The 112,901-nt window shown below is 67.4% G+C and carries 106 protein-coding genes and 2 tRNA genes (2 of these 108 running past the window's edge); 47 read left to right on the forward strand and 61 right to left on the reverse strand.

Features of this window, described 5'->3' with window-relative positions:
• The 3 genes from ybgF to ftsH all read left to right on the forward strand — a co-directional run.
• Positions 1-634 carry the 3' portion of a tol-pal system protein YbgF gene (ybgF, locus tag DWF00_RS14495; RefSeq protein ID WP_114853036.1) on the forward strand. It extends 314 nt beyond the left edge of the window, so 634 of the gene's 948 nt are visible here — the last part of the coding sequence; its start codon lies off the left edge, out of view; its stop codon occupies positions 632-634.
• Complete coding sequence (tilS, locus tag DWF00_RS14500) at positions 631-1,686, forward strand: tRNA lysidine(34) synthetase TilS (RefSeq protein ID WP_181832875.1); 1,056 nt, start codon at positions 631-633, stop codon at positions 1,684-1,686. Before ybgF ends, tilS begins: the two co-directional genes overlap by 4 nt.
• Before the next feature lie 113 nt (positions 1,687-1,799).
• The gene (gene ftsH, locus DWF00_RS14505; protein ID WP_114832306.1) at positions 1,800-3,725 is read left to right on the forward strand and encodes an ATP-dependent zinc metalloprotease FtsH; all 1,926 of its coding nucleotides are present in this window, start codon (positions 1,800-1,802) and stop codon (positions 3,723-3,725) included.
• A gap of 70 nt (positions 3,726-3,795) precedes the next feature.
• On the opposite strand, the gene DWF00_RS14510 is transcribed toward ftsH, so the two are convergent.
• On the reverse strand, positions 3,796-4,254 hold the full coding sequence (locus DWF00_RS14510; RefSeq protein ID WP_181832876.1) for an SgcJ/EcaC family oxidoreductase: 459 nt from the start codon (positions 4,252-4,254) through the stop codon (positions 3,796-3,798).
• A gap of 253 nt (positions 4,255-4,507) precedes the next feature.
• On the opposite strand from DWF00_RS14510, the gene glmM reads away from it, so the two are divergent.
• The 10 genes from glmM (at position 4,508) to DWF00_RS14560 (ending at position 11,720) form a co-directional block, all read left to right on the forward strand.
• Positions 4,508-5,851, forward strand: coding sequence for a phosphoglucosamine mutase (glmM, locus tag DWF00_RS14515; protein WP_114832308.1), 1,344 nt, complete (start codon positions 4,508-4,510; stop codon positions 5,849-5,851).
• Positions 5,852-6,340: 489 nt separating this feature from the next.
• Positions 6,341-7,210, forward strand: a complete 870-nt coding sequence (locus DWF00_RS14520; RefSeq protein WP_114832309.1) for an outer membrane protein — start codon at positions 6,341-6,343, stop codon at positions 7,208-7,210.
• 292 nt (positions 7,211-7,502) lie between these two features.
• On the forward strand, positions 7,503-8,615 hold the full coding sequence (locus DWF00_RS14525; protein ID WP_114832310.1) for an S-(hydroxymethyl)glutathione dehydrogenase/class III alcohol dehydrogenase: 1,113 nt from the start codon (positions 7,503-7,505) through the stop codon (positions 8,613-8,615).
• 127 nt (positions 8,616-8,742) lie between these two features.
• Complete coding sequence (fghA, locus tag DWF00_RS14530; RefSeq protein WP_114832311.1) at positions 8,743-9,582, forward strand: S-formylglutathione hydrolase; 840 nt, start codon at positions 8,743-8,745, stop codon at positions 9,580-9,582.
• Between the two features lie 64 nt (positions 9,583-9,646).
• On the forward strand, positions 9,647-10,078 hold the full coding sequence (locus tag DWF00_RS14535) for a low affinity iron permease family protein (protein ID WP_114832312.1): 432 nt from the start codon (positions 9,647-9,649) through the stop codon (positions 10,076-10,078).
• Positions 10,079-10,441: 363 nt separating this feature from the next.
• The gene (locus tag DWF00_RS14540) at positions 10,442-10,633 is read left to right on the forward strand and encodes a hypothetical protein (protein WP_147283828.1); all 192 of its coding nucleotides are present in this window, start codon (positions 10,442-10,444) and stop codon (positions 10,631-10,633) included.
• A 38-nt stretch (positions 10,634-10,671) separates the two neighbouring features.
• The gene (locus DWF00_RS14545) at positions 10,672-10,935 is read left to right on the forward strand and encodes a DUF1488 family protein (RefSeq protein WP_114832314.1); all 264 of its coding nucleotides are present in this window, start codon (positions 10,672-10,674) and stop codon (positions 10,933-10,935) included.
• A gap of 27 nt (positions 10,936-10,962) precedes the next feature.
• Entirely contained in the window at positions 10,963-11,175 is a 213-nt protein-coding gene (locus DWF00_RS14550; protein ID WP_114832315.1) for a hypothetical protein, read from the forward strand.
• Positions 11,176-11,185: 10 nt separating this feature from the next.
• Positions 11,186-11,446, forward strand: coding sequence for a hypothetical protein (locus DWF00_RS14555; RefSeq protein ID WP_114832316.1), 261 nt, complete (start codon positions 11,186-11,188; stop codon positions 11,444-11,446).
• A gap of 10 nt (positions 11,447-11,456) precedes the next feature.
• A complete protein-coding gene (locus tag DWF00_RS14560; protein ID WP_114832317.1) occupies positions 11,457-11,720 on the forward strand; it encodes a hypothetical protein in 264 nt (87 codons plus the stop codon).
• Positions 11,721-11,778: 58 nt separating this feature from the next.
• On the opposite strand, the gene DWF00_RS14565 is transcribed toward DWF00_RS14560, so the two are convergent.
• A complete protein-coding gene (locus tag DWF00_RS14565; RefSeq protein ID WP_114832318.1) occupies positions 11,779-12,546 on the reverse strand; it encodes an SDR family oxidoreductase in 768 nt (255 codons plus the stop codon).
• A 235-nt stretch (positions 12,547-12,781) separates the two neighbouring features.
• Between DWF00_RS14565 and DWF00_RS14570 the strand changes: the two genes are divergently transcribed.
• Complete coding sequence (locus tag DWF00_RS14570) at positions 12,782-13,819, forward strand: L-idonate 5-dehydrogenase (protein WP_114832319.1); 1,038 nt, start codon at positions 12,782-12,784, stop codon at positions 13,817-13,819.
• Here the strand turns inward: DWF00_RS14570 and DWF00_RS14575 are convergent, their stop codons facing one another.
• A complete protein-coding gene (locus DWF00_RS14575) occupies positions 13,820-15,589 on the reverse strand; it encodes a sensor domain-containing diguanylate cyclase (RefSeq protein WP_114832320.1) in 1,770 nt (589 codons plus the stop codon).
• Between the two features lie 135 nt (positions 15,590-15,724).
• Positions 15,725-17,398, reverse strand: coding sequence for a formate--tetrahydrofolate ligase (locus DWF00_RS14580; protein WP_114832321.1), 1,674 nt, complete (start codon positions 17,396-17,398; stop codon positions 15,725-15,727).
• Positions 17,399-17,663: 265 nt separating this feature from the next.
• Here DWF00_RS14580 and DWF00_RS14585 point away from each other — a divergent pair, with 265 nt between their 5' ends.
• Complete coding sequence (locus DWF00_RS14585; protein ID WP_181832877.1) at positions 17,664-19,172, forward strand: sensor histidine kinase; 1,509 nt, start codon at positions 17,664-17,666, stop codon at positions 19,170-19,172.
• Positions 19,173-19,208: 36 nt separating this feature from the next.
• Here DWF00_RS14585 and DWF00_RS14590 read toward each other — a convergent pair whose 3' ends face one another.
• The gene (locus tag DWF00_RS14590; protein WP_114832323.1) at positions 19,209-19,895 is read right to left on the reverse strand and encodes a glutathione S-transferase family protein; all 687 of its coding nucleotides are present in this window, start codon (positions 19,893-19,895) and stop codon (positions 19,209-19,211) included.
• A 103-nt stretch (positions 19,896-19,998) separates the two neighbouring features.
• Between DWF00_RS14590 and gpmI the strand changes: the two genes are divergently transcribed.
• Complete coding sequence (gene gpmI / locus DWF00_RS14595) at positions 19,999-21,513, forward strand: 2,3-bisphosphoglycerate-independent phosphoglycerate mutase (protein WP_114832366.1); 1,515 nt, start codon at positions 19,999-20,001, stop codon at positions 21,511-21,513.
• A gap of 239 nt (positions 21,514-21,752) precedes the next feature.
• Here gpmI and DWF00_RS14600 read toward each other — a convergent pair whose 3' ends face one another.
• From DWF00_RS14600 to DWF00_RS14610, 3 genes are all read right to left on the reverse strand, one after another.
• Entirely contained in the window at positions 21,753-22,652 is a 900-nt protein-coding gene (locus DWF00_RS14600) for a hypothetical protein (RefSeq protein WP_114832324.1), read from the reverse strand.
• A gap of 168 nt (positions 22,653-22,820) precedes the next feature.
• Positions 22,821-23,300: an NUDIX hydrolase gene (locus tag DWF00_RS14605; protein WP_181832878.1), complete on the reverse strand. Its 480-nt coding sequence runs from the start codon at positions 23,298-23,300 to the stop codon at positions 22,821-22,823.
• A 118-nt stretch (positions 23,301-23,418) separates the two neighbouring features.
• The gene (locus tag DWF00_RS14610; RefSeq protein ID WP_114832326.1) at positions 23,419-24,456 is read right to left on the reverse strand and encodes a DUF3616 domain-containing protein; all 1,038 of its coding nucleotides are present in this window, start codon (positions 24,454-24,456) and stop codon (positions 23,419-23,421) included.
• 961 nt (positions 24,457-25,417) lie between these two features.
• Here DWF00_RS14610 and DWF00_RS29095 point away from each other — a divergent pair.
• The 3 genes from DWF00_RS29095 (at position 25,418) to DWF00_RS29445 (ending at position 26,715) form a co-directional block, all read left to right on the forward strand.
• Positions 25,418-25,861, forward strand: a complete 444-nt coding sequence (locus tag DWF00_RS29095) for a hypothetical protein (protein WP_181832879.1) — start codon at positions 25,418-25,420, stop codon at positions 25,859-25,861.
• A 193-nt stretch (positions 25,862-26,054) separates the two neighbouring features.
• On the forward strand, positions 26,055-26,360 hold the full coding sequence (locus DWF00_RS29100; protein ID WP_147283831.1) for a hypothetical protein: 306 nt from the start codon (positions 26,055-26,057) through the stop codon (positions 26,358-26,360).
• Positions 26,361-26,547: 187 nt separating this feature from the next.
• Positions 26,548-26,715, forward strand: coding sequence for a hypothetical protein (locus DWF00_RS29445; RefSeq protein WP_181832880.1), 168 nt, complete (start codon positions 26,548-26,550; stop codon positions 26,713-26,715).
• A gap of 110 nt (positions 26,716-26,825) precedes the next feature.
• Here DWF00_RS29445 and aceB read toward each other — a convergent pair whose 3' ends face one another.
• The 4 genes from aceB to ygfZ all read right to left on the reverse strand — a co-directional run bounded on the left by aceB (position 26,826) and on the right by ygfZ (position 30,670).
• Positions 26,826-28,427 carry a malate synthase A gene (gene aceB / locus DWF00_RS14625; protein WP_114832329.1) on the reverse strand — a complete coding sequence of 534 codons (1,602 nt, stop codon included), beginning with the start codon at positions 28,425-28,427 and terminating at the stop codon, positions 26,826-26,828.
• Positions 28,428-28,545: 118 nt separating this feature from the next.
• A complete protein-coding gene (locus tag DWF00_RS14630) occupies positions 28,546-29,148 on the reverse strand; it encodes a YfbR-like 5'-deoxynucleotidase (protein WP_114832330.1) in 603 nt (200 codons plus the stop codon).
• 2 nt (positions 29,149-29,150) lie between these two features.
• Complete coding sequence (locus DWF00_RS14635) at positions 29,151-29,774, reverse strand: DNA-3-methyladenine glycosylase I (RefSeq protein ID WP_114832331.1); 624 nt, start codon at positions 29,772-29,774, stop codon at positions 29,151-29,153.
• Positions 29,771-30,670, reverse strand: coding sequence for a CAF17-like 4Fe-4S cluster assembly/insertion protein YgfZ (ygfZ, locus tag DWF00_RS14640; RefSeq protein WP_114832332.1), 900 nt, complete (start codon positions 30,668-30,670; stop codon positions 29,771-29,773). The genes DWF00_RS14635 and ygfZ overlap by 4 nt, the downstream gene beginning before the upstream one ends.
• Before the next feature lie 91 nt (positions 30,671-30,761).
• Between ygfZ and DWF00_RS14645 the strand changes: the two genes are divergently transcribed.
• The 4 genes from DWF00_RS14645 (at position 30,762) to DWF00_RS14660 (ending at position 34,671) form a co-directional block, all read left to right on the forward strand.
• A complete protein-coding gene (locus tag DWF00_RS14645) occupies positions 30,762-32,102 on the forward strand; it encodes a dihydroorotase (protein WP_114832333.1) in 1,341 nt (446 codons plus the stop codon).
• A 288-nt stretch (positions 32,103-32,390) separates the two neighbouring features.
• A complete protein-coding gene (locus DWF00_RS14650; RefSeq protein ID WP_114832334.1) occupies positions 32,391-32,819 on the forward strand; it encodes a YciI family protein in 429 nt (142 codons plus the stop codon).
• A gap of 99 nt (positions 32,820-32,918) precedes the next feature.
• The gene (locus tag DWF00_RS14655) at positions 32,919-33,341 is read left to right on the forward strand and encodes a YciI family protein (protein WP_114832335.1); all 423 of its coding nucleotides are present in this window, start codon (positions 32,919-32,921) and stop codon (positions 33,339-33,341) included.
• 49 nt (positions 33,342-33,390) lie between these two features.
• Positions 33,391-34,671 carry an RNA polymerase sigma factor gene (locus tag DWF00_RS14660; protein ID WP_114832336.1) on the forward strand — a complete coding sequence of 427 codons (1,281 nt, stop codon included), beginning with the start codon at positions 33,391-33,393 and terminating at the stop codon, positions 34,669-34,671.
• 12 nt (positions 34,672-34,683) lie between these two features.
• On the opposite strand, the gene DWF00_RS14665 is transcribed toward DWF00_RS14660, so the two are convergent.
• The 5 genes from DWF00_RS14665 to pdxH form a co-directional block, all read right to left on the reverse strand.
• The gene (locus DWF00_RS14665; RefSeq protein WP_114832337.1) at positions 34,684-34,953 is read right to left on the reverse strand and encodes a hypothetical protein; all 270 of its coding nucleotides are present in this window, start codon (positions 34,951-34,953) and stop codon (positions 34,684-34,686) included.
• Positions 34,954-35,157: 204 nt separating this feature from the next.
• Positions 35,158-35,586 (reverse strand): TIGR02301 family protein, encoded by a 429-nt coding sequence (locus DWF00_RS14670; protein ID WP_114832338.1) that lies wholly within the window; start codon positions 35,584-35,586, stop codon positions 35,158-35,160.
• Entirely contained in the window at positions 35,583-36,065 is a 483-nt protein-coding gene (locus tag DWF00_RS14675) for an NUDIX hydrolase (RefSeq protein ID WP_245973935.1), read from the reverse strand. Before DWF00_RS14675 ends, DWF00_RS14670 begins: the two co-directional genes overlap by 4 nt.
• On the reverse strand, positions 36,062-36,784 hold the full coding sequence (locus tag DWF00_RS14680) for an SDR family NAD(P)-dependent oxidoreductase (RefSeq protein ID WP_114832368.1): 723 nt from the start codon (positions 36,782-36,784) through the stop codon (positions 36,062-36,064). Before DWF00_RS14680 ends, DWF00_RS14675 begins: the two co-directional genes overlap by 4 nt.
• A gap of 67 nt (positions 36,785-36,851) precedes the next feature.
• Positions 36,852-37,466, reverse strand: a complete 615-nt coding sequence (pdxH, locus tag DWF00_RS14685) for a pyridoxamine 5'-phosphate oxidase (protein ID WP_114832339.1) — start codon at positions 37,464-37,466, stop codon at positions 36,852-36,854.
• A 119-nt stretch (positions 37,467-37,585) separates the two neighbouring features.
• On the opposite strand from pdxH, the gene DWF00_RS14690 reads away from it, so the two are divergent.
• The 3 genes from DWF00_RS14690 to fabI all read left to right on the forward strand — a co-directional run bounded on the left by DWF00_RS14690 (position 37,586) and on the right by fabI (position 40,047).
• The gene (locus tag DWF00_RS14690) at positions 37,586-38,050 is read left to right on the forward strand and encodes an RT0821/Lpp0805 family surface protein (protein WP_114832340.1); all 465 of its coding nucleotides are present in this window, start codon (positions 37,586-37,588) and stop codon (positions 38,048-38,050) included.
• A 134-nt stretch (positions 38,051-38,184) separates the two neighbouring features.
• Positions 38,185-39,090, forward strand: a complete 906-nt coding sequence (locus DWF00_RS14695; protein ID WP_114832341.1) for a DnaJ C-terminal domain-containing protein — start codon at positions 38,185-38,187, stop codon at positions 39,088-39,090.
• Between the two features lie 117 nt (positions 39,091-39,207).
• A complete protein-coding gene (gene fabI / locus DWF00_RS14700) occupies positions 39,208-40,047 on the forward strand; it encodes an enoyl-ACP reductase FabI (protein ID WP_114832342.1) in 840 nt (279 codons plus the stop codon).
• Here fabI and folK read toward each other — a convergent pair whose 3' ends face one another.
• From folK to folP, 3 genes are read right to left on the reverse strand one after another with little or no spacing between them, the layout of a single operon-like run.
• Complete coding sequence (folK, locus tag DWF00_RS14705) at positions 40,048-40,563, reverse strand: 2-amino-4-hydroxy-6-hydroxymethyldihydropteridine diphosphokinase (RefSeq protein WP_245973937.1); 516 nt, start codon at positions 40,561-40,563, stop codon at positions 40,048-40,050.
• Positions 40,553-40,927, reverse strand: coding sequence for a dihydroneopterin aldolase (gene folB, locus DWF00_RS14710; protein ID WP_114832344.1), 375 nt, complete (start codon positions 40,925-40,927; stop codon positions 40,553-40,555). Before folB ends, folK begins: the two co-directional genes overlap by 11 nt.
• Positions 40,924-41,751, reverse strand: coding sequence for a dihydropteroate synthase (folP, locus tag DWF00_RS14715; RefSeq protein ID WP_114832345.1), 828 nt, complete (start codon positions 41,749-41,751; stop codon positions 40,924-40,926). Before folP ends, folB begins: the two co-directional genes overlap by 4 nt.
• Positions 41,752-42,136: 385 nt before the next feature.
• Between folP and DWF00_RS14720 the strand changes: the two genes are divergently transcribed.
• The 5 genes from DWF00_RS14720 (at position 42,137) to ribB (ending at position 50,227) form a co-directional block, all read left to right on the forward strand.
• Positions 42,137-42,733, forward strand: a complete 597-nt coding sequence (locus DWF00_RS14720; protein WP_114832369.1) for a histidine phosphatase family protein — start codon at positions 42,137-42,139, stop codon at positions 42,731-42,733.
• A gap of 456 nt (positions 42,734-43,189) precedes the next feature.
• A complete protein-coding gene (locus tag DWF00_RS14725; protein WP_114832370.1) occupies positions 43,190-47,200 on the forward strand; it encodes a Pls/PosA family non-ribosomal peptide synthetase in 4,011 nt (1,336 codons plus the stop codon).
• Between the two features lie 96 nt (positions 47,201-47,296).
• On the forward strand, positions 47,297-47,686 hold the full coding sequence (locus DWF00_RS29105; protein ID WP_147283832.1) for an Ig-like domain-containing protein: 390 nt from the start codon (positions 47,297-47,299) through the stop codon (positions 47,684-47,686).
• Between the two features lie 75 nt (positions 47,687-47,761).
• Positions 47,762-48,880 (forward strand): chorismate synthase, encoded by a 1,119-nt coding sequence (aroC, locus tag DWF00_RS14735; protein ID WP_114832347.1) that lies wholly within the window; start codon positions 47,762-47,764, stop codon positions 48,878-48,880.
• 69 nt (positions 48,881-48,949) lie between these two features.
• A complete protein-coding gene (gene ribB, locus DWF00_RS14740) occupies positions 48,950-50,227 on the forward strand; it encodes a 3,4-dihydroxy-2-butanone-4-phosphate synthase (RefSeq protein WP_181832881.1) in 1,278 nt (425 codons plus the stop codon).
• An 11-nt stretch (positions 50,228-50,238) separates the two neighbouring features.
• Here the strand turns inward: ribB and DWF00_RS14745 are convergent, their stop codons facing one another.
• Positions 50,239-51,168, reverse strand: a complete 930-nt coding sequence (locus DWF00_RS14745; protein WP_114832348.1) for a histone deacetylase family protein — start codon at positions 51,166-51,168, stop codon at positions 50,239-50,241.
• Between the two features lie 246 nt (positions 51,169-51,414).
• Here DWF00_RS14745 and DWF00_RS14750 point away from each other — a divergent pair, with 246 nt between their 5' ends.
• Entirely contained in the window at positions 51,415-52,011 is a 597-nt protein-coding gene (locus DWF00_RS14750) for a L,D-transpeptidase (RefSeq protein WP_114832349.1), read from the forward strand.
• A 174-nt stretch (positions 52,012-52,185) separates the two neighbouring features.
• Here the strand turns inward: DWF00_RS14750 and DWF00_RS14755 are convergent, their stop codons facing one another.
• The 3 genes from DWF00_RS14755 to DWF00_RS14765 all read right to left on the reverse strand — a co-directional run bounded on the left by DWF00_RS14755 (position 52,186) and on the right by DWF00_RS14765 (position 55,058).
• The gene (locus tag DWF00_RS14755) at positions 52,186-53,079 is read right to left on the reverse strand and encodes a metallophosphoesterase (protein ID WP_114832350.1); all 894 of its coding nucleotides are present in this window, start codon (positions 53,077-53,079) and stop codon (positions 52,186-52,188) included.
• A 34-nt stretch (positions 53,080-53,113) separates the two neighbouring features.
• Positions 53,114-53,350, reverse strand: coding sequence for a hypothetical protein (locus tag DWF00_RS14760; protein ID WP_147283833.1), 237 nt, complete (start codon positions 53,348-53,350; stop codon positions 53,114-53,116).
• Positions 53,351-53,681: 331 nt separating this feature from the next.
• The gene (locus DWF00_RS14765) at positions 53,682-55,058 is read right to left on the reverse strand and encodes an aspartate aminotransferase family protein (RefSeq protein ID WP_114832352.1); all 1,377 of its coding nucleotides are present in this window, start codon (positions 55,056-55,058) and stop codon (positions 53,682-53,684) included.
• Between the two features lie 335 nt (positions 55,059-55,393).
• Here DWF00_RS14765 and DWF00_RS14770 point away from each other — a divergent pair, with 335 nt between their 5' ends.
• Positions 55,394-55,918: an SH3 domain-containing protein gene (locus tag DWF00_RS14770; RefSeq protein WP_114832353.1), complete on the forward strand. Its 525-nt coding sequence runs from the start codon at positions 55,394-55,396 to the stop codon at positions 55,916-55,918.
• A gap of 39 nt (positions 55,919-55,957) precedes the next feature.
• On the opposite strand, the gene DWF00_RS14775 is transcribed toward DWF00_RS14770, so the two are convergent.
• Entirely contained in the window at positions 55,958-56,578 is a 621-nt protein-coding gene (locus tag DWF00_RS14775; protein ID WP_114832354.1) for an NAD(P)H-dependent oxidoreductase, read from the reverse strand.
• Between the two features lie 72 nt (positions 56,579-56,650).
• Here DWF00_RS14775 and DWF00_RS14780 point away from each other — a divergent pair, with 72 nt between their 5' ends.
• From DWF00_RS14780 to DWF00_RS14795, 4 genes are all read left to right on the forward strand, one after another.
• Positions 56,651-57,274: a TetR/AcrR family transcriptional regulator gene (locus DWF00_RS14780; protein WP_114832355.1), complete on the forward strand. Its 624-nt coding sequence runs from the start codon at positions 56,651-56,653 to the stop codon at positions 57,272-57,274.
• Between the two features lie 74 nt (positions 57,275-57,348).
• On the forward strand, positions 57,349-58,098 hold the full coding sequence (locus DWF00_RS14785; RefSeq protein WP_114832356.1) for a dienelactone hydrolase family protein: 750 nt from the start codon (positions 57,349-57,351) through the stop codon (positions 58,096-58,098).
• 11 nt (positions 58,099-58,109) lie between these two features.
• Entirely contained in the window at positions 58,110-58,415 is a 306-nt protein-coding gene (locus DWF00_RS14790) for a DUF6295 family protein (RefSeq protein WP_181832882.1), read from the forward strand.
• 56 nt (positions 58,416-58,471) lie between these two features.
• Complete coding sequence (locus DWF00_RS14795; protein WP_245973941.1) at positions 58,472-58,957, forward strand: cupin domain-containing protein; 486 nt, start codon at positions 58,472-58,474, stop codon at positions 58,955-58,957.
• A gap of 70 nt (positions 58,958-59,027) precedes the next feature.
• On the opposite strand, the gene DWF00_RS14800 is transcribed toward DWF00_RS14795, so the two are convergent.
• Both DWF00_RS14800 and DWF00_RS14805 read right to left on the reverse strand, forming a co-directional pair.
• Complete coding sequence (locus DWF00_RS14800) at positions 59,028-59,918, reverse strand: patatin-like phospholipase family protein (protein WP_114832357.1); 891 nt, start codon at positions 59,916-59,918, stop codon at positions 59,028-59,030.
• Positions 59,919-59,925: 7 nt separating this feature from the next.
• Entirely contained in the window at positions 59,926-60,390 is a 465-nt protein-coding gene (locus tag DWF00_RS14805) for a MarR family winged helix-turn-helix transcriptional regulator (RefSeq protein WP_425453116.1), read from the reverse strand.
• Positions 60,391-60,543: 153 nt separating this feature from the next.
• Here DWF00_RS14805 and DWF00_RS14810 point away from each other — a divergent pair, with 153 nt between their 5' ends.
• The gene (locus DWF00_RS14810; protein WP_114832358.1) at positions 60,544-62,175 is read left to right on the forward strand and encodes a long-chain-fatty-acid--CoA ligase; all 1,632 of its coding nucleotides are present in this window, start codon (positions 60,544-60,546) and stop codon (positions 62,173-62,175) included.
• 60 nt (positions 62,176-62,235) lie between these two features.
• Here the strand turns inward: DWF00_RS14810 and DWF00_RS14815 are convergent, their stop codons facing one another.
• Positions 62,236-63,078, reverse strand: a complete 843-nt coding sequence (locus tag DWF00_RS14815; RefSeq protein WP_181832886.1) for an alpha/beta fold hydrolase — start codon at positions 63,076-63,078, stop codon at positions 62,236-62,238.
• Between the two features lie 377 nt (positions 63,079-63,455).
• Between DWF00_RS14815 and DWF00_RS14820 the strand changes: the two genes are divergently transcribed.
• Complete coding sequence (locus DWF00_RS14820; protein WP_114832360.1) at positions 63,456-64,232, forward strand: DUF1499 domain-containing protein; 777 nt, start codon at positions 63,456-63,458, stop codon at positions 64,230-64,232.
• A gap of 153 nt (positions 64,233-64,385) precedes the next feature.
• Here the strand turns inward: DWF00_RS14820 and DWF00_RS14825 are convergent, their stop codons facing one another.
• Positions 64,386-65,300, reverse strand: a complete 915-nt coding sequence (locus DWF00_RS14825) for an MBL fold metallo-hydrolase (RefSeq protein ID WP_114832361.1) — start codon at positions 65,298-65,300, stop codon at positions 64,386-64,388.
• 209 nt (positions 65,301-65,509) lie between these two features.
• Between DWF00_RS14825 and DWF00_RS14830 the strand changes: the two genes are divergently transcribed.
• A complete protein-coding gene (locus DWF00_RS14830; protein WP_245973943.1) occupies positions 65,510-66,148 on the forward strand; it encodes a biotin transporter BioY in 639 nt (212 codons plus the stop codon).
• A gap of 157 nt (positions 66,149-66,305) precedes the next feature.
• On the opposite strand, the gene DWF00_RS29450 is transcribed toward DWF00_RS14830, so the two are convergent.
• The 5 genes from DWF00_RS29450 to DWF00_RS14855 form a co-directional block, all read right to left on the reverse strand.
• Positions 66,306-66,446 carry a hypothetical protein gene (locus DWF00_RS29450; protein ID WP_181832883.1) on the reverse strand — a complete coding sequence of 47 codons (141 nt, stop codon included), beginning with the start codon at positions 66,444-66,446 and terminating at the stop codon, positions 66,306-66,308.
• 76 nt (positions 66,447-66,522) lie between these two features.
• Positions 66,523-66,909: an LCCL domain-containing protein gene (locus DWF00_RS14835; protein WP_114832362.1), complete on the reverse strand. Its 387-nt coding sequence runs from the start codon at positions 66,907-66,909 to the stop codon at positions 66,523-66,525.
• Positions 66,906-68,165, reverse strand: a complete 1,260-nt coding sequence (locus DWF00_RS14840; RefSeq protein WP_181832884.1) for a vWA domain-containing protein — start codon at positions 68,163-68,165, stop codon at positions 66,906-66,908. Before DWF00_RS14840 ends, DWF00_RS14835 begins: the two co-directional genes overlap by 4 nt.
• The gene (locus DWF00_RS14845) at positions 68,162-69,196 is read right to left on the reverse strand and encodes an AAA family ATPase (protein ID WP_114832364.1); all 1,035 of its coding nucleotides are present in this window, start codon (positions 69,194-69,196) and stop codon (positions 68,162-68,164) included. The genes DWF00_RS14840 and DWF00_RS14845 overlap by 4 nt, the downstream gene beginning before the upstream one ends.
• 541 nt (positions 69,197-69,737) lie before the next feature.
• Positions 69,738-69,814, reverse strand: a tRNA-Pro gene (locus DWF00_RS14855).
• A 161-nt stretch (positions 69,815-69,975) separates the two neighbouring features.
• On the opposite strand from DWF00_RS14855, the gene DWF00_RS14860 reads away from it, so the two are divergent.
• Positions 69,976-70,050, forward strand: a tRNA-Gln gene (locus tag DWF00_RS14860).
• 250 nt (positions 70,051-70,300) lie between these two features.
• Complete coding sequence (gene copM / locus DWF00_RS14865; protein ID WP_245973945.1) at positions 70,301-71,821, forward strand: CopM family metallochaperone; 1,521 nt, start codon at positions 70,301-70,303, stop codon at positions 71,819-71,821.
• A 169-nt stretch (positions 71,822-71,990) separates the two neighbouring features.
• Here copM and DWF00_RS14870 read toward each other — a convergent pair whose 3' ends face one another.
• The 12 genes from DWF00_RS14870 to DWF00_RS14925 form a co-directional block, all read right to left on the reverse strand.
• Positions 71,991-75,047, reverse strand: a complete 3,057-nt coding sequence (locus tag DWF00_RS14870) for an autotransporter outer membrane beta-barrel domain-containing protein (protein ID WP_114853038.1) — start codon at positions 75,045-75,047, stop codon at positions 71,991-71,993.
• Positions 75,048-75,050: 3 nt separating this feature from the next.
• Positions 75,051-78,752: a beta strand repeat-containing protein gene (locus tag DWF00_RS14875; protein WP_147283705.1), complete on the reverse strand. Its 3,702-nt coding sequence runs from the start codon at positions 78,750-78,752 to the stop codon at positions 75,051-75,053.
• 1,124 nt (positions 78,753-79,876) lie between these two features.
• On the reverse strand, positions 79,877-81,355 hold the full coding sequence (gene hydA / locus DWF00_RS14880) for a dihydropyrimidinase (protein ID WP_114829575.1): 1,479 nt from the start codon (positions 81,353-81,355) through the stop codon (positions 79,877-79,879).
• 20 nt (positions 81,356-81,375) lie between these two features.
• Positions 81,376-82,035 (reverse strand): aspartate/glutamate racemase family protein, encoded by a 660-nt coding sequence (locus DWF00_RS14885; RefSeq protein WP_245973947.1) that lies wholly within the window; start codon positions 82,033-82,035, stop codon positions 81,376-81,378.
• Between the two features lie 33 nt (positions 82,036-82,068).
• Positions 82,069-83,370: a Zn-dependent hydrolase gene (locus DWF00_RS14890; protein WP_114829574.1), complete on the reverse strand. Its 1,302-nt coding sequence runs from the start codon at positions 83,368-83,370 to the stop codon at positions 82,069-82,071.
• A 9-nt stretch (positions 83,371-83,379) separates the two neighbouring features.
• The gene (locus DWF00_RS14895) at positions 83,380-84,810 is read right to left on the reverse strand and encodes an amidohydrolase family protein (protein WP_114829573.1); all 1,431 of its coding nucleotides are present in this window, start codon (positions 84,808-84,810) and stop codon (positions 83,380-83,382) included.
• Positions 84,807-85,682 carry a polysaccharide deacetylase family protein gene (locus DWF00_RS14900; RefSeq protein ID WP_114829572.1) on the reverse strand — a complete coding sequence of 292 codons (876 nt, stop codon included), beginning with the start codon at positions 85,680-85,682 and terminating at the stop codon, positions 84,807-84,809. Before DWF00_RS14900 ends, DWF00_RS14895 begins: the two co-directional genes overlap by 4 nt.
• A 65-nt stretch (positions 85,683-85,747) precedes the next feature.
• Entirely contained in the window at positions 85,748-86,560 is an 813-nt protein-coding gene (locus tag DWF00_RS14905) for an amino acid ABC transporter ATP-binding protein (protein WP_114829571.1), read from the reverse strand.
• Positions 86,561-86,571: 11 nt separating this feature from the next.
• Positions 86,572-87,405 (reverse strand): amino acid ABC transporter permease, encoded by an 834-nt coding sequence (locus tag DWF00_RS14910; RefSeq protein ID WP_114829570.1) that lies wholly within the window; start codon positions 87,403-87,405, stop codon positions 86,572-86,574.
• Between the two features lie 328 nt (positions 87,406-87,733).
• Positions 87,734-88,801 carry an arginase family protein gene (locus DWF00_RS14915; protein ID WP_114829569.1) on the reverse strand — a complete coding sequence of 356 codons (1,068 nt, stop codon included), beginning with the start codon at positions 88,799-88,801 and terminating at the stop codon, positions 87,734-87,736.
• Positions 88,802-88,803: 2 nt separating this feature from the next.
• Entirely contained in the window at positions 88,804-89,766 is a 963-nt protein-coding gene (gene dctP, locus DWF00_RS14920) for a TRAP transporter substrate-binding protein DctP (RefSeq protein WP_114829568.1), read from the reverse strand.
• Between the two features lie 5 nt (positions 89,767-89,771).
• Complete coding sequence (locus tag DWF00_RS14925; protein WP_245973949.1) at positions 89,772-90,677, reverse strand: polysaccharide deacetylase family protein; 906 nt, start codon at positions 90,675-90,677, stop codon at positions 89,772-89,774.
• A 215-nt stretch (positions 90,678-90,892) separates the two neighbouring features.
• On the opposite strand from DWF00_RS14925, the gene DWF00_RS14930 reads away from it, so the two are divergent.
• From DWF00_RS14930 to DWF00_RS14940, 3 genes are all read left to right on the forward strand, one after another.
• Positions 90,893-91,513: a cupin domain-containing protein gene (locus tag DWF00_RS14930; RefSeq protein WP_114829567.1), complete on the forward strand. Its 621-nt coding sequence runs from the start codon at positions 90,893-90,895 to the stop codon at positions 91,511-91,513.
• Positions 91,514-91,703: 190 nt separating this feature from the next.
• On the forward strand, positions 91,704-92,609 hold the full coding sequence (locus DWF00_RS14935; RefSeq protein WP_114829566.1) for a hypothetical protein: 906 nt from the start codon (positions 91,704-91,706) through the stop codon (positions 92,607-92,609).
• A gap of 214 nt (positions 92,610-92,823) precedes the next feature.
• Positions 92,824-93,657 (forward strand): ABC transporter substrate-binding protein, encoded by an 834-nt coding sequence (locus DWF00_RS14940; protein WP_181832664.1) that lies wholly within the window; start codon positions 92,824-92,826, stop codon positions 93,655-93,657.
• Positions 93,658-93,763: 106 nt separating this feature from the next.
• Here the strand turns inward: DWF00_RS14940 and DWF00_RS14945 are convergent, their stop codons facing one another.
• The 5 genes from DWF00_RS14945 to DWF00_RS14965 are packed head-to-tail and all read right to left on the reverse strand — an operon-like array spanning position 93,764 to position 98,554.
• Positions 93,764-94,753, reverse strand: coding sequence for an amidohydrolase family protein (locus tag DWF00_RS14945; protein ID WP_114829564.1), 990 nt, complete (start codon positions 94,751-94,753; stop codon positions 93,764-93,766).
• Positions 94,754-94,769: 16 nt separating this feature from the next.
• Positions 94,770-95,423 carry an SGNH/GDSL hydrolase family protein gene (locus DWF00_RS14950; RefSeq protein ID WP_114829563.1) on the reverse strand — a complete coding sequence of 218 codons (654 nt, stop codon included), beginning with the start codon at positions 95,421-95,423 and terminating at the stop codon, positions 94,770-94,772.
• Between the two features lie 9 nt (positions 95,424-95,432).
• Entirely contained in the window at positions 95,433-96,620 is a 1,188-nt protein-coding gene (locus DWF00_RS14955; protein ID WP_114829562.1) for an LLM class flavin-dependent oxidoreductase, read from the reverse strand.
• Positions 96,621-97,451: an alpha/beta fold hydrolase gene (locus DWF00_RS14960; RefSeq protein ID WP_181832663.1), complete on the reverse strand. Its 831-nt coding sequence runs from the start codon at positions 97,449-97,451 to the stop codon at positions 96,621-96,623.
• On the reverse strand, positions 97,448-98,554 hold the full coding sequence (locus DWF00_RS14965) for an extracellular solute-binding protein (RefSeq protein WP_181832662.1): 1,107 nt from the start codon (positions 98,552-98,554) through the stop codon (positions 97,448-97,450). Before DWF00_RS14965 ends, DWF00_RS14960 begins: the two co-directional genes overlap by 4 nt.
• 259 nt (positions 98,555-98,813) lie before the next feature.
• Here DWF00_RS14965 and DWF00_RS14970 point away from each other — a divergent pair, with 259 nt between their 5' ends.
• Positions 98,814-99,707, forward strand: a complete 894-nt coding sequence (locus tag DWF00_RS14970; RefSeq protein WP_181832661.1) for a DMT family transporter — start codon at positions 98,814-98,816, stop codon at positions 99,705-99,707.
• Here the strand turns inward: DWF00_RS14970 and DWF00_RS14975 are convergent.
• Genes DWF00_RS14975 through speB form a run of 7 tightly spaced genes read right to left on the reverse strand, consistent with a single transcriptional unit; the run spans position 99,671 to position 106,853 of the window.
• A complete protein-coding gene (locus DWF00_RS14975) occupies positions 99,671-100,225 on the reverse strand; it encodes a flavin reductase family protein (protein WP_114829559.1) in 555 nt (184 codons plus the stop codon). The two genes, DWF00_RS14970 and DWF00_RS14975, sit on opposite strands and share 37 nt — an antisense overlap.
• Positions 100,222-101,646 carry an amidohydrolase family protein gene (locus DWF00_RS14980; RefSeq protein WP_114829558.1) on the reverse strand — a complete coding sequence of 475 codons (1,425 nt, stop codon included), beginning with the start codon at positions 101,644-101,646 and terminating at the stop codon, positions 100,222-100,224. The genes DWF00_RS14975 and DWF00_RS14980 overlap by 4 nt, the downstream gene beginning before the upstream one ends.
• A gap of 6 nt (positions 101,647-101,652) precedes the next feature.
• Positions 101,653-102,441 (reverse strand): ABC transporter permease, encoded by a 789-nt coding sequence (locus DWF00_RS14985; protein WP_114829557.1) that lies wholly within the window; start codon positions 102,439-102,441, stop codon positions 101,653-101,655.
• Positions 102,438-103,343 carry an ABC transporter permease gene (locus tag DWF00_RS14990; protein ID WP_114829556.1) on the reverse strand — a complete coding sequence of 302 codons (906 nt, stop codon included), beginning with the start codon at positions 103,341-103,343 and terminating at the stop codon, positions 102,438-102,440. The genes DWF00_RS14985 and DWF00_RS14990 overlap by 4 nt, the downstream gene beginning before the upstream one ends.
• A gap of 16 nt (positions 103,344-103,359) precedes the next feature.
• The gene (locus DWF00_RS14995) at positions 103,360-104,505 is read right to left on the reverse strand and encodes an ABC transporter ATP-binding protein (RefSeq protein WP_210207888.1); all 1,146 of its coding nucleotides are present in this window, start codon (positions 104,503-104,505) and stop codon (positions 103,360-103,362) included.
• Positions 104,506-104,557: 52 nt separating this feature from the next.
• Complete coding sequence (locus DWF00_RS15000) at positions 104,558-105,742, reverse strand: acyl-CoA dehydrogenase family protein (RefSeq protein ID WP_181832660.1); 1,185 nt, start codon at positions 105,740-105,742, stop codon at positions 104,558-104,560.
• Between the two features lie 4 nt (positions 105,743-105,746).
• Positions 105,747-106,853, reverse strand: a complete 1,107-nt coding sequence (gene speB / locus DWF00_RS15005; RefSeq protein ID WP_114829554.1) for an agmatinase — start codon at positions 106,851-106,853, stop codon at positions 105,747-105,749.
• Positions 106,854-107,023: 170 nt separating this feature from the next.
• Here speB and gcvA point away from each other — a divergent pair, with 170 nt between their 5' ends.
• Positions 107,024-108,022 (forward strand): transcriptional regulator GcvA, encoded by a 999-nt coding sequence (gene gcvA / locus DWF00_RS15010; protein WP_114829553.1) that lies wholly within the window; start codon positions 107,024-107,026, stop codon positions 108,020-108,022.
• Between the two features lie 554 nt (positions 108,023-108,576).
• Here the strand turns inward: gcvA and DWF00_RS15015 are convergent.
• From DWF00_RS15015 to DWF00_RS15025, 3 genes are all read right to left on the reverse strand, one after another.
• Positions 108,577-111,090: a hypothetical protein gene (locus tag DWF00_RS15015; protein WP_114829552.1), complete on the reverse strand. Its 2,514-nt coding sequence runs from the start codon at positions 111,088-111,090 to the stop codon at positions 108,577-108,579.
• Positions 111,091-111,419: 329 nt separating this feature from the next.
• The gene (locus DWF00_RS15020; RefSeq protein WP_114829551.1) at positions 111,420-112,742 is read right to left on the reverse strand and encodes an HlyD family type I secretion periplasmic adaptor subunit; all 1,323 of its coding nucleotides are present in this window, start codon (positions 112,740-112,742) and stop codon (positions 111,420-111,422) included.
• Positions 112,739-112,901, reverse strand: partial view of a type I secretion system permease/ATPase gene (locus DWF00_RS15025; protein ID WP_114829550.1) — the 3' portion only. Its footprint extends 1,565 nt past the window's final position; 163 of the gene's 1,728 nt are visible here — the last part of the coding sequence; its start codon lies beyond the right edge, outside the window; the stop codon is at positions 112,739-112,741. Before DWF00_RS15025 ends, DWF00_RS15020 begins: the two co-directional genes overlap by 4 nt.

Consider the following 112,901-nt stretch of genomic DNA (forward strand, 5'->3'; position numbering starts at 1 on the left):
GCAGCCGCCGGCCCAGCCCGGCCGCCAGCGCCGCGGCGATGCGTTCGACCCCAATGCGCAGCCCCAGGCGGCCGGCGCGCCGCGCTCGCTCGGCGGCGGCAGCGTCGAGGGCATCATCGAGGAAGACTATGCGGGCGGGCCCTCGCAAGGGCCGCTCGATCTCCAGGGCGTCGGACGGGCCGTGCCGCAAGGCGCGCTGCCGCCGGCGCAGCGCGGCGGGACGAGCGTTGCCGCGACCGGAGCGGCGCCGAGCCCCAAGGAGGCCTATGACACGGCCTACGCCTACGTGCTGCGCAAGGAATACGAGCAGGCCGAGATGGGCTTTCGCCAGTTCCTGCAGAGCTATCCGCGCGACCGGCTCGCCGCGGACGCGACCTTCTGGCTCGGCGAGAGTTATCTCCAGCGCCAGCGCTACCGCGAGGCGGCCGAGCAGTTCCTGAAGATCTCGCGCGACTATCCAAAGGCCGGCAAGGGTGCCGACAGCCTGCTCAAGCTCGGCGTCTCGCTGAACGGCCTCGGCGCGCGCGACCAGGCCTGCGCCACCTTCGCCAAGGTCTCGGTCGATTATCCGGCCGCATCGAACGCCGTGCGCCAGGGCGTCGAGCGCGAGCAGCGCCGCGCCCGCTGCGCGTGAGCGCGCCGGCGCAGGAGCATTTCAGCGACCAGCCGGTCTTGACCGGCGAGGCGGCGGCGCTCTTCGCCGGGCTGGCTGACGAGACGCGGCTGCTCGTTGCCGTCTCTGGCGGCCCGGATTCCGTCGTACTGCTGGCGCTGCTGAGCGACTGGGCCCGGCAGCCCGGCCGGCCGGAGCTCGTCGCCGCGACCGTCGACCATGGCCTGCGCGCCGCCTCCGCCGGCGAGGCCGAGGCGGTGGCTGCGCTGTGCCGCGAGCTCGGCGTTCCGCACGCGATCCTGCGCTGGAGCGGGCCCAAGCCGGCCTCAGGCATCCAGGAGCGGGCGCGCCAGGCCCGCTACTCGCTCCTCGCCCAGCATGCCGATGGCCTGGGGGGGGCGGTCCTGGTGACGGCGCATACCTTGGACGATCAGGCCGAGACGATGCTGATGCGCATGGCGCGCGGCTCCGGCCCGTCCGGCTTGCTCGGGATGCGCTCCCGCGTCCGCAAGGGTGCCATCGACCTCGCCCGGCCGCTGCTCGGCGTGCCGAAGGCGCGGCTCATCGCGACGGCTGACGCGCGCGGGCTGCCCTTCATCCAGGATCCGAGCAATGCCGATACCCGCTTCGAGCGGGTGCGCTGGCGCGGGCTGATGCCCGCCCTCGCCGAGGAAGGCCTGGGCGCCGAGCGGCTGGCGACCCTGGCCTCGCGGCTTGGCCGGATCGAGGCTGCGGTCGAACACCGGGTCGCGGCGCTGCTGCCGCTGCTCGTGCCTTCGGATGATGGCGCGGCGATGCGGCTTGATCTGACGGCGCTGGCCGGTGAGCCGGACGAGGTCGTGCTGCGCCTGATCGGGCGCGGGCTGGAGGGCGTCGCGGCTCGCGGCGATGGCGAAAACCTGCCGCGCCTGGAACGGCTTGAGGCCTGCGCCTTCGCGCTGATCGACGCCGCAGGCAGGGGGCTGGCCATGACGCGGACATTATCGGGGTGCGTATTGGCGCTCGATCGCAAAGGCGCGCTGACGTTCGCGCGCGAGCCTATGCGCAGGCGTGGCGTTCACCCTGCGCCGTAATGAGCCCGTTTCCAGTCTTTTGTTCACTTGGCAAGGGCACGTGTCGCTCCTAGATTAACGTCTGAAACCCTTGGCCTTCTCCGGTTGGACCGGGCGGCCCGATCGGACTGGTGATGAATCCGAATTTTCGAAACTTCGCCCTTTGGGTGGTGATCTTCCTGCTGGTGCTGGCGCTCGTCACGCTGTTCCAGAGCCCGAGCCAGCGCGCGAGCACGAACGAGATCCCCTACAGCCAGCTCGTCAACGAGTCCGAGGCCGGGCGGATTTCCAGCGTGGTCGTGGCGGGACCGGAAATCTCCGGCACCTTCTCGGATGGCCGCAGCTTCGTGAGCTACGTGCCCTACAGCGATCCGGCGCTGCTGAAGACGCTGGCGCAGAAGGGCGTTCAGGTCTCGGCCCGCGCTCCGTCCGAGGGCACGCCGTGGTTCATGGCGCTGCTCGTCAACTCGCTGCCTTTCGTCATCTTCATCGGCCTGTGGATCTTCATGTCCCGCCAGATGCAGAATGGCGCCGGCCGCGCCATGGGCTTCGGCAAGTCGAAGGCCAAGCTGCTGACCGAGGCGCACGGCCGCGTCACCTTCGAGGACGTCGCCGGCATCGACGAAGCCAAGGAAGACCTCACCGAGATCGTGGAGTTCCTGCGCGACCCGCAGAAGTTCCAGCGCCTCGGCGGCCGGATTCCGCGCGGCGTGCTGCTGGTCGGCCCTCCCGGCACCGGCAAGACCCTGACGGCGCGCGCCGTCGCGGGCGAGGCCAACGTGCCGTTCTTCACGATCTCGGGTTCGGACTTCGTCGAGATGTTCGTCGGCGTCGGCGCCAGCCGCGTCCGCGACATGTTCGAGCAGGCCAAGAAGAACGCGCCCTGCATCATCTTCATCGACGAGATCGACGCAGTCGGCCGCCATCGCGGCGCCGGCCTCGGCGGCGGCAACGATGAGCGCGAGCAGACCCTGAACCAGCTCCTCGTCGAGATGGACGGGTTCGAGCCGAACGAGGGCGTGATCATCATCGCCGCCACCAACCGGCCCGACGTGCTCGATCCGGCGCTGCTGCGCCCCGGCCGCTTCGACCGCCAGATCGTGGTGCCGAACCCCGACGTCGCCGGCCGCGAGAAGATCCTGCGCGTCCACGTCCGCAAGGTGCCGATGGCGCCCGACGTCGACCTCAAGATCCTGGCCCGCGGCACGCCCGGCTTCTCCGGCGCCGACCTGATGAACCTCGTCAACGAGGCGGCCCTGCTCGCGGCCCGCCGCGGCAAGCGCATGGTCACCCATGCCGAGTTCGAGGACGCCAAGGACAAGGTCATGATGGGCGCCGAGCGCAAGTCGATGGCCATGTCCGAGGAAGAGAAGAAGCTGACCGCCTATCACGAGGCCGGCCACGCCATCGTCGGCCTCTACGTCCCCGCGGGCATCCCGGTGCACAAGGCGACGATCATCCCGCGCGGCCGTGCGCTCGGCATGGTCAAGTTCCTGCCCGAGGGCGACCGCTACTCGATGAAGTACAAGGAGTTCACCTCGCAGCTCGCGGTCGCCATGGGCGGGCGCGTGGCGGAGGAGCTCACCTTCGGCAAGGAGAACATCACCTCCGGCGCCACCGGCGACATCCAGCAGGCCACCAAGATGGCCAAGGCGATGGTGACGCAGATGGGCTATTCGGACGAGCTCGGCCTGGTCGCCTATGGCGACAACCAGGAAGAGGTCTTCCTCGGCATGTCGATGGGGCGCACCCAGAACCTGTCGGAAGCGACCGCGCAGAAGATCGACAGCGAAGTGCGCAAGCTGGTGCACCAGGGCTATCTCGACGCCAAGGAGATCATCTCCAAGCACCACGACGAGTTCGTCTCGGTCGCCGAGGCGCTGCTCGAGTTCGAGACGCTGACCGGCGACGAGATCCGCGACCTGCTCACCGGCAAGCGCCCGACGCGCGACATCGACGAGACGCCGTCCGGCCCGCGCCACTCGGCGGTGCCGAGCGCCGGCCGCGGCCGCAAGCGCGACGAGCCGGATGCCGGCCTGGAGCCGCAGCCGCAGGCGTGAGCTTGTCGGGCGCAGCGTGAATCTTCCCGAAAGGCGGCCTCGCGGCCGCCTTTCGCTTTGCTGGGCCGCGCTATTGTGCGGGACGGGCGCGCGGCGAGGAGTGCTGGTGGGCGATGAGCCAAGCGCCGTCCTGCTTGACCAGCACGAACGTGTAGCGGGCCGGAGCCGTGAAGGCCTGGCCATCCGGGCGCGTTCCGGAGAATTCGTAGAAACCGGCGACCACGACCTGACCGTCGCCAAGCATGGTCGTGGCCTCGCTGCCATCCTGTGCCAGCTTGACCTGGTTGCGACTGCGGGCGGCGGGCCCGAAATAGGCGCGCAAGGCGTCTTTCCCCACCGCCAGGCTGTTGGCCGTGGTGCCGTGAACCGAGGCTTCCGGCGTATACGCCGCAATGATCTTGTCGATATCGCTGGCGTTGAAGGCCGTTGCCCAGTTCTGGATCACCGCGAAGGCGTCATCCTTGGGACCGGCGAGCGTACCGGAACCCGAAGCTGAGATGAGAACTGCCGTCGAGACCATGATCGCCATTACGTGTTGCATCGCGCGTCCTCGTGCTGATCCGCTGCGGCAAGTCTGACGGTCGCTCATGACGGGACGCTGTGATCCCGATCACATTGCGATGATGGGCGGGCACAGAAGCCGGGCGAGCCAGGTTTTGCTGAGCCGCCATCAAGAAAAAATTCGTCACAAAACGTGAGAAGGCGGAAACCCATTTCCGCTATAGAAGCTCTCAATCGTTTGATTTTCCCGGGTGATTTGCCCGCTCCGGACTTAAAAAAACATGGCACGCAAATATTTCGGAACCGACGGCATTCGCGGCCGCGCCAATGGCGTGATCACGCCGGACCTCGCGCTCAAGGTCGGGCAGGCGACCGGCATCGCCTTCCGTCGCGGCGACCACCGCCACCGCGTGGTGATCGGCAAGGACACAAGGCTCTCCGGCTACATGATCGAATACGCCATGGTGGCGGGCTTCACTTCGGTCGGCATGGACGTGATGCTGCTCGGCCCGATGCCGACGCCTGCCGTCGCGATGCTGACGCGCTCGATGCGCGCCGATCTCGGCGTGATGATCTCGGCCTCGCACAACCCCTACGAGGATAACGGCATCAAGCTGTTCGGCCCCGACGGCTACAAGCTCAACGACGAGGTCGAGACCGAGATCGCCAAGCTGATCGATTCCGACCTCTCGAAGCATCTCTCGACTTCGCCGGAGCTCGGCCGGGCCAAGCGCATCGACAGCGTCCACGCCCGCTATATCGAGTTCGCCAAGCGCACGCTGCCGCGCAACCTCAGCCTGGAAGGCCTGCGCATCGTCGTCGACTGCGCCAACGGCGCCGCCTACAAGGTCGCGCCCGAGGCGCTCTGGGAGCTTGGCGCCGAGGTGATCGCGATCGGCGTTGAGCCCGATGGCTTCAACATCAACAAGGATGTCGGCTCGACCGAGCCGGAGGCGATCAGCCGCAAGGTGCGCGAACTGCGCGCTGATATCGGCATCGCGCTCGATGGCGACGCCGACCGCGTGCTGATCGTCGACGAGCAGGGCCATGTCGTCGATGGCGACCAGCTCATGGCGGTGATCGCGCGCAGCTGGCACGAGGATGGCCGCCTGTCGCAGCCGGGCATCGTCGCCACCGTGATGTCCAACCTCGGGCTGGAGCGCTATCTGGCGGGCCTGGGCCTGTCGCTGGCGCGGACTGCCGTGGGCGACCGCTACGTGCTCGAGCACATGCGGGCGCATGGCTACAACCTCGGCGGCGAGCAATCCGGCCACATCATCCTCTCCGACTACGCGACGACGGGCGACGGGCTGGTCGCGGCGCTGCAGCTGCTCGCCGTGGTCAAGCGCATGGACAAGCCGGTCTCCGAGGTCTGCCATTGCTTCGAGCCGCTGCCGCAGATCCTCAAGAACGTGCGCTACAAGCAAGGCCAGCCGCTCAAGGAGACGCCGGTCGTCAACGCGATCGAGGCGGCCAAGCTGATGCTGGGCGCGAGCGGCCGCCTGGTCATCCGGCCCTCCGGCACCGAGCCGGTGATCCGCGTCATGGCCGAGGGCGACGACCGAGACCTCGTGATGCGCGCGGTCGATGAGGTCGTCGAGGCGGTGACGAAGGCTGCGGCCTGAGGGCGGGCAGCTCGCCTGGACGCACGGCTCTCTTCCCTTCTCCCGGATGGGAGAAGGTGCCCCGGCAGGGGCGGATGAGGGCCTGCCGTTGAACTAGCTACCACCGTCATGCTCGGCCTTGTGCCGAGCATCCACGCCTTGCGGCGTTGCAGCTGCTGGGGCGTGGCAAAGACGTGGATGGTCGGGACGAGCCCGACCATGACGGGGAAGGCACTGCCACAGTGTCTGACGGCGGGGCCTCGGGAGAGGGATTCCCCGCGCTCTGCCCGAGAAGGCGCGGCTCTCCCCGGTTCTTCATCTACCCCTGCGAAGCCTACCGCAAAGACGCGATGCGAAAGCCTCATCTCGCGTAGCGTCAGCATTATTTTCCAAAGAATTCGTGGTTAAGCGGTAAGGTTAAGTCTCATTTAAGAAATCGCTGGCAACGTCCTTCCCATTGGTAACTCGCGCGGGCTGCGTTTCGCTCGCGCAAACTCGAAGGACACTGCCATGGGCAGCCTGAAAACTTTTGCGCTTGCCGGTGCTATGGCGCTCAGTGCCGCCGCCATGGCCAATGCCGCTGACCTGGGCGTGGGCTTGCCGCCGCCGCCCGAGCCGCTTGGGCTGAAGGGCACGATCGGCTCCGGCTGGTACCTGCGCGGCGACGTCGGCATCGGCGTCCAGAGCGTCGACAAATACGAGCAGGCCGACACCATCGCCTATGGCGGCAGCTTCTTCGGCAAGACCGATGAGACCGCATTCTTCGCCGGCCTCGGCGCCGGCTACCGCTTCAACAACTGGTTCCGCGTCGACGGCACGCTGGAATATCGCGGCGGCTCCTCGGTCGGCGTCAACGACAGCATCTACAACCCCTTCGCCCTGGGCAACCAGACCAACACCTACAAGGGCAACCTGTCCTCGATGGTCGCCCTGTTCAACGCCTATGTCGACCTCGGCACCTGGAACTGCCTGACGCCCTATCTCGGCGCCGGCATCGGCGTGGCGCGCAACCAGATCAGCGGCCTGACCGACCAGGGCATCGTCTTCGCCAACCAGCCCTTCGGCCCGGTCTCGCCGACGCTCGGCACCGCCAGCAGCGGCGACAAGACCGGCCTCGCCTGGGCCCTCATGGCCGGCGTCGGCTACGAGGTGAACAAGAACCTGACGCTCGAAGTCGGCTATCGCTACCTCAACCTCGGCGACGCCCAGTCCGGGCCGATCCGCAACGCCTTCCTGGCGGAATCCTATGCGCCGCTGAAGGCCAAGTCGATCGACAGCCACGACTTCAAGATCGGCATGCGCTGGAATTTCGGCGATCCCGATTGCTGCGGCCCGGTCGAGCGGCCGATCTATCAGCCGCCGGTCGTGCGCAAGTATTGATCGCCTGTTGGCGCGGAACCTCTCTGCGTCGTCCCGGACAAGCCGCGTTTGCGGCGCAGCTCCGGGATGACGGCGCTTGATTCTCGCAGATCAGAGCAAGCTCTAAGCGCACGAACCTATTCTCTGCCGGCGGCGCGGATCACACGATCCGCGCCGTTTGCATTTCACCCTCCCGTTGCGGGTGGACGGCGTCGCGTTGACAAAGCCGTCATCCCTTCGCCCTAGTTAGGCGGCGGCGCCGGCTCTCCCCGGGCGGGTCGGCCCCACGCGATTCAGCAACGAGGACATCACCATGAAGACACGCGCTGCCGTCGCCTGGGAGGCTGGGAAGCCGCTGACGATCGAGACCGTCGAGATCGGCGGGCCGAAGGCGGGCGAGGTCCTGGTCGAGGTGATGGCGACGGGCATCTGCCACACCGATGCCTACACGCTGTCGGGCCTGGATTCCGAGGGCAAGTTCCCGGCGATTTTGGGCCATGAGGGCGCCGGCATCGTGCGCGAGGTCGGGGCGGGCGTGACGACGCTTAAAGTCGGCGACCATGTCATCCCGCTCTACACGCCGGAATGCCGCAGTTGCAAAAGCTGCCTGTCGCGCCGGACCAACCTGTGCACCTCGATCCGCGCCACGCAAGGGCAGGGGCTGATGCCGGACGGCACCTCGCGCTTCTCCTGCGATGGCGGCGAGGTCTTCCACTACATGGGCTGCTCGACCTTCGCGAACTTCACGGTGCTGCCGGAGATCGCGCTGGCCAAGGTCCGCGAGGACGCGCCCTTCGACAAGATCTGCTATATCGGCTGCGGCGTGACGACCGGCATCGGCGCGGTGATCTACACGGCGAAAGTCTGGCCCGGCGCGAACGTCGTGGTGTTCGGGCTCGGCGGCATCGGCCTCAACGTCATCCAGGGCGCCCGCATGGTCGGCGCCGACAAGATCATCGGCGTCGACCTCAACCCGGCCAAGCGCGCCATGGCCGAGAAGTTCGGCATGACCGACTTCATCAACCCGAGCGAGATCGGCAACGACAAGGTCGTGCAGGCGATCGTGGACCTCACCGGCGGCGGCGCCGACTTCTCCTTCGACGCCACCGGCAACACCAACGTGATGCGCCAGGCGCTGGAGTGCTGCCATCGCGGCTGGGGCGAGTCGATCATCATCGGCGTGGCCGAGGCCGGCAAGGAGATCGCGACGCGGCCGTTCCAGCTCGTCACCGGCCGGGTCTGGAAGGGCACGGCCTTCGGCGGCGCCCGCGGGCGCACCGACGTGCCGAAGATCGTCGATTGGTACATGGAGGGCAAGATCAACATCGACGACCTGATCACCCACAAGCTCAGCCTCGACGAGATCAACCACGGCTTCGACCTGATGCACGAGGGCAAGTCGATCCGCTCGGTCGTCGTGTACTGAGCGGTCGTTTTTTGGCCCCATCCATCGCGCACTGAACCTCGGCGCCATCCCGGACAAGCGGCGAAGCCGCGCCGCTCCGGGATGACGGTGGAGGTGTGTTCGGCGCCGCAGCAAAAGGGACCATCTGATGGAATTGCTCTCCTCATCGAAAGCCTTCGGCGGGCAGCAGCGCGTCTATCGCCATGACAGCTCCGCCTGCGCCTGCCCGATGAATTTCGCGGTCTACCTGCCGCACCAGAGCGAGGACGGGCCGGTGCCGGTGCTCTGGTATCTCTCGGGCCTGACCTGCACGCACCAGAACGCCGTCGACAAGGGCGAGTACCGGGCGGCTGCGGCGGCGAACGGCATCGCCATCATTTGCCCCGACACCTCGCCGCGTGGCGAAGCCGTGCCGGACGAGCCGGAGAACTGGCAGTTCGGCTCCGGCGCCGGCTTCTACCTCGACGCGACGCAACAGCCTTATGCGAAGAACTATCGCATGGAGAGCTACGTCCTGCATGAGCTGCCGGAGCTGGTGGCGAAGGAACTGCCGCTCGACATGAGCCGGCAGGGCATTTTTGGCCATTCGATGGGCGGGCATGGCGCGATCACGCTCGCTCTCAAGCACCCGGAGCGCTACCGCTCGGTCTCGGCCTTCGCGCCGATCGCGCAACCCTCGACCGCGGGCTGGTCGCGCCCTGCCTTCGAGAAGTACCTCGGGCCGGACGAGGCGAGCTGGCGTCCCTATGACAGTACGGCGCTGATCGCCGACGGGCACAGGGTCAAGGAATTGCTGGTCGACCAGGGCACGGCCGATGGCTTCCTGCAGGAGGGCTTGCGGCCCTGGCTGCTGGAAGTGGCTTGCGTCAGCGCCGGCATCCCGCTCGAGCTGACGATGCGGGAGGGCTATGACCACTCCTATAATTTCGTCTCGACCTTCATGGCCCAGCACATCGCCTGGCATGCCGAGCGGCTGAAGGCGGCCTGACGCCCGCGTGGAACGCATCGCCCCGGCGGGGGTTTAGGATGCGCATCACTGCGCGGGGGAAGCCATGACCGCTTACGACAACGCGCCGTCAAAGCGCTCGTTCTTCACGCGCCTGTCGCAGGCGACGGCGCGCTGGGCGGGCAAGCCGCAGACCTTCTTCGTCGCGCTGCTGATCATCGTGATCTGGGCCGTGTCGGGGCCGTTCTTCGGCTTCAACGACACCTGGCAACTGGTGATCAACACCTCGACCACCATCGTCACCTTCCTGATGGTGTTCATCATCCAGAATAGCCAGAACCGCGACACGGCCGCGATGCAGATCAAGCTCGACGAGCTGATCGTGCGGCTGGAAGGCGCGCGCGAGGAACTGCTCGACCTCGAGGAGCTCGATGAGGAAAAGCTCGAGCTGATCCGCAACGAGTTCGAGAAGCGCGCCACCAAGGCGCGCGAGATGCTGAACAAGAGCCTCGACGAGAATGCCGAGCGGGGCGGCTGAGCTGCGGGCTTCCCGGAACGGCAATGTCGCGGCTCATGCACTCCTTCCCAGCGGCCTGATTTCGCGGAGCGACGAGGCTCCAGGTGCGGTTGGTCTTCCCTCGTGCGCTCCGTCGTGCTCTCGCATCGGAGACCGCTGCACGTGTGATCGAACGATGGATGGGTGCGAGAGCGAGCCTCTTCCATGCCGGTGCGGCTGCGTGGTCCGCTTTTATTATCGCGGCAGCCTTACAAAGGGCGGCGCCATTCCCCATGTGCGATGGACGGTCGCCGAGAATGAAGCCGCCTTGCGGTTGATCTGTTCCGGCGCGATCGCTTTGAGAAAACAGTCGATTTGTTTGAGCAATACGGAATTCGGCAGGGCGTGTCCGACGACCCCGAACTCTTCGCAAGCAATTGCCTGTTCGCTCGTAAGTTCGATGCCATGGTCGGCGAGGACGTGCTTGGCTTGATCGACGCGGATCCGCGGCTCGGCCGATTGCCCGCCGCGCCGCCGGCGCGGCCCTGCGTGTCTTCGCACCAGGACTTGATGCGCTCGGTCGCGTCGGCGTCCTGATCAGTGTCGCGGCGCGCGAAACAGGAAAGAACCTGACGATGGGCCTCAACTTTCCCAACCCCGTCCGCCGCTTCGATCTGGGGCGTTCCTGCGTGAGCTTTTGGGGCTCCGACGCGTCGATGGAGATCACCTTCCAGATCGATTTCGAGGCCTTGCGCAAGCTGAGCCCGGACACGGGCGACGTCGAAGCGGACGTCCTCGGCGTCTTCGACGCCAATCGCGAGAAGATCCAGAACGCCGCCCGAATTGCGTATTCGCGGCACCGCACCGGCTATCACAGATTGACCGGCGCCAGTTTTTGACGCCGCACCTGCCAGGAGAACGTCCATATGAACGCCATCGCGTATAAGGCAGGGGATCTCGTCAACCTGACGCATAACCTGGCCAACCAGCCCCGGCCCGGCCCGTTCGAGATCCTGCGCGTCATGCCCTCGCGGGACAATGCGGAGGAGCAGTATCGGGTGCGCGGTCCCGATGGGCAGGAGCGCGCGATCGGCCACCACGAGATTGTCGAGGGTCGCGGCAACGGCGCGAAGGCATAAGGTCAAAGCGATGGCTGAGCGTTCGAAGCTGCGCACCGATGCGGATAATGCGTTCCTCAGGACGCAGACCCAATCGTCGGTGCGCGACCGGATCGTCTCCGAGACGGAGATGGTCAATCAGGCCCGCGACGCGAAGACGGCCAAGCTGAAGGCGCAGCGACTGGAAAAGGAGGCGTTGGATCGCGAAATGCTCGCGGCCAACCCGCCGAAGCCGAAGAAGCGCCAGGCCGCTTCCCCTGCACCGACGACCGCCCCGCGGCCCCGATCGTAGCGAGCGCCTCGTGGATATCACCGTCACGCAGAAGGCCGACGAGGCCGCATGGCTTTTGACCGACCTGCTGGGCCGGCCCATGGGCGACATCACCGAGGAACCCGCAGGCGAGTTCCGGATCGTTTCGGCGGGGCAGGCGGTGGAGACGATGAAGGACATGAAACATGGTCCTTTTCCCAGCCTGGATGCCGCCCTTGCCGAGATCGAGCGCTTTACGCGGAGCGCCTGCCGCCGGGTCTCGCCGAAACCCGCGAGTGCCGAAAAGGCCGGATAGGGCGACGATCGCAAGCTCGGGAATCTGCCGAGGCTGAGAGACGGAGCGTCCGTTTGCCCTACACCGCCGCGGTCAGCCCGCCATCGACCATCAGCAGGTGGCCGCTGACATAGTCCGACGCGGCCGAGGACAGGAAGATCGCGGCGCCGACCAGTTCCTTGGTCTCGCCCCAGCGCCCGGCCGGCGTGCGGCTCCTGACCCAGGCCGAGAAGGTCTCGTCGGCGATCAGGGCCTTGTTCAGCTCGGTGACGATGTAGCCGGGGCCGATGGCGTTGACCTGGATGTTGTGCTTGCCGAGTTCGGCGGCGAGCCCGCGCGTCATCATCTTCACGGCGCCCTTGGTCGCGGTATAGGGCACGATGGTCGGGCGGCCGAGCTCGCTCATCACCGAGCCGATATTGACGACCTTGCCGCGGTTGCGCGCGACCATCCCCTTGGTCACGGCCTGGGTGACATAGAAGACCGAGTGCAGGTTGGTGGCGACGACCTGGTGCCAATCCGCCGCCGCGTACTCGGTGAAGGCGCCGCGCTTCTGCATGCCGGCATTGTTGATCAGGATGTCGATCGCGCCCGTATCCGCTTCGATGGCGGCGATGCCCGCATCGACCGCGGCCTGGTCGGTGACGTCGAAGGCGGCGATCGAGACCTTGCGGCCTGCGACGGCGATGGCCTTCTGCGCCGCTTCGAGCTTGGCCTCGTCGCGGCCGTTCAGCACGACATGGGCGCCGGCTTCCGAGAGGCCCTCGGCCATGGCGAGGCCGATGCCCTGGCCCGAGCCCGTGACGAGCGCGACCTTGCCTTCCAGACTGAACAGCGACAGCGACATGGGCGACCCTCTCCTGCGACGCATGCTTGCGACGATTTTGAAATTGCGCCGGCTCGCGTGGTTTCGCTAAGCAGCATTCAATCGATTAGCGCGTTTTCCGTTCGGCCGGAATCGGCCGAACGACAAGAATTCGCGCCAATCTATTTCTCGGGCATGTTCTTATCGCAAAAGTGGTGTCCACTTTTGCGGACCATGCCTGAGCCAATCGAACAAGCACCATTGCCGGGAGGCCACCATGCGCGCCGTCGTCATCCATGCCGAGAAGGATTTGCGCGTCGAGGAGACCACGGCGCCCGAACTCGGACCGCTCGACGTGCGGGTGAAGATCGAGGCCGGCGGCATCTGCGGCTCGGACCTGCACTACTACCTGCATGGCGGCTTCGGCACGATCCGCGTGCGCGAGCCGCTGATCCTCGGCCATGAGATCGCCGGCACGGTCGACGCCGTTGGCGGCGAGGTCTCGCGGGTGAGGCCGGGCGACCGGGTCGCGGTCAATCCGAGCCGGGCCTGTGGGCGCTGCCGCTATTGCCAGATGGGCCTGCAGCAGCACTGCACCGACATGCTGTTCTATGGCAGCGCCATGCGCTTCCCCCATGTCCAGGGCGGTTTTCGCGACGTGCTCGTGGTCGAGGAGCGCCAGGCCGTGAAGCTGCCCGGCCACGTGCCGGCGGCGCAGGCCGCCTTCGCCGAGCCGCTCGCGGTCTGCCTGCACGCCGTCAAGCGTGCCGGCCCGCTGCTCGGCAAGCGCGTGCTGGTGACGGGCTCGGGGCCGATCGGCGTGCTGACCGTGGTCGCGGCCAAGGCAGCGGGCGCGGCCGAGATCGTGGTGACCGACGTGGTCGATCAGCCGCTGCCGACGGCGCTGAAGATGGGCGCGACCAGTGCGATCAACGTCATGGCCGAGCCTGACAGGCTGAAGAGCGAGTTCGGCGCCGAGAAGGGCGCCTTCGACGTGATGTTCGAGGCCTCGGGCAACCAGCATGCCTTGACCGGCGCCTTCGACGTGGTGCGCTCGGGCGGCGTGATCGTGCAGATCGGCGTCGGCGGCAATTTCACACTGCCGATGAACGTGCTGGTCGCCAAGGAGTTCGACCTGCGCGGCTCCTTCCGCTTCCACGAGGAGTTCGACTGGGCGGTGCAGATGATCGGCTCGGGGGCCGTCGACCTCTCGCCGCTGCTGACGGCCTCGATCCCGGTCGAGCACGCGGTCGAGGCGTTTGAGCTGGCGGCGGACAAGTCGAAGGCGATGAAGGTTCAGCTCGTCTTCGGGTGATCAGCCGAGCTTGAACCTCGGATCGCCGGCACGGCCATGGCGCGCCGGGTCGTGGATGACGAACTTGTCGCGCCCGCCATGCTTGGCGGCGTAGAGCGCCACATCGGCGTGGGCGGCGGCGCTCGACAATTCCTCCATGGGCGAGACCAGGCAGGCGCCGATGCTGACCGTCATCGTTATCTCGCAATCGGCGTCGAGCCGGAGTGGCTCGCGCCTGACCTCGGCGACGATCTTGGCGGCGATGGCCGAAAGCGAGGCGGGGCTGCTCTCGGCGATGAGCAGGATGAACTCATCGCCGCCCCAGCGGGCGCAGACATCGTAATTGCGCAGCACGCCGCCGATGCGCCTGACGATCTCGACGATGACGCGGTCGCCGGCCTGATGGCCGTATTCGTCGTTGATCGTCTTGAAGTGGTCGAGGTCGACCAGCATCAGCGCCGATTGATGACCAGCGCGCAGCGCGCGGTTCTGCTCCTGCGCGAAGGCCTCCTCGAAGCCGCGGCGGTTGAGGACGCAGGTCAGCGGGTCGCGATGGGCGAGGCGCTCGAGCTTTTCGGTGCGCTCGCGCACCATGGTCTCGAGCCGGCCGGTATTGTCGCCGACGCTCTGCGCCATCTCGTCGAAGGCGCGCGAGAGCCGGCCGATCTCGTCCGGCGAGTGGTCCCTGATCGCGGCGCCGAAGACGCCGGAGCGGACGCGCGCGACCGAGTTCTCCAGCCGCGCCAGCCGGCTCAGCACGCTGCGGTCGAAGAGCAGGGTCATCAGGCCCGCGGCCACCAGCAGGATCGCGGCCAGCAGGATCGCGATTGGCGTGAACAGGCGCCGGTCGATGATCTCGTCGATGTCCATCAGCGTGACGTTGAACCAGCCGAGCCGGTCGAGATAGCCGACGCCGACGAGCATCTCGTGGCCACCGACCTTCATGAAGCGCGAACGCACCAGCACCTCGCCCTTCGTGACCTCCTCCATGATCCCCGCCAGCGCCCTGCGGTCGTCTTCGTCGTCGATCAGGTTGAAGATCGTCTTCTTGGCCTTGAGGTCCTTGGTCAGGCTGTGGAAATCGACGAGCTTCGGGTCGCGGTGGGCCTGCACGGCGCCGTTGCGGTCGACGAAGATGCTCTGCACGCCGGTCTGCGGGATGTCGACGACCTCGCGGATGAACTGGCTGAGGTCGACGCCGGTGCCGATGACGCCGAGCACGCGCTCGCCCTGGCGGATGATGCAGTTGATCCAGACCTTGGTGACGGCGAGGTTGTCGTCGTGGTCGACATTGAGGTGGCAGCCCGAGCCGAGCGCCGCCGTCTTGTAGTACCAGCCGTCGCGCGGGTTTCCGCGGGAGAGCGTGTAGCGCCTGCGGGCGAGTTCGTAGGTGTTGTCCTTGTCGTTGAAGTAGTAGTTGCCGGAGACGTCGAGCACGGCGAAATAGCTCTTGTCCTTGAACGAGAGCCGGTAGTGCTCCAGTTCGGCCAGCCCGCGCTCGGCCTTCTCGGGATCGTCCTCATCCTGCGCCCAGGCGACGATCGCGGGCGAGCGCGCCACGGTCTCGGCCAGCGAGACCTCGCGCATCAGCGATTCCAGGCCGCGATAGCGGTCGAACAGGATCTGCTTTTCGGCGAAGAGCGTGCCGAGCTTCACAACGGTGGCGTTGACGATCCACAGGAACGCGGCGGAGGCGGGCAGCGCGACGGCGAGCATCGCGGCCAGGGTCAGCATCAGCACACGGGCCTTCAGGCTGCGTGCGAAGGCCGACCAGGCAGCGACAGCCTTCATTCTGCGACCTTCTCCGACGCGCCGGCTCAACGGCTGAATGTCATGCCGGAAAGTCGTTCTCAGCTTCGAGCTGCGCCGCCATCCGATCGATGACGAAGATCATTCGGCCGGATTGCTTAACCTTAGGTCAATCGATCAGAACAAGCCTTCGATCTGACCTTGCGCATCGATATGGATGCGCTCCGCCGCCGGCTCGCGCGGCAGGCCGGGCATGGTCATGACGTCCCCGCAGATCGCGACGACGAAGCCGGCGCCGGCCGAGAGCCTGAGCTCGCGCACCGGGACGAGGTGGCCCGAGGGCGCGCCGCGCAAAGTCGGGTCGGCCGAGAAGGAATACTGCGTCTTGGCGACGCAGACCGGCAGGTGGCCATGGCCGGCCGCCTCCAGCTCGGCGAAGCGGGCCGCGACCCTGGGGCCGAGCGAGAGGCCGGCCGCGCCGTAGATCTCGCGGGCGACCGTCTCGAGCTTGTCCTTCAGCGGCATCTCGTCGGGGTAGAGCGGTGCGAAATCGGCGTCGCCGCCTTCGGCGAGCTCGGCGACCTTGTGCGCCAGCTCCTCAGTGCCGGCGCCGCCTTCGGCCCAATGCCGGCAGATCACGGCCTCGACGCCGAGATGGTTGCGGCAGAAGCTGCGGATCAGCTCGTGCTCGGCATGGCTGTCGCTGGTGAAGTTGTTGATCGCGACGATGGGTGGCACGCCGAACTTGCGGATGTTCTCGACATGGCGGGCGAGGTTGGCGAGCCCGGCCTGGAGCGCGTGCAGGTCTTCCTGCCCGAGCGCCTCCTTGGCCGCGCCGCCATGCATCTTGAGCGCGCGCACGGTCGCGACGATCACCGCCGCGTCGGGGCGCAGGCCGGCCTTGCGGCACTTGATGTCGAAGAACTTCTCGGCGCCGAGGTCGGCCCCGAAGCCGGCTTCGGTGACGACGTAGTCGGCGAGCTTCAACGCGGCGCGGGTGGCGATCACCGAGTTGCAGCCATGGGCGATGTTGGCGAAGGGGCCGCCATGGACGAAGGCCGGCGTACCCTCCAGCGTCTGCACCAGGTTGGGCATCAGTGCGTCCTTGAGCAGGACCGTCATCGCGCCGGTCGCCTTGAGCTCGGCGGCGGTGACCGGCTGCTTGGCGCGGCTGCGGCCGACGACGATGCGCCCGAGCCGCTCTTCGAGATCGGCGAGGTCGCGCGCCAGGCAGAAGATCGCCATGACCTCGGAGGCGACGGTGATGTCGAATCCGTCCTCGCGCGGGTAGCCGTTGCCGTTGCCGCCGAGCGAGGAGACGGTCGCGCGCAGCGCCCGGTCGTTCATGTCCATGACGCGCCGGAGCGCGATGTTGCGGGCGTCGAGGTCGAGCTTGTTGCCCCAGTAGATGTGGTTGTCGAGCATCGCCGCCAGCAGGTTATGGGCGCTGGTGATGGCGTGAAAATCGCCGGTGAAGTGCAGGTTGATCTGCTCCATCGGCACGATCTGCGCGTAGCCGCCGCCGGCAGCGCCGCCCTTGACGCCGAAGCAGGGGCCGAGCGAGGGCTCGCGCAGCGCGATCACGACGTTCTTGCCGATGCGCTTGAGCCCGTCGCCGAGGCCGACTGTGGTCGTGGTCTTGCCTTCGCCGGCCGGCGTCGGGTTGATCGCGGTGACTAGGATCAGCTTTCCGTTCGGGCGCGCGTCGAAATCGGGAATCGCGGCCGTGTCGACCTTGGCGATGAACTTGCCGTAGGGATTGAGGGCTTGCTCCGGAATTCCGGCGGTCTCGGCGATGGCGGTAACGGGTTTCAGCCGCGCGGCGCGGGCAATCTCGATATCGGTCGGCATGCGGGTCCCTTTTCGCGCCGGCTGGGGCCGTCACGCGGAATCGGCCGGCACAGTGCCGCGAAATGCGGAACTCTGCCACTGCCTTTCGCAATGCCAGAGCCGTGCCAGATGCGGGCCATGTCTTTTGACACAGGGCGCCAGTCATGTGCCTGCTATTGCTGCCGCTACGGCACGGTGGCAATCAGATGTGAGCCAGCGTTCGGGCGCGAGGCGGCCTTTGCCGACGGGCTTGGGGGACGATGCCGTCAATGGCGGACGAGACTTGATGGTAGACGAGACTTGGCCGATCGGCGGCGGCGAGACCGGGCTCTTGCTGCGCGGCTTCAACCCATCTTCGTCTGCACTTGGCGCGCCCTCGGGCTGGCCTGCCGCCTTGAAGGCGGTCGTGCAGCTCATGCTGTCCTCGCCGACGCCGATGACGCTGCTCTGGGGCAGGCAAGGCTTCATGGTCTATAACGACGCCTACGCGGTCATCGCGGGGGCGCGGCATCCCGAGATCCTGGGCCAGAGCGTCTTCGAGGCCTGGCCGGAGGTGGTCGATTTCCACCGCGTGGTGATGGATGCCGTCCTTGGCGCCGGCGAGCAGCTCTCCTATCGCGACCTGCCGCTGGTGCTGCACCGGAACGGCCGCGCGGAGGACGTCTGGCTGAACGTCGACTACAGCCCGATCCTCGATGAAGCGGGCAAGCCCTGTGGCGTGCTCGCGATCGTCTTCGAGACGACCGAGGCGATGCGGACGAAGCTGGCGCAGGAAGCCGCCGAGCAGGCGCTGCGGGCGCGCGAGCGCGAGCTGGCGCAGGTGCAGAAGATCGGCAGGGTCGGCGGGCTCGAGGTCGATCTGCGGGGCGGGTTCAACAACAAGCGCTCGCCCGAATACCTGATGCTTCACGGCCTGCCGCCGGAGGCGGTGAACGAGAGCCACGAGGATTGGGTGCGGCGCATCCACCCGCAGGACAGGGCCGTGACCGAGGGCCATTTCCGCGAGGCGGTGGCCGGAACGGTGCATGACTACCATGCCGAATACCGGATCATCCGGCCCTCCGACGGGGCGATGCGCTGGATTGCGGCGACCGCGCAGATCGAGCGCGACGAGGCCGGCCGGGCGGTCAGGCTGATCGGCGCCCATATCGACGTGACCGAGCGCAAGGAGGCCGAGGCGCAGCAGCGGCTGCTGCTGCAGGAGCTGGCGCACCGGGTCAAGAACTCGCTGGCGATGATCCAGGCCATCGCCTCCCAGACCTTCCGCAATGCCGGTTCGATCGAGGCCGCAAGCGAGACGTTCAGCGCGCGGCTGGCGGCGCTGTCGCGGGCGCATGACCTGCTGGTCAACGGCAACTGGGCGAATGCGACGCTGCGCGACGTGGTCGGCAGCGTCGTCGGCATCCAGGGCGAGCCCGAGCGCTTCGCGATCAGCGGACCGGATATCCAGGTTGGCCCCAAGGCGGCGCTGGCGCTGACGCTGATCTTGCACGAACTCGGCACCAACGCCGTGAAGTACGGCGCGCTCTCGAACCAGCACGGCCGCGTTGCAGTGAGCTGGCGGATCGACGACATGGAGGGCGAGCGGCAGTTGCGCCTGCGCTGGCAGGAGAGCGGCGGCCCGCCGGTCGAGCCGCCGAAGCGCCGCGGCTTCGGCTCGCGGCTGATCGAGCGCACCTTCCCCTCGACCCGCTGCCGGGTCGAGAACACCTTCCCGCCCGCTGGCGTCGTCTTCACGCTCGACGCGCCGCTGGAGGCGCTGCAGGACGGCGATAGCGGCGACGAGGGGAAGTGACAAGCGGGCGCCTCGCAGGCGCCCGCCAGCGTCTTCCTACGCCACCAGATGCTTGTTCTGCGGGAAGAGGAATTTGCGGGCCTCTTCGTCCACCTCCATCTTGAAGGTGAACTGCTCCTTCAGGGCCACGGCGCGCTGCGCCGCCGGACGGGCCGAGATTTCGTCGAGATGGCGCTTGACGTTGGAGAGCTTTCCGAAAGCCTCGTCGCCGAGCGCGAACTGAGCGCGGGTCGCCCAGCCCCAGACCGACATGTCGATCAGCGTATAGGCGTCGCCGAGCATGTAGCGGTGCTTGCCGAGCTGGTCGTTGATGATGCCCCAATGGCGCTCGGCCTCGCGGGCATAGCGGTTGATCGCATAGGGCAGCTTCTCCGGCGCGTGGAGGGAGAAATGCACCGCCTGGCCGCAATAGGGGCCGATGCCGGTGGCGACGAACATCAGCCAGGACAGCATCTGGCCGCGCGCCTCGGGCGTGTTCTCGGGCAGGAACTGGCCGGTCTTCTCGGCGAGGTAGAGCAGGATGGCGTTGCTGTCGAAGACCTTGACGTCGCCGTCGGTGATCGCGGGGGTCTTGCCGTTGGGGTTGATCGCCAGGAACTCGGGCTTGAACTGGTCGCCGCGGCGGGTGTCGACCGGCACCATCTCGTAGGGCAGGCCGGTCTCTTCCAGGAACAGCGCGATCTTCGCCGGGTTGGGCGAGGGATGGTAGTAGAACTTGATCATCGGGGTCTCCATAGGATCGGCCCCCGCTTCTTAGCACTCGCATCGCCCTGTCCGGGCATGATATCCGCACAAGCCCGCTCCAATGATGCCGACAGGTCGCGCCATGCCCAACCGCCCCGTGATGCTGATGATCCTCGACGGCTGGGGCTGGCGCGAGGAGAGCGAGAACAACGCCGTCAGGCTGGCGAAGACGCCGAACTTCACGCGGCTCTGGGAAAGCTCGCCGCATGCCTTCCTGAAGACCTCGGGGCTCGATGTCGGCCTGCCGGAGGGCCAGATGGGCAATTCCGAGGTCGGCCACCTCAACCTCGGCGCCGGCCGCGTCGTGATGCAGGACCTGCCGCGGATCAACCGGGCGATCGCCGACGGCTCGATCGCCGCGGCGCTGGAGGCGACGGGGCTGATCGCCAAGCTGAAGCAGAGCGGCGGCGCCTGCCATCTGCTCGGCCTGGTCTCGCCCGGCGGCGTGCATGCGCATCAGGACCATGCGGTCGCGCTGGCGAAGATCGTGACGGCGCAGGGCGTTCCCGTCCGCGTCCACATCTTCACCGACGGGCGCGATACGCCGCCGCAATCGGCCGGCGACTATGTCCGCGACTTCGTCGCGGCGCTGCCTGAGGGCGCGAGCGTCGCCAGCCTGTCGGGCCGCTACTACGCCATGGATCGCGACAATCGCTGGGAGCGGGTCGAGAAGGCCTGGGCCGCGATGGTGCTCGGCGAGGGCAAGGGCTTCGCCAGCGCGGAAGCGGCCGTCGCTGGCGCTTATGCCGTCGGCATCAACGACGAGTTCATCATGCCCGACGTGATCGGCGCCTATGCCGGCATGCAGGATGGCGACGGCTTGCTCAGCTTCAATTTCCGCTCCGATCGCATCCGCGAGATCCTGGCTGCGGTGCTGGAACCGGAGTTTTCCGGCTTCAAGCGCTCGCGCGTACCGGCGCTGGTCGAGGCCGTGTCGATGACCTCCTACAGCGCCGAGCTCGACAAGCGGATGGCGGTGATGTTCGCGCCGCAGACGCTGGCCAACGGCCTGGGCGAGACGGTCGCCAAGGCCGGCCTGAAGCAGGTGCGCATGGCCGAGACGGAGAAGTATCCGCACGTCACCTACTTCTTCAACGGCGGCGAGGAGACGCCCTATCCCGGCGAGGACCGGGTGATGGTGCCGTCGCCCAAGGTCGCGACCTATGATCTGCAGCCGGAGATGTCGGCGGCGGAGCTGACCGACAAGGCGGTCGCGGCGATCTCCTCGGGCAAGTACGACCTCGTCGTGCTCAACTTCGCCAATCCCGACATGGTCGGCCATACCGGCGTGCTCTCAGCCGCGATCAAGGCGGTCGAGACGGTCGATGGCGGGCTAGGCCGCATCGCCGAGGCGGTGACGAAGGCCGGCGGCGCGCTGCTGGTCACGGCCGATCACGGCAATTGCGAGCTGATGGTCGATCCGGTGACCGGTATGCCGCACACGGCCCATACGACCAACCCGGTGCCGCTCATGCTGATCGGCGGGCAGGCCAAGGCGCTGGCGGATGGGCGACTGGCCGATATCTCGCCGACGTTGCTGGCTTTGATGGGGCTGGAGCAGCCGGCGGAGATGACGGGTGGCTCGCTGCTGCGCTGAAGCGGTTCCCGATCAGCTCAATCGTCATTGCGAGCGTAGCGAAGCAACCCAGGGGGCTCGCTCACCCAGTCCCCCTGGGTTGCTTCGCTACGCTCGCAATGACGGGGTCCGCGTCATCCCGGACAAGCCGCGTAGCGGCGCCGCTCCGGGATCCATCATAAAGCACAGAGCCCTACGATGGATCCCGGCGCTCCGCTTCGCTGCGGCCGGGATGACGGCGCGGTTGCGAGAAACCCAGCTCAGAAGCTGTACGAGACCTTCACCTTCAGCAGGTGCTGGCTGAAATTGGTCAGGTCGAGATTGCCGGGCTCGCCCTTGGCCTTGCCGGCGAGCTGGACGTTGTAGGCGGCCGAGATCGCCAGCGCCTTGGTCGCCTGCCAGTAGACGCCGGGGCCGGCGAAGGTGGCGTAGCCGGCTTCCTTGCTGAAGCCGAGCGTGTTGTAGGCGCGCTGGTGGCGCACCTCGCCGCTGAGATAGACGCCGTCGAGCACCTGCCAGGCCAGCGAGCCGCCGAGCGTCAGGGTCGAGGAGCGGCCATACGGGTCCGGCCCGGTCCAGGTCATGTCCTGCGAGACGTTGAGCGCGGCGTAGAGCTTGCCGGGGATCAGCGTCTTGTCGGCGAAGAGGCGCAGGCCCGTGTTGTAGACGGTGAAGCGGCCGGCGCCCTCGGGATCGATCCGGTTGAAGCTGGGATCGACGACCGCGGTCAGGCCGATGCCGTGCAGGTCGCGGCCGAGCAGCTTGTACTTCATCTCGACGCCGGCGCCGAAGCTGCGCTCGTCGGCGCTGATGCCGCCGACCGAGGCGTTGGTGAAGTTGCCGAGCAGGTAAGGGCCGACCTCCATGCAGGGGAACAGGCCGTAGGAGCCCTGCAACTGGCCACTATTGCTGTTCAGCCGGCCGGTGCGCGTGCCGTAGGCGCCGCCATAGGTGAAGCTCGGGCCGAAGGAGCCGACATCGGCGACGTCGGAGCCGGTGGTGAAGCCGAAGGCGTCGGTCGGGATGCCCTCGCTCTCGGTGCAGGCGGAGGGCGGCGGCGGAGCCGCGGGCGCTGATTTGCGCGAGGGCAGGTCGGCGGCGAAGGCGGAGGTCAGGCCCGCGCTCAGGAGCAGGGCGGAGGCGGCGAGCTTGAGCGACATCGGGCAGTTCCTATGGGCGGTTCAGACCCGCTCAGGGCGAAGATGGCCGGAGCGACTCTGGTCGAGCTGATGAAGCGACCATCGTCCAGAAAGCCCGGCAAAGCGAGAGCCCGCGCAACCTCCGTGAGTGTAATAGTATAACATGTTGCGCCGCCGCAACAGCAGCCCTCAGGGCGCCGCGACGGAGGCGAGCCGGGCGAAGGCGCGCGGCGCGATCTCCTCCAGCGCCGCGATTGGCTTCCAGGCTGCGGCATGGACCTCCTCCTCCTGCGCCACCAGCGGCAGGGCGGGATCGGCGAGGAAGAGATATTGCAGGTCGTGGTGGATATGGGCCGGCTCGCCGCGTGATGGCTTGCCCGGCACGTCATGGCTGTCGATGGCGAAGGGCAGGTCGCCGCCGCCATGCCAAGGATGCAGCTTCAACCCGGCGACGCTGGTCTCCTCCAGCGCCTCGCGCGCGGCCGATTGGTGGAAGAACTCCGCCGGCTCGTAATGCCCGCCCGGCTGGAGCCAGCGGCCGATCACGACATGGTCGATCAGCAGGATCCGGCAATGGTCGGGCGAGAGCACGATCGCACTTGTCGTGACATGGCCCGGGAAAGTGTCGCGGCTGTCGAGCGCGTGGCGCTCCGCGATCTGCCAGCGCAAGATGCTCGCGCGGATCGGCGATCTCGGTGCGGAAGCGAGCGACGAGCGGCTCGAGCCGGGCGAGGAAGGATTGGGACGTGTCCATGGCTCTGGATAGCCGATTCGTCGAGGCGACTACTTATTTCAGCTGCAGGCGGTATTCCTCGAAGCCGCCATCCTTCAGCCCGTCATAGCCGACGAGGATGCTCAGGCTGTCCGGCGTCTCGGCGAGAAGCGCGACCACCTCGGCCTTGGCCTTCTTGCGGTCCGGCAATTCGCCGAGTTCGCGCGCGGCCGCGGGTTGGCGCGGATCGACCAGGATGAGCGCATAGGGCACGCCCTGCTCCTGCCGCGGGCCGACCAGGGCAACGAGCCGGCCGTCACGGAGCGCGGCGAGATCGCGGATGCCGCGCCCCTTGCCGGCGTCGAAAGTCACGGTATCGATCGCTGCCTTCAGCGGGTCCGAGCCGGCTGCGAACAGCGCGGCGACGCTGGTGCCGACCAGCACCGCCTTGCCGGCCGGAGCCGGCGCGCGCAGGCCGGCCCAAAGCTGGTCGCCGCTTACGGCAAGGCCTTCGACATTCAAGCCATCGGCGCTCATCAAATCCTTGCCGAAGAAGCTGCCGGCCGCTGCCGCCCGGCGCAACGCATCGCCGAGCCGGTAGGTCAACTCGGCCGGCCCCTCCGGCTTGCCGGCGGCATCGACCCTGATCCGGGCGAGCTGGAAGGAGGAGAGCCGGAACTCGCCCGAGTTGCGCGAGCAGCCATGCGAGCCGGTGACGTAGAAATAGGGGGCGGCGAAGGCGGCGCCCTCGCTGTCGAACTCGCCATAGCCGCCCTGCTTCGGGCAGGCGACCGAAGGCCTGGCGCCAAGCGCTGCGGGTGAGGGCGCCGTGCCGATCAAGGCGATCGTCTTGCCCGGCGTGATGCGCTTGCCCTTCAGCGTCGCGAACTGGGCGTCGATATTCTCGTCATTGCCCAGCAGGCAGCGCCGCTCGCCATCGACGGCTGGCAGGCAGGCCATACCGCTGACGTCCCTAGCTGGCTTGCCGGGCTTCTTGCCCTCGAAATCGCCGGTGGCCTCGATGGAACGCTCGGGTTTGAGTGGTTTGGCCGACGCGGGCATCGCGGTGAGGATGGCGGCGACCGCGACCAAGACAAAGACGAGACGAGTCATGACGGCGCTCCAAGGTTCTGGGCGATAGAGCTCGTGCCGCCGCCGCTTGTCAAAGCATGGGGTTTGAGCGCGCAGCGGGGATAAGCGAGCAACTTATCCCCACCCCCTCCGACCTCCCTGATCATCCGCGCGCAAAGACGGAGATCACATGCATGACGGTCACGAACTGGGCGCGGGAGGTCCTCGATCTCGATATCGCGCTAATGCGAATAGAACTCTGGGTGGTGGAACTGCGGCGCGGTTTGGCGTTGAGCCGCAGCGCAAACAGTCCCTCCCTGAAATACAACCCGAACCAACCTCGCGTGCCCGAGGGGCGCCCGAACGGCGGGCAATGGACTGACGGTGGAAGCGGGGAGGGTGGCGGGGGCGGCACCCTCAGTGATTGGTCCAGTACCTGGCTTGGCGGAGCGCCAGGCGTAGGGTTCGATCGGGATATTGCAGAGGGGCTCGCGGCCCCAAGCGATGAGCTGGGAGAGTGGGGCGGCGAGGCGGATGAATCTGACGAGTTGCCAGTTCACGAGGCAAGCAACAGGTCGCGCAGTAGCGGCGGAAGCTGGCCTAACGCTTCTCCGGCACAACAAGCGCGGCTGACGGCCTCAGAGCTTCAAGCTCAGGCTGCAATCAGGCGGGTGCAAGAGATAGATGCGCGCTGGCGGCCAGGTTCCAGCATTTCGGAGGGTATTGAAGGCTCGATCGCAACCAATCAGGCCATTGTGCGACAGGCCGAAGGGCGTCTGCGCGAGCTTCAGGGGATGGGGCTGGGTTTTGGACCATTTGCTCGCGACTCGATACCGGCCCGCGGGCCAGGCCGGACGAACGCGGAAGAGCAGCGGGATGTCAATCGAATGGGATACATTTTTGGCTGCCATACGTGCGGAGCAACGACGCCAGGAACACAGTCCGGCAATTATATCGGCGATCACCAACGCCCCAATGCTCTGTCGCCGCCTGGACAACAGCAGTGGCTCGTTCCGCATTGCTTAAGCTGCAGCAGGAGCCAAGGTGGTGCCATAACAGGGCTGAAATGGAGGCGATGATGGTTGTCCGTCAAGCGATTATTCGACCCAGCAATTCCCTTGTCGTTATTTCGGGGGGAGGCAAGGTAGATATACCTGTAGGGCGAGCGATAGAACCCGTCGCAGCCTCCCCAACCTGCCTTCTGGTGGCCTGTTGCCCTGAGGTAGATGGCGATACCGAGCTTACCATCGGTCTTTCGAACGAAGTCGACCCGGGTAACGCGCCAGGTTTCGTTGGTCGACTTGAAACACCTCGACGGCGGATCGTCGTCGAGACGGTTGAAGAGGAGGTGATCTTCGATCAGATCGTTCCCTCAACGCAGACAGCAGTTCGTATTTGGTTCAGTCACCCGAAATGGCCGGAGAAGGTGATCATCGGCATCGACTGACGGCGGTAACAGTGAGCGCCAGAATTTTTCTGGCGTTCACTGAAGAACAGGTTTCCATTCTTCATGTGCATCCTGCAGTATCTGACAGGTGGCTTTATTCATGGCTTGAGATACAGAAGCTGAACATGGCTCGCCAATCGGTTATCCGACCCAGCAATTCGATCGTTTTCGTTCATGGCGGGGGGCACTCGACGTGCCCGCCGATAAAATCAATCCAAAGATCAGTCTCGTGGCCGCAAGCCCCTCATGCTTGGCTGTCTGTGTAAATCCAGAAGTCGACGGCCCGACAGAGCTGACCTTCGGCCTTTCGAGGGAGGTCGATCCCGGCTACGCGCCCGGTTTCGTCGGTCAAGTGGAGACGCCGCGGCGCCGGATCATCATCGACACCGTCGAGGAGGAGATCATCTTCGATCAAATCGTTCCCTCGACGCAAACGGCCCTCCGCATCTGGTTCAGTCACCCGAAATGGCCGGAGAAGGTCATCGTCGGCATCGACTAGCGGCAATAATGGCGGGCGCCGAACTTGGTTGGCGTTCGCCGAAACCCACTGCAGAGTCTCTTTCATCTCCAAGTGCCTGCAAAGCCCTGGCCGATTTGGCCCGGCGTTTGCGCTGATCCTGCTCGCTTAGCCTATGCCGTACGAAATCGAGACGATCAGGATCAATTCAGCACATCTTGGAGACGACATGTCGCAACGCCAGCGCTCACCACGGCTATCGCGTATTCTCGACCGCCTTAGCAAGCGCAAGCGGGCCGCCAAGCAAGCCGCGGCGAAGGAAGCGCGCAACGAGGACAAGCACGGCAGGCAGCAGGACCAAGCTTCCGCCAACACGGCCGAAGACGTGAAGAACTAAAATTCTACACTCCGGCGCGGGCAGCCTGCGCCGGAGTGGTCTTTCCAAAGTGGTCGCTGCGAAGTCCGCGCCAGAGCGTCCGCAGATCAGGCGCAGACGGTCGCCAAGTCTCAGTTCAGCTTGCCGTAGGCCGGGAGCGTCAGGAAGTCCTCGAATTCCGGCGCCAGCGAGAGCTTGGAGAAGATCTCGATCGCCTCCGGGAAGCGGCCCTTGGCGTAGTTGTCGGCGCCGACCTCGCCCTTCACGCGCTCCATCTCCTCGGTGAGGCAGCGCTTGAACAGGTCCTTGGTGACCTTGGTGCCGCCATCGACCTCGACGCCGTACTGGACGAACTGCCAGATCTGGGCGCGGCTGATCTCGGCCGTCGCGGCGTCCTCCATCATGTTGTAGATCGGCACCGCGCCACGGCCGCGCAGCCAGGCCTCAAGGTACTGCACGCCGACGCGGATGTTCTCGCGGAAGCCGGCCTCGGTGCGGGTGCCGTCATGGACCTCCAGCATGTCGGCGCGGCCGACATTGACGTCCTCGCGCAGCTTGCCGAGCTGGTTGGCTTGCGGCATCAGCCGGTCGAAGACCTCGTTGGCGACCGGGACGAGATCGGGATGGGCGACCCAGGTGCCGTCATGGCCGTCGCCGGCCTCGCGCTCCTTGTCGGCCTTGACCTTGGCGAAGGCGGCCTCGTTGGCGGCGGGGTTGTTCTTGATCGGGATCTGGGCGGCCATGCCGCCCATCGCGAAGGCGTTGCGCTTGTGGCAGGTCTTGATCAGCAGCAGCGAATAGGCGCGCAGGAAAGCCTTGCTCATCACCACCTGCGAGCGGTCCGGCAGGACATAGGCCTGGTTGCGGGCGAGCTTCTTGATGAAGGAGAAGATGTAGTCCCAGCGGCCGCAGTTCAGGCCGGCGATGTGGTCCTTCAGCTCGTAGAGGATCTCGTCCATCTCGAAGGCGGCGGGAAGCGTCTCGATCAGGACGGTGGCCTTGATCGTGCCGTTCTTCAAGCCGAGCGCGGTCTGCGTCGCGACGAAGACGTCGTTCCAGAGGCGCGCCTCGAGATGGGTCTCGAGCTTGGGCAGGTAGAAATACGGACCCGAGCCCGCTGCGAGCGAAGCCTTGGCGTTATGGAACAGGTAGAGGCCGAAATCGACCAGCGCGCCCGAGGCGATCTCGCCGTCGATCTCGATATGGCGCTCCGGCAGGTGCCAGCCGCGCGGGCGGATGATCAGCACGGCCGGCTTGGCGCCGACCTTGTAGGCCTTGCCCGTGACCGGGTCGGTGAAGTCGATCTGGTTGGCCCAGCGATCCCTGAGGTTGATCTGGCCCTCGACCATGTTGGCCCAGACCGGCGAGGAGGCGTCCTCGAAATCGGCCATGAAGACTTTCGCGCCGGAGTTGAGCGCGTTGACGATCATCTTGCGATCGACCGGCCCGGTGATCTCGACGCGGCGGTCGAGGAGATCGGCCGGGATCGGAGCCACCTTCCAGTCGCCCTCGCGGACATGCTTGGTCTCGGCCAGGAAATCCGGGGTCTCGCCGGCGTCGAAGCGCTTCTGGCGCTCGGCGCGCAGCGCGAGCAGGCGCTTGCGGGTCTCGTTGAAGCGGCGCTGCAGGTCGGCCACGAAGGCGAGCGCGTCATGGGTCAGGACCTCGTCGAAACGGGGGCCGATCGCGCCGGTGATGACGACGCCCTTGGGCAGGTTCAGACTGGTCGACATGGCGTGTACTCGCTGGTGGTTTCGTTCCGGGTGGGACTTATTGCGCCGATGGACTTTCTTCGCTAGGCGCAGGAAGCGTGAGCACTTGTTCCGTAAATGAAAAGATAGGGGCTGCGCGTCAACGCCCGCCCAGTTCGACGAAGCGCCCAATAAAGCGCTCCTGCGCCGCTTCCGTCGAGAGGGGATTCAGCCAGTCCATCACCGTGCGCGGCAGGGGCTGCGGACGGCCGAAGAATTTCAGCGCCTCGGCGCGCTCGAAGCCGGCCAGTTCCGTTGCCTCGAGGAAGGCGGCGATCTTGTCGGCGTCCTTGGTCTTGCGCTTGAGCAGGGCGGGAGGCTCGGCCGGCAGGCTGAAGCGCAGGTGGATCGCCGCGAGCAATCTCAGCTCGACGCTCTTATAGGCGTCGCCCATCACGACCTTGAAGGGCGAGATCATGTCGCCGATGACGTATTCCGGCGCATCGTGCAGCAGCGCCATCAGCCGCCAGGCGTCGGACCAGTCGGGGTTGAGATGGCCTGCGATCGCCTCGACCAGCAGGCAATGCTGCGCCACCGAGAAGGAATGCGCGCCCTGCGTCTGGCCGTTCCAGCGGGCGACGCGGGCGAGGCCATGGGCGATGTCGTCGATCTCGATGTCGAGCGGCGAGGGGTCGAGCAGGTCGAGGCGGCGGCCCGACAGCATGCGCTGCCAGGCCCGGGGCGAGGCGGGGGGCTTGGCCATGCTCAGGCGGCAGGCCGGGCGTCACGCGCCAAAGCCGCGCATTCCTGCCAGCGAAAGCAGCCGGTGACGTGGTCGTTGACCAGCCCGCAGGCCTCCATGAAGGCGTAGACGATGGTCGGGCCGCAGAAGGTGAAGCCGGCGGCCTTGAGTTCCTTCGAGACCGCCTCGGAGACCTTGGTCTGGGTCGGCACCTCCTCATGGGTGCGGAAGGCGTTCTGGAGGACGCGGCCATCGAGATGCTTCCAGAGGAAATCGGCGAAAGGCTGCTTCTCGCTGATGACGAGATAGGCTCGGGCGCTCTTGATCGTGCCCTCGATCTTGCCGCGATGGCGGATGATGCCGGCGTCGCCGAGCAGGCGCTGGACGTCGGCCTCGCCGAAGCGGGCGATCGCCTCCGGCTCGAACCCGGCGAAGCCGGCGCGGAAGGCGTCGCGCTTGCGCAGGATGGTGATCCAGGCGAGCCCGGCCTGGAAGCCGTCCAGGATCAGCTTCTCGAACAGGGCGCGGGAATCGTATTCCGGCACGCCCCATTCGGTGTCGTGATAGGCGAGGTAGAGCGGGTCGGTGCCCGGCCAGACGCAACGGAACTTGCCGTCCGGCCCCTCGACTGCAGCGCGCCCGGTCATGCTGCGGCTCCGAAACCCGGTTCGCCCGGGAAGAGGAAGTGCAGGAAGGACGGCTTCTCCAGCGTGAAGGCGAGGCCGCCGCCAGCGAGCGTCTGGCCCTCGGCCAGCGCATCGGCGACGCGGTCGAGCCTGAGCATGGCGAGGCCGCGGCCTCCGGCGGACGAGCCGATGTGGCCGAGCGACTTGCCGCCGGCGCTGGCCTCGACACCCATTTCCGGGTTCAGGCCCTCGGTGAAGACCACCGGCACGGCGCGGGTGCGGGCGGTGCCGCGATGCTGCATGCGGGAGACGACCTCCTGGCCGATATAGCAGCCCTTCTTGAATGAGACGCCGCCGAGCTGGTCGAACAGGGCCTCGTGCGGGAACGTGTCGCCATAGGCGAAGTCGCGGCCGCCATCGGGGATGCCGAGCGCGATGCGGCGGGCGTGATAGGCGTCCATGTCCTCGCTGGCGATCTCGTTGAGGCCGTCGCGGTCGGTGATGGCGCGGCCGCCGAGCTCGGACAGGCGCGGGTCGGCATAGGTCAGGCCGGCATCGGCCGGCAATTGCGAGCCGTCGGTCGCGGCGATTACCGCGCTCGCCTCGCTGAGATCGTCGAGCGCCACCTTGGCGCGCAGCTTGTAGAGTTTCAGTCGCTTCATCAGATCGGGCACCTGGAGGAGCGGCGCGTCGAGCAGGAAGCCGCCGCCTTCCGACTCGGGCACCGCGATCACCAGAAAATCGCTGATGATCTTGCCTTGCGGTGTCAGGAGCCCGCCATAGCCGGCGTGGTCGGCGGTGACGAGGTCCATCTCGTTGGTGACGATGTTCTGCAGGAAGTCGCGCGCGTCCTCGCCGCTGACGCGGATGACGCCACGGTCTTTGAGGTGGGCCGCCTTGAGATGAGCTGCCGGCATGGCTCGCTTCCGGTTGAGAATCTGGCTGGACGTGTGTTGATCCGATAGGTAGGCCGCTTCCATCCCTTCCTCAACCAGCAGGACCCTTCCGATGCCGCAGAGCTATGATGTCCTCCTGAAGGGCGGCACGGTGGTGAACCAGGACGGAAGCGGCGCGCGCGACCTCGGCATCACCGGCGGCAAGATCATGGCCATCGGCGATCTCAGCCAGGCCTCGGCCGGCGAAGTGGTCGATTGCCGTGGCCTGCACATCCTGCCCGGCGTGATCGACAGCCAGGTGCATTTTCGCGAGCCGGGGCTCGACCACAAGGAAGACCTGGAGAGCGGCTCGCGCGCCGCGGCGCTGGGCGGTGTGACCTGCGTCTTCGAGATGCCGAACACGATCCCGCAGACGACGACGCCCGAGGCGCTGGCCGACAAGGTCAGGCGCGGCCGGCATCGCATGCATTGCGACTTCGCCTTCTGGGTCGGCGGCACGCATGAGAACGCGCATGAGGTCGCCGAGCTGGAGCGGCTGCCCGGCGCTGCCGGCATCAAGGTGTTCATGGGCTCGTCCACCGGCGACCTGCTGGTCGAGGACGACACGGGCGTCGCCGAGATTCTGAAGCGGACGCGCCGGCGCTCGGCCTTCCATTCCGAAGACGAGATGATGCTGCGCGAGCGGATGAACCTGCGCGTCGAGGGCGATCCGTCGAGCCATCCGGTCTGGCGCTCGCCCGAGGTGGCGCTGACCTGCACGAAGAGGCTGGTCAGGATCGCGCGTGAGACCGGGGCGCGGGTGCATATCCTGCACATCTCGACCGGCGAGGAGATGGTCTTCCTCAGGGATCACAAGGACGTCGCGACCGTCGAGGTGCTGCCGAACCACCTGACGCTGGTCGCGCCGGATTGCTACGAGCGGCTCGGCACCTACGCCCAGATGAACCCGCCGATCCGCGACGACAGCCATCGCCAGACGATCTGGTGGGGGTTGGAGCAGGGCATCGTCGACGTGCTCGGCTCCGATCACGCGCCGCATACGCATGAGGAGAAGCATCACGCCTATCCCGCCAGCCATTCCGGCATGCCGGGCGTGCAGACGCTGGTGCCGATCATGCTCGACCACGTCAATGCCGGCAGGCTGACGCTGGAGCGCTTCGTCGACCTGACCAGCCATGGCCCGCAGCGCATCTTCGGGCTCGAGGGCAAGGGAAGGATCGCGGTCGGCTGGGACGCGGACCTGACCATCGTCGACATGAAGCGGCGTGAGACCATCACCAATGACTGGATCGCGTCGAAATGCGGCTGGACGCCCTATGACGGCGTCAGCGTCACCGGCTGGCCGGTCGGCACCTATGTGCGTGGTCGCAAGGTGATGTGGGAGCGCGAGCTCACGACGCCGTCGCAGGGCGAGCCGGCGAGGTTTTTGGAAGCGCTGCCGCGAGCGGTTTGAGGCGGTTTGCCTCGGTGCCACAGGTCGTCATCCCGGACGTAGCGGAGCGGAGCTCCGGGATCCATCATAGGGCTCCGGAGCTTTACGATGGATCCCGGAGCTGCGCCGCAAACGCGGCTTGTCCGGGATGACGGAGAGGTTTTCGCAAGGGCCAAAGAGATAGTTCGAAGGGCCTCGAAATTTTCTCGGGGCCCGTGTCGATTCTCGTCGACCTCGTTCGACGTGTCAGTAGAGACCGGATGCGGCAAGGTGCCGGCCGGCTCCGATGACAACCCAGGGAGAACGACCATGCGTTTCATGATCATCGTCAAGGCGACCACGGACAGCGAAGCCGGCATCATGCCGAGCACCGAACTGCTCACCGCGATGGGCGCCTATAACGAGGAGCTGGTGAAGGCCGGCATCATGCTGGCCGGCGACGGCCTGCACCCGAGTGCGAAGGGCGCGCGCATCCATTTTGACGGCGACAAGCGCGCCGTCGTCGACGGACCCTTCGCCGAGACCAAGGAGCTGATCGCGGGCTTCTGGATCTGGCAGTGCAAGTCGATGGACGAGGCGATCGAATGGGTCAAGCGCTGCCCCAACCCGATGCCGGGGCCGTCCGAGATCGAGATCCGCAGGATATTCGAGGCCGAGGATTTCGGCGCGGAGTTCACGCCGGAGCTGCGCGCGCAGGAAGAGCGCGTCTGGGCCGAGGCCAAGAAGAATTCCGAGTGAGCCTGTCGATCCCGCGGCGCGTCGTTCGACGTGTCGTCGGGAGCCGGCCGACAGCACCATGGCCGGCCGGCTTCAGAGACCGATCTCAAGGAGCAAGCCATGCGTTTCATGATCATCATCAAGGCGACCAAGGACAGCGAGGCCGGCATCTTTCCGGACGACGACGGTAAGCTGATGGCGGATATGGCCGCGTATCACGAGGAACTGGTGAAGGCCGACATGCTGCTCGACGGCTCCGGCCTGAAGCCGAGCGCCAAGGGCTGGCGGATCAAGTACGACGCCGATGGCAAGACGAAGGTCGTCGACGGCCCCTTCGCCGAGACCAAGGAGCTGGTCGCGGGGTACACGCTGATCAAGGCCGATACGCGCGAGGAGGCTATCGAATGGACCAAGCGCTTCCCGATGCCCTTCGAACTGGGCACGGCCTGCGAGATCGAGGTGCGCGAGCTCTATGAGCTCAGCGATTTCGAGCAGTACGACTCGTCGCAGCGCTTCCGCGACATGGGCATCGGCGGGGTGTGACCTCCGTCGCTCTTGCCTCCGGTAGCGGAGATGGTGTGTATCGCCCGTCATGCCGGCGAGCGATGCACACCGCACCATCGAGACCGTCTTCCGCATGGAGGCGGCGAAGCTGATTGCGGGGCTGACGCGCCTCACGCGCGATGTCGGCCGCGCCGAGGAATTGGCGCAGGACGCGCTGGAGGCGGCGCTGAAGCAATGGCCCGAAGCCGGCGTGCCGAGCAATCCCGGCGCCTGGCTGATGCAGGCCGCCAAGCATCGGGCCATCGACGGCATCCGGCGCGACAAGCTGCTCCAGCGCAAGCACAGGGAAATCGGCCACGAGCTTGAGGCTGATGCGCTCGTGGCACCGGATCTCGACGCAGCCCTGGACGATGATGTCGGCGACGACCTGCTGCGGCTGATCTTCACCGCCTGCCACCCGGTCCTCTCCGTCGAGGCGCGGCTGGCGCTGACGCTGCGCCTGCTTGGCGGGTTGACCACCGAGGAGATCGCGCGCGCCTTCCTGGTGCCCGAGCCGACCATGGCGCAGCGCATCGTCCGGGCGAAGAAGACGCTCACTGAAGCGAAGGTGCCCTTCGAGGTGCCGCATGGCGGGGAGCTGGCGGCGCGGCTCGCCTCGGTGCTGGAGGTGGTCTACCTGATCTTCAACGAAGGCTATGCCGCGACCGCCGGGGAGGATTGGCTGCGGCCGGCGCTGTGCGAGGAGGCGATGCGGCTTGGGCGGATACTGGCCGAGTTGGCGCCGCAGGAGCCGGAGGTGCACGGGCTCGTCGCGCTCATGGAATTGCAGGCCTCGCGCTTCAAGGCGCGAACCGGTCCTTCAGGCGAGGTGGTGCTGCTGCTCGACCAGAATCGCGGCCGTTGGGACCAGCTCCTGATCCGGCGCGGGCTCGCGGCGCTCGACCGGGCGCTGGCGCTCAAGATTCCGGCTGGGCCCTATGTGCTGCAGGCCGCGCTTGCTGCCTGCCATGCGAGGGCGCGCACTGCCGACGAGACCAACTGGCGCCAGATCGCGGCGCTCTATGGCGCGCTTGGAACGCTGATGCCGTCGCCGGTGGTAGAGCTCAACCGCGCCGTGGCGATCGGCATGGCCGAGGGGCCGGAGGCCGGGCTCGCGCTGGTCGACGCGCTGGCGTCGGAGCCGGCGCTGAAGACCTACCACCTGCTGCCGAGCGTGCGCGGCGACCTGCTCGCCAAGCTGGGGCGTGATGCGGAAGCGAGCGCCGAGTTCGAGCGCGCGGCGGCGCTGACCAAGAACCTGCGCGAGCGGGCGCTGCTGCTGAAGCGCTGGGAGACAGCCCGGCTCGCGGCGCGCGGACGGGCTTCGTAAGTTAGCCCAGGCTCAGTGCCGCGTGCCCGTGGTGAAGGAGCCGCCGCGGACCTTCTCGGGGAGGGTCTCGGAGAAGACCGCCGTCGCCTCTTCGCCATAGGTCTCGACCAGGGTGCGGAAGGCGGCGAAGAGCGCGGCATGGGCGAGCGCGTCGCTGTCGAGCCCATCCTGCTGCGCCTCGGTGAAGGCGTCCTCGACATAGCTGTAGGCGACGCGGCGCGCGTCGTTGCGATCGTCGGCGAGCAACGGGTCGAGGGGCAGGTCGTCGGAGAGGATGGACATGAAGGCATGAACCCGGCGGCGTGGTCGCGGAATGCCTGACGGAGCTGTTCCGATTCGGCACGCCAGCGGCGATAACTAGCCAGCAAGTCATACGCAGGAGCGCCGCGCAGCGCCACTATCGCGTTTAAGAAAGGTTAATATGACCGCGAGAGTTTTGAAAAAGACACAGTTTCGTCCAGTTGTGACCTATCCGCCATAAACCGGTCATCCACCATAACGGCCGGCAAGGATTCTGGCGAGCCGCTCGCCCTCGGCCGCGAGGCGGGTCGAGGCCTCCTGACTGACATCGGTGCAGGCGCGGTGCGTCACCGAATAGGCGCGGAAGCCGCGGTTATAGGCGGTGGTCAGCCGCTCCAGCCGCTGCGGCGTGCGGCCTTCGGCGTCGATCAGGGCCGCCATGCGCTCGCGCCAGTCCTGCGCCTCCTTGCCGGCGCAGAGCGTGCGCAGATAGGCGAGCGAGCCCATGATCTCGGCGAGCTTGAGCAATTGCGGCTCGTAGGGCGGCGGTGGCGGCTCCGGCGCGGGGGCTGGCTGAGCCGCAGCGGCGGGCGGGCGCTGGGCCTGCGCGAGCGCGCCGGCGGCAGGCGCCACCGCCAGCGCCGTTGCCAGAATGGCGGAGAACGCCAACCTCACGCCGCGCCTCCCGCCTCGCCGAAGAGTGCGTGGGCACGGCGCAGAACGTCGCCGAGTTCGCGCGTGGTGGCGAGGCCGCCGAGGCGCAGCGGGTCGGCCCACATCACCGCGCCGGCCTCGGGCCCGGTCGTCGGCTCGCCCGAGAGCCATTCCCCGACGAAGGAGGCGACGACGAAGTGATGCGTCACGGCGCCCGCCGAATCGCGGCCGAAAATCTCGACGTGGCGGTTGAAGCCGATGATCCGGGCCTTGATCCCGACCTCCTCGTCCAACTCGCGCAGGGCGGCTTCTTCCAGCGTCTCGCCGGCCTCGACCTTGCCGCCGGGCAGCGACCAGAGCTGGTCGGCCGGCGGCTTGGTGCGGGTCGCGAGCAGGACCTTGCCGTCGCGGAAGACCGCGACGGAGGCGGCGAGCACCGGCCGCGCCGGTGCCTTGGCGTTGCTCGGGAACTTGATGATCTGCCCGCTCTCGCCGCTCACACGTGCTGCCCGCCATTGATGTGGAGTTCGGCGCCGGTGACGTAGCTCGAGGCGTCGGTGCAGAGGAAGTAGATCGCCTTGGCGACCTCGTCGGTCTTGCCGAGCCGGAGCAGCGGCAGCTTCTCGACGATCTTCTCAGTGCCCGGCGACAGGATGGCGGTGTCGATCTCGCCCGGCGAGATCGAGTTCACGCGGATGCCGAGCGGGCCGAAATCCGCCGCCATCTCGCGGGTCAGGCTGGCGAGCGCCGCCTTCGAGGTGGCATAGGCGGCGCCCGCGAAGGGGTGGACGCGCGAGCCAGCGATCGAAGTGACGTTGACGATCGCGCCCTTGGCGATGGTCAACTCGTCGAGCAGGCCGCGCGCCAGCATGATCGGTGCGAAGAAATTGACCTGGAAGACCTTGTGCCAGTCGTTGAAGGAGGTCGTGGCGGCGCCCAGCCGCTGGCCCTTCGGTCCCTTCGGCGAGATGCCGGCATTGTTGACCAGCGCATTGAGCTTGCCGCCCTCGGCCGCCAGCCGCTTCTTGATCTCGGCGATGCCGCGCATCGTGTCCTCGGGGTCGCCGAGGTCGACCTGGATGTGGTCGTCGGCGCCCGAGGGCCAGGGGCATTTGTCCGAGAAGGCCTGGCGCGAGCAGGACAGGATGCGCCAGCCCGCCATGGCGAACTGCATCACCGTGGCGTGGCCGATGCCGCGGCTCGCCCCGGTCAGCAGCATGACCGGGCGCTTGCCCTGCTCGGTCTTGGGGAAGTCGAATTTGGGCATGGCCATGAAAGGCTATTCCTCAGGGGTAAAGTCGGGCGCGCGTCCAAGGCTCCGTCGCCGAGGGGCGGCGGAAGACGACGCGATCATGCAGGCGGAAGGCGCCGTCGCGCCAGAACTCGATATAGACCGGTGAGATGCGGAAGCCAGTCCAATGCGGCGGACGCGGGATCTCACCGAGGCCGAATTTCAGCGCGTAGCTCGCGACTGCCTTCTCCAGGGCGAAGCGGCTCTCCAGGGGGCGCGATTGCTGCGAGGCCCAGGCGCCGATGCGGCTGTCGCGGGCGCGCGACTGGAAATAGGCGTCGGCCTCGGCATCCGTGACCAGCGCGACCGGGCCGCGGATGCGGACCTGCCGGCGCAGGCTCTTCCAGTGGAACAGCGCCGCGGCCTTGCCCTGGCCGAGCAGCTCCTCGCCCTTCTGGCTCTGGGTGTTGGTGTAGAAGACGAAGCCGTCGCGGTCATGGCCCTTGAGCAGGACCATGCGGACATTGGGCAGGCCCTCGGCATCGACGGTCGAGAGCGCCATCCCGGTAGGGTCGTTCGGTTCGGAGCGCGCGGCCTCGTCGAGCCAGCTCGAAAACAGGGCGAAAGGCTCCTCGGCCTGCGTGAAGTCACCCGGCGTTAACGGTTCCACTGTCTAATCCTCGAGAAGTTCTGTTCAGCGTCGGGCGAGCGCAATCGGTGAATTTGGCAGCAAGCTTATATAGGTCAGCCGTGGGGGCGATCCACAGCCTTCATGGGCGCGTCTCGCCCATGCGGCCGGCTTATGTCGGGACGGTGCTGCTTTTGTCCCTCGCCAGCGCCGGCTGCTCGATCTCCTTCCCGATTCTCGGCCTGTCGAGCAAGGCGGAGGACGAGGTGGCGATGGCGACCTCCTCGACCCTGCCGGCGCGCGCACCGTCCCAGCCGAGCGCGCTCTCGGCCTTCGCGTCCGAACTCGGGCCGGAGGACATCCGCCGGGCCGACGGCGCCATGGCGCTGGCGCTCGACCCGCAGGGCAATGGCGCGCCGGTGAACTGGGACAACCCGCAAAGCGGCATCAAGGGCACGTTCACGCCGGTCGGCGGCCCGTTCCTGCGCTCGGACGAGGTCTGCCGCGCCTTCATCGCCAGCGTCCAGACCCAGAAGACCCCCGGCAAGGTCCAGGGCACGGCTTGCCGGCCCTCCGGCGGCGAATGGGCCGTCAAGGAGACTCAGCCCTGGAAGGGCACTTCCTAGGCTGATATTGAGCCTCGGTTAGGCCTAACTCGGATGTTGCCTTCCGGCCACACCATCCCCACATAGCGGGCGCAGCCGCCTTGCGCCGGATTGGCGATGGGGCGGCAATCCGTTTGTACGATTGGGGTTCATGCATGCGCGATCCGTATCAGGTCCTGGGCGTCGCCCGTGGGGCGAGCGAGGCCGAGATCAAGAAGGCCTATCGCAAGCGCGCCAAGGATCTGCATCCTGACCGCAACCAGGACGACCCGAAGGCGCAGGACCGCTTCTCGGAGCTCAACAGCGCCTATGAGGTTTTGGGCGACGACACCAAGCGCAAGCAGTTCGACCGCGGCGAGATCGACGCCGACGGCAAGCCCAAATTCCAGGGTTTCGAGGGCATGGGCGCGGGGCGCGGCGGCAACCGCCAGGGCGGCTTCGAGTATCATTTCGGCCAGGGCGGCGGCCGCGGCGGGGCCGAGGCCGGCTTCGACCCCTCCGACATCTTCGGCTCGCTCTTCGGCGATGCGGCCAGGCGGGCCCGAGCGGCGCGGCCGGAGGCTCAGAAGCCGGCCGACCAGAGCTTCACGCTGGAGGTGACGCTTGCCGAGGCGGTCTCCGGCGCCTCGCGGCGCGTGCGCCTGCCGGGCGGGCGCGAGGTCGAGGTGACGATTCCCGAAGGCGTCAGCGATGGCAAGGTCATGCGCCTGCGCGGGCTCGGCCATACCGATCCGCTTTCCGGCGAGAGCGGCGACGTGATGATGACGATCAAGGTCAGGCCCGATCCGCGCTTCACGATCGACGGCAACGACCTGCGCACGCGCATCGCGGTGCCGCTGAGCAAGGCGGTGCTGGGCGGGCCGATCCACGTGCCGACGCTGACCGGCCCGGTCGAGATGAAGATCCCGCCGCTGACCGGCACGGCCAAGCAGTTCCGCCTGCGCGGCAAGGGGCTGAAGGGCGAGAAGGGCGCGGTCGGCGACCTCTTCGTCAGCATCGACATCGAGATGCCGGAGAGCGATGCGGAGCTCACGGCGCTGCTGAAAGCGCGAGCCGGCTAATCGAACCAGCCGGCGTTTTACCCACTGTCGCAGCCCCGCCTTGTCCGAAAATCGCTTTCCACTTCTTGGATTCTTGCTCTAAGAGACCCTCCGCTTCGTCCAATTCGCAGGTCTCAGATGCCGGAATCCAGCGCTGCCTCCCCGATCGCCCATGTCCTGAAGGGCAAGCGCGGCCTCATCATGGGTGTGGCCAATAACCGCTCGATCGCCTGGGGCATCGCCAAGGCCGCCGCCGATGCCGGCGCGGAACTCGCCTTCACCTATCAGGGCGACGCGCTGAAGAAGCGTGTCGAGCCGCTGGCGCAGCAGCTCGGCGGCCACGTCGTCGGCCATTGCGACGTCACCGACGCCGGTACGATCGATGCGGTCTTCGCCGAGGTCGAAAAGCTCTGGGGCAAGCTCGACTTCGTCGTCCACTGCATCGCGTTCTCCGACAAGGATGAGCTGACCGGGCGCTATGTCGAGACAAGCGAGGCCAACTTCTCCAAGTCGCTGCTGATCTCCTGCTACTCCTTCACCGCCATCACCCAGCGCGCCGAGAAGCTGATGAGCGACGGCGGCGCGCTGCTGACGCTGAGCTATTACGGCGCCGAGAAGTGGATGCCGCACTACAACGTCATGGGCGTCGCCAAGGCGGCGCTGGAGGCGAGCGTGCAGTACCTCGCGGCCGATCTCGGGCCGTCGAAGATCCGCGTCAACGCGATCTCGGCCGGGCCGATCAAGACGCTGGCCGCCTCGGGCATCGGCGATTTCCGCTACATCCTGCGCTGGAACGAGTACAACTCGCCGCTGCGCCGCACGGTGACGATCGAGGAGGTCGGCGAGACGGCGGTGTTCCTGGTCTCCGACATGTCGCGCGGCATCACCGGCGAGATCCTGCATGTCGACGCCGGCTACCATGTCGTCGGCATGAAGGTGCCTGACGCGCCTGACATCACGCTCGACAAGGGCGAGTAGCTACTCGCCCAGCAGAAAGCCCAGCCGCGTCGTCGCGTCGTCGTCGAGGCGGACGCTGTCGTCGATGAGCGCCGCGTGCAGCTGCGCCACGCTCTTCTCGCCGATCATGATATGCGGCGCGATCTCGTTGAGCGGCGTCAGCACGAAGGCGCGCTCAGCGATGCGCGGATGCGGCACCTGCAGGCCGGGCCGGTCGATCGCCTCTTCGCCATAGGTCAGGATGTCGATGTCGAGCGTGCGCGGGCCCCAGCGCTCGAGGCGCTCGCGGCCACGCTCGCGCTCGATCTCCAGGCAGAAGGCAAGGAGGTCGCCGGCTGATAGGTCGGTCTCGATCAGCACGGCCATGTTGAGGAAGTCGGGCTGGTCGAGCTTGCCCCAGGGCGCGGTGCGGTAGACCGAAGACTGGCGCAGCAGCACGTTCGCGGGGTTTTGCCGGAGGGCGCGCAGGGCGGCGACGAAGGCCTCGACCGGATCGTCGAGATTGCCGCCGAAGGCGAGGGCCGATTCAGTCTTCACGGTTGAAATCCAGCTTGATGCCGACCGCTGCCATCCGGCCGGGAATCGGCGGGGCGGGCTTGCGCATGGTGATGCTGATCGCAGAGACGGGCGGATACGTGGCGAAGATCGCCTCGGCCAGCGCCCGGGCGGCCGCTTCGAGCAGCTTGAAGCGGCGGGCCGAGAACGTCTTCGTCACCAGCGCGACGACCTCGCCGTAATCGACCGTATCCGCGAGATTGTCGCTGAAGGAGGAGGCGCGCAGGTCGCAGTCGAGCACGAGGTCCATGACGAAGCGCTGGCCGAGCCGCTCCTCCTCGGCAAAATGGCCGTGATAGGCGTAGAGGTCGAGTTCCTCGATGAGGATCTGTCCGGTTCGGCTCATGGGGCTTCTCCAATCGCCGCCCAGACCTTGAGGGCCTCGGCATGCGGGCGCACGTCATGGGCGCGGATGATCGCGGCGCCCTGGGCGACGCCGTAGAGATGGGCGGCGATGCTGCCGGGCACGCGCTCGGCTGCGACCTTCTGCCCGGTGACGAAGCCAATGGTGGATTTGCGAGAGGCACCGAGCAGGATCGGGCAGCCCAGTTCCTTGAGCCGGCCGAGGTCGCGGATCAGCGAGAGATTCTGCTGCGGCGTCTTGCCGAAGCCGATGCCGGGATCGACGACGAGCTGCGTGCGCGGCACGCCGGCCTCGACCGCAATCGCGATGGAGCGCTCAAGGAAGCGCAACACCTCGGCGAAGATGTCGATGCCGGCATCGATGCTGTCGCGGTTGTGCATCAGGATGATCGGCGCGCCGAAGCGCGCGGCGACCGCGGCGATGGCCGGCTCGCGCTGGGCGCCCCAGACGTCGTTGACGATCGAGGCGCCGGCCTTCAGCGCGGCCTCGGCGACCTCGGCCTTGTAGGTGTCGATCGACACAGGCACGTCGCTGCGCTTCAGTCCCGAGATCACGGGCAGGACGCGGGCGAGTTCGGTTGCGGCATCGACGCGGGCATGGCCCGGCCTGGTCGATTCGCCCCCGATATCGACGATGTCAGCCCCCTCGGTGGCCAAGCGTTCGCCGTGGGCGATGGCGGCCTCGGCATCCTGCAACTGGCCGCCATCGGAGAACGAATCCGGCGTGACGTTGACGATGCCCATCAGCAGCGGGGCGCCATCGAGCGCCAGCCTGCGGCCGTTGGGCAAGGTCAATGCGGCTGTCATCAGGGCGTTGCGCGATTCCGGGCGATGAAGTGCCGCCTATACACAGCGCAGCCTGTTGCGGCCATTGGAAAGCGAGATTGGACACGCATGAAGCTCTTGCGGAATATGTGAGACGGCGGCGGCAGGCGCGAGGCCTCTTCCCTTCTCCCCCTGCGGGAGAAGGTGGCGCGAAGCGCCGGATGAGGGGTCGCGCCGAGCTTTCCGATGACTGAGAATGCCGCACGCCGACGCTGAAATCGTTGCGCGACCCCTCATCCGTCAGCGCTTCGCGCTGCCACCTTCTCCCGCAGGGGGGAGAAGGTGAAGACCCGCCATGGCTGCGGCGCATGGCCCCATCGCCCTCTCTCGCTTTGACGCGGCGATGCCGAGCGTGCATGAGCCCGGCATGACCCCGATCACGCTCTCCCACCGGCTTTTCCTCGTGCGCCATGGCGAGACCGACTGGAATCGGGAGGGCCGCCTCCAGGGCGGCCAGGACATCCCGCTCAACGCGCTTGGGCGCGAGCAGGCGGCGGAGGCGGCCGGGCGGCTGCGCGATCTGGTCCAGGGCTATGACGGGCTCGACTTCATCGGCTCGCCGATGCAGCGGGCACGCGAGACCATGGAGATCCTGCGCCATCAACTCGGGCTGCCACCGAAGGAGTACCGCACCGATGAGCGCCTGAAGGAGCTGACCTTCGGCAAATGGGAAGGCTTTACCTGGCGCGAAGTCCGCAAGGCCGAGCGCGAGCTCGCCCTGGTGCGCGAGCGCGACAAGTGGAACTTCGTGCCGCCCGGCGGCGAGAGCTACAAGATGCTGGCCGAGCGGGTCAGGCCGGTGCTGGAAGGGCTCAGCCGCGAGACGGTGCTGGTCAGCCATGGCGGCGTGGCGCGCGCCGTGCTGGCGCTGATCGGCGAGGTCTCGCCCGGCGAGGCCGCGATGGTCGACATCTGGCAGGGGAAGATCCTGATGATCTCATCCGGCAAGGCGGCCTGGGTTTAAGCGGCGGCAACGATAGAGCAGACCGAGACAATAGGGCGCGGGGAACCCTCTCCTGTAAGGAGAGGGCAGGGTGAGGTGTAGGTCGTTGGACGCTGTGGCCGTGAGCCAACCGCAGCCGGCGTTCAGCTTTACTGGTGCTCTGGCCGACACCTCACCCAACCCTCTCCTTACAGGAGAGGGCTCCCGCGCTTGTTTCAGTTGGCCCGGCGCCTCGCCATTAAACGCCCCGCCGTTCATCGGAAGTTCAGTGATGCCCGCGCAATGGTGATGTGCTAGCAGGGGTCCGCGCAGCGGCACGTGCTCGGCCGGGGGGCTTGGCCGGAAATCCACATCGGGCGATGCGGTGGTTCCGGGCGAATTTGAGGTGCGCTTGAGCCGGAAAACGGCCTTTCGGATGCGCTTGCCAACGCGTACCCGCCAAGGCCCACGCTCCCGGCCGGACCGCAGCAGGGCATGATGAACGATATCAGCAGTCTCTCGGTTGAGGGCGCCGTCCGCAGCGCCAACCCCTTCGCGATCGTGCTGGGCGAGGCGCGTCCGGACCTGATCCGCGACGAGGTCCTGGGCGAGATATTCGCCGCCAGCGTCGCGACGCGTGGCGGCCACCCGGCCCTGACCGACGCGATGCGCCGGCTCTCCTATGACGAGGTCTTCGCGGCGGCCGGCAAGCAGGCGCGCGGCTTGGTCCTGTCGAGCGTCGGTCCCGGCGACATGGTCGGCCTGTGGATGCCGCGCGGCATCGACCTGCTCGTCGCCCAGATCGCGATCACGCTGTCGGGCGCTGCCTGGGTGCCGTTCGACGCGGAGGCGCCGGTCGAGCGCATCGCGACCTGCCTGAACGATGCCGCCGCCAAGGGCATCGTCACCTGCGCGGAGTGGCAGGGCAGGGCGGCTGCGACCGAGCGCCAGGTCTGGGCACCGGCCGAACTGGCGGCGCTGGACGACGGCGTCGCCGTGCCGGCGCGGGCGCCTGGCCTGACCAAGGATCACCCGGCCTATCTGATCTACACCTCGGGCTCGACGGGCACGCCGAAGGCGATCGTCATCAGCCATCGCAACATCTGCCACTTCCTGCGCTCGGGGAACGCGTTCTACGGCATGGCGCCGGAGGACATCGTCTTCCAGGGCGCCTCCGTCGCGTTCGACCTGTCGATGGAGGAGATCTGGACGCCCTATCTCGTCGGCGCGACCCTGTTCGTCGCCTCGCCGGAGATGATGGGCGATGCCGAGAAGCTGCCGGAGATCCTGAGCACCGCGGGCGTCACGGTCATCGACACCGTGCCGACGCTGCTCGGCATCCTGCCTGCCGACGTGCCCTCGCTCCGGCTGATCCTGCTCGGCGGCGAGGCGCTGCCGCCCGCGATCGTGCAGAAATGGTCGAAGCCGGGCCGGCGCATCCTCAACACCTACGGTCCGACCGAGGCGACCGTGGTCGCGACCGCGACCGAGGTCAAGCCGGGCGAGGTGGTGACGATCGGCAAGCCGATCGCGAACTACTCCGCCTATGTCGTCAGCGAGGATATCAAGCTCATCGGCCCCGGCGAGCAGGGCGAGTTGCTGATCGGCGGCCCCGGCGTCGCCAAGGGCTATCACGGCCGGCCGGAGCTGACGGCGGAGAAGTTCATCGCCAACCCGTTCGGCGGCGACGACCCCGTGCTCTATCGCTCAGGCGACGCTGTGAGCCTCGACGCCGCCGGCAACATCGTCTTCCACGGCCGCATCGACGACCAGATCAAGATCCGCGGCTTCCGGGTCGAGCTCGGCGAGATCGAGTCGAAGCTCGCCGAAGAGCCCGGCGTCAACCAGGCCGCCGTGGTCCTGCGCCAGGATGACGAGATCGAGCGACTCGTCGCCTTCATCGTGGGCGAGCCCGGCGTCGCGGTCGAGGGCGCGGTGCTGCGCGCGGCGCTGCGCGACAAGCTGCCGCCCTACATGGTTCCCGCGCATTTCGAGGCGGTCGGCTCGCTGCCGCGCATGGTCTCCGGCAAGGTCGACCGCAAGATGCTGAAGGCGGCCCCGCTGACGGCGCCCGCCGCCGCCGGCGAGCAGGAGCCGCCGCGCAACGCCACCGAGGCGGCGCTGCTGGAGGCCGCCAAGCGGGTGCTGGGCGCCCAGAGCCTGCCGTTCGACGCCGATTTCTTCGTCGATCTCGGCGGGCATTCGCTCTTGGCGGCGCGCTTCATCTCGATCATGCGGGAGACGCCGACCTATGCCGGCATCACGCTGCAGGACGTCTATGGCGCCCGCACCTTGCGCGGTATGGCGGCGCTGCTCGACGAGCGCGGCATGGCGGTGGCCGAGGATCTCTCCTTCACCCCGCCGCCCTTCCTGCGCCGCTTCCTTTGCGGACTGGCGCAGGCCGCCGTGCTGCCGGTCATCATCGGCCTTGCCACCGCGCAATGGCTCGGCATCTTCGTCACGTACATGCTGATCTCGGGCGAGGACCTCTCGCTGATCGGACAGGTCTTCGCGCTGCTCGGCGTCTACGTCGCCATCACCATCGTCACCGGCCTGATCGCGATCGCGCTGAAATGGATCGTGCTCGGCAAGACCAAGCCGGGCGTCTACCCGCTCTGGGGCGTCTATTATTTCCGCTGGTGGTTCGCCGCCCGCGTCGCCGGCCTCGTTCATATCAAGTGGCTGCAGGGCACGCCGGTGATGCGCTTCTACTGGCGGCTGCTCGGCGCCAAGGTCGGGCGCGACGTCATCATCTCCGACTACGAAGCCGGCGCGATCGACCTGATCGAGATCGGCGAGGGCACGGCGCTCGGCTCCAAGACCACCTTCGCCAACGGCGAGGCGGTCGGCGACAAGCTGATCCTCGGCAGGATCACGCTCGGCCGGGATATCTATGCCGGCTCCTCCGTGGTGTTCGGCCATGGCAGCGTCATCGGCGACCATGCCGAGATCGGCGACCTGACGGCGATCCCGGCCGGCACCCAGGTCGGCAAGGCCGAGATCTGGGACGGCTCGCCGGCCCGCAAGACCGGCATGGTCGATCTCGACTCGCTGCCGCCGCAGGCCGAGGCCAGCCCGCAGCGGCGCGCGCTGATGACCGTCTTCTACGTCTTCATGCTGGTCGTGCTGCCGCCGATCAGCCTGCTGCCGATCTTTCCGGCCTTCTGGCTGTTCGACCAGATCGACGACTGGATCGCGAGCTGGTCCGATGTCAGCTATCTCTGGTACCTGCCGATCCTGACCTGGCCGACCGCGATGGGGCTGATCGCGTTCACCGTGCTGCTGATGGCGGGCCTGCGCTGGGTGATCCTGCCGCGCGTGACCTCGGGCTCCTGGTCGATCCATTCCGGCTTCTACGCCCGCAAATGGACCGTGGCGCTGGCGACCGAGGTGACGCTCGAGACGCTCTCATCGCTGTTCGCGACGATCTACATGCGCTTCTGGTACCGGCTGATGGGCGCCAGCATCGGCAAGGGCGCGGAGATCTCGACCAACCTGTCGGGCCGCTACGACCTGACCGGGATCGGCGCCGGCAACTTCATCGCCGACGAGGTCGTCTTCGGCGACGAGGACATGCGCCGCGGCTACATGCGCCTCGACATGACCAGGACGGGCGACCAGGTCTTCGTCGGCAACGACGCGGTGGTGCCGCCAGGCGCCGTCATCCCCGACCGGGTGCTGATCGGCATCAAGTCGAAACCACCCGCCAACGAGCTGATGCAGCCGGGCGATACCTGGTTCGGCTCGCCGCCGATCCGGCTGCCGACCCGCCAGAAGGTCGATCTCGGCGCCGACTGGACCTACAAGCCCTCGCTCGGCAAGCAGCTGGCGCGCGGCGCCTTCGAGGCGCTGCACACCTCGTTCCCGGCGATGCTGTTCATCACCTTCGGCACGATCGCCGTCGACCTCGTGCTGCAGCAGAAGATCTTCGACCGCGACTGGGTCGGCCTCGTGGTCGACTTCGTCTGGGTCGCGATGCTGATCGCGGTGGTGCAGGCGCTGATCTGCGCCGCGATGAAATGGCTGCTGATGGGCGTCTACAAGCCGGTGATGAAGCCGATGTGGTCGTTCTGGGCGATGCGCACCGAGGCCGTGGCGGTGCTGTACTGGGGCCTGGGCGGCAAGGTGCTGTTCGACTACCTGCGCGGCACGCCGTTCCTGCCCTGGTTCCTGCGCCTGTTCGGCGCGAAATACGGCCGGGGTGTCTGGCTCGACTCGACGGATATCACCGAGTTCGACTGCATCAAGGTCGGCGATTTCTGCACGGTGAACGCGCATTCGGCCCTGCAGACGCATCTCTACGAGGACCGCGTCATGAAGGTCGGCCGCGTCACGCTCGGCAAGGGCGTCTGCGTCGGCGCGGGCGCGACCGTGCTCTACGACACCCATGTCGGCGACTACGCCCAGATCGGCCTGCTGACCGTGATCATGAAGGGCGAGAACCTGCCGGCGCATACGCGCTGGGAGGGTGCGCCGGCCGTGCCGGCGAAGGCGGTGGCTGCGCACTGAGGAACCGTAAGGCTACGTATTGGAACAGTGCGGCAGCTAGCCCTGCGCGGCGGATCGCGTTGATTTTCTCTGTCCGAATCCGGGCGGGGGGATTTCATGAAACTGAGGGTTGTCATCTGTTGCGCCGCGCTGGCGCTGCTCGTCGCCGGCTGCAATCAGACGCTCACAGGTTCCACCAAGGTGGGCACGCCTGTTCTGGCGTTGCGAGGAAACTACACGCCGAGCTGCGAGACCTGGGAGCCACCCGAACCTAGCCTATGGACAGCACCTGCGCATGGCCGCGTTACTCATGCCCTGATGAGGGCTCCGCTGAGGAATAAAGGCGGTATCTGTGATGGCAAGCTGATCGACTATATGGCGTCCACCTACACCCCTAATCCTGGCTTTCGCGGTCAGGACCGCTTCACGATCAAATATGACTCGATCACCGATGATGGTGGCGGGCGCGAGACCCGGAGCACCGATATCGTCGTCGACGTTAAGTGACCCACAACCCGACAGCGGGTTCCGCCGCCGAGCAAATGCGGCTAAGAGCCTGACGCGTCACCGTGTCAGGCTGCCATGTCCCATAACTCCTTTGGCCATCTCTTCCGCGTCACCACCTTTGGCGAGAGCCATGGCCCGGCGATCGGCTGCGTCGTCGACGGCTGCCCGCCGCTGCTGCCGCTGACCGAGGCCGACATCCAGGGCGATCTCGACCGGCGCCGGCCGGGCCAGTCGCGCTTCACCACGCAGCGCCAGGAGCCGGATCAGGTCCGCATCGTCTCGGGCGTCTTCATCGACGAGGCGAGCGGCCAGCAGGTCACCACCGGCACGCCGATCGGGCTGATGATCGACAATGTCGACCAGCGCTCGAAGGATTATTCCGATATCAAGGACAAGTACCGACCCGGCCATGCCGATTTCACCTACGAGGCGAAATACGGCATCCGCGACTATCGCGGCGGTGGGCGCTCCTCGGCGCGCGAGACGGCGATGCGGGTCGCTGCCGGCGCGATCGCGCGCAAGGTCGTGCCCGGCCTGATCGTGCGGGGCGCGCTGGTCCAGATGGGCCCGCACAAGATCGACCGGAACAACTGGGACTGGGACGAGGTCGGCAACAACCCGTTCTTCTGCCCCGATGCCAAGGCGGCCGCCTTTTTCGAGGGCTATCTCGACGGCGTGCGCAAGTCGGGCTCCTCAATCGGCGCCGTGCTGGAGATCGTGGCCGAGGGCGCGCCGGCGGGGCTGGGCGCGCCGATCTACGGCAAGCTCGATGCCGAACTGGCGGCGGCGCTGATGAGCATCAACGCGGTCAAGGGCGTCGAGATCGGCGAGGGGTTTGCGGCCGCGGAACTGTCCGGCGAGGAGAATGCCGACGAGATGCGCGCCGGCAACGATGGCAAGCCGCTCTTCCTCTCCAACCATGCCGGCGGCATCCTGGGCGGCATTTCGACGGGGCAACCGATCGTGGCGCGCTTCGCAGTAAAGCCGACCTCCTCGATCCTGGCGACGCGCGCCACCGTGACCCGCACGGGAGGGGAGGCGGAGATGTTCACCAAGGGCCGCCACGACCCTTGCGTCGGCATTCGCGCCGTGCCGGTCGGCGAGGCGATGGTCGCCTGCGTGCTGGCGGACCATTTTTTGCGGCATCGCGCACAGGTCGGCGTGGTCGAGCCGCGCTGGCCCTTCCAACGCTGATATTCAGTATCACTGAAAATTATGCACCGCTTCATTGCGAATGAAGTGGCGGCGCATTAGCTTGCGCCTATGAAGCTCGACACTTGGCTCCAGCAACAGGGCATGGCCCGCAGCGCCTTCGCGCGAAAGGTGGGATTGTCTCCCGCCAGCGTCACTGCGCTCTGCAACGACCAGACCGCCTGGATCTCGCGCGAAAGCGCCGAGCGCATCGCTGCCGCGACCGGCGGCGCCGTAACCCCGAACGATTTCCTCGGCCTGCAAGGGCCCCGGGAGGCCACCATGTCCCAGAATGTCAGCCAGGCCATCGAGGCTTTCGCCCGCGGCGAGATCGTCATCGTCACCGATGACGACGATCGCGAGAACGAGGGCGACCTGATCATCGCCGCCTCGCTCTGCACGCCGGAGAAGATGGCCTTCATCATCCGCAACACCTGCGGCATCGTCTGCGCGCCGCTGACCTCCGACGAGGCGCGCCGCCTGCGGCTCGACCCGATGGTCTCGTCCAACGACGCGCCGCTCGGCACCGCCTTCACGGTGACCGTCGACGTCAAGCACGGGCTGACCACTGGCATCTCGGCGGAGCAGCGCACCAACACGGTGCGCGCGCTCGCCAACGGCAACATGGGCGCGACCGATTTCGTGCGGCCGGGCCATGTCTTCCCGCTGATCGCCAAGGATGGCGGCGTGCTGATGCGCTCGGGCCATACCGAGGCGGCCGTCGACCTCTGCAAGCTCGCCAGCCTGCCGCCGGTCGGTGTGATCTGCGAGCTCGCCAATGATGACGGCACGGTGATGAAGGGCGCGCAGATCACCGCCTTCGCCCAGAAGCACGGCCTGCAGCAGATCACGGTCGCCGACCTGATCGCCTATCGTCAGGCGCGCGAGAAGCTGGTCGAGCGGGTGCACTCGTTCCCGGTCAAGACCGAGTTCGGCGAGATGACCGGGCATGTCTACATCACGCCCTTCGAGGACACGCAGCACTTTGCCTTCGTGATGGGCAAGGTCGGCGATGGCGAGAGGGTGCCGGCCCGCCTGCACCGGGCCAATGTCGTCGCCGACGTGCTCGGCGGCGCGCAGTCGATCCAGTGCGCGCTCAGGCGCTTCCAGCAGGACGGGCGCGGCGTGCTGATCTACCTGCGCGACGGCTCGGCCGGCGTGCCGATCAAGAGCGTCGAGGACGGCTCGGATGCGCAGCGCTCGCAGCAATGGCGCGAGGTCGGCCTCGGCGCCCAGATCTTGCGCGACCTGGGCGTCGCCTCGATCGTCAACCTCGCGTCCTCGCCGCGCTCCTTCGTCGGCCTGAGCGGCTTCGGCATCGAGATCGCCGATACGCAGCCGCTGGAGTGAGCGGCTGAGTTTCAGCCGCGCATCAGCGCTGTAACGTGCGCGGCGGCGGATTTCGACAGGCCTTCGAGATCGTAGCCGCCCTCCAGGAGCGAGACGACGCGGCCCTTGGCGTGGCGGTCGGCGATCTCCATCAGCTTCTGCGTCGCCCAGGTATAGTCGGCCTCGACCAGGTTGAGGTTGGCGAGCGGATCACGCCAATGCGCGTCGAACCCGGCGGAGATGATGATCAGGTCGGGCTGGAAATCCTCCAGCCGCGGCAGGAGCGCGCTCTCGAAGGCGTCGCGGAAGACGTCGGAGCCGTCGCCGGCGCGCAAGGGGGCGTTGACGATCGTGCCATGGACGCCGCGCTCCGAGGAGGCGCCGGTGCCGGGATAGAGCGGCATCTCGTGGGTCGAGGCGTAGAGCACGCTGCCATCGTCCCAGAAGATCTCCTGCGTGCCGTTGCCATGGTGCACGTCCCAATCGACCACCGCGACGCGCTCGGCGCCATGCGCCTTCTGGGCATGGCGGGCGGCGATGGCGGCGTTGTTGAAGAAGCAGAAGCCCATCGCCTTGGTGCTCTCGGCATGGTGGCCGGGCGGGCGCATGGCGCAGAAGGCGTTGGACGCCTTGCCGAGCATGACCTCGTCGACGGCCTGGGCGGCGGCGCCGACGCCGTGCAGCACGGCTTCGACCGTGCCGGGCGACATCAGCGTATCAGCATCGAACTGGACGAGCCCGCTCGCCGGCGAGGCGGCGATGACGGCCTCGCCGAACTCGCGCGGATGGCAAAGCGAGACGAGGTCGAGCGTGCCGCGCTGCGCCGTGCTGCGGACGAGCCCGGCGAATCGCTCGGCTTCCAGCACCTGCTCGACGGCGCGGATGCGGTCGGCGCGCTCGGGATGGCCGGCCGGCGTGGCGTGCTGCAAGGTGGATGGGTGGGTGATCAGAAGCGTCGTCACGGGCCTCAACCTCTCTGCCGGTACCTAGTGTGCCCCTGTCCGGGCGGTGATGCGTGGCGATATTGCCACGGTTGTGGCTCGAAAAGCCAAATCCCATGCCGGAATCGGAACTTCGTTGCACCATCTTTGTTTCGGGCTTAGACGGAGCGGCATAGCAATGGTGTTCATCGTATCGTGGTGCCGATACGGAATGTTAACACTTCATTCATCATAAAAGCCGCTCTCAAGGCGTGGGCTGGTGGACATATGAAACAGGCTTTGATTGTCACGGTGGCGCTGTCGACCCTTCTGGGCGCGTGCCAGTACAAGAGCGTGAATGCGCCGGCTCTGTCGACGCGCGATGCCGAATACATCGCGCTCGTGCCGAAATTCGAGACCGAGCTCACGCATCTTCCCTATGAGATCGCCGATCCGACTGGGCAGCCGCCCGGCACGATCATCGTCGATACCAAGGAGAAGTTCCTCTACTTCGTGCTGCCGAACAAGAAGGCGATCCGCTACGGCGTCGCGACCGGCGACGAGGCCTTCGGCTGGACCGGCGAGGCCGTGGTGCAGCGCAAGGCCGAGTGGCCGCGCTGGACGCCGCCGGCCGAGATGATCGCGCGCTGGCCGCATCTGGCGCCGCGCGCCGGCGGCATGGAGGGCGGCCCGGACAATCCGCTCGGCGCCCGCGCGCTCTACCTCTACCAGAACGGCCACGACACGCTCTACCGCATCCACGGCACCAACGAGCCGGAGACGATCGGCCGCTCGGCTTCGTCCGGCTGCATCCGCATGCGCAATATCGACGCGATCGACCTGTTCAACCGCGCTGCTGTCGGCGCCAAGGTGATCGTGAGCTGAGAGCGCCCTCGGCGAGACGCGACGGCGGACTTGAATGCAATGCCCGGGCTGAGCCGGGCATTTTGCTTTGCGGGAGCATACCGCGATTTGCCGGAATTAGACGCCGTCAGCCCGGACGGAGCGCAGCGGAACTCCGGGATGACGCAGAGGGTTCTTGCGTAACGGCAGTCAGCCCTAACCCAACTCCACGCAGACGATCTCCGGCGGGACGCCGAGCCGCAGCGGCAGCTTGCTGGTGCCGATGCCGGCCGAGACGATCAGGTCGCGGCCGTTCTCGTGGACATGGCCGTAGGCGTAGCGATTGCCGTAACGCGACGGCACGATCGGCGACCAGCCGAACAGCCTGACCTGGCCGCCATGGGTATGGCCCGATAGCGTCAGCGCGACGCGCTCCGGCATGCGGGCGAAGGCATCGGGCTCATGTGCCATCATGATCACCGGCGCGCCGTCATCGGCGATCTGGCTCATGGTCCCGGCAAGGTCGGCAATGCCGAAGGGCAGGCCGCGCACGCGCTTGAGGAAGGCCATCTGGTCGCCGAGCCCGGCGAGCCAGAGCGGGCCGGCATTGGTCTCCAGCCGCAGCGCCTGGTTCTCCAGCACCCTGATCCCGGCCGCCTCGAGCGCGAGGCCGACCTGCGTCGGCCCGGAGCGATTCACCTGAGTGGGTCTGTCATGCCACCAGTCATGGTTGCCGAGCACGGCGTAGACGCCATTCGACGCCTTCAGCTTGGCGAGTTCGGCGGCGAGCGTCGGAATCGGCGGATCGGACGCCTCGCGCGCGCGGCTGGCGACGAAATCGCCGAGGAGGAGAGTGAGGTCGGGCTTCAGCTCGTTGGTGGCAGCGACGATCTGGCCAACGCGCTCCAGCGGCACATGCGGCCCACCGACATGGAGATCGGAGATCACGGCGAGCCTGAGGCGGCGGCCCTCCGGCCAGCCGCGCGGGGTCAGGCGGTAGCGCGTCAACTGCTGATGCGCGGGCTCCCAGGCATAGGCATAGCCGCCCGTCCCGAAGCCGCCCAAAAAAAGACCGGCGAGAGCTTGGAGAACTCGTCGCCGGTCAAGCATTGGAGGGTCTCGAAGAAGTCAGAGTGTCGGCAAATCAGTCGTCGAACCCGTTGCGGAGGATCGCCGGGATATTCTCCGGCTTCTTCTCCGCGTTCTGCTCCTCAGCGGGCGCGCGTCTTGTTCCGGCGGCAATCGCCGGGAACGCGATGGGGCGGAAGCGGGATGCATAGGCATCCTTGGCCGCGGCATCGTGGAAAGTCGCATTGCCTTGCGTCATCTGCTGACGCGGATTCTGGGGGCGCATGGGTCCTGGCTTCACTGGTTTCGACATGTCAGTGGTTCCTGGGCCGCTGACAGAAGCAACATCGCTTCCGATCAGGTCAGCGAAACGGCGTGATCGTGATTTATTCGTGGCTTTTCAGGCCGGTCTGCGAGGATGCCGTCGTTTCGGTTAAGCGTTCGTTAAGTGCGTCACACTTCTCCCGGCAGGCTTTTCCTTCTCCCCCTGCGGGAGAAGGTGGCTCGGCGAAGCCGAGACGGATGAGGGGTCGCGCGACGATTGCCGAGCGGCACCTTGTTTCGAGCTCGACAATGCGAGGCAGCGCGACCCCTCATCCGCCTGCCGGCACCTTCTCCCGCAGGGGGAGAAGGGAAGGCCCGGATCAGATCAGCCCTTCGGCCTTGACCCAGTCGAGGGTCTTGGCGAGCGCCCGCTCGTAGCGGTCGAACATCTCGTCGATCTCGGCCTCGTTGATGATCAACGGCGGGCAGAAGGCGACGCGGTCGCCGCCGAGTGGCCGGACGATCAGACCCTCGTCCTGCGCGAAGGCGCCGGACTTGGCGGCGACGCCCTTCTTGGCCTCGAACTGCGCCTTCGTCGCCTTGTCCTTGACCAGCTCGATGCCGCCGATCAGGCCGACGCCGCGGGCCTCGCCGACGAGCGGGTGCTCGGCCAGCTTCTCCAGGCGCTGCAGGAACTTTGGCGCGACCTTGCGGACATGGCCGACGATGTCGTCGCGCTGGTAGATCTCCAGCGTCTTGACCGCGATGGCGCAGCCGACCGGGTGGCCGGCATAGGTGTTGCCATGGCCGAAGGTGCCGATCTTGCGGCTCTGGTCGACGAGCACCTCGTAGATCGGCTCAGAGATCATCACCGCGCTGAGCGGGAAATAGGCCGAGGTGATCGCCTTGGCGCAGGAGAGCGTGTCGGCCTTCAGCCCATAGGTCGTGGTGCCGAACATGTTGCCGGTGCGGCCGAAGCCGGTGATGACCTCGTCGGCGATGAAGAGCACGTCGTACTTGGCGAGCACGGCGTTGATCTTCTCGAAATAGCCCTCGGGCGGGGTGACCGCGCCGCCGGCGCCCATCACAGGCTCGGCGATGAAGGCCGCGACCGTCTCGGGCCCCTCGCGCAGGATCATCTCCTCCAGCTCGGCCGCGAGGCGGCTCGAGAATTCCAGCTCGGTCTCGCCGGGTTGGGCGAAGCGGTAGTGGTGCGGGCAGGAGGTGTGCAGGATGCCGGCGATCGGCAGGTCGAAATCGGTGTGGTTGGCCGGCAGGCCGGTCAGCGAGGCCGAGGCGACGGTGACGCCGTGATAGCCCTTCAGCCGCGAGATGATCTTCTTCTTCTGCGGCCGGCCGAGCGCGTTGTTCATGTACCAGACCAGCTTGACCTGGGTGTCGTTCGCGTCCGAGCCCGAGGCGCCGTAGAAGATCTTGGAGATCGGGACCGGGGCGATCTCCTTCAGCTTCTCGGCCAGCTCGATCGCCGGGTCATGGCTGCGGCCGGAGAAGATGTGGGTGAAAGGCAGCTTGCGCATCTGCTCGGCCGCGACCTCGACCAGCTCCTCGTTGGAATAGCCGAGCGAGGTGCACCACAGGCCGGCCATGCCCTCGATATAGCCCTTGCCGGCGGTGTCGTAGACGAAGACGCCTTCGCCGCGCTCGAGGATGAGCGGGCCGACCTCGCGATGCGTCGCCAGGTTGGTGTAGGGATGCACCAGCGTTTCGATGTCGCGGACGGCGAGGTTTGACAGCATGGCTCGGGACTCCCGGTCTCTTCGGTGCGGCGGTTCTTTATGCGGTGTTTATGCGAGCATAGCCCGCAGCCGGCGCAAGAGCTGAGCGATTTTCGCGCAGATCGAGGCAGAGTCTGGCGCAAGGCCGAGCGTCGACGACCATTCCCTCCCCCCGCTTGCGGTGGGGAGGGTTAGGGTGGGGGGCAGTTCGGCTTGGCGCTACTCTTCAAGGGGAGCACTCCGGCTTTCCGTCCCCCCACCCCGGCCCTCCCCACCGCAAGCGGGGGGAGGGAGCTGCTTCGGCGCTTGCAAGGCGAGGGGCTGCTCGCCATGGTCAGGCGAATTCGAGAGGTGAGATGGTCGACTCCGCACGCATGGTGAACCAGCCGGCGCCCGGCCGCGATTGCGGCACCTGCGCGCTCTGCTGCAAGGTCTACGACAACCCGGAGGTCGACAGCGTCGCCGGCTCCTGGTGCCAGCATTGCCTGCCCGGGCGCGGCTGCAAGATTTATCCGACGAGGCCGACGGAGTGCCGCTCGTTCTACTGCCTGTGGATGACGCAGACCTTCCTCGGGCCGGAGTGGAAGCCGGACAAGAGCCGCTTCGTGCTGACCGTCGATCCGCGGACGAACTGGCTCTTCGCGCAGGTCGACCCCGGCGCGGCCCAGGGCTGGCGCAAGGAGCCCTATCTCAGCCAGTTCAGGCGCTGGGCCGCCGCCAACCAGCGGCCGGTAATGGTGTTCGTGGCCAAGAACGCCACCGCGGTGCTGCCCGACCGGGAGATCCAGCTCGGCACGATCGGAGCCGACGAGCGGCTGGTGCTGCGGACTGAGGCGGGGTCCGGGCGGCAGGTGGTCGAGAAGGTGAAGACGAACGCTTGAGTGCGGTTGGCCGAAGATCTGGCCAGCGGCGGTTTGCGGTCAGGCTGCTTCAGCCGCTTCGCGAAGCTTGCCCGCGTTGAACAGGTCGCGGCCGATCGCACGGGCCGTCTCCAGATGCCCCGCCGGAAACTGCGCGTCGGACGGGAGCAGCAGCTCGGACGTGACGACGCTGGCGCCGCAATAGCCGAAGATGCCGTGGTCGATCTGCGTCTTCATGGCGCCGAAATAGCCATGCCGCGCATAGGTGCGCTGGTCGGCGCCGCCAATGGCGATGAGATGGACCCGAAGGTGGCGCAGCTTCTTCTCCAGCTTGGCATCCGGGCCTTCCTCATAGGCCCAGCCATTGGTGAAGACGCGGTCGATCCACCCCTTGAGCAGCCCCGGCATCGACCACCAATAGACCGGATAGACCAGCACGAGGGCGTCGGCGCGGTCGATCCGCGCCTGCTCGGCGGCGATATCGGCCGAGACCGGCGCTTCCCGGAGGTGGGCGGCGATGTCGGCTGTCGTGAAGCGCGGGTCGAAACCCTCGGCCGTGAGGTCGGCGATTTCAGCGCTGTTGCCGGGGCCGGACAAGGCGATGCCCTCGGCAAGATGCGCGGTGACGCTGTGGCTAAGGGATCTGGGATCGGGATGCGCGACGACGACGAGCGCGTGCATGTCGAAAACTCCTGATTGCGGATGAAGGAGGTCGCTTATATACTTTTGGTAAGTTACTTTTGGTATATAGTGATGTCAAGCACCCTACCGGCCGATCCAGCCTCCGGCCCGCGACCGCGTCGCCGCCTGCTGCGCGAGGAGCGCCACCGCCAGCTCATGGACGTGGCGTGGCGGCTTGCCCGCGACGAGGGGACGGAGGCGCTGACGCTTGGGCGGCTGGCCGAACAGGCCGGCGTAACCAAGCCGGTCGTCTACGACCATTTCGGCACGCGGCCCGAGTTGCTGGCGGCGCTCTACCGCGCGTATGACGCGCGCCAGACGGCGCTGATGGACGCTGCGCTGCAGGCGAGCGAGCCGAGCCTGGCGAGCAAGGCCGCGGTCATCGCCTCGTCCTATGTCGACTGCGTCCTGACGCAGGGCCGCGAGATCCCCGGCGTGATCGCGGCGCTGGCCGGCTCGCCGGAGCTGGCGGAGATCAAGCGCGAATACGAGGCCGCGTTCATGGAGAAGTGCCGGGCCGTGCTCGCTCCCTTCGCGGGCGCCATCGCCCCGGCCGGCCTGCGGGCGATGCTCGGCGCAGCCGAGGCGCTGTCCTATGCCGCTGCGACCGGCGAGATCACGGCCGCGCAGGCGCAAGGCGAGCTCTTCGAGACGATCGTCGCGATGGTTGCGAGAAGCGCGCTCGGCGGCGCATGAATTGTCATGCGCGCTGCCTAAACGTTAGTATTCAGCGCATGGACGATCCAGGCTGGCGCCTGTGGAGGATACCGATGTCATTCTACCGAGGCATGATCTGCGAGAACGTCACGATCAGTGGCGACAAGGGCACCCCGATTACGGCCTATGTGGCCAAGCCCGAGGGGAAGGGGCCCTTTCCGGCCGTGGTGCTGGTGCACCATCTTCCCGGCTGGAGCGAGTTCTACATCGAGACCACCCGGCGCTTCGCGCATCACGGCTATCTTGCGATCTGCGCCAATCTCTATGAGCGCGCCGGCGAGGGTGATCCGGACGACGTCGCCGCCAAGGTGCGCGCCGAGGGTGGCGTTCCCGATGCCCAGGTGGTCGGCGATACCGGGGCCGCGGTGGAGTGGGTGCGGGCGCAGCCCGAGCATAACGGCAAGGTCGGCCTGTTCGGCTCCTGCTCCGGCGGCCGGCACGCCTTCATCTATGCCTGCCAGAAGCAGGACGTCGACGCCTGCGCCGAGCTTTGGGGCGGCCGCGTGGTGATGGGCGCGGACGAGCTCAACGCCAAGACGCCCGTCGCGCCGATCGAGCTGACCAAGGACCTGTCCTGCCCCCTGATCGGCATCTTCGGCAACGAGGACCGCGCGCCGAGCCCCGAGCAGGTGAACCAGCACGAGGCCGAGCTCAAGGCGCACGGCAAGAGCTACGAGTTCCATCGCTATGACGGCGCCGGCCACGGCTTCTTCTACTGGCACCGGCCGATCTACCGGGCGGAGCAGGCCATGGATGGCTGGAGCAAGATCCTTGCTTTCTTCAAGACGCATCTGGCGAAGTAGGAGGAGCCGACATGTGCACGTCGATTGTCGAGATCATCGCGGCGGAGGGCATGGCGAAGCGCGGGAACGAGTGGTTTCCGCTGACGCAGGCGGTCGTCGCCTATGACCATGCGCGCCATGCGCCGCTGGCCGACGTCATCACGCTCGACTTCATCAACACCGGCCTCGAGCCCGGCGCGCGCGCCGGCATCGAGCTGACGCTCGAAAGCGCCAGGGAGCTGCGGGCCGCGCTCGAGCGGGCGATCGTCGCCGCCGAGTTCGAGGAGGCGGAAGTGCGCGGCAAGGGCGCAGCGCCCAGCCTGGTTCGGGCCGCGTGACACCGGGATAGGCGAGCCGCGGCCACGGCTCGCCCGGCGGCTTTGGGGAGGCGCGGATGGTGAAGCCGGTCATCAACCTCGACGAGGTCGCGTTCGACGATGTCGAGGAGAACGGCATCTACACGTCGAGCCGCGCCACGATCAGCGACCATATCGGCGCGAGAAACCTCGGCTACAACCTGACCGTCCTGCCACCCGGCAAGGTCCAGTGCCCGTTCCACAACCACCATGGCGAGGAGGAGATGTTCCTCATCCTGGAGGGCGAGGGCGAGCTCCGCTTCGGCGACGAGCGCTATCCGATCCGCCGGCACGACGTCATCGCCTGCCCGCCCGGCGGCCCGGAAGTGGCTCACCAGATCATCAACACCGGCACGGTGACGATGCGCTATCTCGCGCTGTCGACGCTGGTCGGGGTCGAGGCCTGCGAGTACCCGGATTCAGGCAAGGTGCTGATCGTCGCGGGCAAGCGCGGGGAACGGCGCTTGCGGAAGATGTTCCGCGCCGAGAACACGGTCGACTACTACGACCGGGAGAAGGGATGAGATTTGGCCGAGTGCCGCTCCACCGCCCTTGCTTCGCTGCGCTCGCAATGACGGGGAGAGCGTCGGAGCCCTACGATGGATCCCGGGACTGCGCCTCGCTTGTCCGGGATGACGCGGAGAGGTCCCGCCTCTCCAAGCCACGCAAAAATGTCTCGCCATCACGGATCCCGAGCTCATAGGCGAAGCGGATGCCCTCCCAGTTCTTGATGGTGAACTGGCTGATGGGAATCACCTGCGAGGGGCGGGCATAGGTCCGGTTGGCGATCTCAGGCACGCCTGCGAAAGGGCGGGTGAGCAGGACGAGCGTCGGCTCGCCGGCCGCCTCCAGCTCCGCGAGCGCCCAGGCCGGAGCGCTGTCGACCAGCCCGCCATCGAGCGCTGCGCGCCGGTCGACCAACCCGGCCGGCATGAAGGGCGGCACGGCGGCGCTCGCCATCAGCGCGGCGACGAGATCGACCGGCTCCGCGCAATCGGCGACGCGGATCAGGTCGGGCTTGAAGCCGAGGCGGCGGCCGGCGGTGGGGTGGACCGGGCGGAAGAAACGCTTCTCGAGCTGGTAGGCGCCGATACCGAGCATCGCGGCGACAGGCAAGGGCCAGAAGCGCGGTGGCCGCGAGATGGCGACGCGGAAATCCGCCTGCGCCTGCAAGGCGGCGAGATTGTCTGGTGTGAACAGCTCGCTGAGCAGCGTGTGGTACATGTCGCCGACCGGGAAGAGCCTGCCGCCCCTGCGGAAGCCGGCCCAGTCGGTTTCCGAGGTGCGCCCCGCGCAGCCTTCGCGGACGCGCTCGCGGACATAGGGGCCAGCGCCAAGCGCGGTGTAGAGCATGGCGAAGGCGCCGGCGCTGGCGCCGACCACGCGCCGTGGCCTCAAGCCGATTCGCGGCGCGACCGTCTCGTAGAAGCCGCCCTGCCAATAGCAGCGGTTGCCGCCGCCGGCGAAGGCGAGACCGGCATACATCGGCTTACTACGCGTCGGAGGCGCGGGCGAGGTCGCGCCAGGTCAGGACGAGCCGGTCGAGCTCGGCGAGGTCTTTTCCCGGCAGCTTGCCCAGCGTCGTCGCGACGTAGTCGCGCTGGGCGGCGATGCCGGCCTCGGCCAGGCGGCGCCCTTCCGCGGTCAGGTGCATCGCGTAGGAGCGGCGGTCGCCGGCGATGGCGCGGCGCTCGACCAAGCCTGCCTGCACGAGGCGGTCGACCAGGCCGGAGACGTTGCCCTTGGTGACGTAGAGCCGCTCGGCCAGCTCGCTCTGGCTGATGCCCTCGCGCTCGGTCAGGGTCGAGAGCAGGTCGAACTGCGGAATCGACAGGCCAAGCTCGCGGATGCGCGCCGTCATCTGGCCGAGCATGCGCTGATGCAGCCGCATGAAGCGGAACCAGACGCGGTCCGGATCGGTCGGCTCGATGCGAGGAGCGGCGTTGGTCGCGGGCACTGGCTTAGGCTCTCGAACGGGATCGGTTCTTATCTAAACCATCTCGTGATTTTGCGCGAGCTTTTCCATCGGAACTCGCCGAATGGCGCATCGTTCCCGCGCCGCGAGCCGGCTATGCTGCTGGCAACAAGGATAAGCCTGGGAGGAACGCGCATGCTCGGCTTGATGCAGGACTGGCCGCTGCTGCTGCACCGGATCATCGACCACGCCGCCGTGCAGCATGGCACGCGCGAACTGGTCAGCCGGGCGGTGGAGGATGGCTCGCTCAGGCGCTCGACCTATGCCCGGACCCGCGACCGCGCCTTGCGCATCGCCAAGCGGTTGCAACAGGAGGGGGTGCGGCTCGGCGACCGGCTGGCGACGCTGGCCTGGAACACCGACCGGCACCTCGAGCTCTGGTACGGCATCAGCGGCATCGGCGCGATCACGCATACGGTCAACCCGCGGCTCTTTCCGGAGCAGATCGCCTGGATCATCAACCATGCCGAGGACCGGCTGCTCTTCCTCGACCTCACCTTCGTGCCGCTGGTCGAGAGCCTGCAGGACAAGCTGCCGAGCATCGAGCGCTACATCATCCTCACCAATGCCGCCCACATGCCGGAGACCTCGCTGAAGCGGGCCGTGGCCTATGAGGACTGGCTGGCCGAGGCCGACGCCGATTTCGTTTGGCCGAAGCTCGATGAGAACACCGCCTGCGGGCTCTGCTACACCTCCGGCACGACGGGCAGCCCCAAGGGCGTGCTCTATTCGCACCGCTCCAACGTGCTGCACGCGATGGCCGCGGCCCAGCCCGACTACATGAACCTGTCCTCGCGCGATTCGGTGATGCCGGTCGTGCCGCTGTTCCATGCCAATAGCTGGTCGCTGGCCTATTCGGCGCCGATGACCGGGGCCAAACTGGTCATGCCCGGCGCCAGGCTCGACGGGCCGTCGCTGCTCGGCCTGCTGGAGGGCGAGGGCGTCACCATGACGGCGGCGGTGCCGACCGTCTGGCTCGGGCTGCTGCAGCATCTGGAGGCGAGTGGCGCGGCGCTCTCGACGCTGAAGCGCGTCGTCATCGGCGGCTCGGCCTGCCCGCGGGCGATGACCGAGGCCTTCGAGCGCAAATACGGCGTCACCGTCGCCCATGCCTGGGGCATGACCGAGATGAGCCCGCTCGGCTCGTTCTGCTCGGTGAAATCGGCCTATGCGCATCTCGAAGGCGAGGCGTTGCTCGACCTCAAGATGAAGCAGGGCCATCCGTTCTTCGGCGTCGAGTTCCGGCTGACCGATGATGCGGGCAAAGACCTGCCCTGGGACTGCACGACTTTCGGCCGGCTCAAGGTGCGGGGGCCGGCAGTGACGAAGGCCTATTTTCGGCGCGAGGACGAGCAGGTGTTGGACGAAGACGGCTTCTTCGATACCGGCGATGTCGGCACGATCGATGCGGCCGGCTACATGCTGATCACAGACCGTTCCAAGGACGTGATCAAGTCGGGCGGCGAATGGATCTCCTCGATCGAGCTGGAGAACCTCGCGGTCGGCCATCCCGATGTGATGGAGGCGGCCGTCATCGGCGTCGCCCATCCGAAATGGGACGAGCGGCCGCTGCTGGTGATCGTGCCGAAGGAGGGGCGCCAGCCGAGCCGCGAGGCGATGCTCGCCTTCATGACCGGCAAAGTCGCGAAATGGTGGCTGCCTGATGACGTCGTGCTGGTCGAGGCGATCCCGCATACCGCGACGGGGAAGATCCTGAAGACGGCGCTGCGCGAGCAGTTCAGGGACTATCGCCTGCCGACTGCGTAGATTCGTGGAAAAGGGAGGGGGTTGGTTCTCCCACCCCCTCCCGTTATCGCTGAGCCGCCCTCAGCCCTTTACGAAGGCGAGCAGCTCCGGGTTGAGCACGTCGGCATGGGTGGTCAGCATGCCGTGGGGATAGCCGGGATAGGTCTTCAGCCTGCCGTTCTTGAGCAGCTTCACGGAGAGGCGGCCGCTGTCGTCGATCGGGACGATCTGGTCGTCCTCGCCATGGAGCACGAGGGTCGGCACGGTGATCGCCTTCAGGTCCTCGGTCTGGTCGGTTTCCGAGAAGGCCTTGATGCCGTCATACTGCGCCTTGGCACCGCCGATCATGCCCTGGCGCCACCAATTCTGGATCACGCCCTGGGAGATCGTCGCGCCCGGCCGGTTGAAGCCGTAGAAGGGGCCGCTCGGCAGATCGAGATAGAACTGCGCGCGGTTGTCGGCGAGCGCCTTGCGCAGGCCGTCGAAGACCTCGATCGGCAGGCCGCCCGGGTTCTTCGCGGTCTTCAGCATCAGCGGCGGAACCGCGCTGACGAGCACGGCCTTGGCCACGCGGCCCTGGGGCTGGCCGAACTTCGCGACATAGCGGGCAACTTCGCCGCCGCCGGTGGAATGTCCGATATGGACGGCGTTCCTGAGATCGAGATGCTCGACCACGGCCGAAGCGTCGGCGGCGTAATGGTCCATGTCGTTGCCGGCATCCACCTGCGAGGAGCGGCCGTGCCCGCGCCGGTCATGGGCGACGACGCGATAGCCGTTCGCGAGGAAGAACAGCATCTGGTTGTCCCAGTCGTCGGAGGACAGCGGCCAGCCATGGTGGAAGACGATGGGCTGGGCGCTCTTGGGACCCCAGTCCTTGTAGAAGATCTCGGTGCCGTCCTTGGTCTTGACGAAGCCGCTGCTCATGGGATGGTCTCCTTTCGGTTGATGGTTCGGCGAGATGGATTGGGCGAAGGCTCCGGCGGGAAGAAGGCTTGCCGCCGAGAGGCTCGCGGTTGCCACGATGATGCTGCGCCGGGTGAGGCCGGAGCGGATATCCGGCAAGGTGCGGCTGTGGGGCAGATCGAGTGTCGTCGCTGGATCGGAGGCCGAGGTGTCGGTGTTGGCCGCAATCGTCATAGCCTTGCTCCGCAACGGTGGGTGAGGTGGTGGGGGAAAGCTAGGCGACGGGCTCCGGATCGAGAATCGTACATAGGGTTCGGTGCCTCATACGAAGGTGTAGGTCGTATGGCCGGTATGAATGGCCGCTTGCCTTCCGCCCTGTCCTCCGCCACCTAATCCTCATGCACCGCCGTCTCGTCTTCGAGGAGCCGATTTCGCGCGCCGCGCTCTGGAGCCGGCGGCTGATCTGGTTCGCGATTACGGTCGTGCTGCTGGCCGTGCTGATCTACCGCTTGAGCGAGCCGTCGGTGCAGGGGCTGGCGCCGATCGCAGGCGCCTACGGTCTCGTGCTGTTGGCGCTGCTGATGGCGATCCTCGCCTTCATCCGCATCTGGCAGGCCGGGCATCGCGGCGTCGGCATGGCGGTGCAGGCCTTCGTGCTGGCGCTCTTGATGCTGGCGCCCGTCGCCTATGGCGGCTTCAAGCTCGCGACCTTGCCGGCGCTGATCGACGTCTCGACGGATGTCGACGATCCGCCGGCCTTCAGTCGCTCCAGCGCGGCGCTCGGTGCCCGCAATGGCCGCGTGCCGCCGGACGTGCCGGCCGAGCAGCGCCGCCTCCAGCGCCAGGCCTACTCCAAGGCCCTGCCGATCGTGCTCGAAGTCCCGGCCGAGATCTCGTTCGAGATCGCGCGCAAGGCCGCCGTCGCGATGGGCTGGCAGGTGCTGGAATCGACGCGACCGGGCGGGCGCAGCGGCGCCGGGCGGATCGAGGCCGTGGCGCGCAGCCGCGTGCTGCGTCTCACCGAGGACATCACCATCCGGGTGCGCCCGCGCGCCGATGGCAGCCGCATCGACATCCGCTCGGCCTCCCGCATCGGCTGGCATGATCTTGGTGGGAACGCGGCGCGGATCGCCGCCTTCACGGCGGAAGTCGAGCAGCTCAACAGCGAGCGCTGAGGGAGGCCCATCTCCCAGCCCTCATCCTGAGGAGGCCCGTAGGGCCGTCTCGAAGGATGTTCCAGCTCGCGGTGACAGCGCCTTCTGGAGCATCCTTCGAGACGCCGCTACGCGGCTCCTCAGGATGAGGGCTGAGGGTTCAATGCTTGAGCCTCAGGCCAGCCAGTAGCGGCTCGCCAGCATCGGCATCGGCTCGTCGCAGAGGACGACGCCGCGCGCGACGAGGTCCTCCAGCTGCGCCAGCACCGAGAGCGACGCCGCGCCGTGCAGGGCCGCCGGCAGGCCCTGGTAGATCGGCGGGACCATGTCGGCGATGCGCTCGTCGCCGGCCTTCAGCCGGTTCAGGATCGCGGCCTCGCGCTGGCGGCGATGCTGGACCAGCCCGCGCAGGAAGCGCTGCGGCTCCTGCACCGGCCCGCCATGGCCCGGCCAGTAGATGCGGTGCTCCATGCCGCGCAGCTTCTCGATCGAGGCCATGAAGGCGGCCATCGAGCCGTCCGGCGGGGCGATGACGCTGGTCGACCAGGCCATGACATGGTCGGCCGAGAACAGGCTCTGCTCTTCCTTCAGCGCGAAGGCGAGGTGGTTGGCGGTGTGGCCGGGGGTCTCGACAGCGGAGAGCGTCCAGCCGGGGCCGGTGATCGTGTCGCCCTCGTGCATGGCGAGTTCGGGCGCGTAGTCGCGGTCGGCGGCGCCTTCGAGCGGGTTGATCTCGCCGAGCGCCAGCTCGCGCGCGGCGCGGTGCGGCAGGCAGCCGGCCACGATCCCGCCGGTGGCGGCCTTGAGCGCAGGGACGCCGGGCGAATGGTCGCGATGGGTGTGGCTGACGAGGATGTGGCTGACCGTCTCGCCGTCGAGCGCCCTGAGCACGCGCGCGAGATGGGCGGGGTCGGCCGGGCCGGGATCGAGCACCGCGACCGTGCCGCGGCCGATGATGTAGGTGCAGGTGCCGGTGAAGGTCATCGGCCCGCTATTGCCGGCGATGATGCGCCGGACCAGCGGGCTGAGTTCGGCGACCTCGCCGGCGGGCGTGGTGGCGGTGCGGTCGAATTCGATCTCGTCGCTCATGCGGCCTCTCTACGTCAGCATGCCCGTTTCCGCACGGCTCTCATCAAAGAATTAGAGCATGATGTCGTCCGAAAACCGGTTCCCACTATTCGCTAACGCGGACCTTCGGTTCGGCATCATGCTCCGCCCGGCTTGTGGGGCTTTGCCGCATTTCCTATAGACAAGGAAGCCGGCTGCGAGACGCAGGCCCGAGAAACAGGATGACACGGATGGCCGATATGCTTCCTCTCCAGGCCCAGACCTTGGCCCCGACCCTGGTCAACGCGGTTCTTCCCGGCGTGTCCGGCCGTCGCGCCGAGCTGGCGCGCAACCTCGTGCTCGCCGTCGCCGGCAGCCTGCTGCTGGTGCTCGCCGCCAAGATCAAGGTGCCGTTCTGGCCGGTGCCGATCACCTTGCAGACGCTGGCCGTGCTCGGCCTCGGCGCGGCCTATGGCTCGCGCCTCGGCGCTGCTACCGTGGCGCTCTACATCGCCTATGGCCTTGCCGGCCTGCCGGTCTTCACCAACACCCCGCCGGCCGCCGCCGGCATGATGTACCTCGTTGGCCCGACCGGCGGCTTCCTCGCCGGCTTCGTCGCGGCGGCCTATGTCGCCGGCTGGGCGGCCGAGCGCGGCGCCTCGGTGCTGCGCCTGATCGCGGGCATGATCACGGCTGAGGCGCTCATCATCGGCCTCGGCTTCGCCTGGCTCGCCTTCGGCGCCCAGATGGCCGGCGGCGTCACTGGCGTCGGCTTCGCCAAGGCCTATCAGTTCGGCGTGCAGCCCTTCCTGCTCGGCGACCTGCTCAAGCTGGCGCTGGCGACGAGCCTGGTCGGCGCGAGCTGGACGGTGCTGCGCCGCCGCGGCTGAGTTTTTCCATCTTAGAGACAAGAAAGCCGGGGCATCGCCCCGGCTTTTTCATTGGCTCGGCGATTGCCGTCATTGCGAGCGTAGCGAAGCAATCCACGGGCCTTGCTCGCCCAGTCCCCCTGGATTGCTTCGCTACGCTCGCAATGACGAGAGGGTGTCAGCCCTGTGGATCGCTGCTGGTGCAGCTCTTGGGCGCCTGGTCGAACAGGTCGAACTTGGCCCAGTCGCCGCATTTGTCGCAGCCGGCGAGCAGCGACACGATCCCGAGAATGCCGATCGTCCGAATCAAGCGCTTCATGCCGTGCTCCGTCCAAATCCGCAGGTCGCGCCATCTTGGGCTGCGTCGTGCCGGATGTCGATTCGGGCTGGTGGCGTCAGATCACTGAGAGCGTCCAGGCGTATTGGTAGCGGCCATATTGCGTGCTGGTGACGCCGTTGCGCTCGGTGCCGGGAAATTCCTCCGGCGGCGTCACCACCGTCACCCGGAGCACCGCCGTCGCTCCCGGCTTCAGCAGCCCGGCATGGACGGCGGCGGCGCCGATGATCGAATCGCCGCTATAGATGTCCGTGCCCCAGATCTGGCCCTCGGTGACGCCGGTGACGCGAAAGTAGTAGATCGCGCCGACGCTCTCGCAGAGGCCGTGCATGTTCGGCGGGGCGTCGGAGGCGACGAAGTTCTGCTCGAGCAGCTTCTTCAGCTGCCGGCGCGACAGCTTTCCGCGCTTGTCGAAATAGGCGACGAGTTCCTGGACGACTTTCATGGCGCGTCTCCCGGCTGCATGGTGATGACCCGCCCATAGGGCGGCTGGAAGTTGGCCGAGCCCTTCGGCAGGGCCCAGAGCACGGCATAGGGCACGGGCTCGCTCGGATACGAGATCTCGCCATCGGTGATGACGATCGCGGCGGTGACGCGCGGGTCCTCGGCCAGCGCGACGAGCGCCGGCGTCAGGTCGCTGCCGCCATAGCCTGAGACCTCGTAGTCGGCGAGCGCGGCCGGCGAGAGCACCTCGTCGGAGGTGACGACCGTGTCGCACTGGATGAGCCGGATCTCGTCGACGCCGGCCATGTCGCAGAAATCGGCGATGGCGCCGAGGGCGAGCGGGATCTCGTCGCTCATCGAGGCGCTGGTGTCGATGACGACGTTCAGCATCCAGGAATAGCGCTTGCGGCCGGGCATCACGAGATCGCCGGTATCGTTGCCGCGGCGCGAGGCGCGGGTGAAGGTGCGCTCGCCCGGCGCGACGCCTTCGAGCCAGGTCTGCAACGCGACGTGCCAGGGCGTGCGGTAGATGCCGCGCCGGGCCTGGACGTTCTGGCTCGACCCGCCGGCCGCATCGCCCTTGCCGCGCAGCACGCCCATGGCTTTGGCGAGCACCATGCCCTTCGTCGCGAGATCGCGGATCGCCCGCGCCCGCCCGGCCTGATCGCCGGCATCGTCGGGGAAGAGCTCGCGCTCGCGCCTGGCGTCGAGCGCATCGCCCATCGTGCCGGGCGGGGCCTGCCTGGCGGCGCCGAGCACCTGCTCGACGGTCGCGATGCTGCCCTCCCAGACCTGCGTGCGCGAGTTCATGAAGTTGCCGGTGCGGCGCATCTCCAGCACGATCTCCTCGGCCGATTTCGCGCGCGCGCCGGGCATGTCGAGCCCGCCGGCCGGGATCGTGGCGCGGCCGAGCGCATGCCGGAGCATGTCGTTGATGATGTAGTCATGGGCGTAGTTGAACTCGAGCGCGGCGCTGCCGCGCGCCCGCTCATGGGTGCGCAGCGCCAGGTGCAGCAGCTCATGCGCCAGCACGAAGACGAGGTCGTCGCCTGAGAGCCTCGCAGTGAAGCCCGGATTCGCCAGCAGCCGGCCTGAGGCGAAGACGCCCATGGTCGGCACGCGCTCGTCGAGCTCGACGCGCACGGCGGCGGCGAGGCCCGCGAGATGCGGGAAGGGCGCGGTGACCAGCCGCAGCCCGTTCATCAGCCGGGCGCGGATGGCGCGCGCGGCGATGGCAGGATCGGGTGAGCCGCTCATGCCGCGGCGACCTTGCGCAGGAGGTCGAACATGGCGCGGTCGGCGCCAAGCGCCCCCCATGTCTCGACCATGTCGTTGAGCACGAGGAGCTGGTGCTCGGAGGAGAGGCTGCGCAGGAAGCGGTTGACGACCTGCGGCTTGAGGCCGTCGGCCCGGCCGTCCCGGACGAATTGCCGGATGCAATCGAGGATGAACCAGCGGGCGGCATCGCCCTTGGGCAGGAATTCCGGCTTGCGCAGGTAGTCCTCCAGCGGGCGCACCGCGCCGATCGCGTCCTCCGCCAGCGCGCAGAACACGGTCGCATCCTCGGGCGAGAGCCGGCCGAAGGCCAGCGCGCGGCGCGTCTCGTTGTTGAGCAGGCCGGCCTTCTGCGCCATGTCGAAGGCGCGCGAGAGCAGGGCCCAGGCGCGCGGCGTCGAGAACGGCACGGGCTCGGCCGGCACCGGCCGCATCAGCGCGTCCGGAATCGTGGCGATGAAGCTGCGGATCTCGCTCCTGACGCCGGCGCGCTGGGCCCAGGCGAGCCATTCGGCGACGTCGACGCGCAGCTGCAGGATGGTGACGCGGTTGACCAGCGCCGAGCTCATGGCGCGCACCAGGGCGCGGTCCTGCAGGCGGTTGCCGGCCGCGACCACCCAGGTGCCCTTCGGCAGCGCGTGCTCGCCGAGCCTGCGCTCCAGCAGCAGCGAGTAGAACGCCTTCTGCACATCCGGCGAGCAGGCCGGCAACTCGTCGAGGAACAGGCAGAAGGGCTCCGGCTTCTCCGGCAGCAGGATGCGCGGCGGGCAGAAGACCGAGCGCTCGCCGACGATGCGCGGGATGCCGCTGACATCCTCGGGTGCGATCTGGGTGCCGAGCAGCGAGCGGCAGGGCAGGCCCGCCTCGCGCGCCGCGTCGTAGACCAGCTCGGACTTGCCGAGCCCGGGAGCCGAGAGCAGCAGGAAACTCTGCTCATGGGCCATGCACTGGATGAGCTGCTTGGCCTGACGCAACGTGACGACTTCTTCGAAGGCAGATCGAGGCGCTTCCATCAAACCCTCCCCAACTGGCCAGCCTTAGGCCAGGATGGCGGCCCATGTGGGGAAGGGGTGCCTCTGTCGCCAGAGGTCCTTGAAATCATTATTTTTTGGTAATGTGCGCTCTGTTGGGCGGCCGTTCAGAAATCGGCTAAGGGATCGAGGCGGCGGTTCCGGCTGCGGCGGACACCCGCGTGCTGCCGCCAAGCCAGGATGTGCTATAGTCGGCTAAGCCATGCCGGATGCGATCCGGGACTATCGAGGCCGCCGGATCAATCCTCGCGCTGCGACGTTCCCCTAACGGGAAACGGGAGGACAGATCATTGGCCGATGGCCCAGTCTCTGCGAGCGTGATGATCTGGGCCGTGCTCGTCGCGGCCTTCGCGATGCCGTGCCTGGCGCTGGCGGCGCTGCTCTGGCGGGGAGGCGGGCCACGGCGGGCGCGAGCGCTGCCACAGCGCCGCCTGAGCGCCAAATACCGCTTCCGCCTGGGCAAGCTGCCCCGCGGCGCGCCCAAAGGGCAGCGCGGGGCAAAGGTGCAAAGCTCTGAGAAAAATGGTCGGAGTGGCAGGATTTGAACCTGCGACCCCCACGTCCCGAACGTGGTGCGCTACCAGACTGCGCTACACTCCGATCAACTGGTGGCCGGCTTATAGCCAGCACCGCGCCGGGGCGCAACAGCGCCGAGCATGCAAAGCGTGGAAAATTGACGGAGCGGTGTCACGGGGCCTTGTGGGAAGCCCGCGTCAATGGTTGCGCGGCGCGACGACGCGCTTTAGAAGGCAGCGGCGCATTGGGGCGTCGCCAAGTGGTAAGGCAGCGGTTTTTGGTACCGCCATTCGGAGGTTCGAATCCTCCCGCCCCAGCCATGCATTCCAGTTTTCCAAACATTTCGCCGGGCTCGGAAATTCCCGCGACAGTGTCGTCCTGTTCCACCAGACGGCCGGCTCCAGCGACAAGACGCTGAAGCTCTACGACGGGCACGCCCACGACCTGCTGAGCGATCTCGGCAAGGAAGGCGTGATCGCCGACATGAAACACTGGATCGATGCTCGCCTGCCACGCTAGGAAGTTGGCCTGAGAACCGCCATCTGCCGCACCGTAAGTCAGCGAGATGCCATGCGCCCCGCCCTACCTCCGCCGGCCACCAATATGCGCTGCTTCTGGCCCGCTCTCCCCGGACGCCGCCGGGCTTTCGTCCAGCTACCCGCCCTGGCCGGATTGCTGTTCGGTTCGGTGCCGGCCGCGGCCCATGTGAAATGGTTCGCGCCCTATATCGTGGGGGCGCCGCCGCAGCCTATTGCCGTCACCCTGGCCAACCCGTGGTTCTGGACCGGCATCGCGCTTGTGCTGGTCTTCTTCCTGGCGACCCGCGCGATCGAGAAATCGCCTGCGGGAGAGACCATCCTGGCCGGCATGGACCGGATCACCGACCCGCTCTGGCAGAGGCTGGACGAATTCGTCCGCCTCGTCATCGCGGCGTTCTTCGTCGCGATCTTCGCGGTCGGCGGCGTCTACCTGACGCCCGACCTGAAGACGCCGGCCGAATGGGTCTCGTGGGCGCAGCTGCTGATCGCGGCCCTGGTCATCCCGCGGGCGACGCGGCCGCTCGCCGCCGCCGGCATCATCGGCCTGTGGCTGCTGGCGCTGCGCGACTACGACATCTTCCACCTGCTCGACTATCTGGCGCTCGGCGTCGGCGTCGCCGCCTATCTCGTGCTTGAGGCCTCCGACAAGCCTGAATGGCGCAAGCATCGCTTCGAGGTGCTGCGCTGGGGCGTCGCCATCGCGCTGATGTGGTCGAGCCTGGAGAAGTTCGCCTATCCCGACTGGTTCTACCCGCTGGTGGTCGAGAAGCCGTTCCTGACGTTCGGGCTGCCGCGCGACGTCTTCATCCCGATGGCGGGGGTGGCCGAGTTCACCATGGGCTTCGGCATGATCTGGACGCCGCTGGTGCGCCGGCTCTCGGCGATCGCGCTCTTCGTGATCTTCAACGCGGCGGTCTACCCGTTCGGGCGCGTCGACCTGATCGGCCATGCGCTGATCATGGCGATCATCGTCGCGATCGCGGCCGACCATACCCGCGAGGTGCATTTCCTGCCGGCATTGAAGCGCAGGCTCGCCGGCGTGCCGACCGGGCTCGCCGCGGCGCTGCTGATCTTCGCCACCGGCTATTGGGGCCTGCACATCGCGCTCTACGGACCTGAGGGCCGGGTCGGCACCCCAGCGGCCGATATCGCGACGCATTCGTACAGCCCGGAATACCCGCATGGCCCGCAGGTGCCGGGCGGCATCGGCGCGCCGCCGGTGCGAGCCAGCGATGCGGGCGGCCATGCCGGCCACGCCATGCCCGCCACGGCCGATGCGAAGCCCGCGCTGGCCGCCTATCAGCAGGTCATGGAGCGGATGCACGGACCGATGATGCAGGGCATCGCCCATTCCGATCCGGACGCCGCCTTCGTGCTCGGCATGATCCCGCATCACCAGGGTGCGATCGATATGGCCGAGATCCAGCTCCGCTACGGCAAGGACGCGGCGAACCGCAAGCTGGCGCAGGAGATCATCGCCGCGCAGACGCATGAGATCGGTGAGATGCGCGAATGGCTGAAGCAGAAGAACCTGCCACAGCCGGCTCGGTAGCTACAGCGTCGCGGTCTGCTGTCACGCGGAAGTTGCGTGCCGGTACCGGCGCACTTCGGCCGGTGCCGCGTAGGGCGGTTTTGGCCCATTGCCGACGTCAGGAGCGTCCGCAATGGGCAGTAGGATCGGCTTTGCAAAGGCGGCATCGTTATGCCGCCGCCGGCCCGCTTCAGAAGCTGACCCTTAGCTGTGCTGATCCTCCGTAGCGGTTTGAGGTGCCTGAGAGTTCGCCGTCGAAGCGGGCGCCGAGCGTGACGCTGGGGGTGAGCCTGACGTCGAAGCCGGTGGCGATGAGGGCGGCGTTGCGGGCCGGCCTGGCGCCGGTGATGGCGAAGCTGGCGCCGGGCAGGCCGACCAGGCTGGCCGAGAGGTCGGCGTCGCGCTGGAAGTAGTGCGCCCAGCTCGCCCGGACATAGCCCGAGACCGGGGTCGCGCCGAGCATGGCCTGGACGTCGAGCTGCAGGCCGAGCTCGGAGCGCGAGGTCGTCTCGCTGCGCCTGGCGAGGTGGAGCGCGCCGGGGGCGGCCCCGCTCCAGCTCGTCTCGGTGACGCCGGGGCTGCGGACCTGGATCGCCTGCAGCGCCGCCAGCGGCGACAGCGTCAGGCCGTTCCAGCTCGCGAGCGCGGCGCTGGCCTGGAGCCGGCCGCTCCAGGCGGTGGTGGCGTAGGAGGAGGACAGCGCGCTGCCGAGCGCCGGGAGGCTGCGCGTGACGTCGGTCTCGAGCCTGGCATAGCCGAGCGCCGCGGCGAGGTTGAGCGGGCCGAGCCGGGTCATGCCGTAGAGGCCGGCCTGGAAGGCCTCGGCGTCGGCCTTGCCGAGCCCGCCCGCCAGCGAGGCGCGGGCGCTGCCGCCGGCGACGGCGAAGCCGGCGGTCGTGCCGGGCGCCAGCCGGACGTCGGCGCCGACCGCGAGATGCGCGTCGTCGAGGTCGCGCCTGGCCGAGCCGGCGATCCGGTCGCCGTCGCTGCGGCCGAACGAGCCGAAGGCCGCGCCCCAGACCGAGTAGCGCGGCAGGTCGAGCACGGCTGGCCGCTCCGGGGCGTCGCTGCCCTTGCCGACCTTGCCGGTGAAGGCGGCGGTCCCCGGCGCCGGGGCGCCGTCGCCGAGCCGGCCGGCGGCGAAGGGATCGAGCATGGCGCGCAGGAACTGGTCGGCGGCCGAGACCGCCATGGCGGGCGCGGCGGTGTGGACCTCGCCGGAGAGCTGGTTGACCGCGGCGGGGATGGCGGCCGCCGGCAGGTTGTAGAGCCCGAACAGCGCCGACGGGTTGGCGCCGCCCGCCACCGCCCGGTCGATGCCGGCTGCGACCGCATAGGCGTTGGCCGGCCGGCCGACGCCGAGGCGCGGGGCCGGCGACGCTCCCCCTGGCGTTACCGGCGGGCTGGCCGGGTCGATGATCGGCGCCAGCGGGTTCGGCGCCAGGGTGAGCTGCACGTCGGTCGCGGTGTAGGCGACGCTGGTCGCGATGCCGTCGCCGAAGCTGCCGGTGGTGTCGACGGTGCCGAAGCTGCCGCTGCGCCCGCCCTGGGCCGAGAGCAGCGTGTAGGGCGTCGAGAACGTGTAGGCGCCGCCGAGCGGCACGATCCTGAGCGTGCCGGCGAGCGCGGCCGTGCCGGTGACGTCGATCCGGTCGGAGACCGCGCCCTGCACCTCGGCGATGTAGACCGAGCCGGCGCCCAGCGTCAGGTTGCCGTTCACGGTCAGGGTTCCCGGCGAGTTGCCGGGAGAGATGGTGCCGTTGACCAGCGTCGCGGGCAGCTGGCCGGAGCCGGCGATGGTCCCGCCGGCATCGACCGTCAGCCCGGAGGACGAGGCGATCGAGCCGTTCACCACCAGCGTGCCGCGCGTCACGAAGGTCGCGCCGGTATAGTCGCTCGTGCCGGACACCGTCGTCTTGCCGATGAAGTCCTGCCGGAAGTCGCCCGAGCCCGAGAGCTTGCCGGCGAAGCTCGCGCCGCTGTTGTCGCTGGTCGTCAGCGTCTGGCCGGCGGCGAGCGTGACGATGGCGCCGGCATCGCCGACGAGCGCGCCGATCGTCTCGCTCTGGGCGACGTCGAGCGTCGCGCCGCCGGCGATGGTGACCAGCCCGGCATCGCTGATCGCGGCGCCGCCGGTGACGGTCAGCGTGCCGGCCTGGATCGCGGTCGTGCCGGTGTAGCTGTTGACGCCGGACAGGGTGAAGGCGCCGCTGCCGGTCTTGGTCAGGCCGCCGCTGCCGGAGATCGCGCCCGAGAAGGTCGTCGAGGCGTTGCTCGACCCCGTGCTCAGCGTCGCCGCGCCGAGCGTGACCGAGCCGGCCCCGGCGAGCGAGCCGATGCCCTGGCTGAAGCCGGCGAGGTCGAGGACCGCGCTAGCGCCGACGCTGAAGGCCGAGCCGGAGGCGAACGCGCCGGCCGCCCCGGCCCGCAACGTACCGGCCTGGACCTGCGTCGCGCCGGTGTAGCTGGTCGAGCCACTGAGGGTGAAGGCGCCGCTGCCGGTCTTGGCCAGGCCGCCGCTGCCGGAGATCGCGCCGGAGAAGGCGGTGCTCTGTCCGTTCGAGCCGAGCGTCAGCGTTCCCGCGCCCAGCGTGACGTCGCCCGCGCCTTCGAGCGAGGCGATGCTCTGGTCGAAGCCGGCGAGGTCGAGCGCGGCCCCGGCATCGAGGGTGACGGCCGAGGCTGGCGCGAAGGCGCCGATCGCGCCGGCCCGCAAGGTGCCGGCCTGGACCGACGTCGCGCCGGTGTAGCTGCTGGCGCCGGAGAGCACGAGCGTGCCGGCCCCGAGCTTGGCCACGCTGCCGGCGCCGGAGACCGGGCCGCCGAGCTGCAGCTGCGTGCCGGTCGCCACGTCGACGCCGCCCGCGCCGGTGAGCCTGACCGAGCGGACCATGCCGAAGCTCGCCGTGGTCGCGAGCGTGCCGCCGGTGAAGGTCAGCGCGCCGGCTGCGTCGCCCAGATTGGCATCGGCCGAGACCGAGAGCGTGCCGCCGGCGATCGTCGTCCCGCCCGTATAGCCGTTGGTGCCGGTGAGCACGAGCGTGCCGGCCCCGACCTTGGTCAGGCTGCTGCCGGTGCCGTCGACCAGGCTGGAGGCGATCGTCGTGGTGACGCCGGCCGAGGTGTTGACCGTGCCGCCACCGGCGACGCCGAAGCTCAGCGAACCGCCGCTCAGCGCATAGCCGTCGCTGTTGAACTGCAGCGTGTCGAAGCTCTGCGTGCCCGAGACCGCGACCGCGCCGGCCATGCCCTAGAAGACGCCGACCGAGTCCGACCAGGGCGCGTTGAAGTCTGCCTGGCCGGGCGCGCCGGTCCAGTTCGCATTGCCGGCGTTCCAGGTCCCGGCGCCGCCGTCGACGGTGCCGTTGCCGAGCTGGTCGCTGCCATCCCAGAACTGCATCGCCTGGCTCGTGCCGAGCACCGCGAGGTTGACCTGCGTCGGCACGCCCGAGGGCGCGTTGTAGACCGTGCCCGTCGCGCCCGCGACCGAGGGCGCCGTCAGCGCCAGCGTGTCGAAGCTGCCACTGATCGCGCCGCCGCCGGTGACGTCGAACAGCCGGTAGTAGCCGGCCGAGGCGACGTTGGCCGTCAGCGTGCCGCCGAGCACGAGATTGCCGGCCGCGCCGCTGCCGTTGACGATGATGTGGTCGTTGGTGCCGCCGCCGACGACGCCGGGGCTGTTGAGCTCAAACACCGTGTTCGCGCCGCTGTTCAGCTCCAGCGACCCGACCGTCAGCGTGCCCGGCGAGCTCCCCGCCGACAGCGTCCCGCCCGAGGCGACCGTCACCGCCCCGGCAATCGCGCCCGAACCGCCCAGCGTCGCGCCGCTGGCGACGCCGACCGTCCCCTGGACCGAGCCGTTGACCCGCAACTCGCCGCCATCGACCTGCGTCGCGCCGGTATAGGTGTTGGTGCCCGACAGGGTGAAGCTGCCCGTGCCGATCTTGGTCAGGCTGCCGACGCCCGAGGATTGCGAGATGACGCCAGAGAAACTCGTGGAGCTGTCGTCGCCGCCAACCGCGAGGGTCGAGCCGGAATTGAGCACGACCGAGCCGGCACCGGCCAGCGAGCCGATCGTCTCGGAGTTATAGATTTGGAGCGAGCCGGGCGCATTGACCACGACCGCGCCCGTATCCGCGATCGCCGCGCCGTACATGAGTTGCAAGGTGCCGGAATTGACCGTGGTAACGCCCGTATAGGTATTGGCGCCAGCCAGTATGACCCTTCCGGCCGCCCCGGTTACGTCGATCGTGACGCCGCCGAGCCCGGTGGCGATGGCGCCAGTGACGGACGTGATGTACTCGGAACTGCCGCCCAATACGAGAGTATGGCCGCTCCCCGAAATACCGCCCACGAGGCCGAGATCGCTGTCGAAGGAATCGTTGTTGATCCGCGTGTCGCCGGCAAGCGTGATGGCGCCGTCGAGGCCATTGGCGCCCGAGACGTTGCGCAGCGCGCCGCCATTGGCGACGCCGGTGCCGCTGAGGGTCAAGGCGTTGGGAAGCGAGATATAGCCCTGCACCTCGAGCGCCGCACCGCTCGCGACCGACACGGCGCCGGTCCCGAGCGCGCTGTCGTTCCGGACGTTCAGCACGCCGGCGCTGACCGTGGTGCCGCCGGCATAGGTGTTGGCGATCGACAGCGTCAGCGTGCTGCCGCCCAGCTTCGTCAGGGAGCCCGTGCCGGAGATGTTGCCCGCAAATGCCCGGTCGCTGCCGGGATTGAACGACAGCGTGCCGCTATTGGCCACGTCGCCGAGGATCGAGCCGCTGCCGGCGATCTGCAGCGTGCCCGCCGTGATGCTGGTGTTGCCGGTATAGGTGTTGGCGCCGGTGAGCGTCAGCGTGCCGGCGCCGGTCTTGTCGAGGCCGGCAGTGCCGGCAATGACCGACTGGATCGTCGCGGTGGCGCCAGTGGCCACCTCGACGATCGGCTTTGCGGCGCTGAGGCTGGCCAGGGTGAGGGGACCGCCACTGAGGGTGTAGCCGTCCACCAGGAAATGCGTGAGATAGGCCGAGACGCCGCCATTATCGACGGTCACCGTGCCGGGCGTGCCCTGGAAGACGGCCTCGTAGCCACCCCAGGCCTTCGATGTCGTGCCGGTGGCGTTGGTCCAGTTGGTGGCGGCGGCGTCCCAGGTGCCGCTGCCGCCGTTGACCGTGCCGTTCGGGGTGGCCTGCGCGCCGTTCCAGTAACTGGTATTGGATGCGACCAGGAGGGTAATAAAGACCGGATTTGAGGTATCTATGCTATATAAGTATTGCATCGGCGCGGGGCCGATGACCATCGTATTGTTGGTCAGCGTGCCGATGACGTTGAACAGGCGATAGGTGCCCGCTGCAAGCGCATTGCCGGAATCGGTGATGTTCAGCGTGCCGTCGAGGACCAGGCCGCCACTCCCGAGCGTCAACAGCCCCGTAGTGTTCCCGGCCCGGGTGACGTTCATCTCGAGGATGGAATTGGGGGAAAGGGTGAGCCCGTCGAGCGCCGCGGCGCTGGTGGTGGTGGTGGTCACCAGTGTGCCGCCATTGGCGATGGTCACCTGGCCATGGACACGGCTCAACGCCAGGACGGACAGCGCCGCCCCGCTCGCGACGGAGACGGTGCCCGTCGTCTCCGCGAGGCTGGCCATGGCCAGCGTGCCCTGCTGCACGTTCCAGTTGCTTGTGTCGGTATAGATGCCGTTCAGCGTCCAGGTCGAGCCGCCGGTCTTGTTGAACGCCGAAAAGCCGTTGAAGCTGGTGGCGCTGGTGCCGATGCGGGCCAGATCGAACGCGGCATTGGCGGTGCCGCCGAGGACGAGCGTGCCGCCCGTCCCGTTCACCTTGGCGCCGCCGCCGAGCGCGTAGCCGGCGCGCAATTCCAGAGTATTGTTGTGGCCGTCGAACTGGACCGAGGGAGCGATCGTGCCGCCAGCGCCGCCGCCGGTGATCGTGCCGCTGCTGACGACGAGGTTGTTGTCGCCGGAGACGAGCACACCGGCGGTGCCGGCGTTGCCGGCGCGACCGCCGGTGATGGTGCCGGCATTGTTGATGGTGTTGTAATTGCCGGTGATGGAGACGCCCGCGCCGCCATTGTCCGGCCCGCTCGCTGCCAACATCACGGCACGGTTGGCACCAACGATGGTGGCCCCCGCATTATTGGTCAGCACGGTGCCGGTGGCGAGCGATGCGCCGCTGCCGCCGAGGATGACGCCGGCGCCGCTGGCACCGCCCTGCGAGACGTTCCAGTCGATATCGTAGCCGCCCGTGCCACCGCCGATCGTCCCGCTGTTGCTGACGGTCCCGCCCGCCCCCGAGATGACCAGCCCGGCGCCGCCGTCACCACCCGCGCCGCTGCCGGTGAAGGAATTCAGCGTGTTGAGCAATCCGCCGCCGCCGCCGCGCACGGCGCCGGTGTTGGTGAACGACGCCGAAGCACCCGACAGCGAGACGCCGGTCCCGCCCGCGCCGCCCACGCCATTGGTGGCGCCGGACCCCAGGAAGCCGAGGAAACCGGCATCGCCGCCGGCGCCGCCGGTGATGGTGCCGCTGTTCGAGACCTGCAGACCGGTGCTCGCCGAGGCGATGCCCGCGCCGCCCCCGCCGCCATTGCCCAGATTGCCGCTGAAAGAGGAATTCGCGCCGCCGCCGGCACCGCCGATGCCACCGGTCACGCCACCGCTGGTGGTCACGACCAGGGATGAGCCGTTGAGGACGAGGGCCGCGCCGCCGCCGCCGCCGCCGCCGAGGCCGCCATTGCTCCCGCTGTCTGCCGTGCCTGCGCCGCCGGTGGCCCCGCCGCCGCCGTTGCCGCCCGTTCCGCCGACTGAGCCGCCGCCCGGCCCGCCGATTCCGCCGGCCGTGCCGCTCCCGCTGCCACCAGCGGAGCCGGACGCATTTTCGCCCCCGCCCGCGCCGCCGGCGGCGCCTGTCACCGTCGTGGTGAGGCTGTTGGATGTGGTGACTTGCAACCCGGCGCCGCCGCCACCGCCGCCACCGCCGCCCGTGCTCGGGAGGCCTGTACTCGCCGCGCCCACAGATCCATTTGGCGGGAGCGTCTGCCCCCGGGCCGGCGAGATCGTCAAGACGCCTCCGGCCGCCACCATCACGAGCAGCAGGACCGGCGCGAGGCACGAGGACGCAAGCAGGTCACGACGACGACGCGCGAGGCAAAGCCCTGTCTCACGGGGAGCGGCACGGCGGCCCGCGGACGACTTGCCACGAATGGCGGCCTGATCAACTTGCTCGCGCTTCACCGGATCCCCCAGACGTCGGATTCAACCAAACGGCGCCCATGCCGGGGAGAATCAGCAGTACCTTAGCGAGGCATCCACGCTGGCAACTTGAGCCGGCGTTCGCAATCGCCTGATTTTGCGCTTTAAATGGCGGGTGTTGCCGTTAGGTAACGGGGGGCTGGAGGTGGCGTATACAGCGTTTGCTCAGCCGGTCCGGGATAGCGCGCCTAGCGAACCCAAGGGCTGACCGCCAGCACGGCCGCTTCCGGTCAATCGCGAGGTCCGGTTTTGTGTTCTGTAAAGGAGACGAGCGCCCGCGAGTGGCCCATTTCGGCAGGGTGTCCAAGGCGCTTAGCTGGCGCCTTATCGACATTGGAACGACCGCATTCGGGCAGTCTGGCGGACCCGCCATTGCCGTTAGGCCTAATGATGGGATCGGTTTTACGCTAAGTTCGACCAAGCAGGGCCATTCCCGGTCATTCGTTCGATCCGCCGTAACCTCCTCGCGGGCAGCAGGGCGCGAATCTCGTGCCGCCCGAGTCTTTCGAGGTCCAAACTGAATCGGCGCCGACGCCGAAAGAACGGAATTATGGGATTGGCGAAGGTGTCGTTGCAAAAACTGCATTCTTGAATTGGGATCACGTGGCGATGAAGACCTGCCGATTGCGCGTCGGCAACAACTGAAACGCGATTACGGAACCTGAAGCGGGCGCGATGAGCGGCACCAGCAGGATTCCCAGGGGTTTCGCAGGCGCGGTTCCGGTCGCCGCTCGTGTCCGCGGATAGCGCGCAGCGCTTCCGGGTCGTTAACAGGCTGGCGGGACCCCGAACTCTCATGGGAGGAATAGCGATAACCTCGTCTAGAGGAGAGAAGCGCCAAAATTGGTTGCAGGGTCCATATCGACGGCGAGCTGGCCGGATGGCTCCGCCGCCCAGCCACCCGTCCGACCGAGCCAGCGGCCCGAGCCGGGCGTCGCCATGCAGGTGCCGTGCGAAATGATCTCCTCGCCGCGCCGGATCACGCGCTCCGGCCAGCCCGTCGCGGTGTAGCCGGCGAAGGGGGTGAAGCCGGCGTGGTCATGCATCGCCGCATCGGTGATCGTCACGGTCTTCTGCGGGTCCCAGATCGCGATGTCGGCATCGTAGCCGGGCAAAAGCGCGCCCTTGTTCGGCAGATTGTAGAGAGCCGCCGGAGCCGTGGCGGTGAGCTGCACGAAGGCCTCCAGCCCCCGCCCGGCGAATTCGGGGCGACCCTTCGAGACCAGCGCGTCGAAGAGCAGCGGCAGGCGCGTCTCCAGGCCGGGCAGGCCGTTGGCGATCTGCTTGAAGGTCGAATTCGGTCCGGCCGAGAGCTTGCCGGTCTCGTCGAAGCGGTAGGGGGCGTGGTCGGAGGAGATCACCTGGATGTCGCCGAGCGCCAGGGCCTGCCAGAGCGCGTCTTGGTCGGCAATGTCGCGCGGCGGCGGCGAGCACATCCATTTCGCGCCTTCCAGCCCCGGCTTGTCGAGATCCTGCTTCGTCAGGAAGAGATATTGCGGGCAGGTCTCGGCGAAGACTTTTAGGCCGCGCCCGCGCGCCTGGCGGATCACCGCGGCGCCCTCGGCGGTCGAGACGTGGAAGATCATGATCGGCTGGTCGAGCAGTTCGGCCGCCGTGATCAGCCGGTTGAACGCCTCGGCCTCCGAGCCGCGCGGATGGCTGATCGCGTGATATTTCGGCGCGACATAGCCCTTCTCGACGAGCTTTTTACCCATCCAGGCGATCATGCCGTGGTTCTCGGCATGGACGCAGACCAGCGCGCGGTTCTGCCGGGCGGTCAGCAGCAGGTCGAGCAGCGGCTCGTCGTCGATCTTGATCAGATCGTAGGTCATGAAGATCTTGATCGAGGCATGGCCCTCCGCGATCAGCGCCGGCAGGTCGGCCTCGATGGTCTTGCGGTCGGGATTGGCGACGATGAGGTGGAAGGCGTAGTCGATCAGCGCGCCGCGCCGGGCTCGCGCCGCGTACTCGTCGACGACCTGCCTGAGATCCAGGCCGCGATGCTGCGCGGCGAAGGAGATCAGCGTGGTGTTGCCGCCGAAGGCGGCTGAGGTCGTGGCGCTCTCGAACGTGTCGGCGTTGAGCAGCCCGCCGGCGGAGACCTGCTCGACATGGGCGTGGCTGTCGATGCCGCCGGGCAGGACGAGTTTTCCGCTGGCGTCGATCTCCCGCATGCCGGACGGCAGGCCCAGGCCGAGCGCGGCGACCTTGCCGTCCTTGACCGCGACATCGGCCACAAAGCTGCCGGTCGCGCTGCCGACCGTACCGCCGCGAATGACCAGATCGTAGCTCGCCGTCATCTCAGCATCCTTTTCAAGCCTCAGCGCACGACGAGCGTGCCGATCGCCATAGCGACGGCAGCCTGCGTCGGGTCGATCACCGGAATGCCGAGCGCCTGCTCGAGCGGGCGGCGATGGCGCGCCATGCCGGCGCAGCCCATCACGATCGCGCCGGCGCCGTCGCGCTCCTTGAGCTCGGTGCCCACAGCGATCATCCGATCCAGTGTGCCTTCCCCGGAGGCGCTCTCCGCCACCGACATCTCCAGCGGCCGTTCGCCGGCGAGCCGGTCCATCAGGCCCATCTGCCGGAGATAGCGGATATGGCGCGGGATCGAGCGCGACTTGATCGCGATCACGCCGAAGCGGTCGGCGCGCGTCAGCGCAGTAAGCACGCCGCATTCGGCGATGCCGAAGACGGGGCTCGCGGTGCCCTCGCGCGCTACGTGCAGGCCGGGGTCGGAGTAGCAAGCGATGATGAAGGCATCGACATCATCAGCGGCCTCGACGCGCCGCCGCAGCGGGATGGTGACGCTGTCAGCGTGCTCCTGCGTCTCGATGCCGAAGGGGCCATCGCGCAAAGTCTCGCAGATGATCTCGGGTCCCTCGGCGAAGGCGAGTGGCGCCACCGCCTGGCGCAGGCCTTCGGTCACCGCCTCGTTCGAGTTCGGGTTGATCACGAGAATGCGGGCGCGTCGGGTCATGCGGTCGATCCTTCGGGCGAGAGCGGGGCGAGGCTAGGCGACCTCTGCCGCGACCCAGTCGGCAAGCACGGCGCAGGCATCGAGGAAATCGCCGATCTCCATCGCCTCCAGCGGGTTGTGGCTGCCATGCTCGTTGCGGACGAAGAGCATGGCGATCGGCACGCCGGCGGCAGCGAAGGCGGCCGCGTCATGCGAGGCGGGGCTGCCAAGGCGCATTGTCTGGATGCCAAGCCGACCGGCCGAGGCTTCGAGGCCGTTTGCGATGGCCGGGTCCACGGGACCCACTGCGGCACTTGCGCGCTTGCCGAGTTCGAAACTGACGCGGCGGCTTGCCTCGATCTCCCGGATCGCCGCGAGCATCCGTTGCTCGACCCGGTCGAGTACCGCCTGGTCATAGGCGCGCACGTCGAGGCTGAAGGCGAAGGCGCCCGGCACCGTCGTCAGACCGTGGACCGCGGGATCGGTATGAAAGCGGCCAAAGGTGACGGCAAGCGCCACGCCCGCTGCCTCTTCCTCCTCCCAGATTCTGTCGAGCACCATGGCGAGTTCAGCTCCGGCCATGGCGGCGTCCCGGCGGAAGCGGCGGGGCGTGCCGACATGGTCGTGCCGGCCGGTGATCTGCGCCGCCGGATAGCGGAAATTGCCGGGGACGCCGGTGCAGATCGCGACCGGCAGCTTCGACTCGACCAGGCTCGGCGCCTGTTCGATATGAACCTCCAGGAAGGCACGGATCGCGGCCGGGTCGAGATGCCGCTCGCCGCGGCGGATCGCGTCTGGGTCGCCGCCGCAGGCGGCGATGCTATCGGCGAGTACGCGGCCGTCGTCGATCCGCCTCGCCTCCAGCGCGCCCTCCGGCAGGGTGCCGAGCGCCGAGCGGCTGCCGATATAGGAGACCTGGAACCAGACGCTCTCCTCGGCGCGCACCGCCATCGTCGTGACGTCGCAGCGCGGCGTGATGCCGAGCGCGCGCAGCACCGCGATGGTGACGAGCCCGGCCAGGACACCGGCGGCGCCATCGAAATTGCCGCCATGCGGGACGCTGTCGAGATGGGAGCCGATCAGGAGACGGGGCGCGTCGGGGTCGCTGCCGGGCAGCGTGGCATAGGTGTTGGCGGCGAGGTCATGCGTGATCCGCAGTTCGTGCGCCGTGGCATGCTCGGCGAAGAGCCGGTGCGCGAAAGTCTCGCCCTCGCCATAGGTGTCGCGGGTGATGCCGGGCTCGCCGCGGCTTCCGGCCGCGAGCCGGTCGAACAGGCTTTCGACCCAGGCGCGCTGGGCCGCGACGGCGTCGCGGATCGCGTTGGCGGCAAGAGCTGTCCTGATCGCTGCGGTCATGATCGTCCCTCAGGCCCAGGGCAGGCTGGGCGGCGAGAGCTCGTCGACGGAGCGCCCGGCCCAGTCGAGCGATGAAGCCTTGGCCAGCGCCCGGCGCTGCGCCTGCTCCAGCCCGTCGGACGCCGCCGGGTAGTCCATGGTCAGGACCTTGCCGTTGGCCACGACCTGCTTGCCCTGGACGAAGACATGGGCGACGGCGCGGTCGGCGGCGGCGTTGATCAGGCTCTTCAGCGGGTCGCGCGTCGGCCGCATCATCGGATGGGTGAGGTCGACCATGACGAGGTCGGCCTGCGCGCCCTTGGCGATGCGGCCGATATCGTCCCGCCCGAGCAGCTTCGCCCCGCCCAGCGTCGCGGCCCGGAAGACCTGGCCGGTCGTCACGGTCGCGTGGCTCTCGCCGGTGATGCGGGCATAGACGGCGGCGTGGCGCAGCTCCTCCAGCATGTTGTGCGGGAAGGTGTCGGTGCCGATGCCGATATTAACGCCGGCTGCGAGATAGCGGCCGAGATCGCGCAAGGTGACGCCGCGCCGGCCGAACACGGTCGGGCAATGGGCGAGCGAGGTCCCGGTCTCGGCGAGCCGGGCCATGTCGGTTCGCGTCGGCCAACGCACCCAGGGGTGATCGTCGAGGAAGATGCCATGGGCGATGGAGGCGCTGGGGCCGAGGAAGCCAATCGAGTCGAGCCACTGGACCGGCGACAGGCCGGTGCGGCGGACCATCTCGTGGAATTCGACGATCGCCTGGCCGGCATGGGTCTGGATCGGGATGCCGCGCTCGGCCGCCGCCGCGATCGAGGCCCGCAGCAGTTCTTCCGTGCAGGTGTCGATCTGCGCCGGGCAGGCCATGCCGGAGAGGCGGCCGGATTCATGCGCCAGCGCGGCGTCGATGATGCGGAAGGCCTCCTCCATCGCCTTGCGGCCGGCCGCGTCGTCGAGCTCGTATTCGACCGTGTAGCCGTTGCGTGTGAACCAGCGCCCGTTGCGGTACATCGGCGCCAGCACCATGCGCAGGCCCGACGCCGCTGCCCGGTCGAGCCAGCCCTCGCTCGGGAAGGACAGGTCGACCAGCGTGGTGACGCCGGACATCAGCAGTTCCGACCAGGCGACGTGGTTGAGATGCGGGATGCCCTCGGCATCGGCGCGGAACAGCCAGAGGAACTCGTAGAGCGAGGAATTGTAGAGTTTTGGCGTGCCGACCTCGTCGGTCATGCCCTTGTTGCCGGGCTCGCTCGACGGGTGGGAGTGGATGTCGACCAGGCCGGGCATGACCATGAAGCCGCGCCCGTCGATCTCGCTGGTGACCGGCCCGTCCCAGCCCTCGCCGAGATGCAGGATGCCCGTTGCGTCGAAGACCACGTCGAGGTCGCGGCGATAGACGTGGTCATCCGCCGCCGGATCATAGGCGATGACGACATCGGCGCGGCTGATGCGGGTGGTCATAGCCCCGCCGCCTTCTCATGCGCGAGGAAGTGCTCGGCGATCTCCTTGCCGGTTGCGATCCAGACGTCGCCGTAGCCGCGCGCGCGGGCCAGGAAGTCGCGCAGGATGCCGAGCCGCATCGGCCGGCCCGTGACCTGCGGATGCATCACCATCGAGACGAGGCCGCCCCATTCGCGGGTCTGGTCGAGCTCGCCGTTCCAGATCGAGAGCACATGCTCCTTCGGGAACATCGGGCGCGGGGAGAAGCGCTGCGACAGGCCGTAGAGCCAGTCGTCGAAGGACATGTTGACGGGAAGCTCGACCGGCCCCTTCGAGCCGTCGCGCAGCTTGTGCCGATAGGGGCGGATGTCGTCGCGGAACGAGGACGAGTAGATGATGCCGCGGTCGCGCAGATAGCCGAGCAGCTCGTTGTAGTTCTCGCCGGACGGCGCGCGGTAGCCGACCGGCGTGACGCCGAGCACGCGCTTGAACACCTCGAAGGCCTTGTCGATCTCCTCCTTGTCCTGCTCGAAGTCGGCGGGGTCCGGGCGCTTGTGCGAATAGCCATGATGGCCGATCTCGTGGCCGTCCCGGACGATCGCCTCGCACATCCTGGGATGGACCTCGACGACCCAGCCCGGCAGGAAGAAGGTCGCCTTGATCTCGACCGAGCGGAGATATTCGAGGATCTTCGGCACGCCGACGCGCTCCTCGTAGCCGCCGAAGGAGAGCGTCACCAGCCGGTCGGTGTTCTTGGCGTCATATTGCAGCCAGGCGGTCTCGGCATCGACGTCGAAGGCCGGGAGGACTGCACATCTCTTGCCGTTCGGCCAGGGGAATTCAGGAGCGGGATCGGCCGGGTTGGCGATGCGGAGCGGGAAATCGGTGGTCATGTTTCGGCCTCTCGGGATGCAGGCCGCCGGAGCCCTATCCGGCGACCAATATATCGTTACGCCTGTCAGTGGCGGACGGCGCTGATGAAGGCGCGCGTGCGCACCTCCTTGGGATCGGACAGGACGGAGCGGGGATCGCCGATCTCGACGATTTGGCCCTGGTCCATGAAGGCGACGCGGTGGCCGACGTCGCGGGCGAAGCCGAGCTCGTGCGTGACGCAGACCATGGTCATGCCCGTCTCGGCGAGGCCGCGCATGACGCGCAGCACTTCCGCCACGAGTTCGGGATCGAGGGCCGAGGTCGGCTCGTCGAAGAGCAGCAGCTCCGGGCGCATGGCGAGCGAGCGGGCGATGGCGACGCGCTGCTGCTGGCCGCCGGAGAGCTGCGAGGGATAGGCGTCGCGCTTGTCGGCGAGGCCGACGCGTTCGAGCAGGGACAAGGCGTGGGCGCGAGCGTCGGCCTTCGATTCCTTCAGCACCTGGACCGGGCCCTCGATGACGTTCTGCAGCGCCGTCAGGTGCGGGAACAGGTTGAAGCGCTGAAAGACCATGCCGATCGAGCGCCGCTGGCGGGCGATCGCCTTGTCGTCGAGCTCGTAGAGCTTGTTGCCGACGCGGTGATAGCCGACGCGCTCGCCCGAGACGAAGAGCGCGCCGCCATCGATGCGCTCGAGCTGGTTGATGCAGCGCAGGAAGGTGCTCTTGCCGGAGCCGGAGGGGCCGATGATGCAGAGCACCTCGCCCGTCGAGATGGCGAGGTCTATGCCTTTCAGCACCTTGAGCGTGCCGAACTGCTTCTCGACCTTCCGGGCGAGGACGAGCGGGGCGCCGGCGAGGTGGTCGGCATCGATGGCGGTCGGCGAAGGGATGCTGTTCATGGCGAGGTTCCTCACCGCCTGGCCGACACGGCGACGCCGCGGGCATAATAGGCCTCGATCCGCCCCTGGATCAGGCTCAGGATCGTCACCACGATCAGATACCAGAAGGCCGCGACGATCAGCAGTTCGATGACGCGCGAGTTGGCGTAGTAGATGCTCTGGGCCGTGTAGAGCAGCTCCGAGAACTGCACGACGCTGGCGAGCGAGGTCAGCTTGACCATGCCGATGAACTCGTTGCCGACCGGCGGAACGATCACCCGCATCGCTTGGGGCATGATGATCCGGTACAGGAGCTGGAGGCGGGTCATGCCGAGCGTCTGCGCCGCCTCGTACTGGCCCTGGTCGACCGAGAGCAGCCCGGCGCGCACCACCTCGGCCGTGAACGCGCCCTGCTGGATGCCGAGGCCGAGCAGGGCCGCGACGAAGGGCGTCATCACGTCGACCGTCTTGAAGGCGAAGAGGCCGGGAATGCCGAGGGTCGGGAAGACCAGGGCGAGATTGTACCAGAGCAGCAATTGCAGCAGCACCGGGATCGCCCGGAAGAACCAGATGTAGCCGAGCGCCGTGCTCGACAGCACCGGGTTGGCCGAGAGCCGCATCACCGCGAAGATCACGCCGAGCACCAGGCCGAGGATCATGGCGAGGATCGCCATGATGATGGTGTTGGCGAGGGCCTGCAGGATCACCGGCACGGTGAGGAACCTGGCGACATACGGCCACTCGATCTGCCCGACGGCGAAGGCCTGGACAATCGCTCCCAGAGCCACAAGAACCAACGCAGCGCCGATCAGCCGGCCGTAGTGGCGCTTCGGGACGATGACGATGTCTTCCGGCTCCGTGTTCATCTCAATCCTGTCCGCCCGATCGTTGGCGCTTATGCTTCGTTGCGACAGACGATGCTGTCGGAAGGATGGGGCGGCCCCGCCGGCCCACACTCACCATGAGCGAAGGGCGGCGAGCACGGCCTGGTGCCTGTCCATTTCCACCTCCCGTGGGGCGTTGCCGCCTGCTCCCGAGAACCGGACATGGTCGCAGATGCGGAGCAGGGTGCCCCAGAGGCGGGAGGGCAGGGCTCCCCACGGCGACGGCCGCGGGGGCGAGAAAGCGGATTGCATGGGCATACCTCCGAAAGGAGCTCCGCCAGCAATTCTCCTGCCACGCGCCACGGCTCGCTCAGGCGGCTTTGCCCAGCTTCCGCAGCGCCAGCCCCGCCATGAAATACATCATCACGTAGACGATGACGCGGTAGGTCACGGCCGAGCCGGGCGGAATGCAGATGAAGGACAGGCCGTCGGCGCCGCGCTTGCCGCATTCATGGCCGAGCCGGATCGCCTCATAGTCGGTCATGCCGATCGGCTCGGCGAGCTCGCCGAGGATGTCGCCATCGGTCGGGCCGGCGCCGCCGAGCACGTCCATGTCGAAATGGCAGTAGACCGCGTCGGTCCCAGTGAAGGCCTGGTCGAGGTTGCGCACGCAGCCCTCGATGCCGAGCTCAGTGCGGATCTTCCACATCGGCATGAAGCAGGCGCCTTCGCGGACGTAGCGCCTGACTGTCGCGGGGTCCTCGAGCATGCCGCGCTCGCCGATCTCGACGAGGTTGGCGATCTTCATGTTCGGGCAGTCGCGGTAGAGCTTGTCCTTCCAGTTGGTCGAGCCGGCGATATGCGGGCTCATCGTCGCCCAGTCGTAGGGCCAGGCGTCCCAATGGGTGTCCAGGCTGACCATCCCGACCGGCCCGGTGACGCGGTCGGCGATCGGCTTGCCGACGGCATAGGAGCCGCAGGGCGAGTTCTGGCCGATGACGATCGGGATGGCGCCGACGTCGAGGGCGGCATTGACCTTCTCGATGGTCGCCTCCTGGGCCTCCAGGATCTTCTCGACCGTGCCTTCGTAGCTCGTCTCGGGCGGGATGTCGGCGTCGCCATAGTCGACGACCTTGAGATGCTCGAACACGTCGAGGTCGAAATCCTGGATGTAGCCCGAGCGGTAGCGGATCGACTGCTGGCGCACGCGCTTCGTCGCCTCGATCCACTCGTCCTTGTCGACGCCGCTATATTGCCGCCCGAAGCCGGCGACGAAGGGCGCGCCGATGATGACGACGTCGGCGCCTTCGAGATCGCTCTTCTTCACGGCGTGCGGCACGCCCAGGAAGGTCGGCATGTCCTCCTTGATGCGGGGGAAATGCGTGGTGCGCCAGACCTTGCCGCGGAAGGTCGCGTCCCAACCGGGATAATGGGGCATGCTCAGGTCTCCTGTTGGTCGGGATGGCGGGCGCGCAGCGCGAGAGCCGCCTCGTAGGTGGTGCGCGCGCCGGCATGGCCGGCGGCGACGAGCGCATCGACATGGGCCTCGACGGCGGGCGCTGCCGTCTGGCGCCAGCGCTCCAGCTCGGCCGGCGCGAGTGTGCCCATGACCTGCCCCTCGGCCAGGCCGAGCGCGCGGCCGGGCGCCTCCCAGTCCCGCCACCAGAGCGGGAACTGGCTGGCGAGCGCGGGGCCGGAGCAGCGCTCCAGCGCATCCTGCTCTTGCGGGCCGAGGCCGCCCCAACTCGCGCCGTTCATGACGAAATAGAGCGGCGAGACGTAGAGCTTAGTGTCGGTGTGGTGGCGGAAGATCGCGTCCGTGCCGGTATAGGCCAGCACGTCCCAGGCCATCACGGCGCCGTCGATCCGGCCTTCCTCGGCCGCCGCGCGGATGTTCGGCGGGGTCAGCGGCACCGGCTCGGCGCCGAGCAAGCGCAGTGCCGCCTCCATCGGCCCCGCCGGGCAGCGCAGGCGCAGGCCGCGGAGCTGTTCGAGCCGCGTGACCAGCGCGTCGCGCGTATGCAGGACGCCGCCCGAATCCGCATGCAGCGCCAGCACTTTGAGGCCGTCATATTCCGGCGCGAGATGGGGTTCGAGCAGGGCGTTGAGGAGCTGCGTCCCCTGCGCGGACGAGCCGGCCATGAAAGGCAGGTTCATCAGCGTCGTCAGCGGGAAGCGCCCCTCCGGCAGCCCGCCCGGTGAATGCGCGATATCGACGGCACCGGAGGCGACCTGCGCGTACTGGTTCTCCAGCTTGCCCAGGCGGCTCGGACCCGAATGCACGGTGAGCGCGAGCGCGCCGGCCGAGGCCCCCTCGACCGCCTTCGCCCAGGGCGCGATGAAATCGGCGTGGCTGCCGTGATCCTCCGGCATGTAGTGGCTGATATCGAGCCGGCGCGGCATCTTGATCAGACCGGAGCATCGGCCGGGAGCGGCTCGGGCCAGTACGGCAGCTCGTCGCGGCGCGGCGTCCAGGCGCCCGATGCCGTCACCGCGCGGACATGGGCGGCGATCTCCTCCAGCGGCGCGAACCAGACGCCGCCCTTCTCCTGCATGTAGTCGATCAGCTCGACCATCGCGTCGGCGCGGGAGAGCCGGCCGGAGACGAAGGGGTGCCAGACCGAGATCCAGAGCCCGCCATGGCGCCAGGCCGCATCGAACTCGGCGCGGAACACCTCCATGGCGCGCGCCGGCGAGGCGATCGGCAGCATGTAGTTGAAATCGCCGAGGCAGACATATTGCATCCAGTCGTCGAGCACGAAGTCGGACGGCAGCTCGACCAGATCGCCCTGCTCGTTGCCGATCAGATAAGGCACGTCGCCACCCATCAGCGAGGCGTCGTAGGCGAAGCCCTCGGCCTGCAGCAGTTCGAGCGTGTTTTTCGAGAAGGCGAAGGCCGGAGCGCGATAGCCGATCGGGCGGCGCCCGCTCAGCTTCACCAGCGCCTCGATGCCCAGCCCGAGGCTCTGGGCCTCCTCGTCGCGGCTCTGCAGGTTCGGGCGCTTGTGGAGGTAGCCGTGATGGCCGATCTCGTGGCCGGCGGCGATGATCTTCTCGACCGCAGCCGGATAGGTCTCGGCGCACCAGCCGGGGATGAAGAAGGTCTGGCGCATGTCGTAGCGCCGGAAGATCTCGAGCAGGCGCGGCACCGCGACATTCGTGTCGTAGCGCAGCATCGAGGACATCGCGACGCGGTTCGGCGCGGTTTCGCGGAAATTCACATGGAGCAGGGTCTCGGCGTCCATGTCGAAGCTGAAGGCGACGGCGCAGCGCGCGCCGTTCGGCCAGGGAATGGGGTTCTCGATCATCGCCATTGCTGCCCCCTGGCTAGTCCGTGCGGCCGGGTTGCGATCGTCGCAGCGAGCGGCGCCACCTGCCCGGCCGCGCCGGTTGTGGAATGGGCCTTGCTTGCCACCTGATCACTCCCCATACGTCTCGGCCGGCAATCTCGGCGCGCCCTGCTTCGTTGTCAAGTCAATTGACAAATAGGAAAGTAAGCGCGAACGCTTGGCCGAACGTGGAGACTGGAATGGCGCGAGAACAAAAAGGCGCTGATGCCGCCAGCGGTGGCGACGACGCGGGTGGAGACATCAAGATCGGCGGCCGGCTGCGGCACGCGCGCTTGATGAAGGGAATGAGCCTGAAGGATGTCGCCGCCGGCATTGGCGTGTCCGAAAGCTTCATCTCCAAGCTCGAGAACGACAAGGTGCAGCCGTCGCTGGCCGTGCTGCACCGGCTCGTCGCCCTGCTCGGCATCAACGTCGCCGCGATGTTCAACAACGAGACCGAGGGCGGCGGGCCGCTCTTCGTCATGCGCGCCGGCGAAAGGCCGACGATCACCACGCGCCTGCGCCAAAAGACCGATGGCGTCGTGCTGGAGCGGCTGATCCCGCAGACGAAGAACGCCCTGCTTCAGGTCAATATCCACCAGGTCGTGCCCGGCGGCGGAAGCCACGGGCTGATTTCGCATGTCGGCGAGGAGATGGGCTATGTCCTCGAGGGCACGCTGGACCTGACCGTCGGGGATCAGGTCTGCCGGCTGTACGCCGGTGACTCATTCTTTTTCCCGTCCGAGGAACTGCACGGCTACACGAATCCGGGGGATCGGGTCGCCCGGATCCTGTGGGTCAACACCCCGCCGACCTTTTAGTCGGATGCTCAAATTCAAGTCACCTACTGCTTAGTCAAGTTGCTTGATTATCCATCAGGCGGTGCGCATGATGTGCCTGGAATAAGAGGGGATGGAGACTGCGGTGCTGCGCCAGGCAGCGAGTCGGCGGCCTGCTCGTCCGGGCGCTTCGTCGCGCCGACCGCCCCGAGGAGAGGATTGGACCGCACCGATGCCGCCAGACGTTCATCTCGTCATCAATGTCGACAGCGATCCCGATCCGGTCTCGGTCTATCAGGACGACGCGTCGCTGTTGAAGAAGTACGGCCGGATGCGTCGGATATTGGCCGAGCATGCGGGCGGGGCGGCAGCCTGGACCGTTCTGACGGGCCCGGTCTGCCGTGACCGCTTCTTCGAGCCGCCCTTCACCGATTTCTGGCGCGAGCTGGTGGGGGAGGGCGCCGACCTCGTGCTGCATCCGGAGGAGGACCTCTACGGGCCGCCGCCGGGAAAGGAGCCGGGCTCCTGCACCTACTACGACATCGCGCATATGAGACCGCTCATCCTTGGGAAGGCCGAGGCGATGCGCGGGCTCGGCCTGCCCTTCGCCGCCTATCGCGGCGGCTATCACGGCTTCACGCCGGAGATCGGCGCGGTGGTGAAGGAAGCGGGCATCGGCATCGAGCTGTCCTGCGCGCCCGGCATCGCCTGGCTGGACAAGGCCGCCGCCTGGGAGGGCGCGCCGCTCAGCGCCTACTACATGTCGGCCACGATTCCAGCCCGTCCGGCCGCGCCGGGCGAGACCGGCGCGCTCTTCGAGATTCCCTGGGCCTGGGATGCCAAGGCGCCTGGCACCGCCAGGCCGCGCGTCGTCGGCGAGAACTACATCATCAACGAATTCTCGAACCTGCCGGCCATGAGCCGTGTCTGGGATGCGGTGGTTGCGCGTGCGCAGGCGACGCCGGAGCCGCAGATCGTCTCCATGGTTTGCCACACCTTCACCATGGGGCAGCCCGAGTACGAGGAACGTCTGACGGGCATTCTCGACTACGTCGCTGAAAATGGCGGACGTTTCGTCACGCCGAGCACGGCCAGGCACATCTTCGACGAGTGCCGTGCAGCCTCCGGCAAAGAGTAGCCGCCATGACGCGCCTTCGAGCACCGACCGGTCGGGCCGGGCGCGTCGAGCCGATACCGCGCCCAGCGCTGCCGCTCAAAACCCGGCGACGCGACGCCGCTGGCGAGGGTGGCGGGCCTTTTGCAAGTCGACTTCACCCCACGCCATCGGCGCGCTGCCGCTGGCGGAGCATGCCGTGCGGGCTCCGCCCGATAAACCCAAGCTGGAGGTTCCAATGTTGAAGCAGTTCCTGTGCCGCGCGGCTCTTCTCGGTTTCGCCCTTGTTCCGCAACTTGCCGCCGCCGGCGAGATTCCTGCCGCGATCAAGGCAGAGGGCGTCCTCAAGCTCTCGATCAACGCCACCTATCCGCCAATGGAGTACAAGGACCCCGAGACCAACGCCTTCATGGGGCTCGACATTGAGCTGGTCGATGCGCTTGCCGCGAAGCTCGGTCTCAAGGTCGAGCGCACGGATGGGGTCTTCGCCCAATTGATCCCGGCGCTGAGCACTGGCCGCACGGCCTTTATCCTCTCGGGCATAACCGATACGCCGCAGCGCCGGGAGACGATGGACTTCGTCAACTACATGCGCGCCGGCGCGATGTTCTACACCCTGACCAGCAGCTCGCTGAAGGATCCGAGCGAGCTCTGCGGCAAGAAGGTCGCGACCATACGCTCGACCACCTATCCCGGGCAGATCAAGGATTGGAGCGACCAGAACTGCGTCGCAGCCGGCAAGGCGGCGATCGAGGTGGTCGGCACCGAAAGCTCGCCCGATGCCCGGTTGCAGCTCAAGCAGGGCCGCGCCGATGCTGCCGTGCAGGGTGGCGAGACCATTCCCTTCACGAGCAAGCAGGAAGGCGGAATCTATCGCGTCATCGGCAAGCCCCTGACCACCGTCTATTACGGCGCGGCCTTCCGCAAAACCGATGTCGCCTTCCGCGATGCCATTGCCGACGCCTTGCAGGAGCTGATCAACGACGGGACCTACGCGAAGATCTTCGCGAAGTGGGAACTGACGGACTCGACGCTGCCCGCCATCATGATCAACAGCGAACCGCGCAAGTAATCCTGGCGCGAACGTCGAGTCGCCGCTGACATGCGCAGCCTGGAGTTCCGGGCTGCGCACGCCGATTTCCGTCCGCGCAGAGGGCGCAACGCACCCGTGGCCAGCGTCACCCCGGGGTGAGCAGCGCGAGCGCGGTGGTTCGCAGGCGCCTGGCGTCGAGACCGGCGGCAGACACCTCCATCACGGGTTCCTTCGAGCCCATGTCGAAGGGATAGTCGCTGCCGAGAACGACATGGTCGGCGCCGACGGTTTCAGAGAGGAAGCGCAGGGCCACGCCGCCATGCACCAGGCTGTCGCAATAGATGTTGCGCAGATAGGCGCTGGGCGGCTCGGGGCAGGCGCGCCGGAGATGCTCGCGGGCATGCCAGGCATGGTCCAGCCGGCCGAGCTGGTAGGGCAGGTAACCGCCGCCATGGGCGAGCACGAGCTTCAGCGCGGAATGGCGCGCCAGGACGCCTGAGAGGATCAGCCGCGTCGCGGTCTGGGCGGTCTCGAACGGAAAGCCGACGACGTTCCACATGTGGTGGTTCGCGAGACGGGCGGCGTCACCGCCATTCTGCGGATGCAGGAAGAGCGGCACACCAAGCTCGGCCACGGTCGCGAAGAAAGGCTCGAAGACCGGATCATCGAGCTCGCGGCCGGAGACATGCGTGCAGATCGCCACGCCGCGCAGGCCGAGTTCGCCAATGGCGCGCCGCAATTCGCGGCAGGCCGCGACCGGGTCCTGCATGGGCACCGTGGCAAGGGGCAGGAACCGTTCCGGCCAAGCCTTCGCCCATTCGGCATAGCCGTCATTGACCAGCCGCGCGAGGCGTTCGCCGTCCTCGGGCGAAGCCCAGTACATGAAGTACTCCGGCGGGCTGCTCATTGCGACCGCTTCGAGCTGCATCGCGTCCATGGCACTCAGGATCAGGTGCTCGTCGAAAACGTTCGGGCGGATCCGCATGCCGGGTTCGACTGCAATGCCCTCCGGCGCATGGAAGACAAGGCGGTTGTCGCCGTCCGACGCATCGATCTCAAGCACGTTGGCGAGCTCGCCACGGCGGACAGCATCGACGAAGCGCGGCGGAATGGCGTGGAAGTGGAAATCGATCATCGTAAGCCCCGGTCATTCATGCTCGCAGCAGCCGCAGAGCCAGTGGCGCCAACGCGTGCCCGAGCTTGGCATGCTCCGGCGCTGCGAAGTGAACGCCGTCCCCGCCGGAGATTCCGACGACACTACCGGCATCGAAGAAGGCGACATTCGCTCGCGCAGCCACAGCCCCGAGCGCGTCCGACAGGACAGCCGATTTGGGATCGGCCTTGGCAAAGATCGCGGCGAAGCCAGGACCCCGTGGGCCGAGCTTCGGCGGCGCCACAAGCAGGATCGGGGGCTTTCGGTCGGACGGGCCCTCGATCGGGGCGGCGCGGATGAGCTCGACGAGACGGGCGACGTTCTCCGCGACATCGGCGGCAGACTGGCCGAAGCGATCCTTGAGGTCGTTATTGCCCAGCATCAGGATGACCAGATCGAGCGGCTGATGCGAAACGAGGCAGGGCGCGAGGTAGCTGGCCCCATTGCCGCCGGGGACCATGGGATCGTCAAGCGCAGTCGTGCGCCCGCGCATTCCCTCCTCGATGACCGCGTGTCCCGGCCCCAGGGCGCCGGCCAGCACGCCTGTCCAGCGCGCGGCGGCTGGAAGACGACCGCCGCCGGCTGGATCGGCGCCCCAGGTGTTGGAGTCGCCGAAGCAGAGGATGCGGGCAGGTTCGCGATTGCAGGCCATCGCCGGAACTCAGGCCACCAGCCGGGGCGCAAGTTCCTGCAGTCGCGGCAGGACCTCGCGGCCGAAGAGACGGATGCTCGTCTCGGTCTGGGCGTGCGTCATCATCCCGGAGCGGCCCATGAGCACGAGATGCCCGAAGCCGCCAACCTTGGCATGAAAATCCGCGATCTGGCGGCGGACTGTATCCGGGTTGCCGGCGAACATGATGCCGCGGGCGATCGCGTCCTGGACCGTCATCGGCGTGCGGCCCTGCGGCGGCCGGCCGGCATGAGCCACCTCATCCGCCGCCTGCGCGGCGCGGTAGAGCTTCGGCGCGACCTCCGGCGGAATCTGGCCGGGGAGCAGGCTCGAATAGTGCGGGGCCGCGATGTCGCCGACCTCGAGGAACCAGAGCAGTTGGCGTGCCACCTCCCACGCCTCCTCGTCGGTCTCCCCGACATAGGTGAAGCCCATATAGGCGAAGCGGTCGAGGGCCGCGCTCCGGCCCATTTCGGAGCTGCCTTCGCGGTACGCGTCCCAGGCGCGGATCGTCCGCTCCGCCCCGCTGGCGAAGACGGTGTGGACATAGCCGCGGCGGCCGAGTTCGCGCCCCGTCTCGGGATCTCCCGTCGCCGCCCAGAAAGGCGGATGCGGGTTCTGCCAGCAGGAGGGCCAGACATTGGCGTGGCGGTGGTGGAAATGCCGCCCTTCCCAGCTGAAGGGCCCGTCGCGATGGCGCAAGGCGGCTTCGATCAGGTCGATCGCCTCCCAGAAGCGCTCGTTGATGCCGACCGGGTTGGCATTGCCCGAGGCCATCTCGGACCCGCCCGACTTGACGAAGCCGATATCGAGCCGTCCCCGCGAGATGACGTCGGCCGTCGCATATTCCTCCGCCACGCGCACGGGATCGTCGCGGACGGTGATCAGGGTTCCCAGGCTCAGAATCCGGACGTTGCGGGTCTGCCGCGCCAGGATGCCGAGGAAGAGCGGGCTGGCGCTGTGCAGGCAGTTGATGCCGCTATGGTGCTCGTTCGAGATGACGTTGATGCCGAGCTCGTCGCAGAGCAGGAACTCGTCGAGGACCTCGTGAAAGATGTCGGCGGCCCGGCGCGGGTCGCAATAGCGGCTCGGCAGGTTGGCGCGGGCCGAGCCGTGCGCGTCGATCACCGCCCGGTCGATGAAAGGGTAGGGCGCCTCGCAGATGTACCAGGCCTGCATTCAGGCGACCTCCCGCCGTTGCGCCTGCGTCAGGAACGCGGCGATCGCGGCGGCGAGAAGCTGCGGCTGCTCGATCTCGGGATGGTGCCCGGCATTGCCGACGAGCTCGAAGCGCGCACCGGGAATCGCATCCGCATAGGCGCGACCATAATCGGGGCTGACGATTCCATCCTGGTCGCCCCACAATACCAGCGTCGGAACCGAGATGCGGTGCAGCCAGCGCTTCAGCCTTGGATTATGCATGTAGGGCCGCCAGCCATAGCGGCAGAGCGCTTCGCGGTTGCGTGCATAGGTCACGACTGCCTCATCCGGCATTGCGGCGAAATCGGGTGCGTGGGCAGGGGCGGCCCAGGTCGCATGGGCGACGACCGGAGCCGGCTCGTTGAACAGGTGCAGGATGTCGGGCGTCTCGCGGCTGTTGACGCGGATGCCGAGCGCATCGACGAGCACGAGCCGCTCCAGGCGATGGGGACAGCGCACGGCGATCTCGGCGGCAATCCAGCCGCCGAAAGACAGCCCGACCAGCGCGATCGGTTCCGGGCCGAGATCGTCGATCAGGTCGAGGCAGCTCATCACGAGGTCTTCGACGCCGTCGAACTGCTCGGGGCGCGGCGTCCCCCCGAAGCCCGGCAGGGCGGGAGCGGCAAACGCCAGCCCCCGCTCTGCCAGGGCGCCAAGAAAGACGCTGTCGGCATTGAAGCTCTGGAGGCCGTGGAGGACGAGCACGCGCGGCCGTCCTCCCGCCGAGAGAAGCTCGAAATCGACCAGCCCTGCGCGCCTGACGCCCCTGTTGAGTTCTGGGTGGCCGGCGCGATGGGGCGTGCCCGTCACGACGAGATCATGTCGCGATAGGCGATCAAGGTCTCGGCGTAGTTCTTCATCCACCAGTCGTAGTTCATCTTGGCCTGCACAGCGAGATTGGCTTCCGCGCCGGGGTTGATCGGCTGGAGTTCTGCCGGCGTGATGGCGTTGGCGGCCGGGTTCGACGGGCCGTTGCCGAGCGCTGCGAGCAGCCCGACCTGCGGCTCGGGGTCCTGGAAGCTTTTCAGCGCGATCATCGCCTGCTTCACCTGCGGCGCGCCCTTCGGCACCACCCAGAGACCGGAGACGAGAACGCCGTCGTTGAAGTTCCAGTCGATCCGGCCCTTCGTCTCGCGCTTCAGGAGGTTGGCGCGGGTGTGCCAGAGCCAGCCCATCACGACTTCGCCGTTGCGCAGCAATTCTTGGCTCTGGGTGCCGTTCTCCCAATAGAGCAGGTGTTCCTTGATCGACGCGATCTTGGCGAAGGCGCGCTTGACGTCGAGTGGGTAGAGCTTGTCGGGCGCGACGCCGTCGGCCATCAGCGCGAGTTCTAGCATCGGCTGCGCATCCTTACGGACCATGCGCTTGCCCGGGTATTTCTTGATGTCGAAGAAATCGGCGGGGGTCGGCGTCGTCTTGATCTTGGTCGTGTCCCAGGCGGTGACGAAGCTGAACAGGTAGTTGCAGACGCCGAATTCGTAGATGAACTGCGGAATCGTCTTGGACTTGTCGACGACGCTGTAGTCGATCGGCTCGAGCATGCCGAGCGGGCCGAGTTCGCCGATGGCGGCCGAACCGGCGTCGCAGATGTCCCAGGTCACGGCCTTGGCCTCGACCATGGCGCGGATCTTGCCGTTGCTCGGGCCGGTGCCGTCCATGACGATCTTGCCGCCGACGTTCTTCTCGTAGTTGGCGCCGAAGGTCGCAGTCATTGCCTTGAGCGCATCGCCGCCCCAGTTCGCCATCACGACGTCCGGCGCGGCGGCGAGGGCCGGGCCGCCTCGCAGCACGGCGGGCGCAAGCCCCATCGCGCCCAGGGCCAGCATCATGCCGCGCCGGCTGATTTCGCCGCGGCGATGTCTCTCGACAAGAATCTCGCGGCAATCTTCCGCAAATGTCTGCAGTTCCGCCATCGTCGTTCCCCTGTTTTTGAGCGTCGCCTCGCGCACTTGCCGGTCGCGTCCGCCATTCGAGGCGACGTCCTGCACGGTTGGCCCAAAGTCAGTCTCAAGCCCTTGTCGCATCGCAGCAAATGATAATATGTCGCTCTCCCTGTGAGGATTACTCGCAAGATTCGGGCCTGCTTCCAGCGTAGTCCGCTGATGTGCAGTGCTCGTCCTGCACTTGGCCGCGGAAGTTGCGATGACCACGAGTCCAGCGATCGGCATTATCTTGACGTTGGTCAGTTCCTTCCTGATCACGATCAACGACGCGCTGACGAAGCTCCTCGTGGCCAAGCTGCCGGCGGGGCAGATCGTCAGCATCCAGGCCTTCGCCGCCATCGTCGTGGTGCTGGCTCTCGCGATGCGGAGGGGCAGCCCACGGCTTGCCGTTGCCAATCGCGGCCGCCAACTCCTGCGCGCCGGGCTCAACGCCTTGAGCCTGATCACCTTCGTCGTCGGCCTGATGCACCTGCCGCTGTCGATCGCGACGACGCTGTCCTTCGCCAATCCGCTCTTCGTCTCCGTGCTCGCACCCGTGCTGCTGGGTGAGCGCCTCGACGGCTTTCGGATGCTGGCGGTCGTCGCGGGCTTCGCCGGTGTGATGCTGGTGCTCGATCCTGGTTCCGGCGGCATGACGCTCTATGCCCTGCTGCCACTGGCAGCGGCAGCTTTCTCGGCCTTGCGGGACATCCTCACGCGCCGCCTGGCGCAGACCGATTCCTCGATCACGACCATGCTGCATTCCTCGGTCGTGACGATGATTGTGGGCCTCGTCTGGTCGCAGGGCCGCTTCGTCATGCCGACCCTCCAAGAGGCCATGCTGCTGGCAATGATGACCGCGGCCCACATGACCGCGCTCTACTGCATGATCGAGGCCCTGCGCTTCGCCGACGCGGCGACCGTCTCGCCGTTCAAATACGCCTCGCTGCTATGGGCGATCGGCCTCGACCTGTTGATCTGGCTGCGCCCGCCGGAGTGGAACGTCATGATCGGCGCGGCGATCATCATCGCCGCCATGAGCTACATCTATCGCCGCGAGCGCCGCTTCCTGCGCGGGACCATTGCGCCGGCGCCGGCCGGCAGTCTTCAACCCCAGCCGCGATCGAAGTCGAAGGCAGGGTGAAAGCCGCCGCGCGAGGCCGCGGCGGTGAAGCGCCCGTCGATATAGACCATGGGCTCGACCGGTCCCGCCGTCCGCGTCGCGACGACATGGCCGATGACGATCGTATGGGTCGCCACCGATACCGTGCGTTCAACCTGACAGTCGAAACCCGCCAGCCCATCCTCCAGCACCGGCGCGCCGCTGATTAGGCGGATCCAGTTCCGGTCGGCAAAGCGCAGATGCCGGTCTTCCGGCCGGCTGAAGCGCCGGGCGAGGTCCTCATGGGCCTGCGTCAGGACATTGACGCAGAAGATGCCGGCCCGCAGCAGCGGGTCGTGGCTCGTCGCCGTGCGGTTGATGCAGACGAGCAAGGTTGGCGGCTCAGCCGAGACGGAGGTCACGGCCGACGCGACGAAGCCATGGTCGAGCCCGCTTTCATGCGTGGTGACGAGGCAGACTCCCGAGGCCAGCCGGCGCATGGCGTGCTTGAACGATGCCGAAGCCTCTGCCGCAGCGATCGTCGCGGCGTCGGAGGTCATGCGGCTTGCGCCGGTGCGAGCGCGCAGCGGGCTCGCAGTTCCGCCGGCAAGGTCGCGAACAGGCGTTCCGCCAGGGCCGCGGCGTTCGCCCGGGCGCGGTCAAGGCCGGGATGCGACAGACGGCCGCCGCGTTTCACGATCTGCCCGGCAACCAGGACGGTGTCGATATCGCTGTTCTGGGCCAGCTGGATCATGACCTGCGCCGGATCGCTCGCCGGCATGACATGGGCGCCGTCGATGCGGACGATCAGCAGGTCGGCCTGCTTGCCCGGCGTAAGCGAGCCGATGCGGTCGGCGAGGCCGAGCGCGCGGGCATTGCCGATCGTGCCCCATTCCAGAACCTCGCGCGTCGTCAGCGACACCTGCCGGACGACCGAGCCCGCCGCATCGGGGGCGGGAGCGCCGGCCCGCGTCATCTCCCGGATCGCCGCCTGGTTGTTGAACAGCCGGTGCGCCTGCAAGGTGAAGCGCAGCGCGTCGAGCATGCGGTCGCAGGCGAGGGCCTCGCAATCGACGCCGATCGAGGGCACGAGGCCGCGCCGGCGCAGGCGGACGGAGAGCGGCTCGCGGGCGTGGTTGCGCAGTTCCACCGTGGGGGCGGAGGTGAAGCTCGCGCCGGCGTCGATCAGCAGGTCGAGCTCGTCGTCGGCGAGATAGTTGCCGTGGACGACGTTGTGCCCCGGCGGGATCAGCCCTTCCGCCGCCAGCTGGCGATAGCCGTCCTGAACCAGCCGGCCGCTCTGGCCCCAGACATGGGCGCTGGTCGGGATCGCCAGCGCGCGCGCCTCAGTGAAATCGGTCCGGCAGACGTCGAGCGTGCCGTAATCAGGGCCGAGGATGCAGGCGGCGAGCGTGGCCAGATTGTCGTCGCTGGCAAACCGGCCCTGGCGCAGGCGGCGGATCTCGTCCCAGCCATGCGCGACAGTGGAGAAATGCGGCGCGCCCGGCGCCGGCGGCGGCTTGGCCGAGCCATGCCCGAACACGGCGCGGATACCGGCTGCAGCGAGCGCCTCGACGGCGGCGTCGGTATGGTCCGGTGTCGGGTTGTTGTGGCACCAGTCGAACACCGTGGTGGTGCCGGAATCGAGCTGCGCCAGCGCGCCGAACAGGGTCGCGTCGTGGAGGTCCTGCGGCGTGTAGCGTGGCGCCAGGCGCGAGTGCAGGATGTCGTCATAGTCCGAGCCGGCCCAGTCCCCGCCGATGCCGCGCAGCGGCGTCTGCCAGGTGTGGAGATGGGCGTTGACCAGGCCCGGCATGACGATGCAGCCGGCAGCCTCGATCCGCTCGGCGTCGGCGCAAGCGATCTTCGGCGCAACCTCGACGATGCGGCCGTCCTCGATCAGCACGTCACCCCGGGCGAGGTCGCTGAGGCCCGGATCCATGGTGACGACCGTCCCGCCGGTCACGAGAAGACGTTGCATGGCCGGTTAGCTTTCGCGTTTGCGCAGGGCGAGATCGAGGAAGAGCAGCGCGGCGGAGATCAGCAGCAGCATCGTCGCGACGGCGGCCATGGTCGGGTCGAGCTTGTCGTTGATGCCGTCCCAGATCCGGCGCGGCAGGGTGAAGATCGAGCGGCCGGCGATGAACAGCACGATCAGCAGTTCGTCCCAGCTATGGATGAAGGCGAAGATCGCGCTCGATGCCACGGCGGCCTTGATGTTGGGCAGCAGCACCAGCCGGATCGACTGGGACATGGTCGCGCCCAGGCTGCGCGCCGCCTGATCGTAGCGCAGGTCGAAGCTCGCCAGCGCCGTCGAGACGATCACGACGACGTAGGGGATCCCCGTCACGACATGGGAGATGATCACGCCGAGATAGGTGCCGAGCAGCTTCAGGTCGACGAGCAGGCGGTAGAAGCCGAGGACGTAGACGATGGTCGGCACGATCATCGGCAGCAGCATCAGCAGGCGCACGGCCTCGCTGATGCGGTTGCCGAGCCGCCAGCAGCCGATCGCGCAGAGCGTCCCGAGGCTGACCGCGAGCAGCGTCGAGATCGAGGCGATGATCAGGCTCTGGGTGAAGCTCCAGAGCCATTCGCGGCTGGTGAACAGGTTGGCGTAGTGCCGGAGCGAGATGCCGTCGACCGGCATCGACAAGTAGTCCTGGTCGGTCAGCGAGATCGGCACGATGACCAGCAGCGGCAGTAGCAGGAAGCAGATCACGACCCAGGACGCGATGCGGGTCGGGGCGGTCGGCGTCAGCGCGGCATCGCTCATTTCGCACCGAACAGCTTGCGCAGGTCGAGCACGCGCGAGACGACCGCCAGCAGCAGCGCGATGATCATGACCAGCGTCACCGCAAGCGTGGTGCCGAGCCCCCAGCGCAGCACCTCGATGATCTGGATGCTGATGTATTCGGTGATCATCATGCTGCGCCCGCCGCCGAGCAGCGCCGGCGTGATGTAGAAGCCGAGGGAGAAGATGAACACGAGGATCGCGGAGGCGACGATGCCGGGAATGCTGAGCGGCAGGTAGACCATGCTGAACGTCTGGCCGCGTGTGGCGCCGAGGCCCCGCGCCGCCAGCATCAGCGAGCCGTCGATGCTGCGCAGGCTCGCCGCCAGCGGCAGGATGCCGTAGGGCAGCATGTAGTGCACCAGGCCGACGACCACGCCGAACTCGTTCCAGAGCAGGGGCAGGGGGGCATCGATCAGGCCGGCCCCGGCAAGGGCCGAATTGATCAGGCCGTCGCGCCTGAGCAGCGTGATCCAGGCGAAGGCCCGCACGAGCGCCGAGACCCAGAGCGGCAGGATGATCCCGAGCAGCATGACGCGTTGCGCCCGCGGGCCGGCATGGACCCAGCAGTAGGCGACGAGATAGGCGAGCACGACGGTGATGACGGTCGTGATGACGCAGATGCGCAGCGTCGTCAGCGCGACCCGCGTCACCGACGGGCTCAGCAGCAGCGCGTAGTTGCCGAAGCCGGGCTTCGGCTCGGTGAAGCTGATCCAGAAGACCTGGAGCAGCGGATAGAGGTAGAAGGTCAGGAGCAGCACCGTCGCCGGGGCGATCAGCACGTAGAAGGCGGCGTTGTCGCCGAGTTGGAAACGCCGGCGCCGGAGCTGGCTGGGGGCGCGGTCCAGATAGCCCGGGGAAGCGGCGTCCTGCAGGGCGCTCATCGGGCGTTCCGCCGGCTCACGACGCAACCACGACCGAGGCGTCCTCGTCCCAGCCGATGGTGATCGACTGACCGATGGACGGCGCCTCGCGGCGCCAAGTCGGAGCGTCGAGCACGATGCGCCCGACATGCTCGACATCGACCTGCAGGTGGTAGTGGCCGCCATGATAGCTGAAGCTGGCGATCCGGCTTTCGAGCCGGTTATCCGCGGTCTCGGCTTCGGTCAGGATCCGGATCTTCTCCGGCCTGATGGTGACCGTGACGCTGTCCCCGTCGCGCTGTTGCGGGCCGCCCGACTGGCTCAGCAGGGTCGCTCCGGCGCGATAGGCGAAGGCATCGCGCCGGGCCTGCTCGACCGTGCCCGAGATGAAGTTGCTCTGCCCCAGGAAGCCGGCGACGAAGCGCGTGGCCGGGCGTTCGTAGAGCGTCTCGGGCGTGCCCATCTGCACCAGCCGCCCTTCCGACAGGATCGCGATCTCGTCCGACATCGCCAGCGCCTCCTGCTGGTCATGCGTGACATAGATGAAGGTCAGGCCGACGCGGCTGTGAAGATCTTTCAGCTCGGCCTGCAGGTCGTGCCGGAGGTTCTTGTCGAGCGCGCTCAGCGGCTCGTCGAGGAGCACGACGCTCGGCTCGAAGACGAGCGCCCGTGCCAGCGCTGCCCGCTGCTGCTGCCCGCCCGAGAGCTGCCGCGGCAGCCGGTCGGCGAAGCGCTCGAGCTGGACCATCTCCAGCGCGCGCCGGACTGAGTCTTCAATCTCCGTGCGCGGCCGATGCCTGACCCGCAGCGGGAAGGCGACGTTCTGTGCGACTGTCAGATGCGGGAACAGGGCGTAGCCCTGGAAGACCATGCCGAATTCACGCCGGTCGGGGGGCAGGTGGTTGATCGGCTCGCCATTGAGCCTGATCTCGCCTGCGGTCGGTGAGACGAAGCCCGCGATCGACATCAGCACGGTCGTCTTGCCCGAGCCCGACGGGCCGAGCAGCGTGACGAACTGACCGCTGCCGATGGCAAGCGAGACGTCGCGGATGGCAACGGCGTTGCCATAGGTCTTGGTCAGGTTCTCGACCGAGATCGCACCGGCGAGCGCCGGTTGCCCCGCGCTGGCCAGGCGGCGGACGGGGCGATCGAACACATCCCGGACGGCATGCGTGAAGTTCAACTGCGACCTCGCTTCCCTGCTGTCTCAAGCAAGTGCCACGCCAGAGCCGGTCTCACAGGAAGACCACGTCCGGGCTCAAACCCAGCATGAACTGGCCGACCGTCTCGAAATGCGCTCGGCGGCCATGCAGGTGCTGCGAGATCATGTGCATGTCGCGGAAGCGCCGCTCGAACGGAGCCGAGGTGAAGACTGCACTGGTGCCGGCAGCGTGGTAGCACTGCTCGACCACCGTCTTGGCTTCCTGGATGGCGTGGCTGGCGGCGAGCCGGATCGACACGCGCTGGGCGAGGTCGATCGTGCCGCTTGACTGCATCGCCGCCCACACCTCCGAAAACGTGCCGTGAAGTAACATCCGGGCGGCGCGCAGCCGGGCATCCGCCTCCGCCACCAGCGCCTGCACCACCGGGGATTCAGAGAGGGGCCGCTTCTGGCCGCGGACCGTCTTCTCCTGGGCCAGCGCAATGAGCGCGTCGAGCATGCCCTGGGCGACGCCGAGCGAGGCGCTGCCGAAGCCGCCGGCCCAGAGCGAGTCCGGCGGCAAGGCGTAGAGCGGGCTGCGGGCATGCGGCTGAGCCAGCGCTCCGAACTGGAACGAATGGCTTTCCGGCACGAAAAGTTCGGAGACCGCGTAGCTGTCGCTGCCGGTACCCTTGAGGCCCATGACCTCCCAGGTCTCGGAGAAGGTCGCCATCCCCTGGGGAAACAGCATCATCCGCGCCATCGGTTGGCCGTTGGCATTGCGCAGCGGCGTGCCGCCGGCATCGCAGAGCGTGCAGGAGCCGGCGAGCCAGGTGGCGTGGCGGCTGCCGCTGCCGAACGACCAGTTTCCCGAGATGAGATGGCCGCCGCTCACCAGCAGGGCCTGCCCGCCACCGAAGCCGGAGGCGAGGATCGCGCCCGGATCGGCGAAGATCTCCCGGGCGACCTCGAGCTTCAGCGATGCGGCCGCAGTCGAGCAGACCGAAGTCTGCGACAGGCACCAGGCCGTGCTGGCGTCGGCATTGGCCATAACCTCAAGCACGGAGAGGAAGGTTGTCGGCGATACCTCCTCGCCACCGACGGAGGCGGGCATAAGCAGCCGGAACAGCCCGGCCTCGACCAGCGCATCGACGAGTGGCTGTGCCAGGCGCCTCAGCCGTTCGCTCTCCGGCGCGGCGGCGGCGGCCATCGGCGCAAGCCGGATGGCGCGGTCTACCGGAGACTCGGTGATCAGTTTCTCTGGCTTGTTCAAGGTCATCGCCTCACTCCGCCAGCTGTGCGAGTGCGGCCTCGACAGCCTCAGCCGAAACGGCTTCGACATCCCTGCCGATGACCGAAGGGCTGAAGCACATCAGCGACAGGATCTCGAAGAGCATCTGCGCTCCGGCATGGGCTGTGTTGGTCGTGGCGTCGTACTGGGGCGCCACCTCGACGACATCCGCGCCGATCAGGTCGAGCCCCTTCATGCCGCGGATAAGCGCCAGCGCCTCACGCGTCGTCAGGCCGCCGATCTCGGGCGTGCCCGTGCCCGGCGCGAAGGCGGGATCGAGGCTATCGATGTCGAAGGAGAGATAGACCGGGCCGTCGCCGACGACCTCGCGGGCCTTGGCCACGATCGCGTCAGTGCCCAGACGCGTCACGGCATTGGCATGGATCACGGTCATGCCGCTATCGGCCGAGAACTCCCAGAGGTATTCGGCGGCGCCGCGAATGCCGATCTGGATGGTGCGCTGCGGGTCGAGCACGCCGTCCAGCACCGCGTTGCGGAACGGGCCGCCGTGGTGGAACTTGGTATGGTCATAGAGGCCGCCGGTGTCGCAATGGGCATCGATATGGATCATGCCGACGGGGCGGTCCCGGCCGATGGCTCGCAGGATCGAATAGCTGATCGAGTGATCGCCGCCGATCGAAACGGGTATCACGCCCGCCGCGACGATGCGGCTGAGGCAAGCCTCGATATCGGCATGAGCCATGGCGAGGTCGTAGCGGCTGCGGAAGGGAACGTCGCCGATATCGGCCACGCGCAACTCGGCGCCGGGCGTGCAACCGAGTGCATCGTTATAAGGACCGATCCGCTCGATCGTCCGCAGCGCGCGCGGCCCGAAGCGCGAGCCGTTGCGATTGGTCACGCCAAGATCCATCGGGATGCCGAGCAACGCGACCTGGAGATCGCCCAAATCCGGAGCGGCCATGTCGATCGGCTTGTGGGGCAGCGACAGGAAGGTGGGAATGCCCGAGAACGGCAGGCTGCGGGTGCCGGACTTGTCGAAGATGCGGTCCGCAACCTTGCGGAACCGCGGGTCGAACAGCTCGCCGCCATGGGCGCCCGTGTACTTCCGGCGCAAGCGTTCCAGGTTCGAATGGTCCATGCCGACCTCTTGGCATGCTTCATGCCGTGCAGGCTGAAGCGAAGGCGGAAACGCGCCTGGCACCGGGCCGTCAATCCGAACGCAGAAGCGGCTCGGATCGGTTAGTCGCAGTATCTCAGGCCTTCCGAGGTGCAGTATTTTGAGATCGCTCACGACAGCGCAATTGATAAATGCTGCTCGGCGATGTGAGGAAAGGTAACGGCGCCATGGCACCCAGACTTCCGCCGCTCAACCCTTTGCGCGCATTCGAAGCCACGGCTCGGCATCTTTCCGTCACCAAGGCTGCGAACGAGCTCTACGTGACTCATAGCGCCATCAGCCATCAGATCAGGGCGCTCGAAACCACGCTCGACGTGAAGCTGTTCTACCGCGAAGGCGCGCGTCTCAGGCTTTCCGCCCAGGGCTCGGCGCTGCTGCCCTCGATCAGCCAGGCGTTCGAGACGATCGCGGAGGCTACGAACCGGCTGCGACGGACCTCGATGGAGGGCGACCTGACGATCAGTTGCGTTCCAGCGCTGCTGTCATTCTGGCTTTTGCCTAGAATTGCGACATTTTCGGCTCAGTTTCCGGGCATTCGATTGCGCGTTTCGTCATCGAACAATCCCGCCGACGTGAGTTCGACCGCCATCGACCTTTGCATTCACTATGGCGACGGAAGCTGGAGCGGAGTTTGGGTCCGCGAGTTGACCACCATCAACCTTTTCCCGGTCTGCAGCCCGAGATTGCTGAAAACCGCCCATCTGCACGATGTCCAGGACCTCGCGCAGCAAGTGATCCTGCACGGCGACGCCGGGCGCGAGTGGAGCCGCTGGTTCGCGGCGTCCGGAGCCACCAACGTGCTGTCGCAGGCGCGCCAGCACTTCATGTCCGACGCCAATCTGGCAATTACTGCCGCGATGTACGGGAACGGCATCGCGCTGGGCGACAGCGTGACCGTGCGCGAGCCACTGGCGAGCGGCCGGCTCGTCGTGCCGCTGGATATCACCGTCCCGGCGACCGACGCCTTCTTCCTGATCTGCCGCAACGAGATTAGATCGACGCCTCTGGTGCAGGCATTCATCGAGTGGGTGGATGCGGATCTTGCGGGAACGGAATTGGCCGAGGTGCGTGTGGCGCTGGCGGAGAGGGGCGGCTTGCACCACGGCATCGTGCCGGCAGAGGCAAAGTAACGCTGTGAGTTTTTCTTATGGGCGATGAGCGCTTGGCGGCGGACTGCTGATTTAGAATATCTCATGGCCAACCCAATCCGGGCGGTAGCAGCCAAACAGGGGCTGAGATGGAATCCTGTGCCGCCTCGGTTTTGGACTGGCGGAAACCGCATCTCTGCATCACCAATTCGGGCCGGCACACACCGCCGGACGATCAAGTTGCTTTCGAAGTTGAAATCCTCGTGAGCCCGAAATTTACGGTGCTCTTCATTCAGTTCCGCTGGTGATCGAGATGCACTCCCGCCAAGACTCCTCAATGCCGCGGGCCAAACATCCCGCGGAAAATTGATGAACTATGCTCCCCAGACTGGTTCGCTCGGTACCGCGTCGTCAGCGGCCGCTTTCGAGGACCGGGGCGGCAACGATGGGCAGCAAGCTTGCTGGTCCGCCGCCCAATGCGAGGCCCGATCTCAACCCTAGATCGCCGTGCGTCCTATCGGACGCAAGGCGATCTAAGTCTTTGTTATTGCATCGGATTATTCCGGAAATCGGATTCCACTTTTCGATCCGATGCCCTAATACAACAGCCAGCTTGCGTGCTGCGTGACCGTGCCGTCCGCCTCGTGCAGCACCTGCTCCTCATGCTGCAATTGCCAATGCGCGTCGTAGTCGCGGATGATCGTCGCATCGCCGTCCTGGATGACGACCTTGGCGTCGGTCAGGTGCCAGTCGCCGTCATAGGTCTCGTAGGTGGTCTTGCCGGCATCCTTGGTGATGACCTGGGCGTGTTCCAGGTGCCAGTTGAAGCTGAAATCCTCGATCACGATGCGGCTTTCGCCGATGGTTTCGACATGGGCCGAGATCAGGGCCTTGCCCGGGCCGTAATCCTCGACGCTGATGCGCGCGCCGGTATGCGTCTCGACGTGCTCGGAGAGCAGGGTCCAGTTGCCGTCATAGCTCGACGTGGTCGTGCGGCTGTCGGACTGGGTCTGCTTGACGGCTGAGACAAGATTCCAGTCGCCGTCGTAGTTCTCGGTGAGCGTCTGGCCCGGCGTGTTGGTCACGACGGTTGCCGAGAGGGGGATGCCGCCCTCGCCGCGATGTTCGGTGACGGTGCGCTCGTCGCTGGTGGTGACGATCGTGCCGGACTTGAGCACCCAGCCCGGGCCGTAATCCTCGACCGCCGTGCGCGAGCCGTCGGCCGAGACGGTCTCGACATGGGCCGAGACCAGCGCCCAGTTCGCGTCGTAGTCGGCGACGGAGTCCTTGCCTTCGGTGTGGATCTCGCGATGAGCGGAGAGCAGGGTCCAGTTGCCGTCATATTGCTCGGTCGTGACCTGTCCGTCGGCGGTGGTGACGACGGTGCCGGAGAGCGTGACGTTGCCGTCGCCGCGATGCTCGGTCACCGTGCGGTTGCCGCTGATCTCGACCACCGTGGCCGAGAGCGGATGCCAGTTCGCGCCGTATTCCTCGACCGCGTGGCGCGTCGGGCTGTTGGTCTCGACATGGGCCGAGACCAGCACCCAATTGGCGTCGTACTCCTCGATCGAGGTCTTGGCGTCGCTGTGGATCTCGCGATGCGCCGAGAGCAGCGTCCAGGTGCCGTCATAATGCTCGGTCGTGACCGAGCCGGGGCCGGTGGTCACCACCGTGCCGGAGAGCGTGACGTTGCCGTCGCCGCGATAGGTCGTGACCGTCCGGTCGCCGCTGGTCTCGACGATCACCGCCGAGAGCGGATGCCAGTTGGCGCCATACTCCTCAACGGTGGTGCGGTTGGCGGTGTGGGTCTCGACATGGGCCGAGACGAGCTTCCAGTTCTGGTCGTAGTCCTCGACCGAGGTCTTGGTCGCCGTGCTGATCTCGCGATGGGCTGAGAGCAGCTTCCAGCTGCCGTCATAATGCTCGACGGTGACCTGGTCGGTCCCGATCGTCTTCGTCTCCGCCCATTGCCGGACGCCCTTGGCGTCGAGATATTCGGTCTTGGTGACGTTGCCGCTCGTGATCGCGACGAGCGAGTGGTCGAGCGTCCCGTCCAGGGCGAAGCTCAGGGTCGTGACCTTGTCGCCGGCGGTCAGGACCGCTGTCGCGGCGATGCCCGTCGCGTCGAAGGCGTGGACCGCGGTCTGCTTGTTCGCGGCGTCGAAGCTCTGGGTCAGCGTGACCGTGCCGATCTTGCTCACCTTCTCCGAGCCGAGCAGCTTCCAGGCCGCGTCGTAGAACTTCGTCGTGGTGACGTCGCCGGTGACGGTGACCTTCTCGCCGGAGAGGGTCTTCAACTTGCCGTCGAGATGGGTGATCGTCGTCGTGTCGCCGCTGACGACGAAGGTTTCCGCCGAGAGGAGCACTCGCCCGGCTCCGAGATGCTCGACCGTGGTCTTGCTGCCCGAGATCGTGGTGACGGTGCCGGATTTCAGCAGCCAGTCCGGGCCGTAATCCTCGATCGCGATGCGCGTCGCCGTGCGGGTCTCGACATGGGCGGAGAGCAGCTTCCAGTTCTGGTCGTACTCTTCGATCGAGGTCTTGCCGCTGGTCGTGATCTCACGATGCGCCGATGTCAGCTTCCACGCGGCGTCGTAGTGTTCCGTCGTGACGGTATCGGCCGTCTTCGTCACCACCTCGCCCGAGAGCAGGACGCGGTTCTCGCCGAAATGCTCGGTCACGGTGCGGCCGCCGCTGGTGGTGACGACCGTCGCGGATTTGACGATGCCGCCGGGGCCAAGGTCCTCGACCGAGCGGCGCAGGCCGTCGGCGCTGACCGTCTCGACATGGGCGGAGACCAGGACCCAGTTGGCGTCGAAATCCTCGACGGCATTGGTCGTGGCCGTATGGGTTTCGCGATGGGCGGAGAGCAGGGTCCAGTTCGCGTCGTAATGCTCGGTCGTGACCTTGCCGGCGCCCGTCGTCACGACCTCGGCGCCGGTGCGCAGGCCGCCCGCGTCGAAGAACTCCTTCGTCACGACGTTGCCATGCGTAACGCTCGCGACCGAATGGGTCAGCGCGCCGCTCGCATCGAAGCTCGAAGTCGTCGTCTTGCCGGCCTTGGTCACGGCAACGTCGACTGGCGTTCCGTCCGCAGCGACGGCCGTCATCGAGACCAGATTTCCGGCTCCGTCATATATCTGCTTAAGCGTTATGCCATCGACGATGGTGATTGCACATTTCGAGAGCAATTCCCCATCTGCTCCAAAGGTCTTATCGATTTCTATATCGGCTGAAACGAGTTGCTTCACCTCGTTGTAGAAGCTGACGATCTCGACTCCGTCGGCGTTTTCGGCGACGACAATTTCCAGTGTGCGGGAGCACACTGCCGCTACTGCTTGAGTCATGACTAGCCCCACCAACACACCGCGATGTTGATTAAGCAAATGTTAAGCCAACTTTTCTTTGGGTAAGCTTTATGATCTTTCGCGAATGGCGTTCAGCGCTCGCGAAAAGTTCGGCCGAGCTGGGTGCTGATCGGCTTCAGCAAGAAGGCGATCGGCGTCCTCGCCTCGGTCTCGATGAAGGCTTCCGCCTGCATGCCGGCGATGACGCGCAGTGGCGCGAGCCGCGCGACCTCGCTGCGCGGCAGCGCGACCCGGACGATGTAGTAGGCCGTGCCCTGGCGCTCGTCGCGGGTGATGTCCGGGCTCTCGCGCAGCACGGTGCCGACGAGCTCGGGATTGCTGGACTGGTTGCCGGCCTGCACCTTGACCCGCACCGTCTGGTCGAGGTTGATCTGGTCGATATCGGTCGGCGAGACCCTGATCTCGAGCTGAAGGTCGTCCTCGCGCGGCACGATCAGCATGGCCGGCTCGCCGGGCTGGAGCACGCCGCCGACCGTGTGCACGGCAAGTTGGTGGACGATGCCGCTGCTCGGCGCGCGCAGGTCGATGCGCCTGAGTTGGTCCTGCGCCGCCGAGCGCCGCTCGACCAACTCGCCCTCGCGTCCCTGGATCTCGCGCAGCTCCTTCATCGCCTCGGCGCGCTGGTCCTCGTCGATCTGGATGATCTGCAGCTCGGTTTCGGCGATCTTGCCTTCGGATTGCGCGGCGCCGGCGATCAGCTGGCCGCGCTGCCCCTCGATGCTGGCCTGCTCGCGCTGCAGCGTGCTCAGGCGCGTCAGCTGGATCAGGTTGCGCTTGTACAGGTCCTCGACGCCGACGAGCTCGACGGCGATGATGGCGGCCTCGCGCTCCTTCGCCGCCTGCTGCGACCTGAGTCCGGTGATCTCGTCGCGCAACTGCATCACCCGCTTGCGCAGTTGCGCGCGCTGGCCGTCGCGCGCGCCGCGCCGGACCTCGAACAGCCGCGTCTCCGCCGCGATCAGCCGGGTGATCGCGGGCTCGTCCCGGCGCGCTTCGAGTTCGGGTGTGACCTGGAGCGCCTGCGCGCCGTCGCGCTCGGCCTCAAGCCGGAGCGTGCGGACGGCGAATTCGTCGAGCTGCTTGGAGACGATCTGGTAGTTCGCGCGCGCCACGGTCTCGTCGAGCCGCAGCAGGATGTCCCCGGCCTCGACGCGCTGGCCCTCGCGGACGAGAAGCTCGCCGACGACGCCGCCGCTGGGATGCTGCACCTTCTTGACGTCGCTGGCGACGACGAAGTTGCCGGAGGCGGCGACCGCGCCTTGCAGGGTCGTCGTCGCCGACCAGAGGCCGAGCGCGCCGGCGAAGACCGCGATCACGGTGAGGCCGATGCGCTGCTGTCGGCGCAGGGAGCCGACATAGTCTGGCCTGGCGGTGATGAGGTTGGCAGCGCTCATGCCGGCAGCGCGCGGGCCGGGCGCGTCCCGATGGCAGGCTGGATCAAGCTGTGCAGCACCTCGTCGCGCGGGCCGAAGGCGGCGATCTGCCCGTCCTTCAGGATCGCGACCAGATTGACGGCGACCAGCGCCGAGGGCCGATGGGTAATGATGACCGCG

The sequence above is a fragment of the Allobosea caraganae genome, from assembly GCF_003351345.1.
GTDB classification, from domain to species: Bacteria; Pseudomonadota; Alphaproteobacteria; order Rhizobiales; family Beijerinckiaceae; genus Allobosea; species Allobosea caraganae.

Bases quoted from the DNA above. Each gene is read 5' to 3' on its own strand.
- aceB (WP_114832329.1), bottom strand. From the start codon at position 28,427: ATGTCGACCAGTCTGAACCTGCCCAAGGGCGTCGTCATCACCGGCGCG.
- DWF00_RS14760 (WP_147283833.1), bottom strand. From the start codon at position 53,350: ATGTCGAAACCAGTGAAGCCAGGACCCATGCGCCCCCAGAATCCGCGT.
- DWF00_RS14795 (WP_245973941.1), top strand. From the start codon at position 58,472: ATGGTGAAGCCGGTCATCAACCTCGACGAGGTCGCGTTCGACGATGTC.
- DWF00_RS14835 (WP_114832362.1), bottom strand. From the start codon at position 66,909: ATGAAAGTCGTCCAGGAACTCGTCGCCTATTTCGACAAGCGCGGAAAG.
- hydA (WP_114829575.1), bottom strand. From the start codon at position 81,355: ATGACGGCGAGCTACGATCTGGTCATTCGCGGCGGTACGGTCGGCAGC.
- folP (WP_114832345.1), bottom strand. From the start codon at position 41,751: ATGACAGCCGCATTGACCTTGCCCAACGGCCGCAGGCTGGCGCTCGAT.
- fabI (WP_114832342.1), top strand. From the start codon at position 39,208: ATGCCGGAATCCAGCGCTGCCTCCCCGATCGCCCATGTCCTGAAGGGC.
- DWF00_RS14800 (WP_114832357.1), bottom strand. From the start codon at position 59,918: ATGTATGCCGGTCTCGCCTTCGCCGGCGGCGGCAACCGCTGCTATTGG.
- speB (WP_114829554.1), bottom strand. From the start codon at position 106,853: ATGGACCATTCGAACCTGGAACGCTTGCGCCGGAAGTACACGGGCGCC.
- DWF00_RS14885 (WP_245973947.1), bottom strand. From the start codon at position 82,035: ATGACCCGACGCGCCCGCATTCTCGTGATCAACCCGAACTCGAACGAG.
- DWF00_RS14905 (WP_114829571.1), bottom strand. From the start codon at position 86,560: ATGAACAGCATCCCTTCGCCGACCGCCATCGATGCCGACCACCTCGCC.
- DWF00_RS14950 (WP_114829563.1), bottom strand. From the start codon at position 95,423: ATGGCCTGCAATCGCGAACCTGCCCGCATCCTCTGCTTCGGCGACTCC.
- DWF00_RS14830 (WP_245973943.1), top strand. From the start codon at position 65,510: ATGGCCGATATGCTTCCTCTCCAGGCCCAGACCTTGGCCCCGACCCTG.
- DWF00_RS15015 (WP_114829552.1), bottom strand. From the start codon at position 111,090: ATGACGGCCGTCGCTGCGGACGGAACGCCAGTCGACGTTGCCGTGACC.
- DWF00_RS15000 (WP_181832660.1), bottom strand. From the start codon at position 105,742: ATGACCTTGAACAAGCCAGAGAAACTGATCACCGAGTCTCCGGTAGAC.
- DWF00_RS14695 (WP_114832341.1), top strand. From the start codon at position 38,185: ATGCGCGATCCGTATCAGGTCCTGGGCGTCGCCCGTGGGGCGAGCGAG.
- DWF00_RS14780 (WP_114832355.1), top strand. From the start codon at position 56,651: ATGTCAAGCACCCTACCGGCCGATCCAGCCTCCGGCCCGCGACCGCGT.
- DWF00_RS14900 (WP_114829572.1), bottom strand. From the start codon at position 85,682: ATGACCACCGATTTCCCGCTCCGCATCGCCAACCCGGCCGATCCCGCT.
- DWF00_RS15020 (WP_114829551.1), bottom strand. From the start codon at position 112,742: ATGAGCGCTGCCAACCTCATCACCGCCAGGCCAGACTATGTCGGCTCC.
- DWF00_RS14820 (WP_114832360.1), top strand. From the start codon at position 63,456: ATGCACCGCCGTCTCGTCTTCGAGGAGCCGATTTCGCGCGCCGCGCTC.
- fghA (WP_114832311.1), top strand. From the start codon at position 8,743: ATGGAATTGCTCTCCTCATCGAAAGCCTTCGGCGGGCAGCAGCGCGTC.
- DWF00_RS14840 (WP_181832884.1), bottom strand. From the start codon at position 68,165: ATGAGCGGCTCACCCGATCCTGCCATCGCCGCGCGCGCCATCCGCGCC.
- DWF00_RS14550 (WP_114832315.1), top strand. From the start codon at position 10,963: ATGAACGCCATCGCGTATAAGGCAGGGGATCTCGTCAACCTGACGCAT.
- gcvA (WP_114829553.1), top strand. From the start codon at position 107,024: ATGCTGCTCGGCGATGTGAGGAAAGGTAACGGCGCCATGGCACCCAGA.
- DWF00_RS14650 (WP_114832334.1), top strand. From the start codon at position 32,391: ATGCGTTTCATGATCATCGTCAAGGCGACCACGGACAGCGAAGCCGGC.
- DWF00_RS14590 (WP_114832323.1), bottom strand. From the start codon at position 19,895: ATGATCAAGTTCTACTACCATCCCTCGCCCAACCCGGCGAAGATCGCG.
- DWF00_RS29450 (WP_181832883.1), bottom strand. From the start codon at position 66,446: ATGAAGCGCTTGATTCGGACGATCGGCATTCTCGGGATCGTGTCGCTG.
- DWF00_RS14575 (WP_114832320.1), bottom strand. From the start codon at position 15,589: ATGAAGGCTGTCGCTGCCTGGTCGGCCTTCGCACGCAGCCTGAAGGCC.
- copM (WP_245973945.1), top strand. From the start codon at position 70,301: ATGCGCCCCGCCCTACCTCCGCCGGCCACCAATATGCGCTGCTTCTGG.
- folB (WP_114832344.1), bottom strand. From the start codon at position 40,927: ATGAGCCGAACCGGACAGATCCTCATCGAGGAACTCGACCTCTACGCC.
- DWF00_RS14690 (WP_114832340.1), top strand. From the start codon at position 37,586: ATGCGGCCGGCTTATGTCGGGACGGTGCTGCTTTTGTCCCTCGCCAGC.
- DWF00_RS14975 (WP_114829559.1), bottom strand. From the start codon at position 100,225: ATGACCTCCGACGCCGCGACGATCGCTGCGGCAGAGGCTTCGGCATCG.
- DWF00_RS14580 (WP_114832321.1), bottom strand. From the start codon at position 17,398: ATGCCGACCGATATCGAGATTGCCCGCGCCGCGCGGCTGAAACCCGTT.
- DWF00_RS14965 (WP_181832662.1), bottom strand. From the start codon at position 98,554: ATGGCGGAACTGCAGACATTTGCGGAAGATTGCCGCGAGATTCTTGTC.
- DWF00_RS14990 (WP_114829556.1), bottom strand. From the start codon at position 103,343: ATGAGCGCCCTGCAGGACGCCGCTTCCCCGGGCTATCTGGACCGCGCC.
- ftsH (WP_114832306.1), top strand. From the start codon at position 1,800: ATGAATCCGAATTTTCGAAACTTCGCCCTTTGGGTGGTGATCTTCCTG.
- DWF00_RS14940 (WP_181832664.1), top strand. From the start codon at position 92,824: ATGTTGAAGCAGTTCCTGTGCCGCGCGGCTCTTCTCGGTTTCGCCCTT.
- DWF00_RS14755 (WP_114832350.1), bottom strand. From the start codon at position 53,079: ATGCTTGACCGGCGACGAGTTCTCCAAGCTCTCGCCGGTCTTTTTTTG.
- DWF00_RS14895 (WP_114829573.1), bottom strand. From the start codon at position 84,810: ATGACCACCCGCATCAGCCGCGCCGATGTCGTCATCGCCTATGATCCG.
- dctP (WP_114829568.1), bottom strand. From the start codon at position 89,766: ATGCCGCGCCGGCTCGATATCAGCCACTACATGCCGGAGGATCACGGC.
- DWF00_RS14955 (WP_114829562.1), bottom strand. From the start codon at position 96,620: ATGCAGGCCTGGTACATCTGCGAGGCGCCCTACCCTTTCATCGACCGG.
- DWF00_RS14915 (WP_114829569.1), bottom strand. From the start codon at position 88,801: ATGCCCCATTATCCCGGTTGGGACGCGACCTTCCGCGGCAAGGTCTGG.
- DWF00_RS14545 (WP_114832314.1), top strand. From the start codon at position 10,672: ATGGGCCTCAACTTTCCCAACCCCGTCCGCCGCTTCGATCTGGGGCGT.
- DWF00_RS14510 (WP_181832876.1), bottom strand. From the start codon at position 4,254: ATGGCGATCATGGTCTCGACGGCAGTTCTCATCTCAGCTTCGGGTTCC.
- DWF00_RS14535 (WP_114832312.1), top strand. From the start codon at position 9,647: ATGACCGCTTACGACAACGCGCCGTCAAAGCGCTCGTTCTTCACGCGC.
- DWF00_RS14520 (WP_114832309.1), top strand. From the start codon at position 6,341: ATGGGCAGCCTGAAAACTTTTGCGCTTGCCGGTGCTATGGCGCTCAGT.
- DWF00_RS14725 (WP_114832370.1), top strand. From the start codon at position 43,190: ATGAACGATATCAGCAGTCTCTCGGTTGAGGGCGCCGTCCGCAGCGCC.
- DWF00_RS14565 (WP_114832318.1), bottom strand. From the start codon at position 12,546: ATGTCGCTGTCGCTGTTCAGTCTGGAAGGCAAGGTCGCGCTCGTCACG.
- DWF00_RS14570 (WP_114832319.1), top strand. From the start codon at position 12,782: ATGCGCGCCGTCGTCATCCATGCCGAGAAGGATTTGCGCGTCGAGGAG.
- ygfZ (WP_114832332.1), bottom strand. From the start codon at position 30,670: ATGCCGGCAGCTCATCTCAAGGCGGCCCACCTCAAAGACCGTGGCGTC.
- DWF00_RS14680 (WP_114832368.1), bottom strand. From the start codon at position 36,784: ATGCTGCTGACCGGGGCGAGCCGCGGCATCGGCCACGCCACGGTGATG.
- DWF00_RS14985 (WP_114829557.1), bottom strand. From the start codon at position 102,441: ATGAGCGATGCCGCGCTGACGCCGACCGCCCCGACCCGCATCGCGTCC.
- ribB (WP_181832881.1), top strand. From the start codon at position 48,950: ATGAAGCTCGACACTTGGCTCCAGCAACAGGGCATGGCCCGCAGCGCC.
- DWF00_RS14665 (WP_114832337.1), bottom strand. From the start codon at position 34,953: ATGTCCATCCTCTCCGACGACCTGCCCCTCGACCCGTTGCTCGCCGAC.
- DWF00_RS14845 (WP_114832364.1), bottom strand. From the start codon at position 69,196: ATGGAAGCGCCTCGATCTGCCTTCGAAGAAGTCGTCACGTTGCGTCAG.
- DWF00_RS14720 (WP_114832369.1), top strand. From the start codon at position 42,137: ATGACCCCGATCACGCTCTCCCACCGGCTTTTCCTCGTGCGCCATGGC.
- DWF00_RS14790 (WP_181832882.1), top strand. From the start codon at position 58,110: ATGTGCACGTCGATTGTCGAGATCATCGCGGCGGAGGGCATGGCGAAG.
- DWF00_RS14930 (WP_114829567.1), top strand. From the start codon at position 90,893: ATGGCGCGAGAACAAAAAGGCGCTGATGCCGCCAGCGGTGGCGACGAC.
- DWF00_RS14660 (WP_114832336.1), top strand. From the start codon at position 33,391: ATGCCGGCGAGCGATGCACACCGCACCATCGAGACCGTCTTCCGCATG.
- DWF00_RS14910 (WP_114829570.1), bottom strand. From the start codon at position 87,405: ATGAACACGGAGCCGGAAGACATCGTCATCGTCCCGAAGCGCCACTAC.
- gpmI (WP_114832366.1), top strand. From the start codon at position 19,999: ATGCCCAACCGCCCCGTGATGCTGATGATCCTCGACGGCTGGGGCTGG.
- DWF00_RS14645 (WP_114832333.1), top strand. From the start codon at position 30,762: ATGCCGCAGAGCTATGATGTCCTCCTGAAGGGCGGCACGGTGGTGAAC.
- DWF00_RS14600 (WP_114832324.1), bottom strand. From the start codon at position 22,652: ATGTCGCTCAAGCTCGCCGCCTCCGCCCTGCTCCTGAGCGCGGGCCTG.
- DWF00_RS14765 (WP_114832352.1), bottom strand. From the start codon at position 55,058: ATGCTGTCAAACCTCGCCGTCCGCGACATCGAAACGCTGGTGCATCCC.
- DWF00_RS29445 (WP_181832880.1), top strand. From the start codon at position 26,548: ATGTCGCAACGCCAGCGCTCACCACGGCTATCGCGTATTCTCGACCGC.
- DWF00_RS14630 (WP_114832330.1), bottom strand. From the start codon at position 29,148: ATGGCCAAGCCCCCCGCCTCGCCCCGGGCCTGGCAGCGCATGCTGTCG.
- DWF00_RS14980 (WP_114829558.1), bottom strand. From the start codon at position 101,646: ATGCAACGTCTTCTCGTGACCGGCGGGACGGTCGTCACCATGGATCCG.
- aroC (WP_114832347.1), top strand. From the start codon at position 47,762: ATGTCCCATAACTCCTTTGGCCATCTCTTCCGCGTCACCACCTTTGGC.
- DWF00_RS14585 (WP_181832877.1), top strand. From the start codon at position 17,664: ATGGTAGACGAGACTTGGCCGATCGGCGGCGGCGAGACCGGGCTCTTG.
- glmM (WP_114832308.1), top strand. From the start codon at position 4,508: ATGGCACGCAAATATTTCGGAACCGACGGCATTCGCGGCCGCGCCAAT.
- DWF00_RS14825 (WP_114832361.1), bottom strand. From the start codon at position 65,300: ATGAGCGACGAGATCGAATTCGACCGCACCGCCACCACGCCCGCCGGC.
- DWF00_RS14870 (WP_114853038.1), bottom strand. From the start codon at position 75,047: ATGGCCGGCGCGGTCGCGGTCTCGGGCACGCAGAGCTTCGACACGCTG.
- DWF00_RS14935 (WP_114829566.1), top strand. From the start codon at position 91,704: ATGCCGCCAGACGTTCATCTCGTCATCAATGTCGACAGCGATCCCGAT.
- DWF00_RS14890 (WP_114829574.1), bottom strand. From the start codon at position 83,370: ATGACCGCAGCGATCAGGACAGCTCTTGCCGCCAACGCGATCCGCGAC.
- DWF00_RS14770 (WP_114832353.1), top strand. From the start codon at position 55,394: ATGGTCGACTCCGCACGCATGGTGAACCAGCCGGCGCCCGGCCGCGAT.
- DWF00_RS14925 (WP_245973949.1), bottom strand. From the start codon at position 90,677: ATGGCGATGATCGAGAACCCCATTCCCTGGCCGAACGGCGCGCGCTGC.
- DWF00_RS29105 (WP_147283832.1), top strand. From the start codon at position 47,297: ATGAAACTGAGGGTTGTCATCTGTTGCGCCGCGCTGGCGCTGCTCGTC.
- DWF00_RS14750 (WP_114832349.1), top strand. From the start codon at position 51,415: ATGAAACAGGCTTTGATTGTCACGGTGGCGCTGTCGACCCTTCTGGGC.
- DWF00_RS14610 (WP_114832326.1), bottom strand. From the start codon at position 24,456: ATGACTCGTCTCGTCTTTGTCTTGGTCGCGGTCGCCGCCATCCTCACC.
- DWF00_RS14810 (WP_114832358.1), top strand. From the start codon at position 60,544: ATGCTCGGCTTGATGCAGGACTGGCCGCTGCTGCTGCACCGGATCATC.
- DWF00_RS14555 (WP_114832316.1), top strand. From the start codon at position 11,186: ATGGCTGAGCGTTCGAAGCTGCGCACCGATGCGGATAATGCGTTCCTC.
- DWF00_RS14655 (WP_114832335.1), top strand. From the start codon at position 32,919: ATGCGTTTCATGATCATCATCAAGGCGACCAAGGACAGCGAGGCCGGC.
- DWF00_RS14635 (WP_114832331.1), bottom strand. From the start codon at position 29,774: ATGACCGGGCGCGCTGCAGTCGAGGGGCCGGACGGCAAGTTCCGTTGC.
- DWF00_RS14945 (WP_114829564.1), bottom strand. From the start codon at position 94,753: ATGATCGATTTCCACTTCCACGCCATTCCGCCGCGCTTCGTCGATGCT.
- DWF00_RS14775 (WP_114832354.1), bottom strand. From the start codon at position 56,578: ATGCACGCGCTCGTCGTCGTCGCGCATCCCGATCCCAGATCCCTTAGC.
- DWF00_RS14785 (WP_114832356.1), top strand. From the start codon at position 57,349: ATGTCATTCTACCGAGGCATGATCTGCGAGAACGTCACGATCAGTGGC.
- DWF00_RS14815 (WP_181832886.1), bottom strand. From the start codon at position 63,078: ATGAGCAGCGGCTTCGTCAAGACCAAGGACGGCACCGAGATCTTCTAC.
- DWF00_RS14525 (WP_114832310.1), top strand. From the start codon at position 7,503: ATGAAGACACGCGCTGCCGTCGCCTGGGAGGCTGGGAAGCCGCTGACG.